Here is a 114,316-nt window from a genome sequence, read left to right on the forward strand (position 1 = left end):
CAGGCGCGGTCGCGACAAGGGCGGCGCCGCCAAGCGCCAACAACAGACGTTTCATTGCGATCCTCAGATGGGGAGGGAAGGGAGGCCGCGCCGCTTACTGCGACGGCGCGACGTACGGCGCGGCCAGCGCGCCGGACGGACCGTTGAACTGGAACGTCGGCGACAGCGGCAGCGTGGTGGTGCTCACGTTCGCGGCGGCGCGCTCGGTGTACGCGCGCGTGGACGGCGTGACCGCGCGTGCGTTGCCCGCCGTTTTCGGCGGCGTGACGATCTTCTGCAGATCGGCAAGGCGCTGCGCGGTTGCGCCGCTCGTGCGGCCGAGTGATTGCGCGCGCTTGTACGATTCGGCGGCGAGACGCAGGTACAGGTCGCCGAGGTTCTCGTACGCGAGCGAGTAGCTCGGGTTCGATTGCGTCGCGGTGACGAGCGCGCTGCGCGCTTCGTCGTAGCGGCCGTGCTTCGCGTACAGCGCCGCGAGGTTGTTGTACGGTTCGGGCAGTTCGGGGTACGCCTGCGTGATCGCGACGAACTGCTGGATCGCGTCGTCGTCGCGGTTCAGGCGTGCGAGCACCGTGCCGCGCTTGAACTGCGCCTGCACGTCGTGCGGATTCGCCGCAATGCGCGCATCGAGCTGCGCGAGCGCCTGTTGCCACTGCTTGCCGGAGATCGACGCGTCGATTTCGGGCGTGCCGTCGGCGATGGCGGGCGCTCTTTGCGCATGGGCTGCCGGGGCTGCGAAAAGCGTCAGCGCGACGCCCATGATGGCGGTTGCAACGAGGGTCGCAGCGCTCGGCGCGCGGCCGCGATGAGGTTTCATAGGCGTAAATCGGAATGTTATACTCCGAGCCATTCTAACAAAACGTCTGCGCGTTCCGGCGAGCGGCAGACAGTCTTTCTTTGCCTCTCGTGGCCGTCACCGCTGTGCTTGCAGCCTGACCGCCCCATGTGATATCGAGGACGTCCGGCGTCATGCCGCGGCAGGTGGTCCGTCCGTTTCGCATGCAGGGCGAGCTTCGCCAGGGCGGTTTCCTTCGGCTCACGGTTCATCTCTATGGAATCACTGCGCATCTACAACACGCTCGCGCGTGACAAGCAAGTTTTCGTGCCGCGCCAGCCCGGCGAAGTGCGAATGTACGTATGCGGGATCACCGTCTACGACTATTGTCACGTGGGCCACGCGCGCATGCTGGTCGTGTTCGACCTCGTCCAGCGCTGGCTGCGTGCGATCGGCTACCGGGTCACGTACGTGCGCAACATCACCGACGTCGACGACAAGATCATCCGCCGCGCGGTCGAGAACGGCGAGTCGATCAAGTCGCTGACCGACCGCTTCATCGGCGCGATGCACGACGATGAAGCGGCGCTCGGCATCCAGCGGCCCGACATCGAGCCGCGCGCGACGCAGTTCATTCCGCAGATGCTCGGGATGATCGAGCAGCTCGAGGCGAACGGCTACGCGTATCAGGCGAGCGACGGCGACGTCAATTATTCGGTCCGCAAGTTCGCGAACTACGGGAAGCTGTCCGGCAAGTCGCTCGACGATCTGCGCGCGGGCGAACGCGTGGCGGCCAACGACGCGAAGGAAGATCCGCTCGATTTCGTGTTGTGGAAGCGCGCGAAAGCTGAGGACCCCGAAGGCGCATCGTGGGCATCGAAATACGGGATGGGCCGGCCGGGCTGGCACATCGAGTGCTCCGCGATGGGCTGCACGTTGCTCGGCGAGCATTTCGACATCCACGGCGGCGGGCAGGATCTGCAATTCCCGCACCACGAGAACGAGATTGCGCAGAGCGAAGGCGCGACCGGTCAGACGTTCGTCAATTACTGGATGCACAACGGCTTCGTGCAGGTCGACAACGAGAAGATGTCGAAATCGCTCGGCAACTTCTTCACGATCCGCGAAGTGCTCGAGCGGTACGACGCCGAGGTCATGCGCTTCTTCATCGTGCGCACGCACTACCGGTCGCCGCTGAACTACAGCGACGTGCACCTCGACGATGCGCGCGCGTCGCTCACGCGTCTGTATACGGCGCTGAAGGACGTCGAGCCCGATGCGCTCGCGCTCGACTGGAACGAGCCTTACGCGCAGCGGTTCGCGGCCGCGATGAACGACGACATCAATACGCCGGTGGCGGTGGCGACGTTGTTCGAGCTCGCGGGCGAGGTCAACCGCACGCGCGATGCATCGCTCGCGCGGCAACTGAAACAACTGGCGGGCCTGCTGGGCCTGCTCGGCCGCGAGCCGCGCGCGTTCCTGCAGCAGGGCGCCGGCTCCGCGCAGGCGGGCGCGCTCGCAGCCGACGAAATCGAAGCGAGGATCGCCGCGCGCGTCGCGGCGAAACAAGCGAAGGACTATGCCGAAGCGGACCGGATTCGGGCGGAATTGCTCGAGGCCGGCATCGCACTTGAAGACAAACCGGGCGGATCGACCGAATGGCGTCGCGTATGAGCGCGGCGCGTTCCACTGATCGATCCGTCGGGTAGGAGGCAAGATGGCAACGGCCAGAAAAGCGCCGGTCAGGCGTGCGACTCCGCTCGCCGCGCGTCCGGCAGCCAAGCGCGGCTCGGCGGCGAAGTCGGACGCGACGCGCGCCGTGCTGAACGGCGCGCTCAACGGTCATGCGAAGCCGGTGCGCGCGAAAGGCGTCGACCCGGCTCAGCCGGAAACCACGTCGGCGGCTACCGACACGGCTCGCAAGGTGCGCGCATCCGACGATGCGGGCAGCGCCGACGTCGTGCGTCCCGCATACTGGGACAAGGCATGCGCCGATCTCGTCAAGCGCGACCGCATTCTGAAGAAGCTGATCCCGAAGTTCGGCCCGGCGCATCTCGTGAAGCGCGGCGAGCCGTTCGTCACGCTCGCGCGCTCGGTCGTCGGCCAGCAGATTTCGGTGCCGTCGGCGCAGGCGCTGTGGGCGCGCATCGAGGATGCGTGTCCGAAGCTCGCGCCGCAACCGGTGATCCGGCTCGGCGCGGACAAGCTGATCGCGTGCGGCCTGTCGAAGCGCAAGACCGAATACATTCTCGATCTCGCGCAGCACTTCGTGTCGGGCGCGCTGCATGTCGACAAATGGACGTCGATGGACGACGAGGACGTGATCGCGGAACTCACGCAGATCCGCGGCATCAGCCGCTGGACGGCCGAGATGTTCCTGATCTTCAACCTGTCGCGTCCGGATGTCCTGCCGCTCGACGATCCTGGCCTGATCCGTGCGATTAGCGTCAACTACTTCAGCGGAGAGCCCGTCACGCGCAGCGAAGCGCGCGAAGTGGCCGCCAACTGGGAGCCGTGGCGTACCGTCGCGACCTGGTACATGTGGCGCAGCCTCGACGTGCCCGATGGCGACGTCGATTGACGCCTATCAGGTTTTAAACATCAATAGTTGAGAACCGGTTTTGCGCATCGCCCGCGCGGGTAGAATACGCGCTGCCGCAAGACCCAAGGATTCGAACACATGAAGACCACGTTTCTGGATTTCGAACAGCCGATCGCCGAACTCGAGGCCAAGATCGAAGAACTGCGGTTCGTGCAGGACGACTCGGCTGTCGATATTTCGGAAGAAATCGAGCGGTTGTCGAAGAAGAGCCAGCAACTGACGAAGGATCTGTACGCGAACCTGTCGCCGTGGCAGGTCTCGCAGATCGCGCGACATCCGCAGCGTCCGTACACGCTCGACTACGTTGCCGAACTGTTCACCGATTTCCACGAATTGCACGGCGACCGCGCATACGCGGACGACGTTTCGATCGTCGGCGGTCTCGCCCGCTTCGGCGGTCATCCGTGCATGGTGATCGGCCACCAGAAGGGGCGCGACACGAAGGAACGTGCGGCGCGCAACTTCGGGATGCCGCGTCCGGAAGGCTATCGCAAGGCCGAACGGCTGATGCGGCTCGCAGAGAAGTTCGGCTTGCCGATCTTCACGTTCGTCGACACGCCGGGCGCGTACCCGGGCATCGGCGCGGAAGAGCGCGGCCAGTCCGAGGCGATCGGCCGCAACCTGTACGTGATGGCCGAGCTGAAGACGCCGATCATCACGACGGTGATCGGCGAGGGCGGTTCGGGCGGCGCGCTCGCGATCGCCGTGGGCGATACCGTGATGATGTTGCAGTTCTCGACCTATTCGGTGATCTCGCCGGAAGGCTGCGCGTCGATCCTGTGGAAGAGCGCGGCGAAGGCGCCCGAGGCGGCGGAAGCGCTGGGCTTGACCGCACATCGACTGAAGGCGCTCGGCCTGATCGACAAGATCATCAACGAGCCGCTCGGCGGCGCGCACCGCGATCCTAAGGGCATGGCCGCGTTGCTGCGCCGTGCGCTCGCCGATTCGCTGCGCCAGTTCCAGGGCATGAGCATCGACGCGCTGCGCGAGCGCCGCTTCGAGCGCCTGATGGCCTACGGCAAGTTCAAGGAAACCACACCCGGCGCATGACCGGCGTGTTCACATCGCGCGCCGTCCGGCGCGCGTCCCTCACGTGATTCCTCCAACCGAATTCCGCGCCGACCGCGTCGTCCTCGATGCGGTCGGCGCGGCGCTTTCCGGGCTGCCGGCCGATGCGCGCATCGCCATCGCATACAGCGGCGGCCTCGACTCGACGGTGCTGCTCGACGCGGCTGTGCGCGTCGCCGGTGCCGCTCGCTGCGTCGCGCTGCACGTGCATCACGGGCTGAGCGCGAACGCCGACGCCTGGGTCGCATACGCGCAGGCGACCGCGGAGCGGCTCGGGGTCACGTTCGAATCGGAGCGGGTCGACGTCCCGCGCGACAGCGGCCTCGGCATCGAGGCGACGGCGCGCGAGCGCCGCTATGCGGCGCTCGACGCGATGTGCGAGCGTCACGGCGTCGCCGCGCTCTGGATTGCGCAGCACGCCGACGATCAGGCCGAGACGGTGTTGCTGCAATTGTTGCGCGGTGCGGGAATCGCCGGCCTGGCCGCGATGGCGCCGCGCTACCGTCCTGACGGCGCGAGCGTCGAGCGCGTGCGGCCGCTGCTGCGACTGTTGCGCGCGCAACTGGAGCGCTATGCGGCGCAGCGCGAGCTCGCGTGGATCGACGACGAATCGAATGCCGACACGCGCTATGCGCGCAATGCGTTGCGGCTCGACGTGCTGCCGGCGCTCGCCGTGCATTTCCCCGGTTTTCGCGACGCGCTCGGCCGCGCGGCCCAGCATGCGGCCGCCGCGCAGCGCCTGCTCGACGACCTCGCCGAGCTCGATTTCGCGGGCGCGGCGCGCGACGACGGCCGCGCCTTGTCGCGCGACGCGCTGATCGCGTTCGACGACACGCGCGGCGCGAACCTGCTGCGTTACTGGATGCGCACGCTCGGGTTGCCGGGCGCGTCGGCGGGCAGGCTGGCAAACATGATGCGGCAGCTTCGCGATGCGCACGACGCGCATGCGCTGCGGGTCGATCACGCGGGCCAGTGCCTGCGGCTCTACCGCGATGCGGTGTATTGGGAGCTGGCCGACAGCGCGGAGCCGCCGGACGACGGCACCGGCACGCCGCATCCCGACGCGTCGCTCGTGTGGAACGGCGACGAGGTGTGGCATCTGCCGGCATGGCGCGGCACGTTCGTGTTCGCCGCGGCGGAGGCGGGCAGCGACGGGGCGGTGCCGGAGGCGCTGCTGCGCAGCGGGGCGCTCGTCGCGCGCGCACGCAGCGGCGGCGAGCGGCTGCGTACGTCGCCGGGCGGCCCCGGACGAACGCTGAAGAACCTGTTCCAGGAGCGCGGCGTGCCGGCGTGGCAGCGCGACGTGCCGCTGCTGTATGCCGGCGAGCGGCTCGTGTACGTGCCGCGGCTCGGCATCAATCATGGCGACGGGTTGGCGGCCGACGGCCGCTGGCGCCGCATCGAATGGCGGCCCGACCTGCTGATCGCTTAGCGGCGGCTCGCTGGCGGCGGTGATCGCGCGCCGGTTTTCACCATTTGGTAAACAGCGCCGGAACGCTTGCCAAACGGGCGGGGCGGCTTGTCAAGCGGGCCTCTATCGGGTACGCTCGGACGTTTGCTCGGCTCGATTTTTGAGCGTTTTGTGCAGGTTTTCCGCGTGACGTACCCGGTTTGCGCGGCCTGATCGGCCTTCCGGGCAAACTCCGTCACGCTTGCGTGTTGCGTCCCAGCCGTCCCCCTCGTCGTCCGTCCACAGCCACAAGCCGCGTGACCGAACGGCAACGCGGCCTGCCCAGCGCGCCCGTGCGGCTTCTCCTTCAGTTCAGAACGACAATGGCACTCATCGTACACAAATACGGCGGCACTTCGATGGGCTCGGTCGAGCGCATCAAGAACGTCGCGAAACGCGTCGCAAAATGGCATCAGGCCGGGCACCAGATGGTGGTCGTGCCGTCCGCGATGTCCGGCGAAACCAACCGCCTGCTCGGTCTCGCGAAAGAGATTTCGAGCCAGCCGAGCCCGCGTGAGCTCGACATGATCGCGTCGACCGGCGAGCAGGTCAGCGTCGGTCTGCTGTCGATCGCGCTGCAGGAAATCGGCGTCGAAGCCGTGAGCTATGCCGGCTGGCAAGTGCCGATCAAGACGGACAGCGCGTTCACGAAGGCGCGTATCCACTCGATCGACGACGAACGCGTGAAGGCGGATCTGAACGCCGGCAAGGTCGTGATCATCACGGGCTTCCAGGGTGTCGATCCGGACGGCCACATCACGACGCTCGGCCGTGGCGGCTCGGACACGTCGGCGGTGGCGGTTGCGGCTGCGCTCGGTGCCGAAGAGTGCCTGATCTATACGGACGTCGACGGCGTCTACACGACCGACCCGCGCGTGGTCGAAGAGGCGCGCCGCCTCGACCGCGTGACGTTCGAGGAAATGCTGGAAATGGCGAGTCTCGGCTCGAAGGTTCTGCAGATCCGCTCGGTCGAATTCGCCGGCAAATACCAGGTGAAGACGCGTGTGCTGTCGAGCCTGACCGACCCGCTGATTGCGCTCGACGAAGAGATGCGCTCGGGCACCCTGATTACTTTTGAAGAAGACGAGACCATGGAAAAGGCAGTCATTTCCGGCATCGCGTTCCAGCGCGACGAAGCACGCATTGCGGTGATGGGCGTGCCCGACAAGCCGGGCATCGCGTATCAGATCCTCGGCCCGGTCGCCGACGCGAACGTCGACGTCGACATGATCATCCAGAACCAGAGCGTCGAGGGCAAGACCGACTTCACGTTCACGGTCGGTCGCGGCGACTACCAGAAGGCGATGGACATCCTGACCAACCAGGTGAAGGGCCATGTGAACGCGGAGCGCGTGCAGGGCGACCCGAAGGTGTCGAAGGTGTCGGTGGTCGGCGTCGGCATGCGTTCGCACGTCGGTGTCGCGAGCAAGATGTTCCGTACGTTGTCGGAAGAGGGCATCAACATCCAGATGATCTCGACGTCCGAAATCAAGATTTCGGTGCTGATCGACGAGAAGTACATGGAGCTGGCGGTCCGCGCGCTGCACAAGGCATTCGAACTCGACCAGGCACCGTGAATTTTTCGTGATGCATTGAAGAAAATGCATCGCGGAAATTGACGGGCGGTTCGAAACCCTATATTATTTCGTTCTCGTCGCACTGCCTCCCTGGTGCGAGCGAAAGTTTGGGAGACGTGGCCGAGAGGTCGAAGGCACTCCCCTGCTAAGGGAGCATCTGGGCCAAAACCTGGATCGAGGGTTCGAATCCCTCCGTCTCCGCCAAAAGCGGGTAAGCCCCTGATTTTTCTCGGAAAATCAGGGGCTTTTTCTTTGTCCGTCTCTTGCGGTGTCACTCGTAGGGGTACCTCTTCCTCAGGAAGAGACCTTGAAACTGTCCACCCGCATCGCTCAATCGCGTCACGGTGTCTACTATTACCGTCACCAGTTCACGGTAGCTGGCAAGCGCTGCGAAAAGCGGTTCTCATTGCGCACAAAGCACCCAGCCATCGCCAAGAACAAGGCGATGTTGGTTTCCGCTATCCTTGTAGCGAATCGAACCGGGGTGTCCATGAGTGAGCCAAACGACGAGTCCGTAGAGAACATCCTCAAGCGCATCGATGCCGATGCGCGCAACTTGGAGATCGTCTATAGCTCGCCAGATGGTCGCAACATCACCATGAAGGCAGATCCCAACGTGCCGGGTGACTTGGATGCCCTCATGCGAGCTTCCGAGGCGTTTTGGAATAGTGAGCTTGGGCAATCGTTCAAGCATGCGCGAGAAACCGGTGCGGCGGCACAACCTGCCACGCCAGCGCAGCCCGTTCCAGCAGTTCCTGCCCAAGTTATCATCCAGACCCCTCAGGTAAGCATCGCGGAGCCTTCCAAGCCTGTTCCTGCTGGTCTGACAGTGCAGGAAGCGATCAGCCGCTTTGCGACCCGTCACGGGGCTAAACTCGCACCCAAGACGCTCTACGAGTATCGACAGCATCAACTGCATTTCCAAAGCTGGCTCGCCACGCGCAAGAGCACGGAGCACTATCCGATCCGCGATGTGACGCGCGAGGACATTGCCGTTTGGATTGATGACCTGCTGGCAAAGGGAATCACGCATTCCACCGTCCAGCAGAAATATCTTCGTCCCGTCTCTGGTTTATTCGAACTGGCGCAGTCCATGGGTTCCTTCCCTGAGGCTGCACAATTTCCATCCCGTGGGCACAAGCTGTTCACCAAGAAGGATGCGAAGAAGGTGAGGGACAAGAATGGCTATAAGCCGTTCACCGACGAGGATTTGAAGGTCATCTTCGATTCCGCTGCCTATCTGGCACAGAAAAACCCAACGGACTACTGGCTTCCATTGCTCGGTCTGTTTGCGGATTTCGGCGATGGTGATCAATCGTTTCGGCGAACGTGATCAGTCTGGAAGGTGGTGTTGCGCGGTCAATGGATTATAGCGACGGTGATCACGATCAGGCGTCAGCGGACTCGGATTTCGTTTTCTTTCTCATCGAATCGCCCTTGACCGGAAGCTTGTGGGCCTGATGCACGAGCCGATCGAGAATCGCATCGGCGAGCGTGGGGTCCTGCAGCCACGCGTGCCAGTGTTCGAGCGGCAACTGGCTGGTGATCACAGTCGAGCGCGTACCGACACGATCATCAAGTACCTCAAGCAGATCATTGCGCGCCGCCTGGTCGAGATCCTGCAAGCCCCAATCGTCGAGGATCAGCACATCAATCTTCGCGAGTTGCGCAAGCCGACGTGTGAAGCTGCCGTCGCCGTGCGCGATTTTCAGCTCTTCGAACAGCCGCGCGACGCGCACATAGAACACGGAGAAGCCCTGCCGGCACGCCTGCTGGCCGAACGCGCAAGCGAGCCACGTCTTGCCCGCGCCGGTGGGGCCGGTCAGGATCAGGTTCTGAGCATTGCGCACCCAGTCGCAGCCGGCGAGCGTGGCGACGATGCGCTGGTCCAGCCCACGGGTTTGCCGGTATTCAATGTCTTCGACGCAGGCCTGTGGGTTCTTGAGCTTCGCGGCGCGCAGCAAACGTTCGAGTCGTCGCGTATCACGCCAGGCCAGCTCGCGATCTACGAGCATGCCCACGCGTTCCTCGAATGACAGGCTGGTGCTTGCCGTGAGCGTTGACTGCTCCTCGAACGCGCGAGCCATGCCGTCCAGTTTGAGCGCCTTTAGCTGGGTAAGGGTGTGCTGCATCAACATCGTGACCTCCTTCGGGTCAGTGGTAGTAGTCGGGGCCGCGCACGTTCTCGTGCTCGGGCGAGCGCCATTCGGCGGGCGTGGTCGGGAGCGAGGGCTGCAGGTCAAGTCCCGCTTCCAGGATTGACAGCACGGAGCGACGCGTGGGCGAGCCGATCTTCAATGCACGCTGGCATGCGGCCTCGAGGCGGTGTTTGCCGTACTTGCGCGCGAGCGAGAGAAGACCGAGACAGGCGCGATAGCCCATCTCGGGGTGAGGTTTGTTGGTCAGCAGATGCCGCACGACAGCCTCGGCGCCGGGGCCGACGGATGCGCCCCAGTTGAGCAGGCGCCCAGGCGTCCATTCCATGTGCGCGCGATGCGCAGCCGGCATGTGTTCGGCGATGGTCGTGTGTTTGCCTTTGAGGCGCGAGCGAGCGTGCGCAGCGACACGCTTGCCGCCATGCAGGATCTCTACGCCGTGGCGTGTGATACGCGCCCAGACCTCCTGCCGTGCGAGGCTATGCGGGACGCTGTAATAGTGGCCGCCGACATCGACGTGGTAATCGATGTTCACACGGCACTTCTGGAAGGTGGCGATCTCGTAGCGACGCACGGGCAACGGGCGCAGGACGGGTTGGTCCAGCCGTTCGAACCATTCACGCCGGTTGCCTTCGAGCCGCTTGAACGGGCGCTGGTTTAGGTCGGCGATCAGTTCTGCAATCGCCTTGTTGAGTTCAGCCAGACTGTAGAAGCGATAGTGGCGCAGTCGGGCCAGCACCCAGCGCTCGACGATCTGCACGCCGACTTCGACCTTGGCCTTGTCCTGCGGTTTGCGCGGACGCGCCGGCAGCATCGCGGTGCCGTAGTGGTTCACGAAGTCCTGCGTGGTCGTGCCGAGTCCGGGTTCGTAACGGTCGGGTCGCGCGATCAGCGCCTTCGGGTTGTCGGGCACGAGCAGCTCGGGCACGCCGCCAATGAACTCTAGCGCATCGCACAGGCTGCCGATCCAGTCCGCCATCGTCTCGGTGCGCGTCGCGCACGCGAACGTGTAGTTGGATGCGCCGAGCACGGCAACGAACACGTGCGCCTCGAACTCGACGCCGCCATCGCTCGCCAGGACCGGCACGGTGGGACCCGCGAAGTCCGCGAACAGCTTCTCGCCGGCGCGGTGCTGCTGACGCATCGAGCGCTTGATCGACTTCGCCCAGTCCTTGTACTTCTGGCAGAACTGCGTGTAGCGGTACGTCCGCTGGCCGGGGTTCGCTTCAGCGTATTCTTCCCACAGCAGTTGCAGCGTCACGCCCTTGCGGCGCAGCTCGCGATGCAATGCCGTGTAGTCGGGCTCGATGCGTCGCGTCGTCGTCGCCGCGGCATTGGTTGCCGCAGGCCTCAGGCGCGCGTCCAGTTCGTCGTCGGACATTGCTTCGGCTGCCGCCCAATCGAGTCCCGCCTGGCTGGCTTGGGCCGCGAACTTCGAGACGGCACCGACGCTGATGCCGATAGCCCGGCTGATCTGCCGATGCGTCAGGCCACACGCCCACTTTAGTCGCAGGACTTCCTTCAATTTGCGCATGCTCATCCGAGGTGTCGGCATCGGCACTTCTCCCGCAAAAAAGGGAGCAGGCTAACGCCGTCGGTGAATACATGCGCAACGCCACCGCCAGACTCAAACCCGGATTACGTTCCGGTTACGTGATCACCCGTTTCGGTCCCGTGATCGCTCATTCCGGCATCGTGATCACGCGTTTCGGAAACCTGTGATCAGCGATCACGATCAACCGAAACGGGTGATCACGATCATTCGGAATCCATGATCACGATCCGCCGAAATGCGTGATCACGTTCGCCGGAATACGCACACTAGCAATTGGTCCAGATAGCGATCGGTCGCTTTGCGCCCCCGAGCGAAAGCACGCTGTGAACCTGGTTGCTCTCGAATGAGAGGGTGGCTGATGACTAATGTTCGCCCGCCATGCTGCGGCAGGCTCAATACGCCATCCAGGCTGCGCACAACCTCTTCGCCGGCATCGATTAAGTCGGTCTGTAGGATATCTAGGAGTCGATCCTCTACAGACTCGGGAATCCAGGGACGCTCACCATAGAGAATATGGCGTAGAAATGTCGCACCTAGATGCCGATCGAGATCAGCATGATCCCAGCGATTCTTGTGTGATCGGAGGCAAGCATAGCAAGACGATGAGCACTGGCATCGTTCCAAGAGGTTTAACGCCCGTGTAAGCAATGCTCCTGGATCGCGTGCCGCAGATCGGACAAAACCTGCACCGCCGGGCGCCGTGTCATAAAGAAACACCTCGACTTGACTTCCTCGAGCACCGCCCTCGTTGAGGGCAGCACGATGCCCCCCTCCGATGTCAGCCGCATCAATGTCTAGCAGACCAGCTGCTGCGATGCTTAGCGCTTCTGCAATCGTTGTTAACACGATGCGACCGACGGTCGAACCCGCGGGCACCTGAAGATCCGGTGACAAGCGAAATGAAAACAGCGCGATGTCAGTTAAGAACTCGTGACCCAGCACAATCGCTCTTCCGCGGCCATCGCACAGCTCGGGTTGTTTGCCATTGTTGGGATATGGACGCCGGTGAGGTTTTGTTAGCTGGCCCTCGGCCCAACCGGTTGGTTCCGTTCTTCCACATGTCGGGCAGTACAGGAAGCCGGTTTCTGAACTACCTGCTTTGCGGACACCGAGGTTAGTTACCATCAATGTTTGTTTTGCGGCCCAGGCGCCAAAGCCGCTACCATCCGCGCGCTTGAGTTCCCCCAGTTCCTGGTGCAACTCGAAATGGGGTGCACTCAGTTTTGCGCGTGTGGGGCGTGTTGCAAGCGGTGTTTCGTCACCCGCAAGTTCGAACTGGTCATCATAAGGATGAGCAAATCCCACTGGGACAACCCAGCGTTCTGCTGGCCCCATACCTGCCTTTTTCTTGCAAGCGGGACAATCTTCGGTATCTCCCCGGCGATGATTGTCGTTGGGGTCTTCGAGTTTCGCGTAGCCGCAGCGACCGCATTCATAGTAGAGCCTCTGGGCCCGATAGGCATTGATGCGATCCTTTTGGAATCCAGAGTAAATTGCCATCGAACGAAACTTCTGACCATCAACCCAGACTTCTCGTCCGGGCGCATATTGGCTGAGCGCCTGTGTTAAACCGGCTTGCGGAGAATATGCGATTTCCGCTCGATAGCGGGTGCTGGATGAATCAAATACCGTGAAGGAGACGACGTCGGTTGGAAAGGCATAGCGGGGCAGTATCGCCTTTGCGAAAAGACGATCGAGGAGGTTCTGCGGCTTCAACGGAGCTTCGGGATTTTCATCCATGCTTTCGCGCACTTTTTCGATCCGCGTGTCATTGCGTGGCGGCTCGAATAAATCCTCGTCGCCGCCGTAATCCTCGAGGCCGAAGTCGAACGCTGGCCCTTCTTTGATCGTGACAGCGGTGTCCGCTGGCATGAGTGAAATTTCGCTTTCTCCAGCACCCGCTGCCTCTAGTGCTTGTAAAAGCTCCAGCGGCAGTGTCGAGAAGAAACGTTCGTGATCTCCTTCAATCGCCTCCCGCGGGATCACATCACGAAGTGCAGCGTCCACGATTTCTGCATTGGCCGCGAGCCAGCCCTTCAAACCGGAAAACGTGAAGCCATCAGGGTTGGGAAGGCGAAATTCGGATAGTTTGCCGAGTGACTCGAATATATTCGAGGCCTGAACGTCGCCATCGGCTACGGTCGTTTCGACTCGTTCTTGCTGGAAGAGCGACAGTATGAGTGCGAAGGCATGGCGTTGCACAATCTCACGATTGTCGAGATTGAGAACTGGGTCTGGAACCGGCCCTCCAACCATTGTCTGAGGATCAGCAAAAAAGCGTTGATCGTGGCTGTCTGAGCCAGCAAACGTCAGTACTGTTGAAAGCGATGAGCCGCGACGCCCAGCACGCCCCGCTCGCTGTTGATAGTTCGCACGTCCCGGAGGCACATTGCGCAAGGCAACGGCGGTGAGGCTGCCGATGTCGATGCCGACCTCCATGGTCGTGGTGCAACTTAGGACATCGACTGCACCCGCACGCTCGCCACGAGGTCCCGGGACATCGAGATCTTGGAAGCGCAACTCATACCATTCAGCTCGTGAGAAGGCCTGATCCTGCCCCGCATCGTTTAGTTGAGCGGTATGTTCTTCTGCGACAAAGGGATAGGGAACGTATCCTTGATGGCTTTCGGCCTCAAATCGTTCAACTAGTTTGCGATAGAGATACTTTCGGGTGCGAAAAACTGTGTCCTTGCGCGGATCGAGTGCGTTCGTCGCCTCTCCGCATTGGACGCAAGTGGCACCCATCAGCCGATTTTCAGGCTGTGCTAGCGTGCAATGTCCACAGCGGCGCCATGTGACTTCTTGCTCGGGCCGCAACCGAACCTTGGCGGCATTTATGAAAAAGCCTTGTGCGTTGTGGTTCTGTGCAAAAGTGTTAGTTAAAAAATCTATCCAACTTGCATCAGGCTGAGCATTCGCGCCGAATTGCGTGCGATGCCACTTTGCACCAAAAAGGCTCTCAAGCACTTTGGGAAAGCGACCATTGATCCTCTTAAGTTGCGGTCCCTCACGTGAATCGATCCATTCACTAGGTGTGCCCTCGACCAAAACGGCCCCGTCTGCGAGTGACAAAGTAACCCATAGATCTAGCAGCGCACGACGCTTCTCTTCGTCAGTCCCTTCGCCAGCGGGAGGGACAGCCAAAGCATTGAGACGTTTGATTTGATTGTCCGTCAGGAGCGCCTGAGGAGCAGCCAGGGCGAGCGGCAACAACCCAGTGTGTCGATTCGCAAGAACCCGTGCGAGCGGCGCGCGGACGGACTTGACGTGAGTCTTGTTGAGAGTCGCCGCTAGGTCTCGAAATTCGGCAAAATCACCGCCTTCCTTCGCGAACGTGCGTACTTTTCGGAGATCGCGGGCGAACTCGTCGTGCTCAGTTCCTGGCAGACGGAAGTTCACGTCATACTGGGAGCATGCGTATAGGATCGCGGGATATGCATTTCCAAGCGCGACAGATTCACCGAAGCGCTGCTCGAGTAACTTCAGGCCGGCGAGGAGAAGAGGTCGAATACTGTCCTGGAGAGAGAAGTCCTTGAGTTTTCCTGACAGGCGAGAAGCTGCTTGCCGGCCATCAGAGAAGATAAGCGATTTGCGTCCCTTAAGTGGCGAAGTGGCTTCCGGACGTGCTGGTTGATCCAGAAGTTGAACGCTGATGAGTTCCTGAAACGGTTCATCACCTTTAGTCTGGTGATTCATGATCTGTGATCCATAACCGTCACAGTGAGGACATCTCTCAAAATGCCCTGGCTCCACATCTTTCGCCGGGCGTGGAAGCCAGATCTCTCGAGCGTTTGAGGATGTGGAGCCAATCCGCCCGGTCACTGGGTCAAGGAAGGCGGTTGTGCAATATTTGTCGGCGTTGGAGCCAGGATCCTCCAACAAAATCTGTACTGGCCGGACTATTCCATCAACATCCTCGAGGCTGCCGACGTCTTCGGCCCATAAGAAATCTGGCTGGCTAGGGTTGAGAGCGTAAGCTTGAAAATAGGCAACCCCGCAATCGCGACAGGTGTGAACTTCGAACACACGAGCGCCGCATCCACACTCTCGCGTTGATTGCGGATAGAGCATGCCGGTAGGGCCCGGCTGTAAATCCGTCGGCAATTTTGCGCAAGCATTGTGGGCGCACCCCCAAAGGCCGGGAAGGCCGCGGAAAAAAGCATGCACACGTGCGGCCAACAAGGGGGGGCCGTCCGGCTCTACCTTTGCATACGACGAGAGTTCGAGCAGGGCATCCGTTGCCTTTGTACGGATATCGGGCGAAATCTCACCTTCGAAAAGCATCGCGCCGATCTCATCGATTGCGATCGGTGCAAGTGGTTGGGTTGTAAGTCCATCTTCCCCGGAAATTGCGCCACCGGTTAGATTTACCAACCGTCCAACAACGGGAAGATCCTTTAGAGACCGTTTCAAAAAGACTGCTCCGTACGTCTGAAGATGTTCCAGCAGACGAGGGAGCAACCGAGTTTGAGGAATGCTTCGTGAATGTCGGCGCGACGCTCAAAGCGAATGCGAAGACGACGAAAGTTGTGGAGCCATGCGTGAGTCCGCTCGACCACCCAGCGAAATTTACCGAGACCACTGCCGTGCTCGGTTCGGCGCTTTGCGATCACCGGCTTGATGCCACGTTCGCGAAGTTTCCGGCGGTGTGGTTCGGAGTCGTAGCCGCGATCGGCGTAAATGACTTTGGGCTTCCGAAGCGGCCGGCCACGTACGCCGCGAATCGGCGCAATCGCATCGACAAGCGGCAGCAACTGGGTGACATCGTTGCGGTTCGCGCCAGTCAGGATCGCGGTGACGGGGACGCCGTTTGCGTCGACGAGGATGTGGTGCTTGGAACCGGGTCGCGAGCGATCCGTGGGGTTCGGGCCAGTTTTTCGCCCGCCCCAACGGCTCGCACCGACGATGAATCGACGGCTGCGCGTGAGAAATCGAGCTGGCCGGCCTCGCGTAACTTCGCGAGCAGCAGCTCGTGCAGCCGGTCCCACACGCCGGCTTTTTGCCAGTCCCGCAGGCGACGCCAGCAGGTCGGGCCGGAACCAAATCCCAACTTGATCGACAGGTCGCACCAGCGTATCCCGGTCTTGAACACGAACAGGATGCCGTTCAGTGCCGCCCGGTCCGAAACAGGGCGGCGGCCTGGATATTTCTTGCGTCGCGGCTTTGGCGGCGGCAGCAAAGGTTCGATCAATGCCCACAGTTCGTCATCAATGATCGGCGTGCCCATCCCCTTACTTCCTGTTGTTCAGATGGCCAAGGTTAACAGCTTGCCGAAAAGGTTAACAGCCCCCTCGGGGTCTTTTTGAAATGGTCTCTTAGTGCCGCATGAACCGCTCGCTGTAGCCCGTCGCGGACGACCAACTGTTGACCGTCGTTAATTATCAGGTCAGGTTTGTCTACCGATTGCCCAACACTGATACCGTCAATCGCTGTAACTTCAGTAATCGCCAGAAAGGAGGCCGAAGTTTCGGCTTTTCCATGTGAAGGAACAGAAACGGCTTCCTTGACAGGGCAAAGCATGGCATCGACGCCCCTGATATATACGATTGCATCTTTCGACGCAGACGATGCTAGAGCAAACCGCCTTTCGACAAGCGCGCCCTGTCGGAACGTGAGTAGAGGACGTAGAGCTTCGATCCGTTGAGCGGCGTCAGTATCTTTGAGCTGTGTTACCTGGCACGCGGCGAGTGCGGACGCAAGCGTCAAGTCACCCGGGCCCGATGGATGTCGGGCATGCTTGCTGCCTTGTAGCACCTCGATCTTGTCGGCTTCACGACCGACGAGGTCACCGATGAAATGGCGTGCCGCATCGCCGTCCGAAAAGGACGCGCTAGTCGCAATAACTTGTAGGCGATCGGGCGAGAGCCCAAGCCTATTGCGCAGGCGCCGAATTAGGAGCGCAACTTCGGTACCACTTGCTCCTCGATAAAGGTGTGCTTCGTCGAGTACAAAAAGCAATTTCTCTTCTGGATGAGCTTCGAAAAATGCCCTGGTGTGTTCGAAGATGGGGCGTTCGATCGGCCTCAAGAGCATGTACTCGAGCATCGAATAGTTTGTGATCAGCAAATCGGGCGGCTGATCCTGCACCTCATGACGCAGTAAGAGTTCTGCGTCTTCTGGGCGCTCGATTGCGCGTTGAAACTTCTGGTCGGGGCCAAGCCACGGTTTGCCGCTGCCGAGCCATGCCGTCATGCCATTTTCGACGTCGTCGTAGCTCGGTTTAGCCGGCCAGCGACCTAGTGATCGCAGTGCCTGGATCTGTGCCTCAACGGCTTCGTCGGTTTGTGCCTCTCGTTCGAGATCACGATAGAAATTGAGACTCTTTAGGCGCTGCTTGTTGCGTTCCTCAGTCCTTTGTCCCGGATAAAGGGAGCGGCCTGTGTATCTGGCGAACTTTGCCGGCCGTCCCGCGTGTTCCGTGAACCATGAGCGCACCGTCGAGGCTCCAAAGAGTTTTCGGAGACGTCCTAACTGGTCATTTACCAGTGCGTTCATGGGATACAGAATGATCGAACGAACAGCGCGCTGAGCAAACTGCTCCGGTCGACTCGCGGCTTCGTCCGCCAATTTCATCAAGATCGGCAAGAGAAAGGTTTCTGTTTTGCCTGATCCCGTACCAGTGGTCGCCAATATGCATCGGCCGGCCGAATCGGCGATGATCTCTAGTGCTTCGGCCTGGTGCGGATAGGGGGGATCAAAAGCGAGCCTTCCACCCTCAAGGGTGCCGAGATAGCTCAGAAAATCTCGGGCGTGTTGCGGAATTGCGAGATCGGCAAACTTTCGACTTCCCTGGTAAAGGGGGGTGCTTTCGAGATAGGCTCGTTGGGAGATTGTGCCTTGCTGATCGAGAATGATGCGGCGCAGATCGACAAGGCTTGGGTGTGAAATGTGGTAGGTCGCTTCGATATAAGCGCTCAACGCATGATGCAGATTTTGTAGTTCTCTAAACATTCAGCCCCCGAATGCGAGCATCTGCCCGCGATCACCGAACATTCGCAACGGGTTGCAGGTGGCGATTTCCCTCGATTTGGCCGTCTGCCATCGTGCTACCGTGGCGCTCTATAGAATTTGTTATCGATCCGCGTCTCCGCCCTGGCAAGGTTTTGCGGAACTTTGTTCCGGGTGGAGTAGTGGCCACCTCGCCTATCCGAGCACTAAGCGCATCAGGACATCTGATGGCTCGCCCGTTACGCTTGGCAGCACACCTTTTCTTGTTGTTCTTGCTCGGATCAAGTCCGAGGTTGAGTGTTACGCGCGTCTGACCTCACAAACGGTCCAACCCGCCTAGATTCGTAGGCATTTTGTCAGCACCAGGGCGATCACTGGTGTGTCTGGCGTACGCGGTCCAACGTAGGCCAGTCGCACCAACTTCGTCTCCCAGTCGCAAAACTGTGGCGCCAGTCGCACTTACTCTGGCGCCCTACGCCTGCAGAAGGAAAAATCAAACATCAATATTCCCCGCCCGCAACGCATTCGACTCGATAAACGCCCTACGCGGCTCGACCTCGTCCCCCATGAGGGTAGTAAAGATCCCATCCGCCGCGATCGCGTCTTCGATCTGCACGCGCAGCAGACGCCGCACGGTCGGATCCATGGTCGTTTCCCACAGCTGCTCGGGGTTCATCTCCCCGAGTCCCTTATAACGCTGCTTCGAAACGTTCCGCTCAGCATCCGCCAGCAGCCACTTCATCGCGCTCTTGAAGTCGGTCACGGCCATGCTGCGCTCACCGCGCTTGATCACCGCACCGGCCTGGATAAGCCCTTCGAACGTCTTGGCAGTAGTCACCAGCTGCTGATAATCCGCCGTATGCTGGAACTCTTCATCGATGACGGAAACGCGCACGTTCCCGTGATGCGCCCGCTCGACGCGCAGCGACCGCAGCTCGCGCACCGGATCATACGAAGGCACCACCCGCACTTCATTCTTTAGCGTCTCGTCATGCAGCGCCGCATGCAGAGCCTTAGCCGAAGCCTCCGTCGATTCCTCGCTGGAAAGATCGATCGAAACCCCGTCCATGATCGCCTCGAGCGCGGCCGGGTCATACAACCGGCTCAACCGCCCGATGACGCTCTGCGACAGCAGATACGACCGCGCCAGCTCGCCGAGCGCATCGCCTGAAATCGCCGCGCCGTTCTCGCTAGGCACCAACTCCGACCCTTGCAGCGCCAACCGCAGCATATGCGCGTTGAGCTCCGCGTCGTCCTTCAGATACCGCTCGTCCTTGCCGGCCTTGATCTTGTAAAGCGGCGGCTGGGCGATATACACGTACCCGCGCTCGACCATCTCCGGCATTTGCCGATAGAAGAACGTGAGCAGCAGCGTCCGGATGTGCGCACCGTCGACGTCCGCGTCGGTCATGATGATGATGCGGTGATAGCGGAGCTTGTCGAGGTTGTAATCGTCCTTGCCGATGCCGCATCCGAGCGCGGTCACGAGCGTGACGATCTGTTCCGACGACAGCAGCTTGTCGTAGCGCGCCTTCTCGACGTTGAGCACCTTACCGCGCAGCGGCAGAATCGCCTGGAACTTGCGATCGCGGCCTTGCTTGGCCGAGCCGCCTGCCGAGTCACCCTCGACGATGTAGATTTCGCACTTCGCCGGATCCTTCTCCTGGCAGTCCGCGAGCTTGCCCGGCAGGCCGACGCCGTCGAGCACGCCCTTGCGTCGCGTCATCTCGCGCGCCTTGCGGGCAGCATCGCGCGCACGCGCAGCTTCGACGATCTTCCCGCAGATGATCTTCGCGTCGGTCGGCGTTTCGAGCAGGAATTCTTCGAGCGCCTTCGCGACGACTTCCTCGACCGGCGCCCGCACTTCGGACGACACCAGCTTGTCCTTGGTCTGCGAGCTGAACTTCGGCTCCGGCACCTTCACGGACAGCACGCATGACAGCCCTTCGCGCATGTCGTCGCCGGTCGTCTCGACCTTCGCCTTCTTCGCGATTTCGTTGTCGGTGATGTACTTGTTGATGACGCGCGTCATCGCCGCGCGCAGGCCGGTCAAGTGCGTGCCGCCGTCGCGCTGCGGAATGTTGTTCGTGAAGCACAGCACGTTTTCGTTGTAGCTGTCGTTCCACTGCATCGCGACTTCGACGCCCACGCCGTCCTTCTCGCCGTTGGCGAAGAACACGGTCGGGTGCAGGTTGGTCTTCGTCTTGTTGATGTACTCGACGAAGCCCTTCACACCGCCGGCGAACGCGAAATCGTCTTCCTTGCCCGAACGCAGGTCGGTAAGACGAATCCGCACGCCGTTGTTCAGGAACGAGAGCTCACGCATCCGCTTCGCGAGGATGTCGTAGTGATACTCGACGGTCCCGAAGATCGTCGGATCGGCCATGAAATGCACTTCGGTGCCGCGGTTCTCGGTGTCGCCGGTGACGAGCATCGGCGACACTTCGACGCCATCGACCTGCTCGAGCACACGATCCTGTGCGATGCCGCGATGGAACTCCATGAAGTGCTTCTTGCCGTTGCGGCGCACGGTGAGCCGCAACCAGCTCGACAGGGCGTTCACGCACGACACGCCCACGCCGTGCAGCCCGCCCGACACCTTGTAGCTGTTCTGGTCGAACTTGCCGCCCGCATGCAGCTCGGTCATCACGATCTCGGCGGCGCTGCGCTTCGGCTCGTGCTTGTCGTTCATCTTCACGTCGGTCGGAATCCCGCGGCCGTTGTCGGTCACGGAAATCGAGTTGTCGGCGTGAATCGTCACGTGGATGTCGTTGCAGTACCCGGCCAGCGCTTCGTCGATCGAGTTGTCGAGCACCTCGAACACGAGGTGGTGCAGACCGGTGCCGTCCGACGTGTCGCCGATGTACATCCCGGGGCGCTTGCGCACCGCTTCCAGACCTTCGAGGATCTGGATCGACGAGGCGCCGTAGCTGCTGTTATCGGGTTGCGTATTGTGCTGTTCACTCATGGATATCTTCCGGTTCTGCGAGGCCACTCTCGTGGCGGCGCGGTGCGTTTCAGCGAGGAGAAATCGCCGGCCGCTCCAGTTTCCTGGCTCGCCCCCGGCGCGCAAAAGACGCCAAAGGGACGGGTTGTCGGTTCGCCATAAAAACGCCAAAGGGGCTTGCCGCCCCCTGGTGTGTATCGCGATGTCGAGCGCGTCAGATGCGCATCGGCATCACGACATACTTGAATTCGTCGTTCTCGGGCACGGTGATCAGCGCGCTCGAGCTGGCGTCGCCGAGGCTCACCTGCACGGTGTCGACCTTCAGGTTCGCGAGCACGTCGAGCAGATACGTGACGTTGAAGCCGATGTCGACGGTGTCGCCCTGGTACGCGATTTCGAGTTCTTCCTGCGCCTCTTCCTGATCGGCGTTGGTCGACATGATCTTCAACTGGCCCGGCGCGATGATGCAGCGCACGCCCTTGAACTTGTCCGAGGTCAGGATCGCCGCGCGTTGCAGCGAACGCTGCAGCTCTTCACGGCCGATCTCGAACGTGTTCTTGTGCGCCTTCGGGATCACGCGCTGGAAGTCGGGGAACTTGCCCTCGACCAGCTTCGACACGAGCTCGACGCCGCCGAAGGTGAACTTCGCCTGCGTCTGCGCGATGTCGATGGTGACGGTGTCGTCGATGTCCTCGAGCAGGCGCTGCAGCTCGAGAATCGTCTTGCGCGGCACGATCACTTCCTGGCGGCCGAACGTGCCGCCTTCGATCTTCATCGACGAGAACGCGAGGCGGTGGCCGTCGGTGGCCACGGCCATCAGCTGGTCGCCGTCGACGACGAGCAGCATGCCGTTCAGGTAGTAGCGGATGTCCTGCTGCGCCATCGCGAAGTGCACCATGCCGAGCAGCTGGCGGAACGACTTCTGCGGGACGCTCAGGCTCGCGGCGAAATCCTTCGCCTGCGCAACGGTCGGGAACTCGTCTGCGGCGAGCGTCTGCAGCGCGAAGCGGCTCTTGCCGGACTGGACGGTCAGCCGCTTGTCGGCGAGCGACAACGTGACCTGGCCGTCAGGCATCGCGCGCAGGATGTCCAGCAGCTTGCGGGCCGCGACCGTCGTCGCCACCTGGTCGCCGCCGACGCCGAAATCGGCGCGCGTGGTGATCTGCAGCTCCAGGTCGGTCGACAGGAAAGAAACGTCCGGGCCGTTCTTGGTGATCAGCAGGTTGGCGAGGATCGGCAACGTATGGCGGCGTTCGACGATGCCGCTGACCGTTTGCAGCGGCCTGAGGAGGGTGTCTCGTTCGGTCTTGACCAGTTGCATAGAGTTCCTTCGTTGAGTAACGGCCTGCAGCGCAGCAGCCTCGCAGCGCCCCGCCAGCCGGGCTCTTGGCCCGCCGCCGCCGGGGCGGTCAAACCTGTATTGTGCCTCAAAACCGAACCGCCCCAATTAAATTGGGGCGGAGGCCGAATTATCAAGCGCGCGCGGCGTTCAGCCCTTCAGCGTCTGCTCCAGCACGTGCAGCTCGTGGTTCAGCTGCGCGTCCTTGCCGCGCTCGTCGGCGATCTTGCGTACCGCGTGCAGCACGGTGGTGTGATCGCGCCCGCCGAACAGCTCGCCGATCTCGGGCAGGCTCTTCTGCGTCAGCTCCTTCGCCAGGTACATCGCGATCTGCCGCGGCCGCGCGATGTTCGCGGGACGCTTCTTCGAATACATGTCGGCGACCTTGATGTTGTAGAAGTCGGCGACGGTCTTCTGGATGTTCTCGACCGAAATCTGCCGGTTCTGCACGGTCAGCAGGTCCTTCAGCGCTTCCTTGGTCAGCTCGATCGAGATCTCGCGGCCGTGGAACTTCGAATACGCGAGGATCTTGCGCAACGCGCCTTCGAGCTCGCGCACGTTCGAGCGCAGATGCTTCGCCACGAAGAACGCGACGTCCTCCGACAGGTTCACGCCCTCGGACTGCGCCTTGCGCATCAGGATCGCGACGCGCATTTCCAGCTCGGGCGGCTCGATCGCGACGGTGAGGCCCGAGTCGAAGCGCGAGATCAGGCGATCGTCGATGCCCGAGATCTCCTTCGGATACGTGTCGCTGGTGATGATCACCTGCGCCTTGTTCGCGACCAGCGCCTCGAACGCGTAGAAGAATTCCTCCTGCGTGCGCGACTTGCCGGAGAAGAACTGGATATCGTCGATCAGCAGCAGGTCGAGCGAGTGGTAGTAGCGCTTGAAGTCGTCGAACGCCTTGCGCTGATACGCCTTCACGACGTCGGACACGTATTGCTCGGCGTGGATGTAGCGGATCCGCGCGCCGGCCTTGTCGAGCAGCAGCTGGTTGCCGATCGCATGGATCAGATGGGTCTTGCCGAGGCCGACGCCGCCGTACAGGAACAGCGGGTTGTACGAGATTCCCGGGTTGTGCGCGACCTGGATCGCGGCGGCGCGCGCGAGCTGGTTCGCCTTACCGGTCACGAAGTTGTCGAACGTGAGCACCGGGTTCAGCTTCGAGCGCTCGTACATCGAATCGGCTTCGGCGCCGTTTGCCGGCGCGGCGCCGGGGCCCGGGCGCCAAGTGCGGCGGCCGGCCGCCGCTTCGTGCGCGGGCAGGCTCGGCAGGTCGATGTCGGCGTCGTCGCCGTGCAGGTGGTGTGCGGCGGCCGCCGACGGCGTCAGCGGCACGTCGGCCGGCGCGCTCGGCGCGGCCGATGCATGTGCGGTCAGGTTTGCGGCAATCGCGGCGACCGCCGCGGCGGGGCCGTTCGGCGTGAGCGGCATGCGCGGCGCGGCCGGAGCGACGCCCGCGGGCGCGCCGCGCATGCCGGCCTTCGGATCGAGGACGAACTGGACTTCGATCGGCGTATTCCAGAATTCACGGGCCAGATCGGCGATGCGGCCCGAAAACTGGCTCTTGACCCAGTCCAGCTTGAAGCGGTTCGGCGCGGCGATGGACAGCGTGTTCGCCGACGCATCGAAGGCCACCGGGGCCAAGGGTTTGATCCACGTCACGTACTGCTGGGGCGTCAGCTCGCGCTCCAGCAGTGCGGAACAGTGTTGCCAGAAATCGTTCATCAAGTAGCTGTCGTTTTTTGCGTGCACAGGGCAGCTCGCCGGCGCCCTTGTCGCGGTCGCGTGACAAGGCCCGAAGCGGTCGTGCGAGCGTGCGTCGGGCGCCTGCGTCACAGTGGCGGACGGGCAGGCGAACACCGAAGCGGCGTGCGGGATTCTTGGAGATAAGGCGAGATTCTAACGCCAAACGCAGCCACAGCGGGACTTATCCACAGGCTGCGGCTGTGGGGTGCGGGGCCGGATCGGAACGGGTCGGCACAGGCGGACGACTCGTAAAGTATTGACCGTCAAGAGAAAAACGGTTTAAATAGCGGGTTCCGCGAAAACCAATCCTGTATTCCCGGCGATTGCGTTCGCCCGAATGCCTACGGTTAAGGGCACGCGGTCCCCTGAATTTCGACATTCTCGAACAAGTGAGAACATCATGAAACGTACTTACCAACCGTCCGTGACGCGCCGCAAGCGCACCCATGGCTTCCGTGTCCGCATGAAGACTGCAGGCGGCCGCAAGGTCATCAACGCTCGCCGCGCGAAGGGCCGCAAGCGCCTCGCCATCTAAGGCAGGTTGCGCGCTGTGTCCGCCGTCCGCAGTGCCGCGGAAGGTGCCGTCGAGCCGGGTGCGAATCCGTCGCAGACGAAAGCCGCCTTCCCGAAAGCTGCGCGACTTCTGAAAACGGATGAATTTTCATCCGTTTTTCGTTTGCGCCCCTGGCGGCGCTCCGCGCACTTCGTGATCTACGGCAAGCCGACCGGCCAGCCCGCCCGTCTGGGGCTCGTCATCGGCAAGAAGTATGCGCCGCGTGCAGTGACCCGCAACCTCGTGAAGCGGCTGGCGCGCGACGCGTTTCGCCTGCGCCGGGCCGAATTCGCCGGCTACGACCTGCTGCTGCGGCAGCACACGCGCTTCGACAAGAAAGCGCTGCCGAGCGCGGCGTCCGCCCCGCTCGCGGCGATGTGCGCGGCCGAAATCCGCGAGCTGCTCGACAGGGCGGCCCGGGAGATCGCGCGCCGGGCGTCGAAGCCCGCGTCCGAGTGACGCATCCGTCCGTGGTGCGGCGTGCGCGCCCGCCCGGCCGGTTTTGACGCGGCGTCTCACGGCGCCGCCCAAGGTATGAAAACGGTATTGATCGCGTTGCTGCGCTTCTACAAGGTTGCCGTGAGCCCGATGCTCGGCGACCGCTGCCGTTTTTATCCTTCCTGTTCGGATTACGCGCGCGAGGCAATCCAGTATCATGGCGCCGCGCGCGGCACGTATCTCGCCGTCAGGCGCGTGTGCCGATGCCATCCGTTTTCCGCGGGCGGCATCGACCTCGTCCCGCCGCCCAACTCCGACATTCGCGCTCGCGGCGAAGCCGACGCGCGGTCCCATCGACTCTGAGACAACGCATGGATATCAAACGCACCGTCCTATGGGTGATCTTCTTCATGTCAGCTGTCATGCTGTACGACAACTGGCAGCGCGACCATGGACGCCCGTCGATGTTCTTCCCGAGCGCCACGCAGACGGCCCCCGCGGCCGCGAGCGGCGCATCGGGCACGGGCGCGACGACGACCGCAGGTGAAGCGCCCGCCGCAGCGGCAGCCGGCGCCGCGCCGGCGACGACGGCACCGGCCGCGCAGGCGCAGCTCGTGAAGTTCTCGACCGACGTGTACGACGGCGAAATCGACACGCGCGGCGGCACGCTCGCGAAGCTCACGCTGAAGAAGCAGGGCGACGGCAAGCAGCCGGACCTGTACATCACGCTGTTCGATCACACGGCCGGCCACACGTATCTGGCGCGCACGGGCCTGCTCGGCGGCGACTTCCCGAACCACAATGACGTGTACACGCAGCTGAATCCGGGCGCGACATCGCTGACGGGCGACCAGAACACCCTGAAGCTGTCGTTCGAGTCGCCGGTGAAGGGCGGCGTGAAGGTCGTGAAGACCTACACGTTCACGCGCGGCAGCTACGTGATCGGCGTCGACACCAAGATCGACAACGTCGGCACCGCGCCGGTCACGCCGACGGTCTACATGGAGCTGGTGCGCGACAACACGGCGGTCGAAACGCCGATGTTCTCGCATACGTTCCTCGGGCCGGCGGTCTACACGGACGCGAAGCACTTCCAGAAGATCAACTTCAGCGACCTCGACAAGAACAAGGCCGACTACGTGAACTCCGCCGACAACGGCTGGGTCGCGATGGTGCAGCACTACTTCGCCTCGGCATGGATTCCGCAGCAGGGCGTGAAGCGCGACATCTACGCGGAAAAGATCGATCCGTCGCTGTATCGCGTCGGCGTGAAGCAGCCGGTGGCCGCGATCGCGCCGGGCCAGTCGGCCGACGTGCAGGCGCGCCTGTTCGCCGGTCCGGAAGAAGAGCGCATGCTCGAAGGCATCGCGCCGGGCCTGGAGCTGGTGAAGGACTACGGCTGGGTGACGATCATCGCGAAGCCGCTGTTCTGGCTGCTCGAGAAGATCCACGGCGTGGTCGGCAACTGGGGCTGGGCGATCGTGCTGCTGACGATCCTGATCAAGGCCGTGTTCTTCCCGCTGTCGGCCGCGAGCTACAAGTCGATGGCGCGCATGAAGGAAATCACGCCGCGCATGCAGGCGCTGCGCGAACGCTTCAAGAGCGATCCGCAGAAGATGAACGCCGCGCTGATGGAGCTGTACAAGACCGAGAAGGTGAATCCGTTCGGCGGCTGCCTGCCGGTCGTGATCCAGATTCCGGTGTTCATCTCGCTGTACTGGGTGCTGCTCGCGTCGGTCGAAATGCGCGGCGCGCCGTGGATTCTGTGGATTCACGACCTGTCGCAGCGCGATCCGTTCTTCATCCTGCCGGTGCTGATGGCCGTGTCGATGTACGTGCAGACGAGCCTGAACCCGACGCCGCCGGACCCGGTCCAGGCGAAGATGATGAAGTTCATGCCGATCGCGTTCTCGGTGATGTTCTTCTTCTTCCCGGCCGGCCTGGTGCTGTACTACGTCGTGAACAACGTGCTGTCGATCGCGCAGCAGTACTACATCACGCGCAAGCTCGGCGGCGTAAAGAAGAAGCCGGCCTGAGGCCCGTTGCACGCGCGGGCGGTCCGGCCGCTCGCGATGCACGTAAAAAAACCGCATGGAGCGATCCATGCGGTTTTTTGTTTTGGGCGCGGCCGCTGCCGGTTCGGCTGCTGACGTTCAGGCCTTTTTCGCGTCGGCTTTCGCATCGCCGCCGTAGAACTGCTCGATCAGTTCCTGAACGAGGTAGCGCTGATGCGGCGCCAGCGCCTCGATCTTCGACGCGAGTTCGATCGTTTCCGCAGTCGGCGGATAGCGCTCGTCGCGCGGCAGCGGTTGCGGCGTCGCGTGCTCGTTCAGGCTCGGCGACGGCCCGTAGTGCAGCCAATGCAGTTCGACGCGCAACCAGCTGGCCAGCGTTTCGAGTTTGTCCGGCGTGGGAATCGTGCGGCCCGTCAGCCACTTGTGCGCGGTTTGCGGCGAAACCGGCTGCTCGCCGCGGTGGCGCAGATTGAAGCGGTTCGCGAGTTCCGTCGCGCCAGTGACCTTCTCCGGGCTGCGCCGCAGGGCGAATTTCAGGCGTTCCGAGAACGCAGCTTTTTCTTCGGGTGTCGGCATGGGGTGATTGTGCAATTCCCCTGTTGCTTATCAGACAACCGCACGGGCTAAACATAGCCTGTTCAGACGAATCCCATCCTGTCGACGTATGCGCAATGGAATTGGGGATCCGAGCGTTCGCCCGTTCTGGTGGGCAGACGTGTCCGAAACAAGCAGGCTAGGTCAGGCTGTGTTGGTACTCGACTTATCCCTGGCGGGATAAATTCGGCCGAGTTCGAGGCCCACGCAACGGGCGGTGGCATGAGGGCCGGCACGCTACAATGCCGGCGTCCTGCTGCCCAAAGTGTTGTACGGGCGCAGCATTCACCGTCCGCTCACCAGATTCATCCGACTCCCATGCTCGCTACCGATTCCGATCCGATCGTCGCCATTGCCACTGCCGCCGGCCGGGGCGGCATCGGCGTCGTCCGCGTGTCGTTCGGGCGCGGCGGCGAGGCGGCCGCGCAGGCGTTGAGCGACGCGTTGTGCGGGCAGCGGCTCGCGCCGCGCCACGCGAGCTACGTGCCGTTCGTCGACGCGCATGGCGCGCCGCTCGACCGCGGGATCGCGCTGTACTTCCCCGCGCCGCATTCGTACACCGGCGAGCATGTGCTCGAGCTGCAAGGTCATGGCGGGCCGATCGTGATGCAGCTGCTGTTGCAGCGCTGCCTCGATGCCGGCCGCGACTTCGGGCTGCGGCTCGCGGAGCCGGGCGAATTCACGCGTCGCGCGTTCCTGAACGACAAGCTGGACCTCGCGCAGGCCGAGGCCGTCGCCGATCTGATCGAAGCGAGTACCGAGGCGGCGGCGCGCTCGGCGGGCCGCTCGCTCGACGGCGCGTTCTCGCGGCAGATCCATGCGCTGGTCGAAGACGTGATCACGCTGCGGATGCTCGTCGAGGCGACGCTCGATTTCCCCGAAGAGGAAATCGACTTCCTCGAGGCGGCCGATGCGCGCGGCAAGCTCGCGAAGATCCGCGAGCAGCTCGCGCATGTGCTCGGCGACGCGCGGCAGGGCGCGCTGCTGCGCGAGGGCCTGTCGGTGGTGCTCGCGGGGCAGCCGAACGTCGGCAAGTCGTCGCTGCTGAACGCGCTCGCCGGCGCGGAGCTGGCGATCGTCACGCCGATCGCGGGCACGACGCGCGACAAGGTCGCGCAGACGATCCAGGTCGAAGGGATTCCGCTGCACATCATCGATACGGCCGGCTTGCGCGAGACCGAAGACGAAGTCGAGCGGATCGGCATCGCACGCACGTGGAGCGAGATCGAGCGCGCCGACGTCGTGCTGCATCTGCTCGATTCGCGTACGGGGATGACGCCGGAGGACGAGACGATCGCCGCGCGCTTTCCGGACGGCGTGCCGGTCGTGCGCGTGTTGAACAAGACCGACCTGACCGGCGTGCCGGCGTGCGTCGAGCATCCGGCGGCGGCAGGCGATCTGACGGAAGTGCATCTGTCGGCGAAGCGCGGCGACGGCATCGACATGCTGCGCGCGGAGCTGCTGCGGATCGCCGGATGGCAGGCGGGCGCCGAAGGCGTCTATCTGGCGCGCGAGCGGCATCTGATCGCGCTGCGCGCGGCGCAGGAACATCTGGCGCAGGCGGCCGATCACGCGGAGCAGCGCGCGCAGTCGCTGGATTTGTTCGCGGAGGAGTTGCGGCTCGCGCAGGAGCAGCTCAATGCGATTACGGGGGAATTTACGTCGGACGATCTGCTGGGGGTGATTTTCAGCAGGTTTTGTATCGGCAAGTGACCGGTTCCGAGGCCGGCTGCTGCGAGCCAATCGCCGGCCTCGGCCCGCCGCGCCGCTCAGGTCCGCCGCGAAGCGGCCGGACCTTCACGCAATCAATCCCAATGACGATGGTGATGGTAATACCCGTCACCGTAATACCCGCCACCATCAGGCACCACGATGCAGCCGCTCAACAGCACGGCTACACCGGCAATCAGCAAAAGGGTTTTCTTCATCGTGCTCACCTGCGCGGATTCGAGATGAATCGAGCATAGCGAGCGCGGTCGGCACCGGCTGTAAGCGATCGTTTCGCCGAACCGCAATCGGTAACGGCGGATTATTCCGGTCACATTGACCGTAACAACTGCGATTCCTCCGACGTTTTCACCCCATCACCACGCAGTTGCGCCCCGCATCCTTCGCGCGGTACAGCGCGCCGTCGGCGGCTTCGATCAACGCATCGGGTGTCGACAGTTCATCGGCCGACACGGTCGCGCAGCCGATGCTGACGCTCACGCGGCCCGTCGGCGACGAGGGCATCGGCAGGTCGAGCCGCAGCACGGCTTCGCGTGCTTCGTCGGCCACGATGCGCGCCCCGCGCGCGCCGGTGTTCGGCAGCACGATCGCGAACTCTTCGCCGCCGTAGCGCGCGACGATGTCGGCCGGCCGCCGTACCGCGCCCGCCAGCGCCTGCGCGACCGCGATCAGGCACGCATCGCCCTTCACGTGACCGAACGCGTCGTTGTATGCCTTGAAGTGATCGACGTCGACCATCAGCAGCGACAACGGCTCGCTCTGCCGCCGCGCCTGCAGAAACAGCGTATGAAAATGATCGTTGAAGTGACTGCGGTTGAACGCGCCCGTCAGCCCGTCGCGTGCCGATGAGCGCACGAGCGTCGTGTGGGCCTCGAACAGCTGCTGATACAGCTTCGTCACTTCCCAGGCGAGCACGCAGACCAGCACGCCGGGCGTGAACATGCTGAACACGCGCGCGAGATACCAGCCGACCGTGAAGCGATGAGTCGTCAGCAGATTCAGCGTCGTGTCGGTGACGCAGGCGAGCATGGCGATCGCGAGCCACAGGTCGAGCGTGGTGCGCAACCGGCCGGCCGCCAGCACCGTCACCAGCGCGAGCGCATTGGCGATCCACACCGCGAGCCCGATGGCGTTCACGGGCAGCAATGCGGCGGCGTCCGGCGGTTGCAGCGCGGGCGGCAACGCCACGTTCAGCGCGAGCACACCGAGCAGCGCCGCCGCGACGGCCGGTCCGCCGACGAGGACGAGCGCCCACAGGCGCGTCTGCGCCGCGCCGGCGGGCACGCGCGTGAACCGCTCGCGCGCGACCAGCGCGGCCATCACGAAGCACGGGAAGCCGGTGTGCCAGAAGACCCACATCCACGCGGCGCTTTGCGGGCGCGCGCCGAGCAGGCCATGCGGCGCGAACACACCGGGGAAGGTGAGCAGCTGCAGCGCGACGGCCAACGCGGTGAACGCGTAAGCGCCGCCGAGCGCACCGAGCACGGGTTGGCGCGTGACGGTGAATTGGGCGCCGAGGAAGAACGCCGCGATGCTCGCGGTGGTGAACACGGTGAGCGCGCACATCGGCATGAACGGCTCGACGGCCGGCAGCGCGACGTTCGCCTGCGGCACGGCGATCGCGAGCGCGAGCACGATGACGAGCGCCGTCAGTGCGCCGAACCACAGCTGACGGCCCGTCGTATGCTGGATCAGGATGCCATCCATCGCGCCCCCTGCGCTCTCGTGCCGGAACGCCCGGCTCGATGCCGGGCGCGGCCATGCATCCGGCCGCGGTGCGACGGGTGCGGCCCCGATCCTATCGCGTTATTGGTGCGCGCTCAAACGCCCAGGCCCGGCCCGTAGTTGCCGGCGACCAGACGGGTGACTTCGTCGACGCTCGCGTAGTCCTGTTCCGGGAGGCCATCCAGCATCGACAGCACTTCGTTGCTCGCGCCGGCGTCGCGCGCGGCGTCGACGAGCGCATCCTTGTTCGCCGGGTAGCGAACGGTCGCGAGCACGTCGGCGATCTGCAGGTCGATCGCTTCGGCGGGGATATCGTGGGAAGGCAGAACAGGTTTGTCGTTCACAGCGGAGTCTCGTGGGTTGAGCGGCAATGGGTGGTCATGAGGGCACGGCAACGGCGCCCGCATCGCTGCGGGCGACCGGCCGCCGGACGCAAACCGCACGGCGAGCGATTCAATGGCCGCGTCGCACGCGACGCCACGGATGTTTCCAGTCGATGTGCGGCGCGTTTTCGTCGCGCGGATGCTGGCGCCGGTGCTCCTGCCACAGTTCATCGGAGAACAGCGCGGCCACGATCACGAGTGGCAGTACGAGGAAGATGCCGAGTATGACTTGCTCGATCACGATAGCCTCCGTGCAGTGGCAGGAACCGTCCTATCCATTCTAGGCTCTGAGCTTCACCCGCGGTCAACTTCTTACAGTGCGGAACGCGGCGTTAGAACGTCGCGTCTCAGCGGCGTTTCGCGCGTACGCAGGCATCGAAAAGGAAACCAACATGCAACTCCAGAACGACAAGCACACGCTCGCGCTACGGCCGCTCGAGCGCCAGGATCTGCGCTTCGTACACGAACTCAACAACGACGCGAAGATCATGCGCTACTGGTTCGAGGAACCGTACGAAACCTTCTCCGAACTGTCGCAGCTGTACGATCGCCACGTGCACGATCAGCGTGAACGGCGTTTCGTCGCGGTCGATGCGCGGGACGACCTGGTCGGCCTCGTCGAGCTGATCGAGCTCGACTACATCCACCGCCGCGGCGAATTCCAGATCATCATCGCACCGCAATGCCAGGGCCGCGGGTACGCGGGGCAGGCCACGCGGCTTGCGATCGAATATGCATTCAAGGTGCTGAACCTGCGCAAGCTGTACCTGATCGTCGATACGTCGAATGCGGCGGCGATTCACGTGTACGAGAAATGCGGATTCCAGCACGAAGCGGAATTGAGGGAAGAATTTTTCGGAAACGGGTCTTATCACAACGCGTTTCGGATGTGCATCTTCCAGCGGGACTATTTCGAACGGCAGCCGGCCGACTGAATAACCGTCGGTAAAAGCGGAAAATGCGCGGTGGCGGATGGACCGCCTGGGCATGCGGGAAAATACGGATAAATACGCGCGCGCTTATAGCTGGCATTTTTCTTGTTAGCGGATTTTGTGCTGCGGCAATGCGATAAATTCATATCGTTGTCCGCGACTTTATGTGCGTTGCACCAATCAGGTCGCGCGACTGAAATGAATTATCCAAACCGTTCATGCGGCACGGCGTAATTCAGCTGAAAGGGTTGCTGGATAACGCTGCAGGCGGGGCGCCGCGGCGTCGCGTGCCGTACCGGATAATCCGGCACCCGGCCGCGGACCGCCAAAAATCAGGTGTGCGCCGGGTGCGACAATCCGCCGCTATTGCGATCGCACAACAAATGTGCTTGCTATCGCTTGCCGGTCTTCTAAAGTGAAAAACGCGGGTGCGCGATCACCTTTAAACACATAGCTAAACCAGGCTGGCGCCCGCAAGCATGGAGACAGAACATGATGAAGCGAACCGGTATTCTTTTTGCGGTCGTCGGCGCATTTTGCGCGGTGTCGGTGGCTCAGGCCGGCGGCGATTCGGCCGTCAAGCCGACGCAGGAAATCCAGCTGACGAAGAATGCATGGGGTTGCCTGTCGAAGGACAATCTGGACTCCGTACTGAGCCACGAGCGTGACGGCCAGTCGCAGGCGAAGCAGCAGTACTTCGACGACTACCGTTGCCTGTCGGTGCCCGAAGGCCAGCGTTTCCGCGTGGTGTCGGTCGACCAGGGCGACGTGCAGTTCGTCAGCGCCGAGAACAGCGATCAGCAAGGCCTCTGGACCGACTCGCGCTTCGTCAAGCAGTAACCGCACGCGTTCCTCTCGCACCCGCACGCCGGCGCCGCAGCGTCGGCGGCGCGGCTCGACCACGGCCCGGTTCCCGCCGGGCCGTCGTGCTGTGACGCTGCCGCCCGGCGACGCACGCCGCGCATTCGGTATCATCACGACCCGACCGAACCGAATGCCCGCCCGGGCCGCATCCGCATGGCGCTGAAATCCACGATCTACAAAGCCGAACTGCAAATCGCCGACATGGATCGGCATTACTACGCCGATCACGCGTTGACGGTGGCCCGTCACCCGTCGGAAACCGACGAGCGGATGATGGTGCGCATCGTCGCGTTCGCGCTGTTCGCGCACGAGCGCCTCGAATTCTGCAAGGGGCTGTCGGACGTCGACGAACCGGACCTGTGGCAGAAGGACCTCACGGGCGCGATCGACGTATGGATCGAGGCCGGCCAGCCGGACGAGCGGCGCATCGCGAAGGCGGCCGGCCGCGCCGGCCAGGTCACGGTGATCGCGTACGGCGGCAAGACCTCGGACATCTGGTGGCAAGGCGTGCGCAGCAAGGTCGAACGGCTGCGCAACGTGCAGGTGCTGTCGCTCGACGACGGTGTCGCGGCAGCGCTCGGGCGCCTCGCGGAGCGCACGATGCGCCTGCAGTGCACGGTGCAGGACGGCGCCGCCTGGATCTCGAGCGCCGACCACGATCCCATCGCAGTCGAATGGACGGTGCTGAAGGCGCGCGGCGACGCGTGACGGCCGACGCCTAGCCGTGGGCGGGAGGCGGCCCCTTGAACTCGAGCATGTTGCCTTCGGGATCGAACAGATAGATCGACGGCCCGTAGCCGCCGGCGCCGTAGCGTTCGGCCGGCGTGCCGGGGCGCGCGCCATGCGCGGCGAAATGCTCGATCAGCGCGTCGGGGTCGAACGGCTCGACGCGCAGGCACAGATGGTCGAGATTGCGGCCGGTGCCGGGCGGGCCGCTGTCGGGCCGGTCGATCGGGCCGCCGACCGACAGCAGGTCGATCAAGGCATCGCCGGCGCGTAGCTGCACGAGGCCGAGATCGGGTTGTTCCTTCTCCACGTGGCAGCCGAGGGCGTCGCAGTAAAAGCGCGTCATGGCGGCAATGTCGGCCACGCGCAGCACGACGTGATCGATCGCGCGGATGGTCGGTTTCATGAGCGGGCACTCCTTCGCGAATGGCGTGCACCGAGTGTAGACCGCGCCCACGACGGCTGCCGGCGCGCGGCCCGATCGCCGGACGAAAAAAAGCCCGCTCACGCAGTGCGGAGCGGGCTTAATCCATATCAGGAGGAGACATGGAGGAGACAGTTCCAACTATACACACGGTCATGGTGCGTTGCAATATTCCGAGTGCAAAAAACCGTCAGGACGGCGATTTGTCGCAGCCGCATTGCAACAAAACGGTGACGCGGTGATGACTAAAGTGCTGCCATAGAAGCGCCTGCCCGATTTTTTCGTCGCACTGATCGTCGGCGATGCGCCCCGATTTTCGGCGCGAATCACAGAGCAAGATCCGGGGCGCGACGGCCGGCGCCGATGTCTAGAGTAGGCACCGTCTACACTGGAAGGTGCGAGGTTCAGATGAATACCCCCTATTCGACCGACGATTCCCGCTGGGCCGCCGTCACCACGCGCGACGCGCATGCGGACGGCACGTTCTTCTATGCAGTGCGCACGACCGGCGTGTTCTGCCGCCCGAGCTGTGCGTCGCGGCTGCCGCGGCGCGAGCACGTTTCCTTTTTCGCCGATCCGGCCGCCGCGCGCGCGGCGGGCTTCCGCCCGTGCAAGCGCTGCCGGCCGGAGGGCTTGCCGCGCGAGCTCGAAATCGTCGACCGCGCGTGCGCGGTGCTCGACGCGCATCCGGAGCGGCTCACGCTGCAGCAGTTGAGCGACGCCGTCCACCTGAGTCCGTTTCATCTGCAGCGGCTGTTCAAGCGGGTGGTCGGCGTGTCGCCGCGGCAGTACCAGGCCGCGCAGCGCGGCGCGGCGTTGCGCGACGCGCTGCAAAGCGGGCAGCCGGTCACGCAGGCGGCCGTCGACGCGGGCTTCAATTCGCCGTCGCGGCTCTATGCGTCGGTGCCGCGCGAGCTGGGGATGGCGCCGTCCGCGTTTCGTCGCCAGGGCGCCGGCCTGCGCATCGACTATGCGAGCGCGGCCACGCCGCTCGGCATGGTGCTCGTCGCCGCAACCGCACAGGGCATTTGCCGCATCGCGTTCGGCGACGAGGCGGCGCCGCTCGTCGCCGAGCTGAAGCTCGCGTTCGCGCGCGCCGAGCTCGTCGAAGCACCGTCGCGCGTCGCACCGTTCGTTGCGCAGATCCGCGCGTACCTCGACGGCACGCGCCACACGTTCGACCTGCCGCTCGACATCGCGCCGACCGCGTTCCAGCAGCGCGTGTGGGAGGCGCTCACGCATATCCCGTACGGCGAAACGCGCAGCTATTCGGACATCGCCGAAGCGCTCGGCGCGCCGCGCGCGGTACGCGCCGTGGCGGCGGCGTGCGCGTCGAACCCGGTCGCGCTCGCGATTCCATGTCATCGTGTCGTGCAGAAGGGCGGCGCGCTCGCCGGATATCGTTGGGGTGTGCGTCGCAAGGCGACGCTGCTGGCGGCCGAGGCGCGCCATGCGGGTGCCGATGAAACCGAGGTCATCGAGGAGGGCAACGCAGTTTGAGCATCGAACAGACCACGCTCGCGGCGAGCGAGTGCGATAGCGGTGATAGCGGCGACCGCGGCGGCGCGGTGCCGTCGCCCGCGCGGCTGGAGCTGCGCTTCAACGCGCCGTACGACTGGGCGCGCGTGCTGCGGTTCTTCAGCGGCCGCGCGATTCCGGGCGTCGAGCAGGTCGCCGACGGCGTGTATCGCCGCGTCGTCGAGCTGAACGGCGACGCGGGCCGGCTCACCGTGTCTAAGCATCCGCGCCGGCATTGTCTGATTGCGACGGTCGACGGCGCGGCAGCGCACCATGTCGATGGCGCGTTCGCGCGCCGTGTCGCATCGATGTTCGATCTCGCTGCCGATCCGGCCGCGATCGGCAGCGGGCTCGCGCGCGATCCGTGGTTCGCGCCGCTCGTCGACGCCGCGCCGGGGCTGCGCGTGCCGGGCGCATGGTCGGGATTCGAGCTGGCGGTGCGTGCGATCGTCGGTCAGCAGGTGAGCGTGAAGGCCGCGACGACGATCGTCGGGCGGCTCGTCCAGCGCGCCGGCGAGCGTGTCGCGCCGTGGGACGACGGGATGCCCGCCGACGACGGCGCGCCGGCATGGCGTTTTCCGACGCCCGACGCGCTCGCCGCGTGCGATCTCGAGAAGATCGGGATGCCCGGCAAACGAGCGGCCGCGCTGACGGGCATGGCACGCGCAGTGGCGGACGGACACGTGCCGCTCGACCCGGCGCACGCGGACCTCGCGACGTTGCGGCGCGCATGGCTCGAGCTGCCCGGCATCGGGCCGTGGACCGTCGAGTACATCGCGATGCGCGCGTGGCGCGATCCGGATGCATGGCCGGCGTCCGATCTCGTGCTGATGCAGTCGATCGCCGCGCGCGATCCGTCGCTCGACCGGCTCGCGAGCCAGAAACGCCGCACCGAAGCGTGGCGGCCGTGGCGCGCGTATGCGGCGCTTCATCTGTGGAACGACGTGGCTGACCGGGCGGGTGGTGCGCGCGGCGGCTGACGGGCGGATGCGACCGGCGAGTTGCGTCGCGCAGTCGGTATCGGCGCGGTGTGATTCGCTTCGGGGTGCGCGTGGGGGCGGCGTGCCGAGGCTCTAACGACGTGGGTAGGATGCGGGCGGCGAGTAGGTGCCGTGCGGTGGCATCTGCACCAACACATAGCAGCCCCAGCCCACCGCAGTAACCGTCTGCATTGCGGGCGTGGCCGTGGTTTCGGGGCGGCAGCAGCGAGGTGGGCGGGGCAGCGCGAGCAGCGCCGGCACCAAGGCACCGGTTCCACCTCTTCGCGCCGCATCCTGCACCGCCCGATCCTCCCGACGAAAGCCGCGCGACGGCCGCGTCCGGCGTTATCGCGGACGCTCGTCCGCGCCAGCGGCAATCGCCGCGATCGCCCGCGCCGCGGCCCGCTGCGGGCGGCCGGGCCGGCCGTGAGCCACCTCAAGCGCGTGTGTCGGCGAGATGTTAAAGTGCCCGCTACCAATGAAGCGACCCATAATCCAGCCGGCCCGCGCGGCGCTCTGCGCGCGGCCGTCACGCACTTGCGTCTCCATGCCGAACACCATGACTCACCGCCAGTCCGAACTGCTGCTGAATCGTCTCGACGCGCTGAGCTCGGGCCCGACGCGGCAGCATCTGCCCGACGGCCTGCGCGGCATCGAAAAGGAAAGCCTGCGCGTGACGCGCGACGGGATGATCGCGTTCACGCCGCATCCGCGCGCGCTCGGTTCGGCACTCACGCACCCGTCGTTGACCACCGATTACTCGGAAGCGCTGATCGAGCTGATCACGCCGGCCGAAAGCGACGCGTCGCTGACGCTCGCGCGCCTCGACGATCTGCATCGCTACGTGTATGCGTCGCTCGGCGACGAGATGCTGTGGAACGAGTCGATGCCGGGGCTGCTGCCGGCCGACGACGAAATCCCGATCGCCGACTACGGCACGTCCAACATCGGCCGCCTGAAGACGGTGTACCGCCGCGGCCTCGCCTATCGCTACGGCCGCACGATGCAGTGCATCGCCGGCATTCACTACAACTACTCGCTGCACGAGGAAGTGTGGCGGCGCCTGCATGCCGAAGAAGGCTCGACGGCCACGCTGGTCGACTATCAGTCCGAGCGTTATCTCGCGCTGATCCGCAATTTCCGCCGCCGCAGCTGGCTGCTGATGTACCTGTTCGGCGCGTCGCCGGTGCTCGACACGCGCTTCCTGCGCGGCAAACCGCACCGGCTCGACACGTTCGACGCCGACACGCTGTACCGGCCGTATGCGACCAGCCTGCGGATGAGCGATCTCGGCTACTCGAACACGACCGCGCAGGCCGCGCTGCACGTCGACTACAACACGCTGCCCGGTTATCTCGACGCGCTGTCGAAGGCGGTCAGCGAGCCGTATGCGGCGTACGAGGCGATCGGCACGCATCGCGACGGCGAGTGGATTCAGATCAACACGAACGTGCTGCAGATCGAGAACGAGTTCTACTCGACGATCCGGCCGAAGCGCATCACCTATTCGGGCGAGCGTCCGCTGCATGCGCTCGCGTCGCGCGGCGTGCAGTACATCGAAGTGCGGTGCCTCGACATCGACCCGTTCGAGCCGACCGGCATCGCGCTCGACACCGCGCGCTTCATCGACGCATTCTTGCTGGCGTGCGCGCTCGACGACAGCCCCGCGCTCGACTGCGATGCGTACAAGGAAGCGAACGCGAACTTCGGCAGCGTGACGATGGACGGGCGCAAGCCCGGGCTCACGCTGACGCGCGACGGCCAGCCGGTCACGCTGCAGGCATGGGCCGACGACCTGATGGCCGATATCGAAACCGTCGGGCGCCGTCTCGACGAGATCCGCGGCGGCGACGAGCATGCGCGCGCGATCGCCGCGCAGCGCGAGAAGCTGGCCGATCCGGAACGCACGCCGTCGGCGCGTGTGTTGCGCACGATGCGCGAGAACGGCCAATCGTTCCTCGCGTTCGCGCTCGCGCAAAGCGAAGCGCATGCGGCCCATTTCCGGGCGAACCCGCCTTCGGCGGAGGCGATGCGCGCGGAGCAGGCGCTCGCGGCGAAGTCGCTGGCCGAACAGGCCGAACTCGAAGCGAAGGAGGCCGGGTCGTTCGATGCGTTCGTCGCCGCCTATCGCGCTTATACGCTGAACCGCTTCAGCGTTTGATGGCCGCAGCCGAAGCTGCCGTCCGTCGCGGTTCACGTGCCGGCGGCACCTGCTTCAGTGATGCGCGTACGTGCTGCGATCGACCACGGCCGGCGTAGCCGGCTTGCCCGCTTCGACGCTCGCATGACCGTCGTTGCCGTGGCCCGCGGCGTCGGCGCGGGCCTGGGCGGCGCGCTGCATGACGGCCTGCATGTTCTCCGGAAAGTCAGGGCTGCTGACGAGGCTCGGCCGGTAGCCGGCCGCCTGTAGCTCGGCGAGTTCCTGGCGTACCTGGGCGCGCGTCAGCGTCGACTCGGCGTGGGCAGCGAGCGCCGGGCCGATCAGCAGCAACGCGCAGGCCGCAAGTTTCAGGTTTTTCATCGTGTCTGCTCCGTGAAGTTTCCGGAGCCGCGTCGTCGCCGGCGCGGGCGGAATCGATGCAGCGAGTCTAGGCTTCGGAGCCCAAACGAAACATCCCGCTCGCCGTCACGCACCTTTTCCCGCTGTGCAACATTGCTCGGACCCTTCGCCGACGCCCGCGCAACGATTCGGACGCGCATCGGGCTTGCCCTCCTTGTACAAGCGCGACCGGCCTCCTAACCTCATTTGAGCGACCGGTCGGTCGGCCTTGCCGCATGGTTGCATGCGCAAGCGTCGGCCGGGCGTAGCGGCTGCCGAATGTACGTCTGGTACTGGATCGGAGACACGACACACGATGAATCCCACCGCAGCCCTGCCGCCCGGCATCCTGTTCGTCCAGCCGTTGACGCCCGTCGCCGACTCGCTGCTCCTGTCGTTCGTCGTCGCGGTGATCCCGATCGCCGTCGCGCTGATCGCGCTCGGCGTGCTGCGCCGGCCCGCGTGGCAGGCGTCGCTGGCCGGCCTCGTCGCCGGCCTCGCCGTCGCGATCGGCGCGTGGGGCATGCCGGCCGGCCTTGCGTTCAACGCGGTGGGCGCAGGCATGGCGCTCGCGGTCGTGCCGGTGATGTGGATCGTGTTCAATGCCTTGCTGCTGTACAACATCGCGGTGAAGTCGGGCCGTTTCGACCAGTTTCGGCAGTGGATGCTCGACAACCTGCCCGACGATCGTCGCCTCGTGCTGCTCGTCGTCGCGTTCTCGTTCGGCTGTCTGCTCGAAGGGATTTCCGGGTTCGGCACGCCGGTCGCGATCACCAGCGCGCTGCTGATCGCGCTCGGCTTTCCCGCGCTCGAAGCGCTGACCTACACGCTGGTGTTCAACACGGCGCCGGTCGCATTCGGCGCGCTCGGCGTGCCGATCACCGTGCTCGGCGCGGTCACGTCGCTGCCGCCCGCGACGCTCGGCGCGATGGTCGGCCGGCAACTGCCGTTCTTTGCGCTGCTGCTGCCGTTCTACGTGGTCGGCGCATACGGCGGGCTGCGCTCGATCGCGAAGCTGTGGCCGGCGCTGCTCGTGTCGGGCGGCAGCTTCGCGATCGCGCAGTTCGTCACGTCGAATTTCCTCGGCTACCAGCTCACCGACGTGCTGTCGTCGCTCACGTCGCTGATCGTCACGATCGGCTTCCTGCAGCTGTGGAAGCCGCAGCCCGATCCGCAATACGCGCTCGCGCGCAGCGTGCCGGCCACGGCCGGCGCCGCGCGCGCGGGCTTCGGCGGCTGGCTGCCGTGGCTCGTCGTGTCGGTGGTCGTGATCTTCTGGGTGCACGCGAACATCGCGGCGATCGGCGACGTCAAGATCAAGTGGCCGGGGTTGCACAACGCCGTGTTCGTATCGCTGTACCACAAGCCGTATGCGGCGATCTGGGACTTCCAGCCGCTCGGTACGGGCACCGCGATCCTGGTGTCGGCGATCATCACGGCACTGCTCACGCGCACGGGCATCGGCGCGTTCTTCGAATGCGTGGTCAAGACCTGGCGACAGACATGGATCGCGATCGTCACCGTGATGATGATCGTCGGGCTCGCGTACCTGCTGAACTACTCGGGCATCAGCTACACGCTCGGTACCGGCGTCGCGTCGACCGGCGCGCTGTTTCCGCTCGTGTCGGCGTCGCTCGGCTGGATCGCGGTGTTCCTGTCGGGCAGCGACACGTCCGGCAACGCGCTGTTCGGCAATCTGCAGGTCGTTGCGGCCCGGCAACTCGGCCTCGATCCGGTGCTGATGGCCGCGACCAACTCGTCGGGCGGCGTGATGGGGAAGATGATCTCGCCGCAGAACATCGCGACGGGCGTGTCGACGACCGACCTGAAAGGGCAGGAGGGCGTAGTGTTTGCGCGCACCTTCTGGCACAGCGTGATCCTCACGCTGCTGCTCGGCGTGCTCGTGTTCCTGCAGCAGCACGTGCTGACGTGGATGATTCCGGCGTTGCCGAAGTAGGGGGGGCGGTGCGACGCCGGTGTGAGCGGACGTTCGGAAGGCGCAGGCGAGTGCGAGGATGGCAGCGGACGTTTGCTGTCGCGATATCGATGAACGCGATCGGGATTTCGAACAGTAGCGACTATGCGTTGCCGTCGTCGGTCTGCACGAATCATTTCCATCACATCGCGGGCTTCATCGCGGAGCTGGAGGCCGGCAGCGTGAACGTGCGCGAAGTGCCGGGCTACCGGCTCGAATTGACGCACTTCGGCTGCGACGAGGGTTCGGGCCGCTCGGCTACAAGGAGGGCGCGTAGGAGGCGACGAAGAGCTTCACGAAGCCGAGGACTTATTCGTTGCCGCTGTAGGCGGGAGTCGGTGATGTGGTCAGGCGCGTGCGCCAATGTGCCCGCTGCACGTGGTTCTTCATCGATCGCGGCCGCGGCGCCGGCCGCCGCTGGTGCGACATGCGCACGTGCGGCAACCGCGCGAAGGTAGAGGCATTCAGGCAGCGGTGAAGCGTGCGGCGCGCCCCATCCGTCATTCGACGATTTCGTGCAGTTGCGGTTCGGGCCACAGCGCGCTGGCCGCGACCAGCCCGGCGACGAACAACGGTGCGCCGATCGCGAACAGAATTGCGGTCACGCTCCACCGGTCCCAGAACTGGTCGATGATCGCGCGTTCGGGCGCGACGGGGTCGTACAGCACGTTGACGCGTTCGCCTTCGTACAGCCGCGGATGCGGGGAGGCCGAGCTTTGCTCGAAGGTCACCGCGCGGCCGCTGTCGGTCGTGAACGCGACGCTGACGGAATCGAGCGACGCGCGGTTGCGGGACGCGCCCGCGGGTTCGGCGATCTCGACGACGTGGCCGGTCGAATGCGCGTAATGGCGGGCGGCCTGCCACTGGCGCAAGCCGGCAGCGCCGGCGCCGGCCATGAACGCGGTGCCGAGCGCGAGCGGAATCAGCACGATCGCGATGTTCCATCGCCGCCGCGCGGCGTCCCGGCCGGATGCGGCGAACGGTGCGCCGGGGCGGCGATTGCGGCGCTCGTCCACGTACAGCACGCAGCCGATCGCGAGCGACACGACCGCGAGCAGCGCCGGTACCGCGACCGGCGACCAGCGTTGCGCAAAATCGTCGATCAGCACGGGGCGGTTCGGATGGGCGGGATCGACCAGCACGTCGACGTTCTCGCCGATGTCGTAGGCCGGGACGGCCGACGCGGTGTCGCCGGCGACTTCGCGTCGCCGGCCGTCGCTCGCGAGATACGCGACGATCGGCCGGTAAGCACGCATCGCGTCGCTGTCCTGCACGATGCGCACGATGGTGCCCGATGCGCGGAGCAGCCCGCCGGTCGCGCGGCTCGCGGTAACGGCGAGCGCCGCTGCGATCACGAGCAGCGCGATCCCGAGCGCGAATGCAACGAGCGCGTCCTTACGCAGCATGACCGGATCCGCGACGCGCGTCATGTAACGGGGGCGGATGCGATCGGGTGGATAGCGCGCTTCGACCCGCGCGCCGATTTCTGTCTGACCATGCCCTCTCAATGGTCGCGTCTGGTTCACATGCTTCCATGTCTGACGTCCCATGCTCTCTCAGTGCCGGCCGCGATGCGGCGATCGTCGTGCCGGTTATGTGATTTTTGTCGGACGATTCTAACGGAAAGTACTGCGGCGGAGCGCGCGGAGAAGCCGATGGACGCCGGAATGGAAAAAGGCCGGTCAGCTTGCGCTGACCGGCCTTTTGAATTCCTGGTGGGGCGTGAGTGACTCGAACACTCGACCTACGGATTAAGAGTCCGCTGCTCTACCAACTGAGCTAACGCCCCCAACAGAAGGAAGATTATGCACGGGTATTTCACCCTTGGCAAGCCCTTTCTGCAAATTTCCCCAAAATATTTCGTCACCGTGCGTGCGGCAACGGGAGCGCTGCCAAGTGATCGCAGTTGGCCCGCTCCCGGTATGATGACGTCCACCTGTTGCGCGGCGGTCGCGCAACATTCTCTGGACATTCGAAGATGGACGAAAACGCAGTCCGCGAATTGCTGGACCGCCTGCTGGCCCCGTGGGTCCGCTCGCTCGGCCTGGTTCCCGTGTCGATCGGCGACGACAGCGTCACGATGCGCCTGCCGTTTTCCGGCGAATTCCGCCATTCGGGCGGCATCATCTGCGGCCAGGTCTTCACCGCCGCCGCCGACACCGCGATGGTGGTCGCGATCTCGGCCGCGCTCGGCGAGTTCCGGCCGATGACCACCGTCTCGCTGAACACGAACTTCATGCGTCCGGTGCGCAAGGGCGACGTGCTGGTCACCGCGCGCGTGCTGCGGATGGGCCGCAACCTCGTGTTCGGCGAAGTCGAGCTGTTCGACGAGGACGGCAAGATGGCCGTGCACGCAACGTCGACCTACGCGCTGGTCAGCTGAGCGGCGCGATGTTCGACCAGATCGTGTTCGCGGGCGGCGGCAACCGCTGTTGGTGGCAAGCCGGCTTCTGGGACGTCGTGCAGCCGGCGCTGGCGCTGCGCCCGCGCGTCATCGCCGGCATCTCGGCCGGCGCGGCCACGGCCTGCATGCTGTATACACGCGACGCCGCGTGGGTGATGCGCTATTACGAGCAAGCGCTGCGCCACAACCGCAAGAACGCGTACTGGGGCAACCTGTTCCGCCGCGAGCCGGTGTTTCCGCACTATCGGATCTATCGGCAGGCGCTGCTCGACATCTACGGCGAGCCGTTCGCGCGGCTCGCGGACGCACCGGAGATCCGCATCGGCGTGTCGCACGTGCCGCGCTGGCTCGGCGCGCGCAGCGCGGTGGCCGCGGGCCTCGTCGCGTACAACATCGAGAAATACGTGCGCAAGACGCTGCACCCGACGCTCGGGCGCGCGCTCGGCTTTCGCCCCGAATTCGTGCGCGCACAGGCGTGCGCGACGGTCGACGATCTCGCTGACCTGATCCTGCAGTCGTCGTGCACGCCGCCGTTCACGCCCGTGCTGCGGCGCGACGGCCGGCCGGTGCTCGACGGCGGGATGGTCGACAACGTGCCGGTGGGCGCGCTCGACACGTCGCCGGGCGACGTGCTGGTGCTCGTCACGAGGCTGTATCCGCGCCCGCAGATGTTCACGGTCGCGCACGGCGACCAGCGGCGGCTCTATATACAACCGTCGAGCAAGGTGCCGATTTCGAGCTGGGATTACACGAGCCCGTCGCAGATGCGGCACGCGTACGACCTCGGGCGCCGCGACGGCGAGCATTTCCTCACGCGCGTCAGCGCGATGACCGGCGGCCGCGTGGCCGCCTGACGCCATGATCGGACAGAGAAGCCGCGCCGCGGGCGCGGCGGCGCGGGTCAGCGCGCGCGGCGCGGCGTCAGCGCTTCCGGATTGACGACGCTCGACAGGTCGCCCTGGTCGAACGCGAGAATGTTCCTGAACGCCGCGCTGAAATACAGCTCGTAGCTCTCGCGCTCGACGTAGCCGATGTGCGGCGTGCAGATCACGTTCTCCATCCGCAGCAGGCTGTAGCCCTGCAGGATCGGCTCGCTCTCGAACACGTCGATCGCGACCATCCCCGGCCGGTTGTGCGACAGCGCGTTGACGAGCGCATTTTCCTCGAGCAGCTCGGCGCGGCTCGTGTTGACGAGCAGCGACGTCGGCTTCATCCGCAACAGGTCTTCCTGCTTGACGATCCCGCGCGTGTCGTCGTGCAGCCGCAGGTGCAGCGACAGCACGTCGCTCTGCTCGAACAGCGCCTCGCGACTGTCGGCGGCCGTGTAGCCGTCGGCGCGCGCGGCCTCGAGCGAGTGCTCGCGGCCCCAGATCAGCACGTTCATCCCGAACGCCTTGCCGTAGCCGGCGACCAGCCGGCCGATCTTTCCGTAGCCCCAGATGCCGAGCGTCTGGCCGCGCAGCACCTGGCCGAGCCCGAAGTTCGGCGGCAGCGCCGACGTCTTCAGGCCCGACTGCTGCCACGCACCTTGCTTCAGGTTGGCGACGTATTGCGGAATGCGGCGCTGGGCGGCCATCACGAGCGCCCACGTCAGTTCGGCCGGCGCCACCGGCGAGCCCGTGCCTTCGAGCACCGCGATGCCGCGATCGGTACACGCTTCGAGGTCGATGTGGCTGGAGATGCGGCCGGTCTGGCTGATCATCCGCAGATTCGGCAGTTTTGCGAGCAGTTGCGACGAAATCGGCGTGCGTTCGCGAATCAGCACGAGCGCCTCGACTTCCGCCAGCCGGCTCGCGAGTTGCCCCAGGCCGCGCACCGTATTGTTGAAGACCTTCACGTCGTGCTCGGCGAGCATCTCGAAGCAGTTCAGCTTGCGGACGGCGTCCTGGTAGTCGTCGAGGATGGCAATTTTCATGTTCAGCAGGGAAGTCGCGCGTTGAAAGCAGCGGCTGCGGCGCGCGAGGCGCGCCCGTGCCGCCCGGCCGGGGCCGACATGATGCTACGCCGGCACACGGCATGGGGTCTTTTTAACAGGTTGTTACGCTCCGCCGCAATCGGCGTCGGTCGCAGCAGGGTGCGCTGCTGTGTCGCATCAGACATGTCCTTTCTGATTCGGCCCGTTTCGCGGACGACGTTCACCTAATTGTTGTCGAGATCAGAATAATTGGATCATCCATTCGCAATCGGTGAGGATTTTTGCCCATTTTTATCGTCAACGCGGCAGTTGTTGAGCAACTCTGCATCATTTCCGCTGTCGTAGGAGAATTACGCATTTGCTTCAACTTTTTGAAGTTGTAACAGCGGCAGGAGTCGTTATGGATCATTTGCAGTCGATGCGCGTGTTCGTCAAGGTTGCGGATCTCGGCAGTTTCGCCCGGGCGGCGAGCGCAATGGACATCTCCAATGCGGTCGCGACGCGTCATGTCGCCGATCTGGAAGGCCGGCTCGGCACGCGCCTGCTGAACCGTACGACACGCAGCCTTTCGCTGACGGAGTCGGGGCAGGTCTATCTCGAGCGCGCGCGACAGATTCTCGACGAGCTCGAAGATGTCGAGCAGATGGTGGTCGCGCGCAATCACGAGCCGGTCGGCACGTTGCGGATCGTCGCGCCCGTCGTGTTCGGGCTGCACAACCTCGCGCCCGTGCTGCAGTCGTACACCGAGAATTTTCCGAAAGTCGTGCCGGACCTCACGCTGGTGGACCGCCAGGTCGATCTCGTCGAGGAGGGGTTCGACGTCGGCATCGTCGTCACGCGGCAGATGCGCAGCGCGAGCATCGTCACGCGCCGGCTGACCACCGGCTGCATGACCGTCTGCGCGACGCCGAGCTACCTCGAGAAGCACGGCGTGCCGACCCACCCGGAACAGCTCGCCGAGCACCCGGCGCTGAGCCTGCCGACCGAATACTGGGGCGACGAGCGCGTATTCACCGGCCCGGACGGCGAAGTGCGCGTGCGCCCGACCAACGTGATCGTCGCGAACAACACCGCGATGCTGCGCCAGTTCGCGCTGCTCGGGATGGGTGTTGCGATCCTGCCGAGCTACCTGATCGGCAGCGACATCGCGCGCGGCGCGCTGGTGCGGCTGCTGCCGGATTTCCGGCTGCCGCAGGTCGAGATCAACATCGCGTACCCGAGCCGGCGCCATCTGCCGGCAAAGGTGCGCACGTTCATCGACCATCTCGTCGAATATTTCAGCCGCGCCACCGATGCGGTGATCGGCGAGCAGTGGGCGGCCCAAGGTACGTCGTCCGCGCCGATCGGTGTCGAGATGCGCGCCGACCCGGCCGAGTCGACCGACCCGAACCTGCAGCCGCGGCTTGCGCGCGCGCCGCGCGGGCGAGCCGCGGTGCCGTCGCCGCTGTAACGGCGGCGCGGCCGGCAGCCCACAGCGCCGACGCAAATAAAAAACGCGGATCGAGCAATCGATCCGCGTTTTTTTGTCGATGCGTGCCGCAGCGGGCGGCTGCGACGGTCGCGCCGTTACGAGCCCGTCTTGCGCGCCGTCGTCTTGCGGGCGGCGGTCTTGCGAGCCGGTGCCGGTTTCTCGTCGGCGCCTTCGGTGACGGTTTCTGCATCCTTCGTCGCCGATTTTGCCGTCTTCTTCGCGGCGGCGGCCTTCGGCTCCTTCTTCTCGAACTCGAAGCCGATTTTGCCGTCCGGCTGTTTCACGAGGAATGCCTTGAAATTGCGGCCCGTGCGCGACGACTTGAAGTTCGGCAGCAGATCGGTGCGGCCGTCGGCCAGCAGCTTCGCCATCTGCTCGCGCGTGATTTCCTGCTGGAGGATCACCTTGCCCGAGCGGAAGTCGCAGGTCTTCGGGTTCGCGACCGAGTGCTCGCACACATAGCTCATCCCGTGCTCGAACACGCGGCCGTTGCACTTCGGGCACGCGCCGACCGGCTCCTGCGCGGAGAAGTCGGGCGCTTCGCCCTCGTCGCCGCCCTGGTCCTGGCCGAAATCGAACTCGAGCTTGTAGTTCTTCGTTTCATCGTCGAACGACAGCTTGAGGATCGCCGAGAACGGCCGCCCCATCTTGCTGCGGAAGCCGGACAGCGGCCCGATGGTCTTCTCGCGCAGCAGCTCCTCGACTTCCGCGATCTCGAACTGCCGGCTGCCCGGAATCTTCGAGATCGAGAACTCGCACTTCGTGCAGGCGAAGCGGCGGTAGTTCTCCTTCACCTGACCGCCGCAGTTCGGGCACGGCGTCTCGAGCGTCGCGTAGTCGCCCGGGATCGTGTCGGAGTCGTATTCCTTCGCGCGCTTGACGATCTGTTGCGTCATGCGGGCGATTTCCTGCATGAACGCGTCGCGCCCGAGGTTGCCGCGCTCCATCTGCGACAGCTTGTATTCCCATTCGCCGGTGAGCTCGGGCGCGGTCAGCTCTTTCACGCCGAGCCCGCGCAGCAGCGTCATCAGCTGGAATGCCTTCGCGGTCGGGATCAGCTCGCGGCCTTCGCGCACCAGGTATTTCTCGCCGAGCAGGCCTTCGATGATCGCCGCGCGCGTGGCCGGCGTGCCGAGGCCCTTCGCGGCCATCGCCTCGCGCAGCTCGTCGTCCTCGACGAGCTTGCCCGCGCCTTCCATCGCGGACAGCAGCGTCGCTTCCGAGTAGCGTGCGGGCGGCTTCGTGACGAGCGCGACCGCCGCGATCTCGTCGGTCTTCACCTTCTCGTCCTTCTGCACCTGCACGAGGTTCGCGTCCGCGCCTTCGGCGTCGCGACCGTATACCTGCAGCCAGCCCGGCTCGACCAGCACCTTGCCTTCGGTCTTGAAGTGATGGCCGGCTACTTCGGTGATCCGCGTCGTGACGCGGAACTCGGCCGCGGGGAAGAACACCGCGAGGAAGCGCTTCACGACGAGGTCGTACAGCTTCTGTTCCGGCTCGGACAGCGACTTCGGCGCCTGCAGCGTCGGGATGATTGCGAAGTGATCGCTGATCTTCGAATTGTCGAAGATCCGCTTGTTCGGCTTCACCCAGCCCTTGTCGAGCACCTGCTTCGCGTGCGGCAGGTAGTTGTGGCTCTCCTTGAGCATCTCGAGCGTGGACTGCACCGTCGCCAGATAGTCTTCCGGCAGCGCGCGCGCGTCGGTACGCGGGTAGGTCAGCACCTTGTGCTTTTCATACAGCGCCTGCGCGAGGCCCAGCGTGTTCTTCGCGGAGAAGCCGAAACGGCCGTTCGCCTCGCGCTGCAGGCTCGTCAGGTCGAACAGCAGCGGCGACAGTTGCGTCGACGGCTTCGATTCCTCGCTGACCGTGCCGATCTGGTCGCGACATGCGGCGACGATCGTTTCGGCGGCCGGCAGGCTCCAGAGGCGCGAGTCGCGCTTTTCCGGATCGAACTCGTCGCGCTTGAACTTCGGATCGAACCACTTGCCTTCGTAGAAACCGGCCGCGCACGCGAATTCGGCGCGCACTTCCCAATAATCGCGCGGGACGAATCGGCGGATTTTCTCTTCACGTTCGACGACGATCGACAGCGTTGGCGTCTGAACGCGACCGACGGTCGTCAGGAAGAAGCCGCCGCCCTTGCTGTTGAACGCGGTCATCGCGCGCGTGCCGTTGATGCCCACGAGCCAGTCGGCTTCCGAGCGGCAACGTGCGGCATCGGCGAGCGGCTGCATGTCGTTGTCGCTGCGCAGGTGCGCGAAACCGTCGCGGATCGCCTGCGGCGTCATCGATTGGAGCCACAGGCGCTGGACCGGCTGCTTCGCCTTCGCGTGCTGCACGATCAGGCGGAAAATCAGCTCGCCCTCGCGCCCCGCGTCGCATGCGTTGATCAGGCGATCGACGTCCTTGCGCTTCATCAGCTTGGTCAGGACTTTCAGTCGCGATTCGCTTTTTGCGATCGGGTTCAGGTCGAAATGCGGGGGGATGACGGGGAGATGGGCGAAACTCCATTTCCCGCGCTTGACCTCGTACTCTTCCGGGGCGGCGATTTCCAGCAGATGGCCGACTGCGGACGAGAGCACGAATTCGTCGCTCTCGTAGTATTCGTCATGCTTGGTAAAGCCGCCCAAAGCGCGCGCGATGTCGTTCGCGACAGAAGGCTTTTCCGCAATGATCAGTGCTTTGGACATGACAGGTGTGTGTTGGTAGACCGGGTTCGCCGGTGTGGGGACCCTTTTACGACGGCTTTATAGCACACGCCGCAGCGACGGCGGGTTGGCGTGTAAAAAAGCGGCCCATCATAGAGGGGGGCTGCAGCGGCGGCAAGCGCCTGGCCCGGCAGCACGCGTCGCGGCGTGCCGCGGGGCCGGGCGGACGCCCGCTCAGGCCTCGACGTTCAGGATATTGCGCAATTTCGGTGCGTGCGGCGCGCCGGGCACCGCGCTCAGGTCGGACAGCATCCGCTCGACGATCGCCGCGTGCGGCAGCACCGTGCCGAAGAAGCGTGCGGTGTGCGCATCCTCGATCAGGATCGTCGGGAAGTTTTCGACGTCGAGGTCGTCGAGCTGGTCGGCATGGGTTTCGATGTCGATCCACGCGAAGCAGGCGTCCGGATGAGCGTCGGCGAGCTGGTCGAAGGCCGTGCGGTAGTCGCGGCAGGTGCCGCACCACTCGGCGCACAGGCAGGCGACCAGCAGCGTGTCGGGATCGGCGAGGCGCTCGGCGATCCGATCTGCATCGGTGTCGAGATTCAGCGCGGGCATGGAATTCCTTCGATATCGTCGGCGGCGCGGCCGCCCCTATGCCGGGGACTGTAGCACGCCGGACGGCGGTGGGGTGGGCGCCAAATCAAGCCGCGCGAAGCGTCCGCCGGCCACGCTGGCGACGCGGCCGGCCAGCTCCAGCGCGAGCAGCGCGCGGTGCAGCACGTCGTCCGGCAGGTCGCTGTGCTCGGCGAGCCATTCGTATGTGACGGGGCCGTATCCCAATGCGGCGAGCACGGCTCGTTCGGCTGGATCGTTCGCGGGCGCGCATGCGGTTCGTGGTGGGACGGCGGGGGCATCGGCCACGGTGTCAGTGTCGGTGTCGGGAGATGCCGCTGCGCCAGTGCGGCGCTCGCCCGCGCGGGGCGTGGCGGCGCCCGATGCATCTTCGCGATCGGAGCGGGAACCCGCACCGACTGCCGTGCCGCCGGCCTGGGCCGCAGGTTCCCCGAGCCCGTACTCCTCGAGCACGTCGAGCGGTGTGGCGGTGAGCTTCGCGCCGTCGCGGATCAGCGCGTGGCAACCCTGGGCGAGCGGTGCGTGAATCGAGCCGGGCATCGCGAACACGTCGCGGCCGAGTTCGTTCGCGAGCCTTGCGGTGATCAGCGAGCCCGAGCGCGGGGCGGCTTCGACCACCAGCGTGCCGACCGCGAGCGCGGCGATCAGCCGGTTGCGCTGCGGGAAATGCGACGCGCGCGCGGGCGTGCCGAGCGGCCATTCCGAGACGATCACGCCGTGCGCGGCGATCTCATGCGCGAGCATGCGGTGACGCGCCGGATAGACGAGATCGGCGCCGGTCGCGATGACCGCGATCGTGCCCGAGCGGCCGTCGAGGCCGCCGCGATGCGCGGCGCCGTCGATGCCGAGCGCGAGGCCCGACGCGATCGCCAGGCCGGCGTCGGACAGCACCTGCGCGAAACGCGTCGCATCGGCGAGGCCCTGCGGCGTCGCGTGGCGGCTGCCCACCACGGCGATGCTGCGCGCGTGCAGCAGGTCGACCCGGCCCTTTACATATAGCAGCGGCGGCGGATCGTGCAGGTCGCGCAGCCGCGGCGGGTAGGCCGGATCGGTGAGCGTGACGATCGCGTTGCCCGGCGCGTCGAGCCACGCGAGCGCGGCGTCGGTGCGCGCGTCGAGGTCGTCCCGGTCGCTCGCGTGCACGGCCCGCGCGGCGGCCGGGCTCGTGTGCTCGGCAATGGCCGCGTCCGACGCGTGCAGCAGCGCCGCGGGCGTGCCGAATGCGTCGAGCAACACGCGCAGCACCGCCGGCGCGATGCCGGGCGCATGCGCGAGTTGCAGCCATGCGCGCAGCATGGTCGCGGTCAGCGCTTGCGGCGACATGAGATTGCGCCCGAATGCGACGGCCAGCGCGGCGCGTGGCGCCATGATAAAATTTTCATCATCCGAAATACTCGACGGGGCCGCGCGCACGGGCGTCCGGCCAGTTGCAGGAGGCATGACGCGCGGCATTGATATGCCGTGCGTTCGCCTCATCTTCATTGCATCCCGGCAATGGCGCCACTCGGCCAGAAGGCCGATACGGCACGCCGCCCACCCGAATACCGAACACCATGGCTTTGCTGAACATTCTTCATTACCCCGACAAGCGACTGCACAAGGTCGCCAAGCCCGTCGACAAGGTCGACGACCGCATCCGCAAGCTCGTCGCCGACATGGCCGAAACCATGTATGCGGCGCCCGGCATCGGCCTCGCGGCGACGCAGGTCGACGTGCACGAGCGCGTGATCGTGATCGACGTCTCCGAAGAAAAGAACGAGCTGCGCGCGTTCATCAATCCGGAGATCGTCTGGTCGAGCGACGCGAAGCAGGTGTACGAGGAAGGCTGCCTGTCGGTGCCCGGCATCTACGACGAAGTCGAGCGCCCGGACCATGTGCGCGTGCGCGCACTCAACGAGCGCGGCGAGCCGTTCGAGCTCGACTGCGAAGGCCTGCTGGCGGTGTGCGTGCAGCACGAGATGGACCATCTGATGGGCCGCGTGTTCGTCGAATACCTGTCGCCGCTGAAGCAGACGCGTATCAAGACGAAGATGAAGAAACTCGAACGCGCGATGTAACGCGTGCGCGCCAAGCCCTCTCGAACGCTGTCATGACCCATACGTTGCGCGTGATTTTTGCCGGCACGCCGGAATTCGCCGCGGCCGCACTCGCCGCGATCCACGAGGCCGGTTTTCCGGTGCCGCTCGTGCTCACCCAGCCCGATCGTCCTGCCGGGCGCGGAATGAAACTGCAGGCGAGCGCGGTGAAGCGCTACGCCGTCGAGCACGGCATGCCCGTCGCGCAGCCGCCGTCGCTGCGCCGCGCCGGCAAGTTCCCCGCCGAGGCCGCCGAGGCGATCGAGCTGCTGCGCGCGACGCCGCACGACGTGATGGTGGTGGCCGCATACGGCCTGCTGCTGCCGCAGGAGGTGCTCGACATTCCGCGCGCCGGCTGCATCAACATTCACGCGTCGCTGCTGCCGCGCTGGCGCGGCGCGGCGCCGATTCATCGCGCGATCGAAGCCGGGGACGCCGAAACGGGCGTCACGCTGATGCAGATGGACGTCGGCCTCGATACCGGTGCGATGATCGACGAGGCGCGCATCGCGATCGCGCCCGACGACACGACCGCGACGCTGCACGACCGGCTCGCCGCCGACGGCGCACGGCTGATCGTCGCCGCACTCGAGCGGCTCGAGCGCGACGGCGCGCTGCCCGCGACGCCGCAGCCGGCCGACGGCGTGACGTACGCGGAAAAGATCGGCAAGCACGAAGCGGCGCTCGACTGGCGCAAGGCGGCCGACGTGCTCGCGCGCCAGGTGCGTGCGTTCGACCCGTTCCCGGGCGGCGTCGCGACGCTCGACGGCGCCGCGATCAAGCTGTGGGCCGCCGAGCCCGTGGCCGCGCGTGGCGATGCGGCGCCCGGCACGATCGTCGAAGCCGCCCCGGAAGGGGTGATCGTCGCCTGCGGCGCGGGCGCGCTGCGCGTGACGCAACTGCAGAAGCCGGGCGGCAAGCGCTTGCCGGCGCGCGAATTCCTGGCCGGCTCGCCGCTCGCCGCGGGCCAGCGTTTCGCATTGCCCGACGCCGCCTGAGCATCATTCGACCCGGGATGCCGGCCGGGCGCAATCGGCCGGATGGCCGAGTCGCGCCGCGCGGCGGGCGCGCGTAGAATTCCCGTGCGTTTCCCGGTTACGAGGCTCCCATGTTCGGCATCACCCACTTCGGCTTTTTCGTACTCGCGGTTTTCCTGCTCAACATCACGCCTGGCCCCGACACCGCGTACATCGTCGGCCGCAGCATCGCGCAGGGCCGCGACGCGGGGCTGATGTCGGCGCTCGGCATCTCGGCCGGCGCCTGTGTGCACACGCTCGCATGCGCATTCGGGCTGACCGCGCTGCTCGCCGCGTCGGCCGCCGCGTTCACGGCGATCAAGCTCGTCGGCGCCGCGTACCTGATCTACCTCGGCGTGCGCATGATCGTCGCGAAGCAGGGCGGTGCGCCGGCTCCTGCCGCCGCCGCGCAGCCCATCGCCGCGAAGCCGCTGCGTCAGCTGTTCATGCAGGGTTTCTGGACCAACGTGCTGAACCCGAAGGTCGTGCTGTTCTTCGTGTCGTTCTTCCCGCAGTTCGTGTCGGCGGGCAGCCCGCACAAGGCGCTCGCGTTCCTCGCGCTGGGCTCGGTGTTCGTCGTGATGAGCACCGTCTGGTCGTGCATCGTCGTGTGGATCGCCGGCGGTGTCACGCAACGCTTTTCCGGCAAGCCGGGCGTCAAGAAGTGGCTCGACCGCACGGTCGGCAGCGCGTTCGTCGGCCTCGGGCTGCGGCTCGCGGCCGCGCAACGCTGAAATTGAATTTTTCCGGCGCGACCTTATCTAACAAATCGCTTACAATTTTCCGCCGCCCGTGACGGTGCGGCGGGTCCCCTGACGGATAAGGAGTGGGTATGTTCAATTGGGTCAAAACGGCGATGCTGATGGCCGCGATCACGGCCCTGTTCATCGTGATCGGCGGGATGATCGGCGGCTCGCGTGGCATGACGATCGCGCTGCTGTTCGCGCTCGGCATGAATTTCTTCTCGTACTGGTTCTCCGACAAGATGGTGCTGCGCATGTACAACGCGCAGGAAGTCGACGAGGCCACGGCGCCGCAGTTCTACCGGATGGTCCGCGAGCTCGCCACGCGCGCCAACCTGCCGATGCCGCGCGTCTACCTGATCAACGAGGATGCGCCGAACGCGTTCGCCACGGGCCGCAACCCCGAGCACGCGGCGGTCGCCGCGACGACGGGCATCCTGCGCGTGCTGTCCGAGCGCGAAATGCGCGGCGTGATGGCGCACGAGCTCGCGCACGTGAAGCACCGCGACATCCTGATCTCGACGATCACCGCGACGATGGCCGGCGCGATCTCGGCGCTGGCCAACTTCGCGATGTTCTTCGGCGGCCGCGACGAAAACGGCCGGCCGGCCAATCCGATCGCGGGGATTGCGGTTGCGCTGCTCGCGCCGATCGCCGGTGCGCTGATCCAGATGGCGATCTCGCGGGCGCGCGAGTTCGAGGCCGATCGCGGCGGCGCGCAGATTTCCGGCGATCCGCAGGCGCTCGCCACCGCGCTCGACAAGATTCATCGCTATGCGGCGGGCATTCCGTTCCAGGCGGCCGAAGCGCATCCGGCCACCGCGCAGATGATGATCATGAATCCGCTGCACGGCGGCGGCCTGCAGAACCTGTTTTCCACGCACCCGGCGACCGAGGAGCGCATCGCGCGCTTGATGGAGATGGCGCGTACCGGCCGCTTCGATTAGGGCCAGCGCAAGCCCGTTATCAGCGTGAACAGGCTCTAAGCCGCCCCTCATTCATCGCCCACACCCCGCATGCCTCGCGCTGCGGGGTGTTTCATTTGCCGCGCCCGCAAAGGGGCCGCATGGCCTCACGCTACAATGCGCGGTTTGGAATCGCGATGCCCACGCGGCGGCCCGGTTCCCGCCGCTCGCGGCGCCCGTTTGCCGATTTCGCTCCGATGACACGAACCCGTTCCTCCGCCCCGTCTTCCTCCGGCCGCGCTGCGCGCCCGTCCGCGCTGCGCCTCGCGCCCGATTCGCTGGGCTTTGCGCTCGACGCGGCCGCGCAGGCCGTCGATGCCGTGCGGCGCGGCACCGCGTTGCCGGCGGCGCTCGCCACGGTGTTCGCGCAGATGCCGGCCGATGTCCGCGCGTTCGCACGCGGCGCGACGCAGGACGTGGCCTATCGAACGATGCGCCGCCTCGGCAGCGCCGACTGGCTGATCGGCCGGCTCGTCAGCAAGGCGCCGCCCGCGCACGTGCACGCGGTGCTGGCCGGCGCGCTCGCGCTGCTGCTCGATCCCGCCGATGCGGCGGCGTATCCGGCCTTCACGGTCGTCGATCAGGCCGTGACGGTGATCGGCGCACGGCGCGAATACGCGTTCGCGAAAGGGCTGGTCAACGCGGTGCTGCGGCGCTTCGAGCGCGAGCGCGATACGCTCGTCGCGGCGCTGCAGGACGATCCGGTCGCACGCTGGAATTACCGCCCGTGGTGGATCGACGCGGTGAAGCGCGCGTGGCCGGATGCATGGCAGGCCGTGCTCGCCGCCGGCGATCGGCAGGGGCCGCTCACGCTGCGCGTGAATGCGCGGCGCGCGAGCGTCGACGCGTATCTCGACACGCTGCGCGCGAACGGAATCGACGCGACTGCGATCGGCCGTCATGCGGTGCGGCTCGCGTCCGCGCTGCCGGTCGATCGCATTCCGGGCTTTGGCGACGGCGTCGTGTCGGTGCAGGATGCCGGCGCGCAGCTCGCGGCCGAATGGCTCGGCGCGCGCGACGGCATGCGCGTGCTCGACGCCTGCGCGGCGCCGGGCGGCAAGACCGGGCACATCCTCGAGCTGGCCGATGTCGACGTCGTCGCGCTCGAAAGCGATGCGGCCCGCGCCGAGCGCATCGGCGAGAATCTCGCGCGCCTGTCGCTGTCCGCGGACGTGCGCGTCGGCGATGCGGGCGCGCCGCAAGCGTGGTACGACGGCCGCCCGTTCGATCGCATTCTGGCCGACGTGCCGTGCTCGGCGTCGGGCATCGTGCGCCGTCATCCCGATATCCGCTGGTTGCGCCGCGAAGCCGACATCGCCGCGCTCGTCGCGGAGCAGCGCCGCATCCTGAGCGCGTTGTGGCCGCTCGTGAAGCCGGGCGGCGAACTGCTCTACGTAACCTGCTCGATCTTCCCCGATGAAGGCGAGCTGCAGGCGCGCTGGTTTGAAGCCGCCTGTGAAGATGCGGTACGATTGGACGCGCCCGGCCAACTGCTGCCGGGCGGCGTGCGCGGCGCGACGGCCGGCGCACTCGACCCGACCACCGATCACGACGGATTCTTCTACGCGCGGTTTCAGAAACGGTGACGATCAAACACCCTTTTCCACTTCGGCTCGCGGCCGTCCTGTTGGTGGCGCTGGCGCTGTGCCTGACCGTCGTGCGGCCGGCGCGCGCCGAGTCGATCGCCGTGCAGCGTGCGTCGCTGCAGGCTGACGGAAGCGGCTGGAGCCTCGATGCCCGCTTCGACTTCGAGCTGAATCCGAACCTCGAGGATGCGGTGAACAAAGGCATCCCGCTTTACTTCACGACCGACTTCGAACTGAGCCGCGCCCGCTGGTACTGGTTCGACGAGCAACCGGTGTCGGTGGCGCAGACGATCCGCCTGTCGTTCCAGCCGCTCACGCGCGAGTACCGCGTGTCGACCGGCGGCCTGCAGCTCGGCTTCCCGTCGTTGAAGGACGCGCTCGCGGTCGTGCGCCACATCACGTCGTGGCACGTGATCGAGCGCAACCAGGTGCGCGCCGGCGAAACCTACACGGCCTCGGTGCGCATGCAGCTCGACACGGCGCTGATGCCGAAGCCGTTCCAGGTCGACGCGGTGAACAACCGCGACTGGACGCTCGTGTCCGACTGGAAGCGCTTCAACTTCACGGTGACCGAACGTGCTAAATAAAGTGCGCCGCGCGGCCAGCGGGAAGAGCCTGCTCATTCGCGTGATCGTGTCGACCGTCGCGCTCACCGCGCTGCTGCTGCTCGTGCTGCTCGCCGCGGCGAGCGCGAACACCGAGTTCTTCGACCGCTACTACTCGTGGCTGTACGCGATGAACATCATCGTCGCGATCGTGTTCCTGCTGGTCGTGCTCGGGCTGATCGGGATGATCGTCGTGCGGCTGAGGAAGGGCAAGTTCGGCACGCGGCTGCTCGCGAAGCTCGCGGTGTTCTTCGCGCTCGTCGGCGTGGTGCCGGGCGGCATCATCTACATCGTGTCGTACCAGTTCGTGTCGCGCAGCATCGAGTCGTGGTTCGACGTGAACGTCGAAACCGCGCTCACCGCCGGCCTGAATCTCGGCCGCGGGATGCTCGACGCGTCGCTGTCCGATCTGCAGACGAAGGCGCGCCTGATGTCCGATCAGCTCGCGAGCGTCGATGCGAACACGAACGGCACGACGCTCACGCTGCTGCGCCTGCGCGACCAGTTCGGCGTGCAGGACGCGACGATCGTCGAGCCGAGCCGCGCCGGCTCGGGCGCGGCGCCCGACCTGCACATCGTCGCGCAGGCGTCGGGCAATTTCGCCGCGCTGATTCCCGACGACCTGCCGACGCCGCTGATGCTGAGTCAGGCGCGCGAGCACGGCGCGTACGCGGCGATCGAAGGCGAAGTCGACGGCGACCCGCGCGCGCACGGCGCGAAGGGCGCGCTGCGGCTGCGCGTCGTGCGGCCTATCCCCGACGCGTCGACGTCGCTGCTGCAACCGGCGGAGCGCTTCCTGCAGCTGACGCAGCCGGTGCCGCCGACGCTCGCGCACAACGCCGACGCGGTGCAGCGCGCCTATCGCGAATATCAGGAAAAGTCGCTGGGCCGCACCGGCCTGCGCAAGATGTACATCGGCACGCTGACGCTCGCGCTGTTCCTCGCGACCTTCATCGCGATGATGCTCGCGCTCGCGCTCGGCCAGCAGCTCGCGCGGCCGCTGTTCCTGCTCGCGCAGGGCACGAAGGAGATCACGGAAGGCGACTACACGCCGAAGCGCGAGATCAAGTCGCGCGACGAGCTCGGCTTCCTCACGCAGTCGTTCAACGCGATGACGCGCCAGCTGTCCGAGGCGCGGCTGGCGGTCGAGAAGAACCGCATCGCGCTCGAGCATTCGAAGACGTATCTCGAAAGCATTCTCGCGAACCTGACGGCCGGCGTGTTCGTGCTCGATCGCCAGTTCCGGCTGACGACCGCGAACCGCGGCGCGGAGCGGATCTTCCGGCAGCCGTTCGGCTCGATGATCGGCACCGCGCTCGACCGGATCGGCGTCGTCGCGGAATTCGGCGCGATGGTGCGCAAGGCGTTCGCCGATCGCGAGGCGGCGTCCGACGGCGCGAGCGGCGATCGCGGCCATTGGCAGCAACAGTTCGCGGTCGTCGTGCCGGGCGAAGCCGATCCGCTCACGCTGCTCGTGCGCGGCACTCGTCTCGTCTCGACGGTCGCGGGCGAGGCCGACGATCCTCAGACCTCCGGCTACGTGGTCGTGTTCGACGACATCTCCGACGTGATTTCCGCGCAGCGCTCGGTTGCATGGGGCGAAGTCGCGCGACGGCTCGCGCACGAGATCAAGAACCCGCTCACGCCGATCCAGCTGTCGGCCGAACGGCTGCAGATGAAGCTGTCCGACAAGCTCGAGCCGCACGACGCCGACGTGCTCAAGCGTGGCGCGACGATGATCGTCAATCAGGTGGCGGCGATGAAGCGGATGGTCGACGACTTCCGCGAATACGCGCGCACGCCGCCCGCGGTGCTCGCGAGCCTGCAGCTGAATGAGCTGGCGAGCGAGGTGCTCGGGCTGTATGGCGTCGGCGAAGGCAAGAGTGCGATCGTCGCGGAGCTGGCGCCGTCGCTGCCGGTGATCCGCGGCGACGCGACGCAATTGCGTCAGGTGATTCACAACCTGCTGCAGAACGCGCAGGATTCGGTCGCGGAGGTCGCGCATCCGCGTGTGTTGATCGAAACCAAGACAGTAGAATATGGCGATCCCGACGCCGAGGGCAAAACGCGCGTCGCGGTACGTCTGACCGTGTCCGACAACGGGCCCGGTTTTCCGGCACGCATCCTGACCCGTGCGTTCGAGCCTTACGTTACGACGAAGGCGAAGGGCACGGGGCTCGGACTGGCCATGGTCAAGAAAATCGTGGACGAGCACGGCGCACGGATCGATCTGCGCAATCGCATGCACGGTGAGATCGTCGAGGGTGCGCAGGTGTCGATCCTGTTCCTGCAGATGGCGAGCGATGCGCCAGGCGCCGAACCCGGCGCGCAGGGCGGGACGGCACCCGCCAACACAAAAGCAAGTGTGCAGACAAAGGCAGCGTAAATGGCAACCATCCTGGTGGTAGATGATGAAATGGGCATCCGGGAATTGCTCTCGGAGATCCTCAGCGACGAAGGACATGTCGTCGAGGCGGCGGAGAACGCGCAGGCTGCGCGGGAATACCGGCTGAATCAGGCGCCCGATCTCGTGCTGCTCGATATCTGGATGCCCGATACCGACGGCGTCACGCTGCTGAAGGAATGGGCGGCGCAAGGGTTGTTGACGATGCCGGTGATCATGATGTCCGGGCACGCGACGATCGACACCGCCGTGGAGGCGACGAAGATCGGCGCACTCGATTTCCTCGAGAAGCCGATCGCGTTGCAGAAGCTGCTGAAGTCGGTCGAGCACGGGCTCGCGCGCGGCGCGGCGCCGGTGTCCGTGAATGCGGCGGTGAAGGCGGGCGCTGGCCAGGCCGCGGGCCCTGCGGCGATCGCATCGGCGGCCGCGCTGCCGACGCTCGGCGACGAGATGGCGTCGGCGCTCGGTCTCGCGGGCCAGATGGCCGCGATCCCGTTCGACATCCCGTTGCGCGAAGCGCGCGACGCGTTCGAGCGCGCGTACTTCGAATATCATCTGGCGCGCGAGAACGGCAGCATGACGCGCGTCGCCGAGAAGACGGGCCTCGAGCGCACGCACCTGTATCGCAAGCTCAAGCAGCTCGGCGTCGAGCTCGGCAAGAAGCAGTCGGAAGGCGCGGCATAAAAATATTTCACGAAAACCCTTGTGCAAGTATCGATGGCTCGATATACTTTCATTCTTCGTTGGCCCGGTAGCTCAGTTGGTAGAGCAGCGGATTGAAAATCCGCGTGTCGATGGTTCGATTCCGTCCCAGGCCACCAGCAGTTCCAACCCCAAGAATCGGAAGATTCTTGGGGTTTTTCGTTTGTGGTGGGGTTTCGCAGGCACCGCGGCCGGCCCGGCAGTATTCGTCGGCACGTGATAAAATCCGTGCCCGCTCAATGACTTAGCGCATCGCTAACCGATGCGCGTCCGGGCTGTCGCAACGTGCGGCCGTGGCGCGCGGCAACGCTGCCGCGCGATGGGCGGTATAAGCGCACGGCCGCGTTTGCGGCTGACCGCGCTGCCTATACTGGTCGAGCCGGCGAGGGCCGGCACGCGTCGGGCCGCCCGGCGGCAGCCGGCCCCGCGGCGCGGCGCGACGCGAGCCTACACATTCACGGAGTATCACGGTGATTCGGACAGACGCTAAAGACGGCGCGCTCGTGTTGTTTTCCGGCGGCCAGGATTCGGCCACGTGCGTGGCCTGGGCCCTCGAACGCTACCAGACGGTCGAGACGCTCGGCTTCGATTACGGCCAGCGCCACCGCGTCGAGCTCGAATGCCGGGAAGGCGTGCGCGACGCACTGAAGCACCGCTTCCCCGCGTGGGCGGGCCGCCTCGGCGACGATCACATGATCGACCTGTCGGTGCTCGGCGCGATCAGCGACACCGCGATGACGCGCACGATCGAGATCGAGACCGCGGCGAACGGCCTGCCGAACACGTTCGTGCCCGGCCGCAACCTGTTGTTCATGACGATCGCGGCCGCGATTGCGTATCGCCGCGGCTTGCGCGTGCTGGTCGGCGGGATGTGCGAGACCGATTTCTCGGGCTACCCCGACTGCCGCGACGACACGATGAAGGCGCTGCAGGTCGCGCTGAACCTCGGCATGGACACGCGCGTCGTGCTGGAGACGCCGCTGATGTGGCTCGACAAGGCGCAGACGTGGCAACTCGCCGAACAGCTCGGCGGCGCCGCGCTGGTCGAGCTGATTCGCGTCGAGACGCACACGTGCTACGTGGGCGAGCGCGCCGAACTGCACGACTGGGGCTTCGGCTGCGGCGAATGCCCGGCCTGCAAGCTGCGCAAGCGCGGCTACGAGGCCTACCTGAAGGGCGAGCGGGTGACCGAAGCGCCGCTGTGAGGCGGCAGCGCCGGCAGCGCTTGATGGACAACCGATTCTGATCGACAACGAGCGGCGCGAGCCGGACGAAGCACGATGACTTACGCGGTCAAGGAAATTTTCTACACGTTGCAGGGCGAGGGCGCGAACGCGGGCCGTCCGGCCGTGTTCTGCCGGTTCGCCGGCTGCAATCTGTGGTCCGGCCGCGAAGAGGATCGTGCGGACGCCGTGTGCCGCTTCTGCGATACGGATTTCGTCGGCACCGACGGCGAGAACGGCGGCAAGTTCAAGGACGCCGCCGCGCTCGTCGCGACGATCGCCGGCCTGTGGCCGCACGGCGAAGCGCACCGCTTCGTCGTCTGCACCGGCGGCGAGCCGATGCTGCAGATCGATCAGCCGCTCGTCGACGCGCTGCACGCGGCCGGCTTCGAGATCGCGATCGAGACCAACGGCTCGCTGCCGGTGCTCGACACGATCGACTGGATCTGCGTGAGCCCGAAGGCCGACGCGCCGCTCGTCGTCACGAAGGGCAACGAGCTGAAGGTCGTGATTCCGCAGGACAACCAGCGGCTCGCCGACTACGCGAAGCTCGATTTCGAGTACTTTCTCGTGCAGCCGATGGACGGTCCGTCGCGCGACATCAACACGAAGCTCGCGATCGACTGGTGCAAGCGGCATCCGCAGTGGCGGCTGTCGATGCAGACCCACAAATATCTGAACATTCCCTGAGCGACGGCTTTTGACATCGTGCTGATTACCCGAAAACTCGAATTCGACGCGGGCCACCGCATTCCCGATCACCGCAGCCAGTGCAGGAACCTGCACGGTCATCGCTACGTGCTCGAAGTCACGCTGCGCGGCGATCTCGTCGATACCGAGGGCGCGCCCGACCGCGGCATGGTGATGGATTTCGCCGACGTGAAGGCGCTCGCGGTCGAGCATCTCGTCGACAAGTGGGATCACGCGTTCCTGGTCTACGCGCGCGACGAGGTCGTGCGCTCGTTCCTCGAGCAGATGGCCGACCACAAGACCGTCGTGCTCGACCGGATTCCGACCGTCGAGAACCTTGCCGCGATCGCGTTCGACATCCTCGCGCACGTGTACGACGCGCACTACGGCGTGAACCTGCGCCTCGAGCGCGTGCGCCTGTACGAAACGCCGAACTGCTGGGCCGACGTCGAGCGGGAGCCGTCGCGTTGACGGTGGGCGGCGGCGCGGTGGGTCGCTGGCTCGTTGATTTCGTTGATTGGTCGATTCGCAGGCGCGCCGAACTGCTAGCCTGGTGATTCGCTGATTCTCTAGCTCGATGACTCGCTGACCCGCCAACGTGGTCGACCCGCTGACCCACCGCCCCCTCGCACCTCCCTCCGCACCCGCATCACCACGCTTCGCCGCACATCCCACATTTCGCCCGACGGCGCGCTATGATCGACGCGTGGCGCCGCCTGCGCGTCCGCTCGGGCGCTGCCGTCCGGCCGTTCCCCAGTGCTGTTCCGTTCGACTGCCTGTCCGCCGGGAGGCCGTATCGATGAGCACGCTCACCAACACCATCAAGCAACGTCTACACGACGGCGACGAGCCGTTGTACGGCCTGTGGCTGTCGCTCGGCTGCGACTCGGTCGCGGAAGCGCTCGCACACGCCGGCTACGACTGGCTCTGCATCGACATGGAGCATGCGCCGAACGACAGCCGCGACGTCGCATCGCAGTTGCGGGCGCTCGCTGCCGCGCATCTGCCGACCGAGCCGGTCGTGCGCGTGCCGGGGCGCGAGCCGTGGCTCGTGAAGCGCGCGCTCGACGCCGGCGCGCGCACGCTGATGTTTCCCTGTATCGAAACGCCCGAAGAAGCCGCGCACGCCGTGCGGCTCACGCGCTTTCCGTCGCCGGAATCTCCCGACGGCCTGCGCGGCGTAGCCGGCATGGTGCGCGCGGCGGCGTTCGGCATGCGCCGCGATTATCTGCAGACGGCGAACGCGCAAGTCGCGGTGATCGTGCAGATCGAATCGGCGCGCGGCATCGACGAGGTCGAGCGGATCGCCGCGACGCCCGGCGTCGACTGCCTGTTCGTCGGCCCGGCCGATCTGGCGGCGAGCATCGGACATCTGGGCGACAGCCGCCACCCGGACGTCGCCGCCGCGATGGCGCGCGTGCTGGCGGCGGGCAAGCAGGCCGGCGTCGCGGTCGGCATCTTCGCGAACGATGTGGCGGGCGCGCGCCAGTACCGCGACGCCGGCTACCGGATGATCGCGCTGTCGGCCGACGTGAGCTGGCTGCTGCGCGCAACACGCCAGGCGCTGCAGGAGGTGCGGTCATGAACGACGTCGATCGAAACGGAGCAGGAGCCGGCGCCCCGACTGACGCAGGACCAGGCACGACCCCAGAACCAAGCACCGATGCCCGCGCCCGATCCGCACGCCACGCGGTCGGTCCGCGCGAGCGGCTCGGCGCGATGCTCGGCCTGTGCGTACTCTGCGCGGCAACCGCCGCCGCAGCCACCGCCCAAACCACCCCGCACCCGAAACCCGATCCCGCGCACGAGACGCAATCCGCGGTAGCCGACTACAACGCCGGCGACTATCGCGCCGCGCTCGTGCAGTTCCACGACGCGGCCGAGCGCGGCGACCGGCTCGCGCAGTTCAATTACGCGATGATGCTACTCACCGGCGTCGGCGTGAGCGCGAACGTCGACGAGGGGCTGCGCTGGCTCAAGCGGGCGGCCGACGCCAACATGTCGCACGCGCAGTACGTGTACGGGCGCATGTTCGACGACGGCGAGTTCGTCGCGCGCAACCCGGCCGAAGCGCACCGCTGGTTCCTGCGCGCGGCGAAGCAGGGGCACGTGCAGGCCGAGCTGTCGCTCGCGAACCAGTTTCTCGACGGGCGCGGCACGCCGCGCGACAACCGGCAGGCGTTCGTCTGGTACAAGCAGGCGGCCGATTCGGGCGAGCCGACGGCGCAGTACGTGACCGCATCGTTCTACGAGCGCGGCGGCGATGGCGTCGTGCAGAACCTGAACATCGCGCGTGCCTACTACGCGGCGGCCGCCGCGCAGGGCGACGAGACGGCCGGGCTGAAATTCAAGGAGCTGAGTGCGCGGCTGAAGGCGCAGGAACCCGCGGCGGGCGGCGGTGCGGACCATGCGAGCCCGCGCGCGGCGCCGCAGTGAGCGCGCGACCGGCCGCGACCGCTCGTCGATACGAAAAACGGCGCCGAGGCGCCGTTTTCGCTTGCCGCGGCCGCATGCGGCCACCCGTCGTGCGGGCGCTCAGCTCTTCATCAGCCGCCGCTGCCGCGCGACGCTCATGATCATCCCGATCGCGATGCCGAGCGTCGTGAGCGCGGTGCCGCCGTAGCTCATGAACGGCAGCGGCACGCCGACGACCGGCAGCACGCCGCTCACCATGCCGATGTTCACGAACGCATAGACGAAGAACGCGAGCGTGAGCGAGCCGGCGAGCAGCCGGCCGAACAGCGTCGCGCCCTGCGCGGCGATGTAGAGCCCGCGCGCGATCAGCGCCATGTACAGCGTCAGCAGCACGAGCCCGCCCGCGAGCCCCCATTCTTCGGAGAACACCGCGAAGATGAAGTCGGTGTGCTTCTCCGGAATGAATTCGAGGTGCGCCTGCGTACCCTTCAGATAACCCTTGCCGAGCACCCCGCCCGAACCGATCGCGATCACCGCCTGAATGGTGTGGAAGCCCTTGCCGAGCGGGTCGGAGGTCGGGTCGAGCAGCGTGCACACGCGGTGCTTCTGATAATCGTGCATCAGCGGCCATTGCACTTCCGGCTGGCAGATGCGCTCCTCGAACACCGCGATCGAGCCGATTGCGATCACGCCCGCGACCAGCACCGGCACGATCAGCTTGAACGACAGGCCGGCCAGATAGATCACGAAGAAGCCGGCCGCGAACACCAGCAGGCCGGTGCCGAGGTCGGGCTGCTTCGCGATCAGCCCGACGGGCACCAGCAGAATGCCGAACGCGGCGAGGAAGTCGTACCAGCGCAGCCCGCCTTCGCGGCGCTGGTAGTACCACGCGAGCATCAGCGGCGTCGCGATCTTGAGGATCTCGGACGGCTGGATCACGACGCCGACGTTCAGCCAGCGCTTCGCGCCCTTCTTGGTCATGCCGAACAGCGCGACCGCGACCAGCAGCGCGACCCCGACCGTATAGAGCGGGACCGCGAAGCGCATCAGCGTCGTCGGCGGGATATTGGCGATCACCCACATCAGCACGAACGTCAGCAGGATGTTGCGCAGTTGATCCTCGACGCGGCCCGGCATGTCGATGCTCGCGCTGTACAGCGTGACGATGCCGACGCACATCAGCAGGAACACGATGAGGGCGAGCGGGCGGTCGAAGCCCGCGAACATCTGCTTGATCTTGTCGAGCCAGGCGCGCTTGTCGAATTGCATGCCTTTCTCCGTTAATGAGCGGTGCCGGCGTTCGCCGCCTTCGCGGCGGCTGCGGCTCGGGAATTGTCGTCGCGCGGCGCGGCCGCGAGCGGCTGCGCATCGCTGGCCGGCCGGCGCGGCCGGTGCGGGCGCCGGATCGGCGGCAGACTCGCGGGCCGCGGCGCCGCAGCGCTCGCCTCGGTTGCCTCGGTCGCCGGCGCCGCGCTGGCGGCCGCCGCAGCACCCGGTGCCGATGCAGCCGACGCGGCCTGCGCCGCGCTCGGCACCACCGGTTGCGGCAGCGCCGTGAAGCCGGCGGCGACGGTGACGGGCTTCGTCGCGTCGCCGATCACGGGCGCGCTCACCGGCTCGGTCGCCGATGCGGCGGCGGCCACGGCCGCGGCCTCGTTCTTCGGGTTCTGGCGCTCGACCAGGTAGTAGTCGAGCACGCGGCGTGCGATCGGGCCGGCGGACTGCGCGCCCCAGCCGCCGTTCTCGACGACCAGCGCGAGCGCGATCTGCGGATGGTCGACCGGCGCGTACGCGATGAACAGCGCGTGGTCGCGCAGATGCTCGGCGAGCAGGTGGCCCTTGTAGTTCGAGCCCTGCAGCGAGAACACCTGCGCGGTGCCGGTCTTGCCCGCCGCGACGTACTGCGCGCCGCGGAACACCTTGTACGCGGTGCCCGACGGGTTGTCGATGACGTTCTCCATCCCGCGCTTCACGACGTCGAGGTCGGCGGCCTTGAGCGGGATGACCTCGCTTTCCTTCGGCACCGTCAGGTGGCGCGCGCGCGTGATCGGATCCTCGACTTCCTTCACCAGGTGCGGCTTCATCACGACGCCGTTGTTCGCGAGCGTCGCGGTCGCATGCGCGAGCTGCAGGATCGTGAACGAGTTGTAGCCCTGGCCGATCCCGAGGCTGATCGTCTCGCCGTCGTACCACTTCTGCTGCGCAGGCTTCTTGAACGCCTTCTTCTTCCATTCGGTCGACGGCAGGATCCCGCGCGCCTCGCCCTGGATGTCGATGCCGGTGATCTGGCCGAACCCGAACGGCTTCATGAAGTTCGCGATCGCATTGACGCCGAGGTCGCGCGCGAGCATGTAGAAGTAGGTGTCGTTCGACACCATGATCGCCTTGTTCATGTCGACCCAGCCCTGGCCCGAGCGCACGTCGTTGCGGAACGTGTGGCCGCCGAACGTGAAGTAGCCGGGATCCTGGAAGCCCCAGCCCGGCGTGCGCTTGCCGAGCGTCAGGCCGGCCAGCGCCATGAACGGCTTGTACGTCGAGCCGGGCGGGTAGGTGCCGTGCAGCGGGCGGTTCAGGAGCGGCTTGTCGGGCGAGTTGTTCAGCTCGTCCCAGGTCTGCTGGTCGATGCCGTCGACGAACGAGTTCGGGTCGAAGCTCGGCGACGACACGAACGCGAGCACGTCGCCCGTCTTCGGCTCGATCGCGACGAGCGCGCCGCGCTTGCCGGCGAACGCCTGCTCTGCCACCTGCTGCAGCGCGATGTCGAGCGACAGCACGAGGTTGTCGCCGGGCGTCGCCTGCGTGCGCGACAGCGTGCGCACGGGCCGGCCGCCGGCCGTCACCTCGACTTCCTCGAAGCCCGTCAGGCCGTGCAGCTCGGTCTCGTAGCTCTGCTCGACGCCGATCTTGCCGATGTAGTCGGTGCCCTTGTAGTTGTTCGCGTCGCGGCGCGGATCGTAGTGTTCCGGATCGCTGTCGTTGTCGTCGCTCATCGCGTCGATGCGATCCTGGTCGCGCTTCGAGATCCGGCCGATATAGCCGATCACGTGCGCGGCCGTCATGCCGAGCGGATACTGGCGGAACAGCCGCGCGCGCACGTCGACGCCGGGGAAGCGGAAGCGCTGCGCGGTGAAGCGGGCGACTTCGGCGTCGGTCAGGCGCGTGCGGATCGGCAGGCTCTCGAAATTCTTCGAGTCTTCCTGCAGCTTCTTGAAGCGGCGGCGGTCGCGCGCGTCGATCGGAACGATCTCGGACAGCTTGTCGATCGTGTTGTCGAGCGTGTCGTCGAGCTTCGACGGCGTGATCTCGAGCGTGTACGCCGAGTAGTTCTTCGCGAGCACCACGCCGTTGCGGTCGGTGATGATGCCGCGGTTCGGCACGATCGGCGCGACCGAGATGCGGTTTTCCTCGGCCTGCAGCGCGTATTTGCCGTGCTGCAGCAGCTGCAGGTAGAAGAAGCGGCTCGCGAGCAGCCCGAAGCAGACGAACACGAACACGCCCGCCGCCGCGACGCGCAGGCGGAACTTCGAGAGCTGCTGTTGGGTGTCGTTGAATTCGGTCATGCGCTTACAGTCGATCCGGCCCGCGCACGTCGAGCGCGCGGGCGAGGGGCCGCCTCGGGGCGCGTCGGGCGTGGGGGCGGCAGGTCATCAAGGTTCCGGTGCGGCTCAGATCGGACGCGTGTCGTCCGGGTCGACCGGGCGGCGTTGCGGCATCAGCAGCAGATGGCTCGCGATCGGCCACAGCGCGGCCTCGACGAAGCCGTCCACCAGATAGCGCCAGCCGGGGAACGCGGCGCCCATCATCAGCCGGATCACGAACGGCACCAGTTGCGCGCCGACCAGCAGCGGCGTCACGTACAGCACCTGCACGCCGATCGGCATCCACAGCACGCGCCGGTGGATCGTGATCGCACCGTACGACAGCAGCGTATAGGCGAGCGCATGCTCGCCGAGCAGCCCCGCGTCGTGCACGTCCATCAGGATGCCGAGCGCGAACGCGACGCCCATCCCGACCTTGCGCGGCTGATGGATGTTCCAGAACAGCAGCACGAGCGCGACGAAGTCGGGCACGCCGGGCAGGCGGCCCCACGGCATCAGGTTCAGCAGGAACGCGGCGGCGAGGCTGAAGACGATGAAGTACGGGTTGACCGGCTGCAGGATGTATTGCGGGCGATTCATCGCTGGGCTCCTGGTTGCCCGGCCGCGGGCTGCGCGGGCGCCGCCGGAGCCGCTGCCGCGGGCGTCGCGCCCGGTGCGGCGGCCGGCTTCGCGTTCGCGTCGGCCTTCTCCTTGTCGACCTTCGCCGCGCCCTTCGCGCCTTTCTTGCCCTTCGCGTTCTTGTCGGTCGGCTCGGGCTCGGCCGGGCGCGGCGGGACGTCGCTGCGGTAATGCAGCACCAGCATCTCGCGCGCGCCGCGCACCGCGGCGATCGGCGCGCAGGTCACGCGCGCGAACGCGGTATCGGCGAGCTTGTCGACGCGTACGACCTTCGCGACCGGCAGGCCGGGCGGATAGACGCCGTCGAGGCCGCTCGTGACGAGCTCGTCGCCCGCGACGAGGTCCGAGCTGGTCGGCACGAAGCGCAGATCCAGCGCATCGCCCTTCGGCGTGCCGTAGATCACGCTGCGCAGGCCGGTGCGCAGCACCTGCACCGGAATCGCGAGATCGCGGTCGGTGATCAGCGTGACTTCCGCCTGCAGCGGGAACACGCGCGTGACCTGGCCGACCACGCCGTCCTCGCTGACGACCGGCGCGCCGTGCTGGATGCCCTGTTGCGAGCCTTGTCCGATGACGATCTTCTGCGTGAACGGGTCGCTCGTGTCGTACTGGATCTCGACCGGCGTCGATTGCGTCGCGATGTGCTGGCGCAGCTCGAGCACCGCGCGCAGATGGATGTTTTCCTGCGCCAGCACCGCGGCCTGGTTGGCCTGGGTGGACAGCTGCAGGTTGCGCTTGCGCAGCGCGTCGTTCTCGTGGCGCAGAGACGCGCCGGTGACCGCGATGTCGGCCGCGCCCATGAACAGGTCGCGCGGCACGAGCGCCGCGCGCTGCAACGGGTACAGCACGGTGCCGAGCACGCCGCGGACGATTTCGAGCGTGCTGAAGCGCGCGTCCGACACGAGGAGCGCGATGGCGAGGGCGACGAAGAAGATGAGCCGCGCGAGCGCAGGCGGACCTTGCTTGAAGAGAGGCGGCGGACTGTATTCCATGGTCGGCGCCGGGCGCGTGGTGATCGGTTAAATAATGCTCAGACGCGCAAACGGCGTGGCGGTTCGTTCTGAGCGAGCGATCCGGCCACGCCGCGCGTGCGTCATGTCAAACGGGACTGCCTAGGCGATCACTCGTACGAGAAGATGCTGCCCAGCTTGTCCATGCGCTCGAGCGCCATGCCCGAGCCGCGCACGACGCAGGTGAGCGGATCTTCGGCGACGAGCACCGGCAGGCCGGTTTCTTCCGCGAGCAGGCGGTCGAGGTCGCGCAGCAGCGCGCCGCCGCCCGTCAGCATCATCCCGCGCTCGGCGATGTCGGCGCCGAGTTCCGGCGGCGTCTGCTCGAGCGCGATCTTCACCGACGACACGATCTGGTTCAGCGGGTCGGTCAGCGCTTCGAGGATTTCGTTGCTGGAGATCGTGAAGCTGCGCGGAATGCCTTCCGACAGGTTGCGGCCCTTCACTTCCATTTCCTTGACTTCGGAGCCCGGGAACGCGGAGCCGATTTCCTTCTTGATCGCCTCGGCCGTCTGCTCGCCGATCAACATCCCGTAGTTGCGGCGGATGTAGTTGACGATCGCTTCGTCGAATTTGTCGCCGCCGACGCGCACCGAGCCCTTGTAGACGATGCCGCCGAGCGAGATCACGCCGACTTCGGTCGTGCCGCCGCCGATGTCGACGACCATCGAGCCGGTGGCTTCCGACACCGGCAGGCCCGCGCCGATCGCGGCCGCCATCGGCTCCTCGATCAGGTAGACCTGCGACGCGCCCGCGCCGTGCGCGGCTTCCTTGATCGCGCGGCGCTCGACCTGGGTCGAGCCGCACGGCACGCAGATGATGATGCGCGGCGACGGCGAGAACATGCGAGACTCGTGCGCCGTCTTGATGAACTGCTTGATCATCTGCTCGGTGACGGTGAAGTCGGCGATCACGCCGTCCTTCATCGGGCGGATCGCCTCGATGTTGCCCGGCACCTTGCCGAGCATCTGCTTGGCTTCCTTGCCGACTGCCTGGATCGTCTTCTTGCCGTTGGGGCCGCCTTCCTGGCGGATCGACACCACCGACGGCTCATCGAGCACGATGCCCTTGCCGCGCATGTAGATCAGGGTGTTTGCGGTGCCGAGGTCGATCGCGAGATCGTTGGAGAAATAGCTGCGCAAAAAACCGAACATTCAGAATCCTGTTTCGCTCTGAGCCGGCCCTGGATAGCGAGCGCTGAGGGCGGCAGCGGAAAAAATAACAGCCTCGGGAAGCGTGGCGGAAGCGGCCGCCGCGGCGCACGAAGCTGCGAGTGATGTCTACCGGGAACCGCACGAAGCACGCACGGCTTGCCGAAGCGGCGAAACGGTGCGGGAAAAGGCTGGCCGGGTTTGGGTCGAACGCGTAATGATACCTTATAATTTCGCGGTATTTGAACCGAAACGGACGGTATTTTTGCCGCTTCGGTCCCGATTTTTGAGGGTGGGATCGCACCCTCCAACCCCCCGCCGCAGCGCGGTTTCAGATTGCGCTGCGCAGTCTTGTTTTTCCGGTGATCGCATGGCCCTGACCCTGACCGATGTGAAACGCATCGCGCACCTGGCGCGACTCGAAATGGCCGACGCCGACGCCGAGCACACGCTCGGCCAGCTCAATGAGTTCTTCGGCCTCGTCGAGCAGATGCAGGCGGTCGACACCGCCGGCATCGCGCCGCTCGCCCACCCGATCGAACAGATCCAGGAAGTCGCGCAGCGCCTGCGCGACGACGCCGTGACGGAAGTCGTCAATCGCGACGACAACCAGCGTCCGGCGCCGGCCGTCCAGGACGGCCTCTATCTCGTGCCGAAGGTGATCGAGTAAGCCTTCGACGACACGCGCGCCGGCGCCACGCCGCGCGCGCGACCCAGAATTCCCAGGAAAACCACTCAATGCACGCAAAAAGCCTGACCGAACTGCGCGCCGCGCTCGCCGCCAAGGAATGCTCGGCCGTCGAGCTCGCGCAGCTGTACCTGAAACGGATCGACGCGGCACGCGACCTGAACGCGTTCGTCCACGTCGACGCCGACCTCACCCTCGCGCAGGCGAAGGCCGCCGACGCCGAGCTCGCGCGCGGCGCGGGCGGCCCGCTGACCGGCGTGCCGATCGCGCACAAGGACGTGTTCGTCACGCGCGGCTGGCGCTCGACCGCCGGCTCGAAGATGCTCGAAAACTACCAGAGCCCGTTCGATGCGACCGTCGTCGCCCGCCTGCAGGCGGCCGGCATGGTCACGCTCGGCAAGACCAACATGGACGAGTTCGCGATGGGCTCGTCGAACGAAAACTCCGCGTTCGGCGCGGTGAAGAACCCGTGGGACACCCACGCGGTGCCGGGCGGCAGCTCGGGCGGCAGCTCGGCCGCCGTCGCCGCGCGCCTCGCGCCGGCCGCCACCGGCACCGACACCGGCGGCTCGATTCGCCAGCCCGCGTCGTTCGCGGGCGTGACGGGCATCAAGCCGACCTACGGCCGCGTGTCGCGTTACGGGATGATCGCGTTCGCGTCGTCGCTCGACCAGGGCGGCCCGATGGCGCAGAGCGCGTCCGACTGCGCGCTGCTGCTGAACGCGATGGCCGGCTTCGACGAGCGCGACTCGACGAGCCTCGAGCGCGACGACGAAGACTTCACGCGCCACCTCGGCCAGCCGTGGACGGCCGGCAGCGACGCGGCCAGGCCGCTCGCCGGGCTGCGCATCGGCCTGCCGAACGAGTATTTCGGCGCGGGCCTCGCCGACGACGTGCGCGCGACGATCGACGCGGCGCTCAAGCAATATGAAGCGCTCGGCGCGACGCTCGTGCCGGTGTCGCTGCCGAAGACGGAGCTGTCGATTCCCGTCTACTACGTGATCGCGCCGGCGGAAGCGTCGTCGAACCTGTCGCGGTTCGACGGCGTGCGCTTCGGCCACCGCGCCGCGCAGTACGGCGATCTGCTCGACATGTACAAGAAGTCGCGCGCCGAAGGCTTCGGCCCCGAGGTGAAGCGCCGGATCCTGGTCGGCACCTACGTGCTGTCGCACGGCTACTACGACGCCTACTACCTGCAGGCGCAGAAGATCCGCCGCATCATCGCGCAGGATTTCCAGGAAGCGTTCAAGTCCTGCGACGTGATCATGGGCCCGGCGTCGCCGACGGTCGCATGGGATCTCGGCGCGAAGGGCGACGATCCGGTGCAGATGTATCTCGCCGACATCTACACGCTGTCCGTGAGCCTCGCCGGCCTGCCCGGCATGAGCGTGCCGTGCGGCTTCGGCGCCGGCGCGAACGCGAAGCGCCCGGTCGGTCTGCAGATCATCGGCAACTATTTCAACGAAGCCCGGATGCTGCAGGTCGCCGATGCGTTCCAGCGCGCGACCGACTGGCACAAGCAAGTACCGGCAGGGGTGTAAGCATATGACTCAATGGGAAGTCGTCATCGGTCTCGAGACGCACGCGCAACTGTCGACCGTCTCGAAGATTTTCTCCGGCGCGCCGACGCAGTTCGGCGCCGAGCCGAACACGCAGGCCTGCCCGGTCGATCTGGCGCTGCCGGGCGTGCTGCCGGTGCTGAACCGCGGCGCGGTCGAGCGGGCGATCCGCTTCGGCCTCGCGATCGGCTCGACCATCGCGCCGCGCAGCATCTTCGCGCGCAAGAATTATTTCTACCCCGATCTGCCGAAGGGCTATCAGATCAGCCAGTACGAGATCCCGGTCGTCCAGGGCGGCCAGATCACGATCCAGGTGCCGGCCAATGAAAAGGCCGGCAAGCCGGCATACGAGAAGACGGTCAACCTGACCCGCGCGCATCTCGAGGAAGATGCGGGCAAGTCGCTGCATGAAGACTTCGCCGGGATGACCGGGATCGACCTGAACCGCGCGGGCACGCCGCTGCTCGAGATCGTCACCGAGCCGGAAATGCGCAGCGCGGCCGAGGCCGTCGCCTATGCGAAGGCGCTGCACGCGCTCGTCGTGTGGCTCGGCATCTGCGACGGCAACATGCAGGAAGGCTCGTTCCGCTGCGACGCGAACGTGTCGGTGCGCCCGGTCGGCCAGGAGAAGTTCGGCACGCGCGCCGAGATCAAGAACCTGAACTCGTTCCGCTTCCTCGAGGAGGCGATCAACTACGAAGTGCGACGCCAGATCGAGCTGATCGAGGACGGCGGCGAAGTCGTGCAGGAAACGCGCCTGTACGATCCGGACAAGCGCGAGACGCGCTCGATGCGCAGCAAGGAAGACGCGCACGACTACCGCTACTTCCCCGATCCCGACCTGCTGCCGCTCGTGATCGGCCAGGACTGGATCGAGCGCGTGCAGGCCGGGATGCCCGAGCTGCCGGCCGCGATCCAGCAGCGCTTCGTCGACCAGTACGGCGTGTCCGCGTACGACGCCGGCGTGCTGACGTCGAGCAAGGCGATGGCCGCGTACTTCGAGGCGGTGGTCGCGAAGGCCGGCGCGGCGAACGCGAAGATCGCCGCGAACTGGCTGATGGGCGACGTATCGTCGCAGCTGAACCGCGACGGCATCGAGATCGACGCGATTCCGGTGTCGGCCGCGCAGCTCGCGCTGGTGCTGCAGCGCATCGCCGACGGCACGATCTCGAACAAGATCGCGAAGGAAATCTTCGCGACGATCTGGGACGAGAAGGCAACCGATGAAGGTGCGGCCGACCGCATCATCGACGCGAAGGGCCTCAAGCAGATCTCCGACACCGGCGCGCTGGAGGCGATCATCGACGAGGTGCTCGCGGCGAACGCGAAATCGGTCGAGGAATTCCGCGCGGGCAAGGAGAAGGCGTTCAACGCGCTGATCGGCCAGGCGATGAAGGCGACCAAGGGCAAGGCCAATCCGCAGCAGGTCAACGAGCTGTTGAAGAAGAAGCTCGGCTGAACGTGGCCGCGCACCCGAGCCGCGTGTGACGACGGGCCGCCGCCGAACCTGTTCGGGGCGGCCCGTCGCTTTGGCGGATGCGCTATCGTGTGCGACTGACCGCGCACCGTCCAACGGAGGAACGAATGGCGAAACAACCGTCGCTCGACGATTTCCGCGTGCCGTACGGCACGCGCGACAAGGCAGCTGCCGCATTCACGCTCGACGCGTTCGATCCGGCGGCGAAGCCGTTCTCGTCGGGCTCGAAGGACACCGACCGCGAACGGCTGTCGGCCGTGTCGATCGAACTCGACACGCATCAGGAACGCCTGCACGCGCAGCACAAGAAGCGCGTGCTGCTGGTGCTGCAGGGCATGGACACCAGCGGCAAGGACGGCACCGTGCGCGCGGTGTTCCGCGAAGTCGATCCGCTCGGCCTGCGCGTCGTGCCGTTCAAGGCGCCGACGCCGATCGAGGCCGCGCACGACTTCCTGTGGCGCGTGCATGCGCAGGTGCCGGCCGCGGGCGAGCTCGCGATCTTCAACCGCAGCCACTATGAAGACGTGCTGGTGCCGCGCGTGCTCGGCATGATCGACGCGAAGGAATGCGAGCGCCGCTACCGGCAGATCCGCGATTTCGAGACGATGCTGGTCGAGAGCGGCACGACGATCGTCAAGTGCTTCCTGCACATCTCGAAGGACGAGCAGCGCGCGCGGCTGCAGGCGCGCATCGACGATCCGACCAAGCACTGGAAGTTCGACATCGCCGATCTCGACGCGCGCAAGCACTGGGATGCGTATCAGTCGGCATACCGCGATGCGCTCGCCGCGACGTCGGTCGAGCATGCGCCGTGGTACGTGATTCCGGCGAACTCGAAGACGCACCGCAACGTGATGATCGCCGAGCTGCTGCTGCGCACGCTGACCGACATGAAGCTCGAATTCCCGCCGCCGAAGCCGGAGCTCGAAGGCGTGAAGATCAGCTAGCGATCCCGTCAAACCCATCGAAACGAACAGAACCACGGAACCCGACATGATGCGAGTGATTACCGCCAACCTGAACGGCATCCGCTCCGCCGCGAAGAAGGGCTTCTTCGACTGGCTCGGCGAACAGAACGCCGACTGCGTGTGCGTGCAGGAAATCAAGGTGTCGGCCGACGACCTGCCGGCCGAATTCGTCGAGCCGCACGGCTTCAAGAGCTATTTCCATCACGCGGCGAAGAAGGGCTACAGCGGTGCGGGCGTGTACAGCCGCCGTGAGCCCGACGACGTGATCATCGGCTTCGGCAGCAGCGAATTCGATCCCGAGGGGCGCTACGTCGAGGCGCGTTACGGCAAGCTGTCGGTCGTGTCGGTGTACGTGCCGTCCGGCTCGAGCGGCGAAGAGCGCCAGCAGGCGAAGTACCGCTTCATGGACGAATTCATGCCGCATCTCGCCGAGCTGAAGCAGCAGCGTGAGGTGATCCTGTGCGGCGACGTGAACATCGTCCACAAGGAAATCGACATCAAGAACTGGAAGAGCAACCAGAAGAACTCGGGCTGCCTGCCCGAGGAGCGCGCGTGGCTCACGCAGCTGTTCGACGAGGTCGGCTACGTCGACGTGTTCCGCACGCTGGACCCGCGCCCCGAGCAGTACACGTGGTGGAGCAACCGCGGCCAGGCGTACGCGAAGAACGTCGGGTGGCGCATCGACTACCAGATCGCGACGCCGGGCGTCGCGGGCACCGCGAAAAGCACGTCGATCTTCAAGGACATCAAGTTCAGCGATCACGCGCCGCTGACGGTCGATTACGACTACAAGAAGTGAGCGGCGGCATCGCCGCGATGCGTGTAGCGCGATGCGCATGGCGCATGGCGCGGCCGTCGGGCCGTTCCGACGGTCGATGAAAAACGGGCCGCATGTCGAACGACATGCGGCCCGTTTTCGTTGCGACGCCGGTTACTGCGCGAGCGACGCCATGTCGACCACGAACCGGTACTTCACGTCGCTCTTGAGCATCCGTTCGTACGCGGCATTGATCTGCTGCATCGGGATGACCTCGATGTCCGACGTGATCCCGTGCTGCGCGCAGAAATCGAGCATCTCCTGCGTTTCGGCGATCCCGCCGATCAGCGAGCCCGCGAGACGGCGGCGCTTGAAGATCAGGTTGAACACCTGCGGCGACGGATGGTCGTGCTCGGGTGCGCCGACGAGCGTCATCGTGCCGTCGCGCTTCAGCAGGTTCAGGAACGGGTTCAGGTCGTGCTGCGCGGCGACCGTGTTGAGGATGAAGTCGAAGCTGTTCAGGTGCGCGTTCATCTGCGCTTCGTCCTTCGAGACCACCACTTCGTGCGCGCCGAGCCGCTTGCCGTCTTCGATCTTCGACGGCGACGTCGTGAACAGCACGACGTGCGCGCCCATCGCGCGCGCGAGCTTCACGCCCATGTGGCCGAGGCCGCCCAGGCCGACGATCCCGACCTTCTTGCCGGGGCCGGCGTTCCACTGGCGCAGCGGCGAATAGGTCGTGATCCCCGCGCACAGCAGCGGCGCGGCGCCGGCCGGATCGAGCGACTCGGGCACGCGCAGCACGAACGCTTCGTCGACGACGATCCGCGTCGAATAGCCGCCGTACGTGACCTCGCCCGTCACGCGGTCCTGGCCGTTGTAGGTGCCGACGAAGCCGTTCTCGCAATACTGCTCGAGGCCTTCCGCGCAACTCGGGCAGGTGCGGCACGAATCGACGAGACAGCCGACGCCGACCAGCTCGCCGACCTTGAAGCGCGAGACCTGCGGGCCGGTCGCGCTGACGCGGCCGACGATTTCATGGCCCGGCACGACCGGGTAGATCGTGTTGCGCCACTCGTTGCGGGCCTGATGAAGGTCCGAGTGGCAGACGCCGCAGTACAGCACCTCGATCTGCACGTCGAGGTCGCGCAGCGCGCGGCGCTGGAGTTCGAAAGGGGCGAGCGGCGAGCGCGCGTCGGTCGCCGCGTAAGCGTAGGTTGTGCTCATGCAATGGGCTCCTGATCCGGAAATCCGGCAAAACGGGCTGCCGCCGCGTCATGTGGCGGCGCGGCGAGACAGGCTCCCATCCTAAGGAGCGCGCCGCGCCGGCGAAATACACGAAGGTCTGGAAGATTTGCCTATTCCTCTCGAATTTGGCGCGGACAGCCGCCGGGACGCTTTCCCGGTGCTACATTGCGAGCCTGATTCTCTTGCCGGACAGGACGACGCCGATGAGCTTCCAGCCCCTTTTCGACGACTCGGGCGAGCGCGTTCGGCGCCGCATGATCGAGCTGCATGCGCGCCTCGCGCCGCACGAAGGCGACACGCTCGCGGCGCTCGACGGCGTGCGCTTCATTCGCGTGAGCCGGCCCGTGCCGCGCATGCCGGTGTTGTACGAGCCGAGCATCGTGGTCGTGTGCCAGGGCCGCAAGCTCGGCTATCTCGGCGACCGCTCGTTCGTCTACGACGCGCAGCAGTATCTGGTGCTGTCGGTGCCACTGCCGTTCGAATGCGAGACTTTCGCGAGCCCGGACGAGCCGTTTCTCGCGATCTCGATCCGCATCGATCTGGCCGTGATCGCCGAACTGGCGATCCTGCTCGACGAGACGCTCGGCGCGGCGGCGAGCGAGCCGCATGGCGTGTATTCGACCTCGCTCGACGCGCCGCTCGCCGACGCGGTGCTGCGGCTGCTCGAAGCGCTCGCGTCGCCGCACGACACGCGCGTGCTCGGGCCGGCCATCATGCGCGAGATCGCGTATCGCGTGCTGACCGGCGCGCAGGGCGACGCGATTCGCGCGGCGCTGGTCCAGCAGCATCATTTCGGACGCGTCGCGAAGGCGCTGCGGCGCATTCACGCAGACCTGAGGGCCGATCTCGACGTCGACACGCTCGCGCGCGAGGCCGGCATGAGCGTCGCGGTGTTCCACGCGCAGTTCAAGCACGTGACGGCGACTTCCCCGATGCAGTACGTGAAGGCCGCGCGCCTGCACCAGGCGCGGCTGATGATGATCCAGGACGGTTTGGGGGCGGGCGCCGCCGCCGCGCGGGTCGGCTATGCGAGTGCGTCGCAGTTCAGCCGCGAGTTCAAGCGGCTGTTCGGCCGCAGCCCCGGGGACGAGGTGCGCTCGATGCGCGACAGCGGCAGCCGGCCGGTCGAGTCGGAACTCGACGCGTAGCGCGCGGCCGGCCCGACGGATCAGCCGCCGCCGCTGGCGCTCAGCGCCGCGCGACCTTGCGCCGCTGCGCGCTGATGCCCGCGTAGTCGGGCAGCGCGTCGACGCGTGTGCCGATCGCCTTCGCATACAGCGGCATCAAGTCGGGCAGGCGGTTCAGCAGGTCCTGCCGGCGCGCGGCGCTGTACGGGTGCAGGTAGATGAAGCCCGACGTGCGGTTCGCGCGGGTCGCCGCGGCGAGCTTGTCCCACAGCGTGATCGCCGCGCGCGGATCGAAGCCCGCGCGGGCGGCGATGTCGCCGCCGATCACGTCGGCTTCGGTTTCGTCGGTCGGGTCGTAGCGCAGCGTCTGCAGACGCGCGCCCAGGTTCAGCGCCTGCGGCAGCGGATCGCCGACGCCAAACAGCGGCGGCAGCGTGGCCGCGCGCAGCGACGTCTGCGTCGTCGCGCCGAAATTGCTGCGCGCATGTTCGCGCAGCGCATGCGCGATGCCGTGCGCGAGCAGCACGCCGAGCTCGTCGTCGTTCAGGCGGATGCGGTCGAGCAGCCCGCCGTACACCAGCACCTTGCCGCCCGGCAGACACATGACGCGAATCTCGCGCGAGCGGATCGCGTTGACGTCCCATTGCCAGCTCTTCACGCGATCGTTCCACTTCACCGAATACGGCGCGAGCTTGTCGACGATCGCGCGCAGGCGCTTCACGCCCGGCTGCGTCGCGGGCAGCAGGCGGTTGCCGTCGGCGGCGGTCTGCACGATCTGCGCGTATTCGCTCGCGGTGAGTTGTTCGAGCAGCGGCGACGGGATCAGCGTGCGGAACGCGATCGCGTTGCCGTAGCGCACCTGCTGCGCCGCCGGTGTGTAGGCTTTCGCGTGTGCGGCCGCGCCGCTCGGCTGAGCGGCTTCCGCGCCGGACGGTGCGACCGGCGGCGCGGCGGCGGACACGGCCGCGGGCGTCGTGGCGGGTGGGGGGCTGGCCGATGGCGCGCTGGCGTCGGCAGCATGGGCGCTGCCAGCGCCGCCCAACAGCACGAGGCCGGCGCTCAGTGCGGCGGCGACCCGATGCCGACGCTCACTGCGCACGGCTCGCCTCGCCGTTGCGCGCGACGCCGTTCCACGGCGCGATCTTGAACAGCAGCAGCATGCCGGGAATCGCGAGCGCGGTGCAGACGAGGAAGTAGTCGAACCAGCCGATCTTCGCGACGATGAAGCCGCTCGCGGCCGACGCGAGCGTGCGCGGCACCGATGCGAGGCTCGTGAACAGCGCGAACTGCGTGGCCGTGTAGCGCGGATCGGTCGTGCTGGCGATGTAGGCGACGAACGCGGCCATCGTCAGGCCGGTCGCGAAGGTCTCGACGCCGTAGACGATCGCGAGCGCGACCGTCATCGGGCTGAATTGCGGCGTGACCGCGATGCCGAACGTCGACAGCGCCGCGGCGATCGCATGGCTCGTCGACAGCGTGACGTCGTACAGCGCCGCGAGCACCGGCGAGCCGGGGCCGAGCTGCGCGAGCCATGCGAAGCCGAGCGTCGACACCATCTGCAGCGCGCCGAAGATCCACAGCCCGCGGCCGATGCCGATCTTCACGAGCCAGACGCCGCCGACGATGCCGCCGGCGACGCTCGCGACCAGCGCGGTGGTTTTCGCGACGATGCCGATCTCGGTGCGCGTGAAGCCGATGTCGAGGAAGAACGACGTCGACAGCGTGGTGGCCATCGTGTCGCCGATCTTGAACAGGAAGATGAACGCGATGACGAGCAGCGCGCCGGACCAGCCGTCGCGCTGGATGAATTCGCGAAACGGCAGCACGATCGCGTCGCGCAGATTGCGCGGCGGCGTGCCGGCCACTTCGGGCTCGCGCACGACCAGCGTCATCAGGATGCCCGGCAGCATGAACGCGCCGGTGATCGCGAACACCGCATCCCACGGCAGGTGGTCGGACAGGATCAGCGCGAGCGAGCCGGGGATCAGCGCGGCGAGCTTGTATGCGTTCACGTGCACCGCGTTGCCGAGGCCCTGTTCGGTGTCGCGCAGCAGCTCGCGGCGATACGCGTCGATCACGATGTCGGCGCTCGCGCCGAAGAATGCGACGAGTGTCGTGAGCGCCGCGACCGTCCAGATCGAGTCGCGCGGCGACACGAAGCCGAGCGTGGCGATCGCGCCGGCGACCAGCAGCTGCGTGAGCAGCAGCCAGCCGCGCCGGCGGCCCGGCCGCCAGCCGGGCAGGCGCGGCACGTAGCGATCCATCAGCGGCGCCCACAGGAACTTCCACGTATAGGGGAACTGGATCAGCGCGAACAGGCCGATCTCCTTCAGGTTCACGCCCTCGGAGCGCAGCCATGCCTGCACGAGGTAGACGAGCGTGAAGAGCGGCAGCCCGGACGTGAAGCCGAGGAACACGCAGATCAGCATGTGCGTGTTCAGATAGGCGCGCCAGCCGGGATGATCCTCGTGAGCGGTAAGGGCGGGCGCCTCGTGTGGCGTTTTCGACATGGACTGGGACTGGGTAGCGTTGACTGATTGCGGCCGCGGCGCAGGCGGCGCGGGCGGCGCAGAACGGACGGCCGCTCGCGCGGGCGGGCCGGAGCGTCCGTCGACGGCCCGCCGCTCAGCTGCGCTTCACGCGGTAGACAGCAAGACTACCACGCCAGTTCGCTCCCCACCGAATCAGCTGGCCTTCGTGCAGCACGATGCGATCGAGGATCGTCACGCCGACTTCCGGCGCGAGCGCCTCGAAGTCCTTGATCGTCAGCACCCGCACGTTCGGCGTGTTGTGCCATTGGTAAGGCAGCGATTTCGACACCGGCATCCGGCCGCGCAGCACCGACAGCCGATGCGCCCAGTAGCCGAAGTTCGGGAACGACACGATGCATTCGCGCCCGACGCGCGCGGTCTCGCGCAGGATTGCGGCCGTCTGGTGAATCGTCTGCAGCGTCTGCGACAGGATCGCGATGTCGAAGCTGTGATCCTCGAACAGGCGCAGGCCGTCTTCCAGATTCTGCTGGATCACGTTGATGCCGTTCTTCGTGCTCGCGAGCACGCCGGCGTCGTTCAGCTCGATCCCGTAGCCGGTGACGTCCAGTTCTTCCATCAGCAGCGACAGCAGCGAACCGTCGCCGCAGCCGAGATCGAGCACCGTCGCGCGCGGCTCGACCCAGCGCGCGATCGCACGGAAGTCCGCGCGTGCGGACAGGGAATTCAGCGCTTGCTGGTTCATGCTCCCACCTCGTTGGCGATGCGTTCGTAATACGCGCGGATCAGGTTGTGATAGCGCGCGTCGTCGAGCAGGAACGCGTCGTGGCCGTGCGGCGCGTCGATTTCCGCGTAGCTGACGGTGCGCTTGTTGTCGAGCAGCGCCTTCACGATCTCGCGCGAACGCGCGGGCGCGAAGCGCCAGTCGGTCGAGAAGCTCGCGATCAGGTATTTCGCCTGCGTGTGCGCGAGCGCGGCGGTCAGGTTGCCGTCGAACGCCTTGGCCGGATCGAAGTAGTCGAGCGCGCGCGTGATCAGCAGGTAGGTGTTCGCGTCGAAATAATCGGCGAACTTGTCGCCCTGGTAGCGCAGATACGACTCGACCTCGAACTCGACGTCGAAGCTGAAGTTGTAGGCATCGAGCGCGCCGTCCGCGCGGCGCAGCGCACGGCCGAATTTCTCGGCCATGTCGTCGTCGGACAGATAGGTAATGTGGCCGATCATCCGCGCGACGCGCAGCCCGCGCTTCGGTTTCACGCCGTGCGCGTAGTAGTTGCCGCCGTGGAAGTCGGGATCGGACAGGATCGCCGAGCGCGCCACTTCGTTGAACGCGATGTTCTGCGCGGACAGCTTCGGCGTCGATGCGATGTCGATGCAATGCGCGACGCGATCGGGATACATCAGGCTCCACGCGAGCGCCTGCATCCCGCCGAGGCTGCCGCCCATCACGGCGGCGAAGCGGTCGATGCCGAACGCGTCGGCGACGCGCGCCTGCGCATGCACCCAGTCCTCGACGGTCACCACCGGGAAGCGCGCGCCGTAGGGCTGGCCGGTCGACGGATCGTCGCTCATCGGGCCGGTCGAGCCGAAGCACGAGCCGAGGTTGTTCACGCCGATCACGAAGAAGCGGTTGGTGTCGAGCGGCTTGCCCGGGCCGACCATGTTGTCCCACCAGCCGGTGCTGCGCGGATCGTCCGCGTAGATGCCGGCGACGTGGTGCGACGCGTTGAGCGCGTGACAGACGAGCACCGCGTTCGAACGTGCGGCGTTGAGCTCGCCGTAGGTCTCGACGACGAGCTGATAGTTGCCGATCACGCTGCCGCTTTGCAAGCGCAGCGGTTCGGCGAAGTGCATGGTCTGTGGAGCGACGATGCCGATCGATTCCATTCGTTCCGCCTTATGACTGGGGCGGCTAAACGGTGTCGGCGATGCGCGGAGGCGAAATTGCGCGGCTGACGACCTCTTTAGCCGCATTTGTAGTGAACCGCCGGGTCGCTCGTACATCGCGCCCCGGCCGGTTCGCGCGCCCGCAATCGAGTCAGCAAATCGGCGCGCTTCCGACCTGCCGCCAGTGGCGGCAGTCGGCAGAGTATAGCGGAATTCGCCGGCCCACGGATTGCGTGGGCCGGCGACGGCCTGCTCGGCTCACCAGCGATATTTTGCCGACAGTTGCCCGCGAACCAGCGCGTAGTCGGACAGATTGCCTTCGACGCCGACACTCGCCGAGACCGAGAAGCGCCGGCTCAACTGGCCGGTCGCGCCGATCCGGATCGCCGCCCGATCGCGCGGGACGTTGAACGAGAACGCATTGCCGTCGAGCGTCAACGCACGCGAGCCGGGGCCGTGCCACCAGTTCGCCTCGAAGAACGGCCGCAGCTCGCGTCCCGCGGCGATCGCGGTGACGCCGTGCACGCGCACGCCGACGCGGGTCAGCAGGTCGGTCGAGCGTTGGCCGTCGATGCGGCCGCCGGGCGTCGCATGTGCGTCCGCGCCGTAGTCCGAGACGACCAGCTGCACTTCGGGCTCGACGAAGAAGCGCGAGTCGCCGCGCTCGTAGAACGGCAGCGAATAGCCGGCTTCGAGCGAGCCCGTGACGGTGCGCGACCGGTACGAATCGGCGGCGAGGCTGCCGCCGACGCTGTTCGCATAGGCGCCGTACATGAACCACGCATCGGCGTACGGGCCGGACAGGATGTCGCGGCTGCCGTACCACGTGCCGTACACGCCGACGTTGTAGCCGGACACGCTGCCGCGCGCGGTCGCGTCCATCGTCCGGCGCTCGAGGGCGTTCCACAGCGGGCGCGTCGACCAGTTCGTCTGGCTGCCGTACATGCCCATCGCGCCGACCCGGACGCTGCCGCCGCGACCGTCGTCGAAGCGCAGCAGGTCGGCGCCCGCGTGCAGCAGGCGGCCGTTGCCCGACACGCTGCGGCCGCCGCCCGACATCGAGGTCATCTGGCCTTCGGCGCGCAGCCACACCGCGCCGTCGAGCGGGCCGGCGGCTGCGGTGCGCAGCGAGCGATCGTCGCGCTGATGCAGCGTGTGGACCGCCATCCACGACGCCGCATCCGCATTCGCGAGATAGGCGTCGGGCTCCGGGGCGGTCGAGTGCGCAGGTGGTACGGCTTCGGGTTCGATCGGCGCGGCGGGGGGCACCGGGGCCGGCGGTTGCGATGGTGGCGGCGGTTGCTGCGGCTCGGGTTCCGGCTGCGCTTGGGGCTGCGCCGCGGATACGAGATACCAGTCGTCGTTCCGGCCGCCGCGGCCGCCGCGCTCGAGCATGTAGTCGTAGCCGCCAGCGGACAACGTGCCGAAGCCTGCGCGGTAGCCGTCCGATCCTGCATCGAGCGTGAATGCCGACACGTCGGTGGTGCCGCCGTTGCGCGTTTCGACGATCGGGATGCCGACGGTCGTTTGCGCACCGGTGCCGCCCGCGCGCTTGACGACGATGCCGGTGTCGCCCGCTGCATGGCCGCCGTCGATCACGAGGCGGTCGGTCGGAGATGCGTCGTCCTGCAGCGTCGTATGGATCACCAGCTTGCCGTTGTGCGCCGCGTAGTCGCCCGTCACGACGAGCGTACGCGGTGTCGCCAATGCGCGGGCGACCGGCTCTGCGAACGCGATCGTCGAGTCGTTCAGCGCGACGGAGCCGACCGACGAATCCGCGGTGACGGTCCAGCGGCTGTCCGAGTCGAGCGACAGCGTGCGCACCGCATCGGTCGCGCCGGTCCACGTGGACGCGTTCGACAGCGCGACGTCCGTCAATGCCGGCGTCGGGCTGCCGTCGTCGGCCGGATGGTTCACGATGTCGCCGTACGCATGCGAGCCGGTGTCGAGCGTCAGCCGCACGGGCGCATCGTATTGCGCATGGACGGCCAGCAGCGTGCCGTCGCCGCCGGTCGCGCGCGCGCCGTTGCGCAGCGCGATGCTGCCGCCGGCCGCGTCGAGCGCGCCGTATCGGTCGCTGACGAGCGAGCCGCCATCGACGTTCAGCGCGCCGCCGTAGACGCTGGCCGCATAAGCGCCGTCGCCGCGCGTGCGTGCGTCGCTGCGCAACAGGTCGATTCGGCCGCCGGTGCTGGCGTGGAGCGCGACGGCGCCGTCGCCGTACGTGTCGACGCTCATGTCGGTGGCGGTGACGACGGAGCCGCTGTCGGACGACATCGCACCGGGCGAGCCTGCGCCGCGCGTGTCGATGCTGCCGCGCGTCATCGCGATCTTGCCGCCGCGCCGCGCAATCGCGCCGGCCGCGCGCTCGCCGGTGGTCGTCACGCGCGTATCGGTCGCGTCGATGACGGGCGTGTCGGCGTATTCCTTCGATGCGTACAGCCCGTGCGCGCTGGTGCCTTCCGTGATCACGCGCGTGCGTGCGAGTGCGACGTCGCCCGCGCGCATATCGACGCCGAGCGAGCCTACGCCGCTGGCGTGCAGATACGAGTCGCTGAACGCGACCGTGGACGTGCTCGGCAGGAACAGCACCGGCGCGTAGTTGCCGTCCGTCCGGATCTCGGTGCGATCGAGCGTCGCGTGTGCGCCGTCGTAGCTGATCGACAGGCCGGAGGCGTACAGGCCGCTGGTCCGGATCGACGTAGTGGCGACATCGATCGTGCCGCCCGGCGTCCCGATCACGTTGATGCCGGCGCTTTCCTTGCCGCGCGTGACGATTGCGCTGTCCGCGATGCGGAACTCGCCGTTCGCGCCGTAGAGGTATGCACCGTGCGCGTAGTCGCCGTCGGTATCGATCGACACGCGTTCCGCCGACGCGCTCGCGCCGCCGCGCACGTCGATGCCGACGCTGTTGCCGCCGCGCGTGCGGATTTCCGTATCGCGCAGTTCCACGCGCGAGCCCGCTCCCGATGCGGCGGCGCCGGCGGCGACGGGGCCCGTCGAAAACGCGCGGGTTTTGGCCGTCGTCGTCAGATGTCCGCCGTTGATCGCGGACAGCACCGCGCGGCCGACCTGGGTCGTCGAATAGTCGCCCGGCGCGACCTCGAGCGCGACGCCGTTGGCCTGCTGCGGGCCGCCGGCGATTTGTGCACTGGACGCCCACGGCATCACGGCACCGGCGATCAGCGCCGAATGGGCGAGACGGCGGCCGGTGCGGGTTCGAGAAAGTGGAAAGCTGCGATGGTTCACCCGTTCACCTCTGTTTGGTAACGGGCTAAAAGTAGTTAGTATGGGAGAGATTGGAAATTGGACGAGTTCGAATTTTGCCGCGCTGACGGGCAAAAGGGGCGAGGTTGGCCATTCGGTGGATGGAGCGACCGGGGCGTTCGACGCGTGCTGCGTGCGTCGAACCGTCGATAGCCGTCGATGGCCGGCGACGATGCCGGTGAACGGCTCCGCATCGCGCAGGTTCGAGCGGATGCGCCGCACGAGATGCGGCGCATCGATCCGTCTATCGCCGGCGCGCGCCGGCATTGCCTACTGCAGAATCAGCCGCAGTTGCGCATCCGCATATTCGGTCGGCGATTTGCCGAAGCCGCTTTTCGCGTAGCGATGCCAGCGGCCGAGCACGTAGCTGACGATCAGGCTCGCGCGCATCGTCGGGTCGTAATCGCCCGGCAGCGGCGTCGTCGTGGTCGATCCACCGTCCGCGCCCGCGCCCGCGTCGGCGCGTGCCAGCCGCAGCGATTGCCTGAGCGACGCTTCGACTCGTTCGAGCATCTGCTCGACGCGCTCGGCCAGCCGCCCGTCTTCGCCGACCAGCGCTTCGCCGGTCAGCACGCGCGTCATTCCGGGGTTCTTCACCGCGAAATTGAGCAGCATCATCGCGATCGCGCGCGCCTGCAGCACGCCGTCGGGCTCTTTAGCGGAGATCTGATTGACGAGGCCGAAGAAGGTCGTCTCGATGAACTCGATCAGTCCTTCGTACATCTTCGCCTTGCTGGAGAAATGCCGGTACAGCGCGGCTTCCGACACGTCGAGGCGGGCGGCCAGCGCGGCCGTCGTGATTTTCTCCGGCTTCGGCGCCTCGAGCATCGCGGCGAGCGTCTGCAGGATCATCACGCGCCGCTCGCCCGGCTTCGGGCGCGGGCGGGACGGCGTGGCCTGGTGTTCCGTTACGGCAGGGTCCTGCGGATAAGTCGGCTGCATTTCTGTCGCCCCGATCGTGTGCCCAGTCGCAGCGATTTTAACGAACGAATGCGCTGGTCGACATAATGCGGACGGCCGGTGCTCGGCAGATGGCCGGGCAGGTGGCCGGTGATCCATACGGTACCGACGCCGAGGCGCTTGTAGCGCTTCAGATGGCTGCGCGTGTCTTCGACGAGGATCGCGTCGGCCAGCCGCGCATGCGCGGCCCGCATGGTCCGGCGCAGCATCGTGTGGTCGGGCTTCGCGCGCCACGCGCGGCGGTCGCGCATGTGCTCGATCGCGATCACGCGCTCGAACAGCCGCTCGATGCGCAGCGCGCGCAGCACCGCGCGCGCGTAGTTTTCCGGCGCGTTGGTCAGCACGAACTTGCGGCCCGGCAGCGCGGCGACGAGGCGTGCGAGGCCGCGCTCGGCGCGCAGCATCGCCGGCAGATCGGCAAACGTGTGGACGACCTTCAGGAAGTCGTGCGGGTCGATCGGATGATGGCGCGTGAGGCCGAGCAGCGCGGCGCCGTAGCGCTGCGTGTAGCCGGTGCGCAGGCGGTCGGCCTCGGCGCGCTCGACGTTCAGCGTGTCGATGATGTACTGCGTCATCGCGCGGTTGATCTCCGGGAAGATCGCATGCGATGCGTGGTGCAGCGTGTTGTCGAGGTCGAACAGCCAGACGGGCGCGCCGGCTTGCGGCCGGCTACGGGAGACGCGCCGGCGTCGCAGCGACGCCGGCAGTTCGACAGCGGGGGGCGGGCGGCGCGCGCTCAATGCGAGCGGATCATCGTGCCGAACGGCTGGTCGGTCAGGATTTCGAGCAGCACCGAATGCTCGATGCGGCCGTCGACGATGTGCACCGACTTCACGCCGCTCTTCGCCGCGTCGAGCGCCGACGAAATCTTCGGCAGCATGCCGCCCGAGATCGTGCCGTCTTCGAACAGCGCGTCGATCTCGCGCGCCGACAGGTCGGTCAGCAGGTTGCCGTCCTTGTCCATCACGCCGGGAATGTTGGTCATCATCAGCAGCTTCTCGGCGTTCAGCACCGTGGCCAGCTTGCCGGCGACGAGGTCGGCGTTGATGTTGTACGACAGGCCGTCTTCGCCGAAGCCGATCGGCGAGATCACCGGAATGAACGCGTCGTCCTGCAGCGCCTTCACGACCGCCGGGTTGATCGCCTCGACTTCGCCGACCTGGCCGATGTCGATGTACTGGCCCGGATTGTCGCGGTCCGGCATCAGCAGCTTGCGCGCGTGGATCAGGCCGCCGTCCTTGCCCGTCAGGCCCACCGCATGGCCGCCGAAGTGGTTGATCAGCATCACGATGTCCTGCTGCACTTCGCCGCCCAGCACCCATTCGACGACTTCCATCGTCTCTTCGTCGGTCACGCGCATGCCCTGGATGAAGGTGCCGGCCTTGCCGATCTTCTTCAGCGCATGATCGATCTGCGGGCCGCCGCCGTGGACGATCACCGGATTGATGCCGACCAGTTTCAGCAGGATCACGTCGCGCGCGAAGCCTTGCTTGAGCCGCTCTTCCGTCATCGCGTTGCCGCCGTATTTGATCACCACGGTCTTGCCGTGGTAGCGGCGGATGTACGGCAGCGCTTCGGCAAGGATTTCTGCCTTCAGCGTGGGGGCGATCTGCGAGAGGTCGATGGGCTCGGACATGGCGGCAGCTCTGGCTGGGAACGGTTGAAACAGGCCGAATTGTACAGGAGTGGCGCAGCGCAGCATCGGGTTTTTGGGCCGGCCGGACGGCCGATGAAACGCGCCGGGCGGCCCGCCGGCCATGGCGCCGCGCATGGCCGGGGCGATCCGCGCGCGGTGTCGCGCGACGCATCCGGCACGATGCGCCGCGCACGTTGGCCGGATGGCCGACGTGCAAAATCCGGGCGCCGCGCTATGCTTGTCCGGTAGGGCGACGTTCGTGCCCGCTTCTGCGCTCCGCCGATGACCGATACTGCCGCCGACGCCCGTTCGACCCCGCACCGCGCGCGCTGCCCGCAGTGCGGGCGCAGCTTCGACTGCGGCGCCGGCACGCAGCCGTTCGAGTGCTGGTGCACGGCGATGCCGGCCGTGCCGGGCGCCGCGCCACCGGCGGCCGGTGCGCAGTGCCGCTGCCCCGAGTGCCTCGCCGACGAGATCGCGAAGCGCGTCGCCGGTGCGGCCGGATGAGCGGGGGAGCGCGGTCGCGGCCCGTCGGGCAGCGCGGGCGCCGGCGCCGATCCGGCCCCTGGTGGAGCCGCCGCCCGCTAAACGGGTAAACTGCTCGGATGCAAAGAATCACCACCACCGGGCGCGTCAACCTCAGTCACCTGTTCTGGCTGCGCAATCTGGCGATCATCGGCCAGCTCGTGACGATCGGCGTCGTTCAGACCTATTTCGGCGTGCATCTGCCGTTGCCGGCGATGCTGATGGTCATCGCGCTCGAGATCGTCTTCAATGCGCTGACGTGGCTGCGCGTGCTGCGCGCGCGGCCCGAGACCAATTTCGAGCTGCTCGGCCAGCTATGGGTCGATCTCGGCGCGCTGTCGGCGCTGCTGTTCCTGTCTGGCGGCACGACCAATCCGTTCGTGTCGCTGTATCTGCCATCGCTGGCGATCGCGGCGGCCGTGCTGCCGTGGACGCTGATGGTCTGGCTCGCGGCGTTCGCGGTCGCGTGCTACGCGGCGCTCGGCTTCGACTCGGTGCCGCTGAACATGGACAACCCGGCGAACCTGTTCGACTACTACCGCACCGGGATGTGGGTGAACTTCATGGTGAGCGTCGGGCTGATCGCGTGGTTCGTCGCCCGGATGTCGAACGCGCTGCGCCAGCGCGACGCGGCGCTCGGCGAAGCGCAGACGCACCTGCTGCGCGACGAGCGCGCGGTCGCGCTCGGCGTGCAGGCCGCCACCGTCGCGCACGAGATGGGCACGCCGCTGTCGACCATCGCGATGCTGACCGAGGAGCTGCGCGACGCGGCGCGTGCCGACCCGGGGCTCGCGCGCTACGAGGCCGACCTGAAGGTGCTGGAAGAACAGATGACGCTCTGCACGTCGGCGCTCGCGCGGCTGCGCAGTCGGGCGAGCGCGCCGGCGAGCCGTCAGCCGGTCGACGACTGGCTCGACACGTTCGTCGAGCACTGGCGCCTGCGGCATCCGCACGTGCAGTTCGAGCTGCTCGGCGCGCGCCCGTCGGGCGTCGCGCTCGACGACACGGTCGCGGCCGGCCAGATCCTGACGATCCTGCTCGACAACGCGGCGCGGGCGAGCCCGCAGCGCGTGACGCTGGCCGCGAAGCTCACGCATCACGACCGCGTGGCCGACCAGATCGAATTCGAAGTATGCGACGATGGCCCCGGCATTCCTGCAGCGTTGCGGGAATCGCTCGGCTCGATGCCGGTCGACAGCACGCAAGGCGGCCACGGCGTCGGCCTGTATCTCGCGTTCAGCGCGGCGGCGCGTCTGGGCGGCGACATCGAGCTGTCCGACGTCACGCCGCGCGCCGCGGGCAACGGTCGCGCGGGCGGCGCCCATCCGCAGGCCGCTGCCGCGGCGGGCCAGCGCCTCGACGAGCGTGCGCTCGAACGCATGGCGGCGGCCGGCCGCGGCACGCGTGCCGTGCTGCGGCTGCCGGTCGCGCGCATCACGGCGCCGGCCGCCTCAAACCAACACGTAGACGGAGAAACGACATGAGCGAGAACAATTTCCTGGTGATCGACGACAACGAGGTGTTCGCGGGCACGCTCGCGCGCGGTCTCGAACGACGCGGCTATGCGGTCCAGCAGGCGCACGACAAGGACACGGCGCTGCGGCTCGCGGCCGGCGGCAAGTTCCAGTTCATCACCGTCGATCTGCATCTGGGCGAAGATTCGGGCCTGAGCCTGATCGCGCCGCTGTGCGACCTGCAACCCGACGCGCGAATCCTCGTGCTGACCGGCTACGCGAGCATCGCGACCGCCGTGCAGGCCGTGAAGGAGGGCGCCGACAACTATCTGGCGAAACCCGCGAACGTCGAGTCGATCCTCGCCGCGCTGCAGACCAACGCGAGCGAAGTGCAGGCCGACGAGGCGCTGGAGAATCCGGTCGTGCTGTCGGTCGACCGGCTCGAATGGGAGCACATCCAGCGCGTGCTCGCGGAGAACAACAACAACATCTCGGCCACCGCGCGCGCGCTGAACATGCATCGCCGCACGCTGCAGCGCAAGCTCGCGAAGAAGCCGGTGCGGCAGTAAGCCGCGGGGCACAGGTCGCGAGGCATCGGCCGCCAAGCACCTGCCGCTAGGCACCGGCCCCCCGGCCCCAAACGAAAACGGGCGGCCCATCGGGCCGCCCGTTTTCAAGTCGCTGCCGCCCCGCGCGTTACAGCACGTAGCGCGACAGGTCCTCGTCCTGCGACACTTCGCCGAGCGCGCGGTCGACATACTGCGCGTCGATCGTCACGCGCTCGCCGGCGTGGTTGCCGGCCGAGAACGACACTTCCTCGAGCAGCTTCTCGATCACCGTGTACAGCCGGCGCGCGCCGATGTTCTCGGTCTTCTCGTTGACCGCGTACGCGATCTCGGCGAGGCGGCGAATGCCGTCCGCGGCGAAGTCGAGCTGCACGTCCTCGGTGGCGAGCAGCGCCTGGTATTGCTTGACGAGGCTCGCGTCGGTCGCGACGAGGATCGATTCGAAATCCTCGACCGACAGCGAATCGAGCTCGACGCGGATCGGGAAGCGGCCCTGCAGCTCCGGAATCAGGTCGCTCGGCTTCGCGAGGTGGAACGCGCCGCTCGCGATGAACAGGATGTGATCGGTCTTCACCATCCCGTACTTCGTGTTGACGGTCGTGCCTTCGACGAGCGGCAGCAGGTCGCGCTGCACGCCCTGGCGCGACACTTCGCCGCCGCTGCCTTCGTTGTTGCGCGACGTGATCTTGTCGATCTCGTCGAGGAACACGATGCCGTTCTGCTCGACGTTCTGCACGGCCTTCGTCTTCACTTCCTCGTCGTTGAGCATCTTCGCCGCTTCCTCGTCGGTCAGCAGCTTCAGCGCTTCCTGGATCTTCACCTTGCGGCGCTGCTTCTTGCCGCTGCCGAGGTTCGAGAACATCGAGCGGATCTGCTCGGTCATCTCTTCCATGCCCGGAGGCGCCATGATGTCCATGCCGGCCGACGGCTGCTCCAGGTCGAGCTCGATTTCCTTGTCGTCGAGCTGGCCTTCGCGCAGACGCTTGCGGAACGTCTGGCGCGTCGCGTTGTTGTCGTCGTTCGCGTGGTCGGCGTTGCCGCCGAAGCCCACCGCGCGCGGTTGCGGCAGCAGGATGTCGAGGATGCGGTCTTCCGCCTGGTCGGTCGCCTTGCTGCGCACCTTGCGCATCTCGGACTCACGCGTCTGCTTGACCGAGATCTCGATCAGGTCGCGCACGATGCTGTCGACGTCGCGGCCGACGTAGCCGACTTCGGTGAACTTGGTCGCTTCGATCTTGATGAACGGCGCATCGGCGAGCTTCGCGAGGCGGCGCGCGATTTCGGTCTTGCCGACGCCCGTCGGCCCGATCATCAGGATGTTCTTCGGCGTGATTTCCTGGCGCAGCGGCTCGGTGACCTGCTGACGGCGCCAGCGGTTGCGCAGCGCGACCGCGACGGCCTTCTTCGCCTTCGACTGGCCGATGATGTGCTTGTCGAGTTCCGAGACGATCTCGGCAGGGGTCATGGTGCTCATGGGGCGGTCCTTACTCGATCGTTTCGATGATGCGGTTGTGGTTCGTGTAGATGCACATGTCGCCGGCGATCTCGAGCGACTTCTCGACGATCTCGCGCGGCGACATGTCGGTATTCTCGGCCAGCGCGCGGGCCGCGGCCTGCGCGTAGGCGCCGCCCGAGCCGATCGCGCAGATGCCGCCTTCCGGGTCGAGCACGTCGCCGTTGCCGGTGATGACGAGCGTGGTGGTCGCATCGGCGGTGATCAGCATCGCCTCGAGACGGCGCAGCATCCGGTCGGTGCGCCAGTCCTTCGCGAGCTCGACGGCCGCGCGGGTCAGGTTGCCCTGGTGCTTCTCGAGCTTCGCCTCGAAGCGATCGAGCAGCGAGAACGCATCGGCGGTGCCGCCTGCGAATCCGACCAGAACCTGGTTGTTGTAGATCCGCCGCACTTTCCGCGCGCCACCCTTCATGACGATGTTGCCGAGGGTTACCTGGCCGTCGCCGCCGAGCGCGACCTTGTCGCCGCGCCGGACCGAAACGATGGTCGTGCCGTGAAATTGCTCCATCTGCGTTCCTTGAGAAAAACGGGGAAGAGTCGGGCGGCGCGGGACGCGCCGCCGCATGAATCGCAGTGCGCCGGGAGCGGCCCGGCGCGCGTCCGATTCATTTTAGGGCGCGCGCCGGGATATCAAGAGGGGACGCAAATCGCCGGCAGCCGGGAACCGGTGCCGGAAAACAAAAAGCGCGCGGCAGGCCGCGCGCTTTCGGGAAGCAGCGTGTGGGGGCGGAACGCCGCCGATCAGTCGCCGAACAGCTTCTGGCGCAGCTCGCGGCGCTCTTGCGCCTCGAGCGACAGCGTCGCGGTCGGGCGCGCGAGCAGGCGCGGGATGCCGATCGGTTCGCCGGTTTCCTCGCACCAGCCGTAATCGCCGGAATCGATGCGGGCGAGCGACTGCTGAACCTTCTTGAGGAGCTTGCGTTCGCGATCGCGCGTGCGCAGCTCGAGCGCGTGCTCTTCCTCGATCGTCGCGCGATCGGCGGGATCGGGCACGATCACCGTCTCGCGCAGGTTCTCGGTCGTCTGGCCAGCGTTCTTGAGGATGTCCGCCTGCAACTGTTCGAGCCGATTTTTGAAGAAGGCGAGCTGATCCTCATTCATGTAATCCTTGTCGCTCATCTTCAGGATTTCGGCTTCGGTCAAGAGTTTCTTCGTCATCTGCTTGCTTCTTCAATGTGCGGCAAATCCGGAGATATTGCCTGCACTTTGGGATTACCCGCAACTGCGCTAGCAATCATTTGCGATTAGCCGCCGCGGGGCCGAAAGCCTCTGGAAAACCGGTTCTCAAATACCAGGACGGGCCTGGCGCGGATCTGCGCGCGGCGAACCGGTGTGCTGCGCGGCAGATCGCATCGGCCGCAGCCGGTGGCGGATGGGCGATCCGGCGCGGTTGCGATGCCCGGGTAATGGTTCTGCAAGAACCGGGCCTGTTATTGCCGTACTCCAGCGGGCACGTATTGTAACTGAATCGCAAGCGGCCGCCGTATCGGGTCGATCCCCGTCGGCCGCGCCAATATCTAGAAAATATAACGCGCAAATCGGGAAAAAGCGATGACGGCGAAACCCTGCCCGGCAAAGGCGCGCCGCCAGCGTCACGGCCGCCCGCCGGGCGGCCTGCGAGTTCACGCGAGACAGGCGTCGAGGCCGTCGGTGATCAGGTCCTGCGGCAAGTCGACGCCGATGAACACCATCTTGTTGGTCTTCTTCTCGGCCGGCAGCCACTTCGCCGCCAGGTCGCTGCCCATCATCTGGTGCACGCCCTGGAACACGACCTTGCGATCGACGCCCTTCATGTACAGCACGCCTTTGTAGCGCAGCATCCGCTCGCCGTAGATCTGCAGGATGCCGCCGAGGAAATCCTCGAGCTTGTTCGGATCGAACGGGCGGTCGTTGCGGTACACGAACGACTTGATCTTGTCGTCGTGGTGCGCGTGGTGGTGGTGACCGTGGCCGTGATCGTGCGCGCATTCGCCGTGATCGTGGTCGCAATGCGCATGGTCGTGATCTTGGTCGTGATCGTGGTGATGGTGCGCGTGGTCGTCTTCGGCGAGGAAGTCCGGATCGATCTCGAGCTTCGCGTTCAGGTTGAAGCCGCGCAGGTCGAAGATTTCCTTGATGTCGGCTTCGCCGAAGTTCACGACCTTGACGGTCGCCTTCGGGTTCATGTGCAGCAGGCGGTGCTTGAGCGCCGCGACGGTTTCGTCGTCGACCAGATCCGACTTCGTGATGAACAGGCGATCGGCGAAGCCGACCTGGCGCTGCACCACCTCGTGTTCGTCCAGCTGCGCGTTCGCATGCTTCGCGTCGACCAGCGTGATGATCGCGTCGAGCAGGAAGTCGTCGGCGATCTCGCTGTCGATGAAGAACGTCTGCGCGACCGGGCCCGGGTTCGCGAGGCCGGTCGTCTCGATCACGATGCGATCGAAGTCGAGCTTGCCGTCGCGCTTCTTCGCGGCCAGATCGCCGAGCGCGCGCGCGAGGTCGCCGCGGATCGTGCAGCAGATGCAGCCGTTGCTCATCTGGATGATCTGCTCGTTGGTGTCCTGAACGAGGATCTCGTTGTCGATGTTCTCTTCGCCGAATTCGTTCTCGATCACGGCGATCTTCATGCCGTGTTGTTCGTTCAGGATGCGCTTGAGCAGCGTCGTCTTGCCGCTGCCGAGGAAGCCGGTGAGGATGGTGACGGGAGTGGCCATGTCGATCGCCTGTGGTTCGTGAATCGGGGTCAAAACCAGGATGGGTACGTCGCGCCGCGAGCCGGCTGGGCCGGGCGCACAACCATCCATTGAAACATACCTGTCAAGCCTTCGCCCGTCGTCCGGACGACGGGTTGCAGCGCGCGTCGGCCGGCGCCCGACGAGCGGGCCGGCGACGAGTGGGCCGATAGATCGGGGCGATCAGACGATTTGCAACAGCAGCCCCTTGAGATATTCGCCTTCCGGGAACGCGGCGAGCAGCGGATGATCGACGCCCGCGCCGAGGCGCTTCAGGATCCGCGCGTCGACCTTCGCGTCGGCCGCGGCGCCCGCGACGATCTTCTGGAACAGCTCCGCGTCGATCGCGCCCGAGCACGAATACGTGAACAGCAGGCCGCCCGGACGCAGCAGCTTGAAGCCGCTCAGGTTGATGTCCTTGTACGCGCGTGCGGCGCGCTCGACGCTGTCGCGGTTCGGCGCGAACTTCGGCGGATCGAGCACGATCAGGTCGAACCGCTCGCCTTCGTCGACGAGCCGGCGCAGCGTCTTGAATGCGTCCGCGTCGAGCCAGCTCGCGCGCGCGGCGTCGAAGCCGTTCGCCGCGACGTTCTGCTGCGCGAGCGCGAGCGCATCGCCCGACGAATCGATCGACACGACGCGTTGCGCGCCACCCTTGAGCGCCGCCAGCGAGAAGCCGCCGGTGTAGCAGAAGCAGTTGAGCACGTCGCGGCCGGCCGCGTATTGCGCGACGAGCGCGCGGTTGTCGCGCTGGTCGACGTAGAAGCCCGTCTTGTGGCCGTGCGGCACGTCGACGTGATAGCGCACGCCGTTCTCGTCGACGATCAGCGTCGCGGGCGGCGCGTCGCCCGCGAGCACGCCGGTGGTCTGCGCGAGCCCTTCCTTGTCGCGGATCGACACGTCGGAGCGCTCGTACACGTTCGGGCAGCCGGTCGCGCCGATCAGCGCCTTCACGATCGCGTCCTTCCACGCTTCGACGCCCGCGGCCATGAACTGGCACACGAGCTGGCCGCGCGGCGCGGCGTCAGGTTCGGCGTCAGGTTCGGCGGTATCGGCGACGTAGTAGTCGACGATCAGCCCCGGCAAGCCGTCGGCTTCGCCGAACACGAGGCGCACCGCGCCCGTGCCCGACACCATCGCGTTGCGGTGCGCGACCGCGCGCTGCACGCGGCGCTTGAAGAACGCGTGGTCGATCGGCTCGGTCTCGTCGAAGCTCCACACGCGCACGCGGATCTGCGACTGCGGGCTGTACGCGCCGCGCGCGAGGAAGCGGCCGTCGTGTGCGCGCACGACCACGGTGGCGCCCGGCGCGGGCTGGCCGTCGACGCGGTCGATCGCATTCGCGTAGATCCACGGATGCCGGCGTTGCAGCGATTTGTCCTTGGACGGTTTGAGGGTGACGGTGTGCATGATGGAGTCTGAATGAGTCGTGCGGCGGCGGCCGTTGGCGGCCGCGCGCGGGGCGCATCGAACGGTACGCGCGTCAGTCGCGCTTCTTCGCGCGCGGATGCGCGCTGTCGTAAATCTTCGCGAGATGCTGGAAGTCGAGCGACGTGTAGATCTGCGTGGCCGCGACGCTCGCGTGGCCCAGCAGCTCCTGCACCGCGCGCAGGTCGCCGCTCGATTGCAGCACGTGCGTCGCGAACGAGTGGCGCAGCACGTGCGGATGCACGTTGGCCGGGATGCCGGCGGAGAGCGCCGCGCGCTTCACGCGCTCGCGCACGACGCCCGGCGCCATCCGGTTGCCGCGCACCGACAGGAACAGCGGATGCGGATCGTGCTTCACGAATTCGCCGCGCACCGCGAGCCATGCGTTGAGCGCGGCGATCGCCTTGCGGCCGACCGGCACCTTGCGCTCCTTGTTGCCCTTGCCGCGCACCGTGACTTCCGCTTCGGCGAGATCGAGCCAGCCGGCCGAGCGGTAGCCGTCCGCCTGCGTGTACATGGCGTCGAGCCCGACCAGTTCGGCGAGGCGCAGCCCCGACGAATAGAACAGCTCGAGGATCGCGTGATCGCGGATGCCTTCGGTCGTGTCGGGCAGCGGCGCGTCCATCAGCGCCGATGCGTCGTCGACCGACAGCGCCTTCGGCAGCGTCTTCGGGCGCTTCGGCGCGCGCACCGCGGCCACCGGGTTGGCGGGCATCTCGATGCGCAGCGCGAGCCATCGGTAGAACGCGCGCCACGCGGAAAGCCGGTGCGAGATCGAGCGCGCCGACAGCCCGCCCGCGTGTGCGCGCGCGACCGCGCCGCGCACGTCGGTGGCCGTCAGCGTTTCCAGCGGGCGGCCGGCCGCGAGCTTCTTCAGTTCGTCGAGCTCGTGCGTGTATCCGCGCAGCGTGTGCTCCGACAGCTGCCTGACGTGTTTCAGGTTCGACAGGTAGGCGGCGATCGGATCGTCGAGCATGGGCGCGGTGTCAGTGCGGCAGCAGGCGCGTGAGCGCGGCGCTCGCGAGCGTCGCGATCTGCGCGAGGAAGTCGGTGGCCATGCCGTCGTGGAAGCGGCGCGGATCGGGCGAGCCGAGCACGAGCAGCCCGAACGCGGGCGCATCGACGCCGGCGAGCGGCGCACGCAGCGCGAGCAGCGCGACCGACTTGGGCGAACCGTCGCCGGCCGGCGCGGCTTCGGCGGTGTCGGCCGAGGCCGAGGCCGCGGCGTTGGCGGCCGGCGCCGCGACGGCGGGCGCGAGCCACTGGGCCGCTTCGAAACCGGTGTTCGCGCCGCAGTACGGCGTCGCCAGCCCGTTCGTGAACAGGCGCACTTCCTCGCCGACCTGGCGCGCGAAATCGGCTTGCGCGTAGGTGTCGGCGACGTCCCAGACGCGCAGCGCCGTTTGCGGCACGTCGAACACGTCGGCGATGCCGTCGGCGATCGTGCGCGGCAGCGCGTACGGGTCGCGTTCGGCGATCACGCGGGCGGTCCAGCGGCTGAACTTCGCGGACAGGCTGTCGTTCTCGTGGCCGTAGCGCACCAGCTCGGCGAGCCGGCGCTCGAGATGCTTGTTCTTGTCGCGCAGCATTTCCATCTGCCGCTCCTGCAGCGAGATCGCGGCCTTGCCGTGCGGGTTGGCGAGACGGATCGTCGCGAGCAGTTCCGCGTGTTGCGCGAAGAATTCGGGATTGGCGAGCAGGTAGTCGGCGACTTCGCGTTCGTTCATGTGGCTGGAGCGTTCAGTGGTTCAGGACGTTGAAGGGTCAGACGTTCAGCTCGATCTCGCCTTCGAACACGGTCGTGGCCGGGCCGGCCATCGTCAGCGCGGCGCGTTCGTCGTGCGCGCCGTCCCAGCTGATCGTCAGCGTGCCGCCGTGCGTGTGGACGGTGACCGGCGAGTCGAGCAGGCCGCGCCGGATGCCGGCCGCGACCGCCGCGCACGCGCCGGTGCCGCAGGCGAGCGTCTCGCCCGCTCCGCGCTCGTAGACGCGCAGCTTCACCTCGTGGCGCGACACGATCTGCATGAAGCCGGCGTTCACGCGCTTCGGGAAGCGCGCGTGGCGCTCGATCAGCGGGCCTTCGGCGAGCACCGGATACGCCTCGGCGTCGTCGACGACCTGCACCGCATGCGGATTGCCCATCGAGACCGTCGACACCCAGCGCGTCGCGCCGCCGACGTCGAGCGGCCACAGCGTGTCGTTGCCGTCCGTGCGGCCGTCGAGGCCGCTGGCGTCGAACGGCACCTGGGCCGGCTCGAACACGGGCGCGCCCATGTCGACGACGACTTCGCCGTTGTCCTGCATCGTCAGCGTAATCAGGCCCTTCATCACCTGCACGCGCACGCTGCGCTTGTCGGTCAGGCCGCGATCGGTGACGAACTTCACGAAGCAGCGCGCGCCGTTGCCGCAGTGCTCGACCTCGCCGCCGTCGCAATTGAAGATCCGGTATTTGAAATCGGCGCCGTCGACGGTCGGCTTCTCGACGACCAGCAGCTGGTCGGCGCCGATGCCGAAGTGGCGGTCGGCGAGCGCGCGCACCTGCACGTCGGTGAGCGGGGGCAGCGTGTGCGAATAGCCGTCGAGCACGACGAAGTCGTTGCCCGCGCCGTGCATCTTGGTGAACGAGAGTTTCACTGGGTCCGGAATTCCATGGCGAACGAGGCGGCCGGCACGATCGACGTGGCGACGGTCGCCCGCGCGGGCAGCGTCGTTCGTCGTGCCGATCTCAGCCGTAAATGATACATGCAGCGGGCAGGGGCGTCCCGCGCTGGCCGGCGGCGCAGCGCCCGCGGCGCATGCGCAGCGGATGTTGGACGGCGCGCGTTCGGCGGCGCGCCGGCGGATGGCGTTCAGTAGAGGCTCGGCTCGCCGGGCGGGCGCGTCTTGAAGCGCTTGTGAACCCAGTAGTACTGCTCGGGCATCAGCGGGATCTGCTCTTCGAGGAATTCGTTCATGCGCCGCGCGTCGAGGTCGTCGTCGCCGGTCGGGTAGTGATCCCACGGCTTGAACACCTTCAGCCGGTAACCCTTGTAGTTCGGCAGCACTTCGCCGATGAACGGCACGACCTGCGCGCGGCCCGTCTTCGCGAGCCGGCCGACGGCCGTCAGCGTGCAGGCGGGCACGCCGAAGAACGGCACGAACGTCGAATTGCGCAGCCCGTAGTCCATGTCGGCGCCGAGCATCACCGGCTTGCGGTCGCGCAGCCAGCGCAGCACGACGCGCGCGCTGTCCGCGCGGCCGACCATCTCGGCGTCGAAACGCCCGCGCGCCTTCTTCGCTTCCGCTTCGAGCACTTCGTTCGAGAACGGCTGGTACAGCGACCCGCAGCGGCGGTGCAGCGACCGGTTCAGCCAGATCGAGCCGGCCTCGATGCCGACGAAATGCAGGCCGAGGAACAGCGTCGGGGGCAGATCGGGATCGGTGAGGTCGACCGCGCTGTCGACCTGGATCAGCTTCGCGAGCTTGCGCTCGGAGCCGAACCACTGGACGCTGCGCTCGACGTAGCTGCGGATCGCATGGCGGAAATGCAGGCCGGCCACTTCCTCGCGCCGCGCGTCGCTCCAGTCGGGAAAGCAGAGTTTCAGATTGATATGTACGATGCGCTTGCGCCGGCTGGGGATCTGGTACAGCAGCCAGCCGAGGCCGTCGCCGAACCGCGCGGTCAGGCCGTACGGCAGCAGGGCGAGCAGCTTCAGGAAGCCGATGGCGAGGTGCGTGCCGAGGCGGCCTAGCATGCGGAATCTCCGTTGGGCCGGCTGGCCGGCGCGTGGCAGACAGGGGAGGAGGACAGCGGACGATACGGCACGGGCGGCGCTCTGTGACAATTCACGAAAGCCGCTATAATACGGGCTTCGCCGAGTTAACTGACAACTTGCGGGGCGAAGCCGGCTGGCGCGAAGCGCGCTGCCCGGTCCTGGTAATCCGCTAAAGCGTCGCCGCTTCAGGCCCAACGAAGCTGGCTACGTGAAACCGACCGTAACCACACAGGAGCCTGAAAAAGTGGCAAACGATTATTTCTTCACGTCCGAATCCGTCTCCGAAGGCCATCCGGACAAAGTCGCGGACCAAATCTCGGACGCGATTCTCGACGCCATCCTCGAGCAGGACAAATATTCCCGCGTTGCCGCAGAAACGCTGTGCAACACGGGTCTCGTCGTCCTGGCCGGTGAAATCACCACGACGGCCAACATCGATTACATCCAGATCGCGCGCGACACGATCAAGCGCATCGGCTACGACAACACCGACTACGGCATCGACTACAAGGGTTGCGCGGTGCTGGTCGCGTACGACAAGCAGTCGCCGGACATCGCGCAGGGCGTCGACCGCGCGCATGACGACAACCTCGATCAGGGCGCGGGCGACCAGGGCCTGATGTTCGGCTACGCATGCGACGAAACGCCGGAACTGATGCCGCTGCCGATCTACCTGTCGCACCGTCTGGTCGAGCGCCAGGCGAGCCTGCGCCGCGACGGCCGTCTGCCGTGGCTGCGTCCGGACGCGAAGTCGCAGGTCACGATCCGCTACGTCGACGGCAAGCCCGATTCGATCGACACCGTCGTGCTGTCGACGCAGCACGCACCGGACATCGAACTGCCGGCGCTGCGCGAAGCCGTGATCGAGGAAATCATCAAGCCGACGCTGCCGGCCGACCTGATCAAGGGCGACATCAAGTTCCTCGTGAACCCGACCGGCCGGTTCGTGATCGGCGGCCCGCAGGGCGACTGCGGCCTGACCGGCCGCAAGATCATCGTCGACACCTACGGCGGTGCCGCACCGCACGGCGGCGGCGCGTTCTCGGGCAAGGATCCGTCGAAGGTCGACCGCTCGGCCGCCTATGCGGGCCGCTATGTCGCGAAGAACATCGTCGCCGCGGGCCTCGCTTCGCGCGCGCTGATCCAGGTGTCGTATGCGATCGGCGTGGCCGAGCCGACCTCGGTGATGGTCAACACGTTCGGCACGGGCCGCGTGTCGGATGCGGTGATCACGAAGCTCGTGCGCGAGCACTTCGACCTGCGCCCGAAGGGCATCATCAAGATGCTCGACCTGCTGCGCCCGATCTACGAGAAGACGGCCGCTTACGGCCACTTCGGCCGCGAAGAGCCGGAATTCTCGTGGGAAGCGACCGACAAGGCGCTGGCGCTGGCCGAAGCGGCCGGCGTCGAGCCGACCGCACGCGTCGCATAAGCGCTTCGCTCCAAACGAAAAACCCCGGCATGCCGGGGTTTTTTTATGCGCGTCGCTCGCAGTCGAACCGACACCGCATCGTGGCGATGCCGCCCGGCGCGGCGGCGTCAGCGTGCGCCGAAGCCGAACCAGCCGTGGCTCGCCGCCAGCCGCCGCGGACGATTGACGCGGCGCTGCGGGCCGAGCGTGCGGCGCAGCGCGAGCGCGCGCAGCGACGACGGCTTCTGCAGCAGCGAGCGCAGCCCGGCGCGGCGTGCGAACGCTTGCGCGTTCATCATCGAGAAGAACGCGTGGAACCACGCGCGGATGCCGTCCAGCCGGCTGTGCGCGTGCGTGTGCCCGGCGAGCGCGCGAGCCCGCGCGCGGTGATGGCGCAGCGAGCGGGCGGGAGCGGACGGCACGACGCGCTTGGCAGCGCGGTTGAAACGGGAAGTCAGACGGAATGGCATGTGAACGATGCTTCGCTTGTATGGGTGGTGCCTTGCAGAGCGCACTGGTATCAACGGCCTCGGATGGCGCAACGGATCTTACCGAAACCCGCTGCGCGCCGCGCCCGCCAGAATTGACAGGCCGCGACAGGCTACCGGGCTTTCGTGACGCGCAAAAGTCGCGATAAACCCTCGTGCCGCAAGCGAATTGCCGCGTGCAGCCTGTCGCTGAGGCTCGCGCCGCGCCACACAGTTCCCTTGATCCGAATCAAATCAGCGATTGGCATGCCCATGCGCACGGCAATGGCGCTGTTCGCGGTCTTCGGCGCCGATTTACAATCGTCACATTCACACAATAAGCGTCTGGCATCCCATGTCGTCACCATTGCAGTCGGAATCGATCCGCGCGCAGGTCGCGGAATTGCGCGAACACGGCTTCGTCGTTGCGCGCGGCCTCGTCGGCGAAGCGCAGTGCGCGACGCTCAAGCGGATCGCGCAGCGGCAGTTGCAGGAAGCGGCCGAGCCGATCGAATTCGAGGCCGATCTGCGCTATCCGGGCGCGCCGGACTCCCGGCACGCGCCGGGCGGCCATACGGTGCGGCGGTTGCTGGATGCGTACTCGCGCGACCCGGCGTTCGCCCAGCGCGCGATCGCGCCCGAGATCGGCGCATGGATGCGCGAGTACTTCGGCGAGCAGCCCGTGCTGTCGCGCGCGCATCACAACTGCATGATGACGAAGCATCCGGCGTACGGCAGCCTCACCGGCTGGCATCGCGACTTCCGCTACTGGTCGTTCGAACGCGCGGACATGGTGTCGGTGTGGCTCGCGCTCGGCACGGAAACGAACGAGAACGGCGCGCTGTGGCTGGTGCCGGGTTCGCACACGGCCGAATTCGGGCCGGAAGCCTTCGACGACGCGAAGTTCTTCCGCAGCGACCTGCCCGCCAACCGCGTGATGATCGACGCGGCGATTTGTCCGCCGCTGCAGACCGGCGACGTCGTGTTCTTTCACTGCAACACGCTGCATTCGGCCGGCCAGAACCGCTCCGACGACGTGAAGTTCTCGCTGGTCTACACCTATCACGGGATCAGCAACCGGCCGCTGCCGGGCACGCGCTCGGCGGCGAAGCCGGAAGTGCAGTTCTAGCGGCGCGTCGGCCCGGCGCGCCCGTCGTGGTGCCGGGCTGTCGGGCTACCGGCCCCGGCGCGGCGCTTCGGCCGCGCGGGCACAGTGACGAACGGGCGGCCTGGCCGCCCGTTTCGTTTGGTCGACCCGCTCGAGCGAATCGCGCCGGCGTGCTCAGCGCTTGTTGCCCGGCATCGCGAGGCCGATCAGACCGATCAGCATCGCGACGGCGCCGCCGGCGATCAGCAGGATCGTCTTCGTCGCGGGCGAGCCGGTGAAGAAGCGCGACACGTTGTCGTTGATCGAATGGAACGACTGGCCGCCGAAATAAAGCAGCACGACGCCGCCGACCAGCAGCGCAACCGAGATGACCCGGGACATACCAACCTCGCTGTAACGGTGATTCGAGACGCCGCAGTGTAGGCGACGCGCGCGGGCGCGTCCATGGCCGTGCGCGCTTCGGCCACGTTCGCTACCATGAACGCCGTACGTGTCCTTCGCCGCCGTCGCGCGATGTCTGCGCGCGGCGCGCGTCCCTTCCCCGACGTCCAGACGGAACCGACTCATGGCCTACGAAGCAGCTACCGAACGTTATGCCGACATGCAATACCGCACCTGCGGCAAATCCGGGCTCAAATTGCCCGCCCTGTCGCTCGGCCTGTGGCACAACTTCGGCGACACGACGCCGATCGCGACGCAGCGCGAGATTCTGCGCACCGCGTTCGACCTCGGCATCAATCACTTCGACCTCGCAAACAACTACGGGCCGCCGTACGGCAGCGCCGAAATCAACTTCGGCCGGCTGCTGAAGGAGGATTTCCGGCCCTACCGCGACGAGCTGCTGATCTCGACGAAGGCCGGCTGGGACATGTGGCCGGGGCCGTACGGCAGCGGCGGCGGCTCGCGCAAGTATGTGCTCGCGAGCCTCGACCAGAGCCTGCAGCGCATGGGCCTCGACTACGTCGACATCTTCTATTCGCACCGCTTCGACGCGCATACGCCGCTCGAGGAAACCGCCGGCGCGCTCGCGTCCGCGGTTCAGCAGGGCAAGGCGCTGTATATCGGCATCTCGTCGTACTCGGCCGCGAAGACGCGCGAGATGGCCGAACTGCTCGCCCAGTACAAGGTGCCGCTGCTGATCCATCAGCCGTCGTACAACCTGCTCAACCGCTGGGTCGAGCACGAGCTGCTCGGCACGCTCGATGCGCTCGGCACGGGCAGCATCGCGTTCACGCCGCTCGCGCAGGGGCTGCTGACGTCGAAATACCTGAACGGCGTGCCGGCCGATGCGCGCGTGAACAAGCCGGGCGGCGGTTCGTTGAAGCAGGATCACTTGAGCGCGGCAAACCTCGAGCACGTGCGCAAGCTCGATGCGATCGCGCAGCGGCGCGGCCAGAGCCTCGCGCAGATGGCGCTTGCATGGGTGCTGCGCGGCGAGCGCGTGACGTCGGCGTTGATCGGTGCGAGCCGGGCGGAGCAGGTGCGTGAAAACGTCGGCGCGCTGAAGAACCTCGAATTTTCGGCCGACGAACTCGCTGAAATCGATCGCTACGCGACCGAAGGCGGGATCAATCTGTGGGAAAAGCCGTCCACCGATCAGGCGATCTGACCGGTTGCATCGGCACGCGATACCGGCTCCGAAACATCGGGCGCCGTATCGCGATAACTGCGCGGCAACTGCGCACGAGCCGCTGCGTCGCTGCGATGCAGCGACGTGAACCGCACGCAATGGGCGCGTTGCTACAGCAGCGCAGGCAGCCCTTCGACGAGCAATACCGCGACGCCGACGCCGAGGATCACGCCCAGCACGCGCAGCAGGTTGTGGCGGAACTGCGTGGCGCACGGCACCGCGCCGAGAAACAGCGCGCCGGCCAGCGCCATCGGAATCAACAGGATGAAGTCGCCGATCGTGAAATAGGTGGTCATGCGTGTCTCCGTAGTCGGCCGGCGCAGGCACGCGCCTGCACCGTCCCCATGCCCGGTATTTCTAATGTGGGGCCGACCCGCTCGCAAGCGGGCCGGACAATTCGAGTATAGGCAACCGCGCCGCGTTTTTCGCTATCCGAACCATTAAAAGCAGCGGGAAAACGCCCGAATGTCGCCCGTTTCGCTGCGAATCGGACGAATGCCTTGCGCCAGTCTTTCCCGTTGCTTTCGGTTTGCGCGAAAGCGCAGTCCGGACCGGCGATGCCGACCCGGTAAGCGGCCCGTGTCGGCTATGCGCGGCCGCAGCGCGGCCGACGTGCCGACGGGCGAAACACGAGCACGAGCCCCGCGACGATGGCGCCCATGCCGGCGAGGGCGAGCGGCGCGGGGCGGTGGCCGAGCCACAACGCGTCCATCAGCGTGGTGACGACCGGCACGAGATAGAACAGGCTCGTCACGTCGACGAGATCGCCGCGCTGCATCAACCGATAGAACAGCAGCTGCGCGATCACCGAGATCACGATGCCCAGCCACAGCAACGGTACGACGAATGCCCAACCCGGCTCGAGCGACACGCGCTGGAACGGCAGGATCGCGACGCACAGCGCGAGGCCGATCGCGTTCTGCAACGGCAGCACGTCGGCGGGCGCCGCGCGCGTGCGTTTTTGCAGCAATGCGCCGACGGTCAGCGCGACGAGCGCGGCGAGTGCGCACGCGACGCCCGTCAGCGGCATGCCCGCGTCGCCGACGCCGCGGCATACGACCAGCGCGAGCCCGGCCAGCGACAGCCCGAGCCCCGCGACGCGCATCGGCTGCCAGCGCCGCTCGACGATCGCGAGCGTGACGATCGGCTGCACGCCGAGGATCGTCGCGAGCACGCCGGGCGCGATCCCGCGCTCGAGCGCGAGCAGATAGAAGATCGAATAGCCGCCCATCATCAGCAAGCCGGTGAGCGCGGCCATGCGGCGCTCGCCGCGCGGCGGCAGCCAGCGTCCGCGCACGCAGGCCAGCACGACGAGCACGAGCGATGCAAGCGCGAAGCGCGCGGCGAGGAAAACGAACGCGGACGCGTGACGCAGCCCCAGTTCGGCGAAGATCGCGCCGCTGCTCCACAGCAGGACGAACAGCGACGTTGCGCCATGCGCGGCGAGCGCGCGTTTGAACGAAATCATGTGAATTCACCTGTCGAACGGATCGAGACGTTCCATGCCGCGCGCAGACGTGCGATACGCGATACGCGAGCGCGTACCGCGTGTGTCACGCGGGCGGATGGAAAGCGGAATACCGGCTGGTCAGCCGGCGCGCGTCGCCGGTGGCGGCGGCGCGGCGCCGACGAGCGGCGTTGCGACAGGCGGAGGGGGAGCCGACGAATGCGCGCACGCTTGCGGCCGCGAGTCGAGCTGCGGCCAGGATTCTGCAGGTGTGGACGTGAGCGAATGCATCGTGTCGAAATGCGTTCGAATGCGAATGAACGTGAAAGGTACCGCGAGGCGGCCGTCCAGCGCAACGGGGTATGAGAACACCCCGCACACCCGCGAGCCAGCCGTACGCGATCCGACGACGGTCGCGATCGTCGTGCACGCGGCCGCGCAACCATCGCAGGCACGTCGCGCATCGCACGGTTCCCCGGCGCGACACGCGTGACGCACGCGCCGGGCGCTTTCCGCGGACGGTCACGTGCGACAGGGTATGATGGGGTTGATCGGGCGTGCAAGCGCGCGCACGACGCAGTGGTTGATTGGAGACATTCGACGAATTCGCGGCACTTCACCCGCTTCTTCTTCTTTTCGCGCTTCGATAAACCGTGAACAATGGGATCACGCGCAACATCCCCGGCGAGGGCGGCGCGGATCGTGCATTTGCCGGCTCGTCCGCGAGCCGGGTTTCAAGTTTCAAGAGTGGGGAACCATCATGCATGTCGGGTCGATTGTCTGCACTACCCATATCGCAGTGCCGAAGGGCGCGCGCGGCATCGTTCAGCGCGTTCTTGGCGACATGGCCATGGTGACCTGGTACGCGGGCGTACCGGGCGAGTCGAAGGAACTCAACACCGAACCGTTCTTTCTCGAGGACCTGATCGACACCGGCGAATCCGTGCTGCCGGCCGGCGCCGCGATCCACTGAGTCCACGCATCGCAGCCAACGCTCGTGTTTCGGCGCGGCTGACGGCACAATGCGGGGCATGACAGACGTTACTTCCGCCTCCGCTGCTCCCGCCGGCCCGCCGTTCGCCGGCCTCACGCCCGAGTGCGTGCTCGACGCGCTCGACAGCGTGCTGATGCCGGCCGGGCTGCGCACCGACGGGCGCCTGCTCGCGCTCAACAGCTACGAGAACCGCGTCTACCAGGTCGGCATCGAGGACGGCCCGCCCGTCGTCGCGAAGTTCTACCGGCCCGCGCGCTGGTCGGACGACGCAATCCTCGAAGAACACGCGTTCGTCGCCGAACTCGCCGCGCGCGAGATTCCGGCGGTGCCTGCCCGCGTCTTCGACGGTCGCACGCTGCACGCGTTCGGCGGCTTTCGCTTCTCGATCTTCGAACGTCGCGGCGGCCGCGCGCCGGACCTCGACCGCAGCGACACGCTCGAATGGCTCGGCCGCTTCATCGGCCGCATTCATGCGGTCGGGGCGACGCAGCCGTACGTCGCGCGTCCGGCGCTCGACATCGGCACGTTCGGCTACGAGCCGCGCGACTACCTGCTCGCGCACGATTTCATTCCCCACGATGTGCGGCCGGCGTACGAGACGGCAGTGGCGCTCGCGCTCGAAGGCGTCGAGGCCGCGTTCGACCGCGCGGGCGACGTGCGCATGCTGCGCACGCACGGCGACTGCCATCCGAGCAACGTGCTGTGGACCGATGCCGGCCCGCATTTCGTCGACTTCGACGACAGCCGGATGGCGCCGGCCGTACAGGATCTCTGGCTGCTGCTGCCGGGCGATCGCGAAGGCGCGTCGCGCGCGCTCGCGGACCTGCTCGCCGGCTATGAGGATTTCTGCGAATTCGAGCCGCGCGAGCTGCATCTGATCGAGGCGCTGCGCACGCTGCGCCTGATCCATTACGCGGCGTGGCTCGCGCGTCGCTGGGACGATCCGGCGTTTCCCGCGGCGTTTCCGTGGTTCAACACGCATCGCTACTGGGAAGCGCGCGTACTCGAGCTGCGCGAGCAGATCGGCGCGATGCAGGAAGGGCCGCTCTGGCCCGTGTGACCGCGCGGGTGGCCAACCGCGCCGAGCTCCGGCGCGAGCGCCGCGCCGCCCCCGCCGCTCAGAACTTCAGCATCATCCGGATCACCGCGGCGAAGCGCTTGCCGTACGGCGGCGCGATCAGCCCGCGCGTGTTCAGCCGCGACTGCGTGAGCACGGGCTTCATCTTCGAGAACGTCACGAAGCCGTCGTAGCCGTGATACGCGCCCATCCCGCTCGCACCGACACCGCCGAACGGCAGGCTGCCGCACGCGATGTGCATCAGCGTTTCATTGACGGTCACGCCGCCTGAAATCGTTTCGCGCAGCACGCGGTCGATCGTGCCGCGATCCTCGTCGAACAGGTACAGCGCGAGCGGCCGCGGCCGCGCGTTCACGTAGCCGATCGCCTCGTCGAGCCGTTCGTACGGCACGAGCGCCAGCAGCGGCCCGAAGATTTCCTCCTGCATCACTTGCGACGCGTCCGGCACGTGCGTGAGTGCGCACGGCACGAAGCGGCGCGACGCGGGATCGGATTGCGCATCCGACAGCGGGTGCAGTTGCGCGCCGGCCGCCTGCGCGTCGCTCGCGAGCTGCTGCAGCCGCGCGTAGTGGCGCCGCGACACGATCGTCGTGTAGTCGCCGTTGTTCGACAGGTCCGGATACAGCTTCGCGAAGCGCGCCCGCGCGCGCTCGATGAACGCGCCTTCCATCCCGCGCGGCAGCAGCACGTAGTCGGGGGCGATGCAGGTCTGCCCCGCGTTCAGCGTCTTGCCGCCGATGATCGCGTCGACCGCCGCATCGAAGCGCGCATTCGGGCCGATGATCGCCGGCGACTTGCCGCCGAGTTCCAGCGTCACGGGCGTCAGGTTGTCGGCGGCGGCGCGCATCACGTGGCGGCCGACGTGCGTCGAGCCGGTGAACAGCAGATGGTCGAACGGCAGCGCGCTGAAGGCGGCGCCGAGCTCCGCATCGCCGTTCACGACCGCAACGTGGTCGCGCGAGAAGGTCTTCGCGATCAGCTGCTCGAACAGCGCCGACGTGCGCGGCGTCAGCTCCGACATCTTGACGATCGCGCGGTTGCCGGCCGCGAGCGCGCAGATCAGCGGGCCGGCGGCGAGCAGCACCGGATAGTTCCACGGCACGACGATGCCGACCACGCCGAGCGGCTGCGGCACGACCTTGGCGCGCGCCGGCCGCAGCCACTTGTTCATCCGCTTCGCCATCGGCTTCATCCAGCGCTTGCCGTGCTTCAGCGCATCGTCGATCTCTTCCTTCGCCATCCAGATTTCCGACAGCAGCACCTCCTGTTTCGCGCGATGCCCGAAGTCGGCGCTGATCGCATCGGCGAGCGCATCGGCGTGCTCGATCAGCATCGTGCGCAGCGCGCGCAGGTGCTGCGCGCGCGTGTCCCATTCCGGGTACGGGGCGCGCAGGTAAGCCGCGCGCTGATCGCGCAGCAGCGACGTGAGCGCATCGAGCGACGGCAGCGCTTGCGGGGCCAGTTCGGGCAGGTCGTTCTTCATCGCATGTTCTCCAGGTGAGCGTGGCGGGTCGGCCAGCAGTCAGGCCGCACGTGTGCGCTCGGCGAGCGTGGCGGGTCGGGTCGGGGCCGCATGCGCGACGCGGCGTGGGGCCGGATGCGTCGGGTGAGCGAAAACGGCATGAAGCGGCAGGCAAGCGTCGCGTCCGCGCGACGGTATCCGGATGCGGAACCGGGGCGACGCGGTGCGCGCAGGCGGCGCGAGCCGATCGTCGTGGCAAGCGCGGACGGCCGCGTCGGGCGCTCGCCGGTGCGGCGAAGCGCAGTCGCGCAGCATGGGCAGATGCGTATGTGCAGGCGCAACACGCCGCGCGTTCGACGGGCCGTCCAAACGGTCGGCCATCTGCGACGTCGTTCGATTTCGGCTGCTGCTGCATCGGCTGCAGCACGTCGTCGTGGTGGCGTCCGTTTGAATTGAAATGCGGGCGGCGCGCGGCGCGATCGGATCATCCGGTCGGCACGCGGCTCGCAGAGCTTCGCGCTGCATCGTCGTCTCCCCAGTTTTGCGACGGCGCGGCGTCTGGCGGCCGTTGCATCGCGTCGCATCGATCGACATATCTTAAATTTAGTTCACGCGTGCGTTTAGAGGAATCGCTCTTTAACGGACCTGCCGCGCGCGCGATGGCCGTTCCTACAATGCCCGAACATTACAAGCGGGAGCCGGCGCGAACCGGGCGCCGTTCATGACACGAAGGAGACGTGACGTGCAATACGACTACATCATCGTCGGCGCGGGCTCGGGCGGCTCGAGCCTCGCCGGCCGCCTCGCCGACGCCTGCCCCGATGCGACGATCGCGCTGATCGAAGCCGGCTCGCACACGGAGCGCAATCTGCTCGTCAACATGCCGGTCGGCATCGCGGCGCTCGTGCCGTTCAAGCTCGGCACCAACTACGGTTACGAGACGGTGCCGCAGCCGGGCCTCGGCGGCCGCCGCGGCTATCAGCCGCGCGGCCGCGGGATGGGCGGCTCGAGCGCGATCAACGCGATGATCTACACGCGCGGCCATCCGGGCGACTACGACGAGTGGGCGGCGCTCGGCGCGACGGGCTGGGGCTGGCAGGAGGTGCTGCCGTATTTCCGCCGCGCGGAAGGCAACCAGCGCGGCGCCGACGCATGGCACGGCGCGGACGGTCCGCTCACGGTTTCCGATCTGCGCTTCCGCAATCCGTTCTCCGAACGATTCGTGCAGGCCGCGCATGCGGCCGGCTATCCGCTGAACGACGACTTCAACGGCGCGACGCAGGAAGGCGTCGGCTTCTACCAGGTCACGCATCGCGACGGCTCGCGCTGCAGCGTCGCGCGGGCGTACATCTACGGCCGCAACCGGCCGAACCTGCACGTGATCACCGATGCGACGGTGCTGCGCGTCGGCTTCGACGGCAAGCGCGCGGTCGGCGTCGTGGTGTCGCGCGACGGGCGCGTCGAGACGCTCGGCGCGCGGGCTGAGGTGATCCTGTCGGCCGGCGCGTTCAACTCGCCGCAACTGTTGATGTGCTCGGGGATCGGTCCGGTCGAACAGCTGCGCCGGCACGGCATCGCGGTCGTGCACGATGCGCCGGAGGTCGGCACGAACCTGAGCGACCACATCGACTTCATCGTCAATACGCGCGTGAATTCGTCCGAACTGGTCGGCATTTGTCTGCGCGGCATCGCGAAGATGACGCCCGCGCTCGCGCGCTACCTGTCGAGCCGCACGGGGATCATGACGAGCAACGTCGCGGAGGCCGGCGGCTTCATCAAGAGCGATCCGTCGCTCGATCGTCCCGACCTGCAGCTGCATTTCTGCGCGGCGCTGGTCGACGATCACAACCGCAAGATGCACTGGGGGTTCGGTTATTCGCTGCACGTGTGCGCGCTGCGTCCGTTCAGCCGCGGCACGGTCGCGCTCGCGAGCGGCGATGCGCGCGACGCGCCGCTGATCGATCCGCGCTTCTTCAGCGATACGCGCGATCTCGACCTGCTGGTGCGCGGCGCGCACGCGATGCGGCGGATCCTGTCGCAGGCGCCGCTCGCGTCGCAAGGCGGCCGCGAGCTGTACACGCGGCCAGACCAGAGCGACGCCGAGCTGCGCGCGACGATCGTCGCGCACGCCGACACGATCTACCATCCGGTCGGCACCTGCCGGATGGGCTCCGATGCGCGGGCGGTCGTCGATCCGCAACTGCGCGTGCGCGGCGTCGACGGGTTGCGGGTCGTGGATGCGTCGGTGATGCCGACGCTGATCGGCGGCAACACGAATGCGCCGTCGGTGATGATCGGCGAGCGCGCGGCGGACTTCATCGTCGCGGCGCGCAACGGCAGCGCGTCGCGCAGCGCGGCGGCCGCGGCCGTGCACGGCCGCTGAGCGCCGGTCAGCGCACGCGATGCTCAGGCAAACGTATCGACGAGGCCGGCGCGGCTCACGGTTGCGGCGGCCGCTGCGGATGGCGCGGCGTCGAGCGGTGCGTCGGCGCCTGACGATCCGGCGCGTGCGCGCGACGACGGTCGTCCGCCGGCGAAGGCCTGTTGCTGCGCGTTCTGCTGCGAGCCGAAGCCGCCGTCGCTGACCGTCGCGCTGCCTAGCCCGAGACCGCCCGCTTCCATCGCTTCGCGCAGCTTCGGCAGCGCCGCCTCGACGGCATCGCGCACCTGCGGGTGCTGCGACACGAACAGCGCGTGCGCATGATTGTCTGCCACGCGCAGCACGACCTGCAGCGGCCCGAGATCCGGCGGGTTCAGCGTGAGCTCGGCGCTCTGCTGATGCGCATTCGACAGGAACACGACCTTCTGGCTCAGCGCATCGGTCCAGTCCGCGGTGCCGACGTGCGGCGCGAGCACGTGCGCATTGGCCGCGGCGATCGAGCCGGCGACCGGAGACGCCTGCACGTTCGCCTGTGCCGCAGCCGCAGCCGCGGCCGTGGCCGCTGCGGTGGCGGCCGCCGCCGTCGCATCGGCTGCCGGGCTGGCGGCCTGTTCGCCGGACGCGAATCCATGCTGCGCGGCCGACTGGCCGCCCGCGCCGGCCTGCAGCGCCGAGGCGGCCGCTTGCGCGGGCGTCTGTTGGGTTGCGAGCGCACCCTTCGCGTCCGCGAGCGTGCGGTCGAAGGTCGGGACGGTCGGCGTGGACTGCGCGCCTGCGGCCGTCGGCGCAGCCGCCGACGACGTGCCCGCGGCGCCGGCGGGCAGCGCGATCGCGCCCGCGTCGCCGCTCAGCTTCGCGAGCGCGGCCTGCAGCGCATCGCGGGCC

At 66.6% G+C, this 114,316-nt stretch carries 100 protein-coding genes, 3 tRNA genes and 3 pseudogenes (2 of these 106 only partly in view); 53 read left to right on the plus strand and 53 right to left on the minus strand.

What is annotated here, in order from left to right:
* Both EX20_RS00275 and EX20_RS00280 read right to left on the minus strand, forming a co-directional pair.
* Positions 1–55, minus strand: the 5' portion of a protein-coding gene (locus EX20_RS00275; protein ID WP_014723258.1) for a peptidylprolyl isomerase. It extends 521 nt beyond the left edge of the window; the window shows 55 of its 576 coding nt (coding positions 1–55); the start codon lies at positions 53–55; the stop codon falls past the left edge of the window.
* A gap of 39 nt (positions 56–94) precedes the next feature.
* Positions 95–817 carry a tetratricopeptide repeat protein gene (locus EX20_RS00280; protein ID WP_060044880.1) on the minus strand — a complete coding sequence of 241 codons (723 nt, stop codon included), beginning with the start codon at positions 815–817 and terminating at the stop codon, positions 95–97.
* Positions 818–1,051: 234 nt separating this feature from the next.
* On the opposite strand from EX20_RS00280, the gene cysS reads away from it, so the two are divergent.
* The 4 genes from cysS to tilS all read left to right on the plus strand — a co-directional run bounded on the left by cysS (position 1,052) and on the right by tilS (position 5,877).
* Entirely contained in the window at positions 1,052–2,449 is a 1,398-nt protein-coding gene (gene cysS, locus EX20_RS00285) for a cysteine--tRNA ligase (protein ID WP_014723256.1), read from the plus strand.
* 43 nt (positions 2,450–2,492) lie between these two features.
* Positions 2,493–3,356 carry a DNA-3-methyladenine glycosylase family protein gene (locus tag EX20_RS00290; RefSeq protein WP_011885197.1) on the plus strand — a complete coding sequence of 288 codons (864 nt, stop codon included), beginning with the start codon at positions 2,493–2,495 and terminating at the stop codon, positions 3,354–3,356.
* Between the two features lie 99 nt (positions 3,357–3,455).
* Positions 3,456–4,427, plus strand: a complete 972-nt coding sequence (locus EX20_RS00295) for an acetyl-CoA carboxylase carboxyltransferase subunit alpha (protein ID WP_011885196.1) — start codon at positions 3,456–3,458, stop codon at positions 4,425–4,427.
* Positions 4,428–4,470: 43 nt separating this feature from the next.
* Positions 4,471–5,877, plus strand: a complete 1,407-nt coding sequence (gene tilS, locus EX20_RS00300) for a tRNA lysidine(34) synthetase TilS (RefSeq protein WP_034192441.1) — start codon at positions 4,471–4,473, stop codon at positions 5,875–5,877.
* 121 nt (positions 5,878–5,998) lie between these two features.
* Here the strand turns inward: tilS and EX20_RS33295 are convergent.
* Positions 5,999–6,236: pseudogene (locus tag EX20_RS33295) on the minus strand (hypothetical protein); the annotation flags it as partial.
* Here EX20_RS33295 and EX20_RS00305 point away from each other — a divergent pair.
* From EX20_RS00305 to EX20_RS00315, 3 genes are all read left to right on the plus strand, one after another.
* Complete coding sequence (locus tag EX20_RS00305) at positions 6,219–7,472, plus strand: aspartate kinase (protein ID WP_011885194.1); 1,254 nt, start codon at positions 6,219–6,221, stop codon at positions 7,470–7,472. The pseudogene EX20_RS33295 and the gene EX20_RS00305 overlap by 18 nt on opposite strands.
* Before the next feature lie 110 nt (positions 7,473–7,582).
* Positions 7,583–7,676: transfer RNA gene (locus EX20_RS00310), tRNA-Ser, on the plus strand.
* Positions 7,677–7,779: 103 nt separating this feature from the next.
* Positions 7,780–8,805 (plus strand): site-specific integrase, encoded by a 1,026-nt coding sequence (locus tag EX20_RS00315; protein ID WP_131929113.1) that lies wholly within the window; start codon positions 7,780–7,782, stop codon positions 8,803–8,805.
* Between the two features lie 55 nt (positions 8,806–8,860).
* Here the strand turns inward: EX20_RS00315 and istB are convergent, their stop codons facing one another.
* From istB to dnaA, 8 genes are all read right to left on the minus strand, one after another.
* A complete protein-coding gene (gene istB, locus EX20_RS00320) occupies positions 8,861–9,610 on the minus strand; it encodes an IS21-like element IS408 family helper ATPase IstB (protein WP_006397350.1) in 750 nt (249 codons plus the stop codon).
* A 16-nt stretch (positions 9,611–9,626) separates the two neighbouring features.
* Positions 9,627–11,183, minus strand: coding sequence for an IS21-like element IS408 family transposase (gene istA, locus EX20_RS00325; RefSeq protein WP_011875599.1), 1,557 nt, complete (start codon positions 11,181–11,183; stop codon positions 9,627–9,629).
* 243 nt (positions 11,184–11,426) lie between these two features.
* Positions 11,427–15,596 carry a DUF1998 domain-containing protein gene (locus EX20_RS31660; RefSeq protein WP_131929136.1) on the minus strand — a complete coding sequence of 1,390 codons (4,170 nt, stop codon included), beginning with the start codon at positions 15,594–15,596 and terminating at the stop codon, positions 11,427–11,429.
* Positions 15,593–16,410, minus strand: a protein-coding gene (locus EX20_RS29805) for an IS5 family transposase (protein ID WP_231572231.1) whose coding sequence is annotated in 2 segments (ribosomal slippage) — positions 15,593–16,062 and positions 16,062–16,410 — 819 coding nt in all. Because the reading frame shifts where the segments join, the coding sequence is not laid out codon by codon here. Before EX20_RS29805 ends, EX20_RS31660 begins: the two co-directional genes overlap by 4 nt.
* 32 nt (positions 16,411–16,442) lie before the next feature.
* Positions 16,443–18,134, minus strand: a complete 1,692-nt coding sequence (locus tag EX20_RS30015) for a DEAD/DEAH box helicase (RefSeq protein WP_072465349.1) — start codon at positions 18,132–18,134, stop codon at positions 16,443–16,445.
* A 490-nt stretch (positions 18,135–18,624) separates the two neighbouring features.
* The gene (gyrB, locus tag EX20_RS00340; RefSeq protein ID WP_011882717.1) at positions 18,625–21,099 is read right to left on the minus strand and encodes a DNA topoisomerase (ATP-hydrolyzing) subunit B; all 2,475 of its coding nucleotides are present in this window, start codon (positions 21,097–21,099) and stop codon (positions 18,625–18,627) included.
* Positions 21,100–21,292: 193 nt separating this feature from the next.
* Positions 21,293–22,399, minus strand: a complete 1,107-nt coding sequence (gene dnaN, locus EX20_RS00345; RefSeq protein ID WP_011882716.1) for a DNA polymerase III subunit beta — start codon at positions 22,397–22,399, stop codon at positions 21,293–21,295.
* Positions 22,400–22,567: 168 nt separating this feature from the next.
* Entirely contained in the window at positions 22,568–24,145 is a 1,578-nt protein-coding gene (gene dnaA / locus EX20_RS00350; RefSeq protein WP_011882715.1) for a chromosomal replication initiator protein DnaA, read from the minus strand.
* Positions 24,146–24,566: 421 nt separating this feature from the next.
* On the opposite strand from dnaA, the gene rpmH reads away from it, so the two are divergent.
* From rpmH to yidC, 4 genes are all read left to right on the plus strand, one after another.
* The gene (gene rpmH / locus EX20_RS00355; protein WP_004198824.1) at positions 24,567–24,701 is read left to right on the plus strand and encodes a 50S ribosomal protein L34; all 135 of its coding nucleotides are present in this window, start codon (positions 24,567–24,569) and stop codon (positions 24,699–24,701) included.
* Between the two features lie 15 nt (positions 24,702–24,716).
* Positions 24,717–25,178: a ribonuclease P protein component gene (rnpA, locus tag EX20_RS00360; RefSeq protein WP_011886458.1), complete on the plus strand. Its 462-nt coding sequence runs from the start codon at positions 24,717–24,719 to the stop codon at positions 25,176–25,178.
* A gap of 75 nt (positions 25,179–25,253) precedes the next feature.
* Positions 25,254–25,520, plus strand: a complete 267-nt coding sequence (gene yidD, locus EX20_RS00365) for a membrane protein insertion efficiency factor YidD (protein WP_011886457.1) — start codon at positions 25,254–25,256, stop codon at positions 25,518–25,520.
* A gap of 8 nt (positions 25,521–25,528) precedes the next feature.
* A complete protein-coding gene (gene yidC, locus EX20_RS00370) occupies positions 25,529–27,193 on the plus strand; it encodes a membrane protein insertase YidC (RefSeq protein WP_011886456.1) in 1,665 nt (554 codons plus the stop codon).
* Between the two features lie 117 nt (positions 27,194–27,310).
* On the opposite strand, the gene EX20_RS00375 is transcribed toward yidC, so the two are convergent.
* Complete coding sequence (locus EX20_RS00375; protein ID WP_034192444.1) at positions 27,311–27,748, minus strand: transcriptional regulator; 438 nt, start codon at positions 27,746–27,748, stop codon at positions 27,311–27,313.
* A gap of 336 nt (positions 27,749–28,084) precedes the next feature.
* Here EX20_RS00375 and mnmE point away from each other — a divergent pair, with 336 nt between their 5' ends.
* The gene (gene mnmE / locus EX20_RS00380) at positions 28,085–29,479 is read left to right on the plus strand and encodes a tRNA uridine-5-carboxymethylaminomethyl(34) synthesis GTPase MnmE (protein WP_034192445.1); all 1,395 of its coding nucleotides are present in this window, start codon (positions 28,085–28,087) and stop codon (positions 29,477–29,479) included.
* A gap of 92 nt (positions 29,480–29,571) precedes the next feature.
* Here the strand turns inward: mnmE and EX20_RS33125 are convergent, their stop codons facing one another.
* The 4 genes from EX20_RS33125 to EX20_RS32395 form a co-directional block, all read right to left on the minus strand.
* A complete protein-coding gene (locus tag EX20_RS33125; RefSeq protein WP_256976788.1) occupies positions 29,572–29,694 on the minus strand; it encodes a hypothetical protein in 123 nt (40 codons plus the stop codon).
* A 148-nt stretch (positions 29,695–29,842) separates the two neighbouring features.
* Positions 29,843–31,201 carry a sensor domain-containing diguanylate cyclase gene (locus EX20_RS00385; protein WP_034192446.1) on the minus strand — a complete coding sequence of 453 codons (1,359 nt, stop codon included), beginning with the start codon at positions 31,199–31,201 and terminating at the stop codon, positions 29,843–29,845.
* 113 nt (positions 31,202–31,314) lie between these two features.
* The gene (locus EX20_RS00390) at positions 31,315–31,563 is read right to left on the minus strand and encodes a DUF2795 domain-containing protein (RefSeq protein ID WP_034192447.1); all 249 of its coding nucleotides are present in this window, start codon (positions 31,561–31,563) and stop codon (positions 31,315–31,317) included.
* 109 nt (positions 31,564–31,672) lie between these two features.
* Positions 31,673–31,843, minus strand: a complete 171-nt coding sequence (locus tag EX20_RS32395; RefSeq protein WP_006489933.1) for a hypothetical protein — start codon at positions 31,841–31,843, stop codon at positions 31,673–31,675.
* Between the two features lie 151 nt (positions 31,844–31,994).
* Between EX20_RS32395 and speG the strand changes: the two genes are divergently transcribed.
* The 3 genes from speG to EX20_RS00410 all read left to right on the plus strand — a co-directional run bounded on the left by speG (position 31,995) and on the right by EX20_RS00410 (position 34,106).
* Entirely contained in the window at positions 31,995–32,537 is a 543-nt protein-coding gene (gene speG, locus EX20_RS00400) for a spermidine N1-acetyltransferase (RefSeq protein WP_011886450.1), read from the plus strand.
* Positions 32,538–33,026: 489 nt separating this feature from the next.
* Positions 33,027–33,374: a surface attachment protein Sap1 gene (sap1, locus tag EX20_RS32400; RefSeq protein ID WP_011886449.1), complete on the plus strand. Its 348-nt coding sequence runs from the start codon at positions 33,027–33,029 to the stop codon at positions 33,372–33,374.
* Positions 33,375–33,551: 177 nt separating this feature from the next.
* A complete protein-coding gene (locus EX20_RS00410; RefSeq protein WP_014723888.1) occupies positions 33,552–34,106 on the plus strand; it encodes a YaeQ family protein in 555 nt (184 codons plus the stop codon).
* Between the two features lie 10 nt (positions 34,107–34,116).
* On the opposite strand, the gene EX20_RS00415 is transcribed toward EX20_RS00410, so the two are convergent.
* The gene (locus tag EX20_RS00415) at positions 34,117–34,530 is read right to left on the minus strand and encodes a VOC family protein (protein WP_034192448.1); all 414 of its coding nucleotides are present in this window, start codon (positions 34,528–34,530) and stop codon (positions 34,117–34,119) included.
* 426 nt (positions 34,531–34,956) lie between these two features.
* Between EX20_RS00415 and ada the strand changes: the two genes are divergently transcribed.
* The 3 genes from ada (at position 34,957) to gshA (ending at position 39,207) form a co-directional block, all read left to right on the plus strand.
* Complete coding sequence (gene ada / locus EX20_RS00420) at positions 34,957–36,048, plus strand: bifunctional DNA-binding transcriptional regulator/O6-methylguanine-DNA methyltransferase Ada (protein WP_014723886.1); 1,092 nt, start codon at positions 34,957–34,959, stop codon at positions 36,046–36,048.
* Positions 36,045–37,046: a DNA-3-methyladenine glycosylase family protein gene (locus EX20_RS00425; RefSeq protein WP_034192449.1), complete on the plus strand. Its 1,002-nt coding sequence runs from the start codon at positions 36,045–36,047 to the stop codon at positions 37,044–37,046. The genes ada and EX20_RS00425 overlap by 4 nt, the downstream gene beginning before the upstream one ends.
* A gap of 547 nt (positions 37,047–37,593) precedes the next feature.
* The gene (gene gshA, locus EX20_RS00435; RefSeq protein ID WP_034192451.1) at positions 37,594–39,207 is read left to right on the plus strand and encodes a glutamate--cysteine ligase; all 1,614 of its coding nucleotides are present in this window, start codon (positions 37,594–37,596) and stop codon (positions 39,205–39,207) included.
* A gap of 54 nt (positions 39,208–39,261) precedes the next feature.
* On the opposite strand, the gene EX20_RS00440 is transcribed toward gshA, so the two are convergent.
* On the minus strand, positions 39,262–39,567 hold the full coding sequence (locus tag EX20_RS00440; protein ID WP_011886443.1) for a DUF4148 domain-containing protein: 306 nt from the start codon (positions 39,565–39,567) through the stop codon (positions 39,262–39,264).
* Between the two features lie 334 nt (positions 39,568–39,901).
* Here EX20_RS00440 and EX20_RS00445 point away from each other — a divergent pair, with 334 nt between their 5' ends.
* From EX20_RS00445 to EX20_RS30025, 3 genes and pseudogenes are all read left to right on the plus strand, one after another.
* Positions 39,902–41,542, plus strand: coding sequence for an L-lactate permease (locus EX20_RS00445; protein WP_011886442.1), 1,641 nt, complete (start codon positions 39,902–39,904; stop codon positions 41,540–41,542).
* Positions 41,543–41,621: 79 nt separating this feature from the next.
* A pseudogene (locus EX20_RS32405) lies at positions 41,622–41,837 on the plus strand (aldehyde dehydrogenase family protein); the annotation flags it as partial.
* A gap of 63 nt (positions 41,838–41,900) precedes the next feature.
* A pseudogene (locus EX20_RS30025) lies at positions 41,901–42,038 on the plus strand (CGNR zinc finger domain-containing protein); the annotation flags it as partial.
* Between the two features lie 22 nt (positions 42,039–42,060).
* Here EX20_RS30025 and EX20_RS00450 read toward each other — a convergent pair.
* A complete protein-coding gene (locus tag EX20_RS00450) occupies positions 42,061–43,110 on the minus strand; it encodes a DUF3592 domain-containing protein (protein ID WP_034192452.1) in 1,050 nt (349 codons plus the stop codon).
* A 163-nt stretch (positions 43,111–43,273) separates the two neighbouring features.
* Positions 43,274–43,349: transfer RNA gene (locus EX20_RS00455), tRNA-Lys, on the minus strand.
* Between the two features lie 189 nt (positions 43,350–43,538).
* Between EX20_RS00455 and EX20_RS00460 the strand changes: the two genes are divergently transcribed.
* Both EX20_RS00460 and EX20_RS00465 read left to right on the plus strand, forming a co-directional pair.
* A complete protein-coding gene (locus EX20_RS00460) occupies positions 43,539–43,943 on the plus strand; it encodes a PaaI family thioesterase (protein ID WP_011886440.1) in 405 nt (134 codons plus the stop codon).
* A gap of 8 nt (positions 43,944–43,951) precedes the next feature.
* Positions 43,952–44,818, plus strand: coding sequence for a patatin-like phospholipase family protein (locus tag EX20_RS00465; RefSeq protein WP_014723873.1), 867 nt, complete (start codon positions 43,952–43,954; stop codon positions 44,816–44,818).
* Between the two features lie 47 nt (positions 44,819–44,865).
* Here the strand turns inward: EX20_RS00465 and EX20_RS00470 are convergent, their stop codons facing one another.
* Entirely contained in the window at positions 44,866–45,879 is a 1,014-nt protein-coding gene (locus tag EX20_RS00470; RefSeq protein WP_034192453.1) for a D-2-hydroxyacid dehydrogenase family protein, read from the minus strand.
* 400 nt (positions 45,880–46,279) lie between these two features.
* Here EX20_RS00470 and EX20_RS00475 point away from each other — a divergent pair, with 400 nt between their 5' ends.
* Entirely contained in the window at positions 46,280–47,329 is a 1,050-nt protein-coding gene (locus EX20_RS00475; protein WP_011886437.1) for a LysR family transcriptional regulator, read from the plus strand.
* A gap of 116 nt (positions 47,330–47,445) precedes the next feature.
* Here the strand turns inward: EX20_RS00475 and EX20_RS00480 are convergent, their stop codons facing one another.
* The 3 genes from EX20_RS00480 to dprA all read right to left on the minus strand — a co-directional run bounded on the left by EX20_RS00480 (position 47,446) and on the right by dprA (position 52,002).
* A complete protein-coding gene (locus tag EX20_RS00480) occupies positions 47,446–50,043 on the minus strand; it encodes a DNA topoisomerase III (protein WP_011886436.1) in 2,598 nt (865 codons plus the stop codon).
* 192 nt (positions 50,044–50,235) lie between these two features.
* A complete protein-coding gene (locus EX20_RS00485; protein ID WP_011886435.1) occupies positions 50,236–50,616 on the minus strand; it encodes a thioredoxin family protein in 381 nt (126 codons plus the stop codon).
* Between the two features lie 36 nt (positions 50,617–50,652).
* A complete protein-coding gene (gene dprA / locus EX20_RS00490; RefSeq protein ID WP_011886434.1) occupies positions 50,653–52,002 on the minus strand; it encodes a DNA-processing protein DprA in 1,350 nt (449 codons plus the stop codon).
* Between the two features lie 185 nt (positions 52,003–52,187).
* On the opposite strand from dprA, the gene def reads away from it, so the two are divergent.
* The 14 genes from def to EX20_RS00560 all read left to right on the plus strand — a co-directional run bounded on the left by def (position 52,188) and on the right by EX20_RS00560 (position 65,079).
* Positions 52,188–52,691, plus strand: coding sequence for a peptide deformylase (def, locus tag EX20_RS00495; RefSeq protein WP_011886433.1), 504 nt, complete (start codon positions 52,188–52,190; stop codon positions 52,689–52,691).
* Positions 52,692–52,723: 32 nt separating this feature from the next.
* A complete protein-coding gene (gene fmt / locus EX20_RS00500) occupies positions 52,724–53,707 on the plus strand; it encodes a methionyl-tRNA formyltransferase (protein WP_011886432.1) in 984 nt (327 codons plus the stop codon).
* Positions 53,708–53,817: 110 nt separating this feature from the next.
* A complete protein-coding gene (locus tag EX20_RS00505) occupies positions 53,818–54,459 on the plus strand; it encodes a LysE family translocator (RefSeq protein WP_011886431.1) in 642 nt (213 codons plus the stop codon).
* A gap of 98 nt (positions 54,460–54,557) precedes the next feature.
* A complete protein-coding gene (gene htpX, locus EX20_RS00510; protein WP_011886430.1) occupies positions 54,558–55,415 on the plus strand; it encodes a zinc metalloprotease HtpX in 858 nt (285 codons plus the stop codon).
* Positions 55,416–55,630: 215 nt separating this feature from the next.
* Positions 55,631–57,019 carry a 16S rRNA (cytosine(967)-C(5))-methyltransferase RsmB gene (gene rsmB, locus EX20_RS00515; RefSeq protein WP_034192454.1) on the plus strand — a complete coding sequence of 463 codons (1,389 nt, stop codon included), beginning with the start codon at positions 55,631–55,633 and terminating at the stop codon, positions 57,017–57,019.
* On the plus strand, positions 57,016–57,606 hold the full coding sequence (locus EX20_RS00520; protein ID WP_011886428.1) for a DUF4390 domain-containing protein: 591 nt from the start codon (positions 57,016–57,018) through the stop codon (positions 57,604–57,606). The genes rsmB and EX20_RS00520 overlap by 4 nt, the downstream gene beginning before the upstream one ends.
* Complete coding sequence (gene esaS / locus EX20_RS00525) at positions 57,596–60,010, plus strand: sensor histidine kinase EsaS (protein WP_011886427.1); 2,415 nt, start codon at positions 57,596–57,598, stop codon at positions 60,008–60,010. The genes EX20_RS00520 and esaS overlap by 11 nt, the downstream gene beginning before the upstream one ends.
* Positions 60,011–60,712, plus strand: coding sequence for a response regulator transcription factor EsaR (esaR, locus tag EX20_RS00530; protein ID WP_011886426.1), 702 nt, complete (start codon positions 60,011–60,013; stop codon positions 60,710–60,712).
* 61 nt (positions 60,713–60,773) lie between these two features.
* Positions 60,774–60,849: transfer RNA gene (locus tag EX20_RS00535), tRNA-Phe, on the plus strand.
* A 351-nt stretch (positions 60,850–61,200) separates the two neighbouring features.
* The gene (gene queC, locus EX20_RS00540; protein ID WP_011886353.1) at positions 61,201–61,935 is read left to right on the plus strand and encodes a 7-cyano-7-deazaguanine synthase QueC; all 735 of its coding nucleotides are present in this window, start codon (positions 61,201–61,203) and stop codon (positions 61,933–61,935) included.
* Positions 61,936–62,010: 75 nt separating this feature from the next.
* Positions 62,011–62,643, plus strand: coding sequence for a 7-carboxy-7-deazaguanine synthase (queE, locus tag EX20_RS00545; protein WP_011886352.1), 633 nt, complete (start codon positions 62,011–62,013; stop codon positions 62,641–62,643).
* An 18-nt stretch (positions 62,644–62,661) separates the two neighbouring features.
* A complete protein-coding gene (queD, locus tag EX20_RS00550) occupies positions 62,662–63,114 on the plus strand; it encodes a 6-carboxytetrahydropterin synthase QueD (protein WP_011886351.1) in 453 nt (150 codons plus the stop codon).
* Between the two features lie 328 nt (positions 63,115–63,442).
* The gene (locus EX20_RS00555) at positions 63,443–64,228 is read left to right on the plus strand and encodes an HpcH/HpaI aldolase family protein (protein ID WP_011886350.1); all 786 of its coding nucleotides are present in this window, start codon (positions 63,443–63,445) and stop codon (positions 64,226–64,228) included.
* 134 nt (positions 64,229–64,362) lie between these two features.
* Positions 64,363–65,079, plus strand: coding sequence for a tetratricopeptide repeat protein (locus EX20_RS00560; protein ID WP_045578683.1), 717 nt, complete (start codon positions 64,363–64,365; stop codon positions 65,077–65,079).
* 99 nt (positions 65,080–65,178) lie between these two features.
* On the opposite strand, the gene rodA is transcribed toward EX20_RS00560, so the two are convergent.
* From rodA to EX20_RS00585, 5 genes are all read right to left on the minus strand, one after another.
* The gene (rodA, locus tag EX20_RS00565) at positions 65,179–66,327 is read right to left on the minus strand and encodes a rod shape-determining protein RodA (RefSeq protein ID WP_034192456.1); all 1,149 of its coding nucleotides are present in this window, start codon (positions 66,325–66,327) and stop codon (positions 65,179–65,181) included.
* Between the two features lie 11 nt (positions 66,328–66,338).
* Positions 66,339–68,618, minus strand: coding sequence for a penicillin-binding protein 2 (gene mrdA / locus EX20_RS00570; protein ID WP_034192457.1), 2,280 nt, complete (start codon positions 68,616–68,618; stop codon positions 66,339–66,341).
* A 105-nt stretch (positions 68,619–68,723) separates the two neighbouring features.
* Positions 68,724–69,236, minus strand: a complete 513-nt coding sequence (gene mreD / locus EX20_RS00575) for a rod shape-determining protein MreD (protein ID WP_011886346.1) — start codon at positions 69,234–69,236, stop codon at positions 68,724–68,726.
* Positions 69,233–70,267: a rod shape-determining protein MreC gene (gene mreC, locus EX20_RS00580; RefSeq protein ID WP_034192458.1), complete on the minus strand. Its 1,035-nt coding sequence runs from the start codon at positions 70,265–70,267 to the stop codon at positions 69,233–69,235. Before mreC ends, mreD begins: the two co-directional genes overlap by 4 nt.
* 128 nt (positions 70,268–70,395) lie before the next feature.
* A complete protein-coding gene (locus tag EX20_RS00585; RefSeq protein ID WP_004189550.1) occupies positions 70,396–71,439 on the minus strand; it encodes a rod shape-determining protein in 1,044 nt (347 codons plus the stop codon).
* A gap of 367 nt (positions 71,440–71,806) precedes the next feature.
* Here EX20_RS00585 and gatC point away from each other — a divergent pair, with 367 nt between their 5' ends.
* The 5 genes from gatC to EX20_RS00610 all read left to right on the plus strand — a co-directional run bounded on the left by gatC (position 71,807) and on the right by EX20_RS00610 (position 76,927).
* Positions 71,807–72,106, plus strand: coding sequence for an Asp-tRNA(Asn)/Glu-tRNA(Gln) amidotransferase subunit GatC (gene gatC / locus EX20_RS00590; protein ID WP_006407213.1), 300 nt, complete (start codon positions 71,807–71,809; stop codon positions 72,104–72,106).
* A gap of 68 nt (positions 72,107–72,174) precedes the next feature.
* Positions 72,175–73,665: an Asp-tRNA(Asn)/Glu-tRNA(Gln) amidotransferase subunit GatA gene (gene gatA / locus EX20_RS00595; RefSeq protein WP_011886344.1), complete on the plus strand. Its 1,491-nt coding sequence runs from the start codon at positions 72,175–72,177 to the stop codon at positions 73,663–73,665.
* 4 nt (positions 73,666–73,669) lie between these two features.
* The gene (gene gatB / locus EX20_RS00600; RefSeq protein WP_014723858.1) at positions 73,670–75,142 is read left to right on the plus strand and encodes an Asp-tRNA(Asn)/Glu-tRNA(Gln) amidotransferase subunit GatB; all 1,473 of its coding nucleotides are present in this window, start codon (positions 73,670–73,672) and stop codon (positions 75,140–75,142) included.
* A gap of 125 nt (positions 75,143–75,267) precedes the next feature.
* Positions 75,268–76,107, plus strand: coding sequence for a polyphosphate kinase 2 family protein (locus EX20_RS00605; protein WP_011886342.1), 840 nt, complete (start codon positions 75,268–75,270; stop codon positions 76,105–76,107).
* A 46-nt stretch (positions 76,108–76,153) separates the two neighbouring features.
* A complete protein-coding gene (locus EX20_RS00610; RefSeq protein WP_011886341.1) occupies positions 76,154–76,927 on the plus strand; it encodes an exodeoxyribonuclease III in 774 nt (257 codons plus the stop codon).
* A 132-nt stretch (positions 76,928–77,059) separates the two neighbouring features.
* Here EX20_RS00610 and EX20_RS00615 read toward each other — a convergent pair whose 3' ends face one another.
* Positions 77,060–78,112, minus strand: a complete 1,053-nt coding sequence (locus EX20_RS00615; RefSeq protein ID WP_011886340.1) for an NAD(P)-dependent alcohol dehydrogenase — start codon at positions 78,110–78,112, stop codon at positions 77,060–77,062.
* Between the two features lie 224 nt (positions 78,113–78,336).
* Here EX20_RS00615 and EX20_RS00620 point away from each other — a divergent pair, with 224 nt between their 5' ends.
* The gene (locus EX20_RS00620) at positions 78,337–79,281 is read left to right on the plus strand and encodes an AraC family transcriptional regulator (protein WP_034192459.1); all 945 of its coding nucleotides are present in this window, start codon (positions 78,337–78,339) and stop codon (positions 79,279–79,281) included.
* A 40-nt stretch (positions 79,282–79,321) separates the two neighbouring features.
* Here EX20_RS00620 and EX20_RS00625 read toward each other — a convergent pair whose 3' ends face one another.
* The 8 genes from EX20_RS00625 to argB all read right to left on the minus strand — a co-directional run bounded on the left by EX20_RS00625 (position 79,322) and on the right by argB (position 89,499).
* Complete coding sequence (locus EX20_RS00625; RefSeq protein WP_011886338.1) at positions 79,322–80,359, minus strand: M48 family metallopeptidase; 1,038 nt, start codon at positions 80,357–80,359, stop codon at positions 79,322–79,324.
* Entirely contained in the window at positions 80,349–81,770 is a 1,422-nt protein-coding gene (locus EX20_RS00630; protein ID WP_034192460.1) for an AmpG family muropeptide MFS transporter, read from the minus strand. The genes EX20_RS00625 and EX20_RS00630 overlap by 11 nt, the downstream gene beginning before the upstream one ends.
* Before the next feature lie 115 nt (positions 81,771–81,885).
* Complete coding sequence (gene metW / locus EX20_RS00635) at positions 81,886–82,494, minus strand: methionine biosynthesis protein MetW (protein WP_011886336.1); 609 nt, start codon at positions 82,492–82,494, stop codon at positions 81,886–81,888.
* Complete coding sequence (metX, locus tag EX20_RS00640; protein ID WP_011886335.1) at positions 82,491–83,636, minus strand: homoserine O-succinyltransferase MetX; 1,146 nt, start codon at positions 83,634–83,636, stop codon at positions 82,491–82,493. Before metX ends, metW begins: the two co-directional genes overlap by 4 nt.
* Positions 83,637–83,894: 258 nt before the next feature.
* Positions 83,895–86,885, minus strand: coding sequence for an autotransporter family protein (locus EX20_RS00645; protein ID WP_034192461.1), 2,991 nt, complete (start codon positions 86,883–86,885; stop codon positions 83,895–83,897).
* Between the two features lie 288 nt (positions 86,886–87,173).
* Positions 87,174–87,845 (minus strand): nucleoid occlusion factor SlmA, encoded by a 672-nt coding sequence (gene slmA, locus EX20_RS00650; RefSeq protein ID WP_034192462.1) that lies wholly within the window; start codon positions 87,843–87,845, stop codon positions 87,174–87,176.
* Positions 87,812–88,603: a pyrimidine 5'-nucleotidase gene (locus EX20_RS00655; protein WP_011886332.1), complete on the minus strand. Its 792-nt coding sequence runs from the start codon at positions 88,601–88,603 to the stop codon at positions 87,812–87,814. The genes slmA and EX20_RS00655 overlap by 34 nt, the downstream gene beginning before the upstream one ends.
* Positions 88,600–89,499, minus strand: coding sequence for an acetylglutamate kinase (argB, locus tag EX20_RS00660; protein WP_011886331.1), 900 nt, complete (start codon positions 89,497–89,499; stop codon positions 88,600–88,602). The genes EX20_RS00655 and argB overlap by 4 nt, the downstream gene beginning before the upstream one ends.
* Before the next feature lie 282 nt (positions 89,500–89,781).
* Between argB and EX20_RS00665 the strand changes: the two genes are divergently transcribed.
* The 3 genes from EX20_RS00665 (at position 89,782) to EX20_RS00675 (ending at position 92,047) form a co-directional block, all read left to right on the plus strand.
* Positions 89,782–90,006, plus strand: coding sequence for a cysteine-rich CWC family protein (locus tag EX20_RS00665; protein WP_011886330.1), 225 nt, complete (start codon positions 89,782–89,784; stop codon positions 90,004–90,006).
* Between the two features lie 98 nt (positions 90,007–90,104).
* On the plus strand, positions 90,105–91,508 hold the full coding sequence (locus EX20_RS00670) for an ATP-binding protein (protein ID WP_034192463.1): 1,404 nt from the start codon (positions 90,105–90,107) through the stop codon (positions 91,506–91,508).
* Positions 91,505–92,047, plus strand: coding sequence for a response regulator transcription factor (locus EX20_RS00675; RefSeq protein WP_011886328.1), 543 nt, complete (start codon positions 91,505–91,507; stop codon positions 92,045–92,047). Before EX20_RS00670 ends, EX20_RS00675 begins: the two co-directional genes overlap by 4 nt.
* 127 nt (positions 92,048–92,174) lie before the next feature.
* On the opposite strand, the gene hslU is transcribed toward EX20_RS00675, so the two are convergent.
* The 9 genes from hslU to lpxL form a co-directional block, all read right to left on the minus strand.
* On the minus strand, positions 92,175–93,518 hold the full coding sequence (gene hslU, locus EX20_RS00680) for an ATP-dependent protease ATPase subunit HslU (protein ID WP_011886327.1): 1,344 nt from the start codon (positions 93,516–93,518) through the stop codon (positions 92,175–92,177).
* A gap of 10 nt (positions 93,519–93,528) precedes the next feature.
* Positions 93,529–94,065 carry an ATP-dependent protease subunit HslV gene (gene hslV, locus EX20_RS00685; RefSeq protein WP_011886326.1) on the minus strand — a complete coding sequence of 179 codons (537 nt, stop codon included), beginning with the start codon at positions 94,063–94,065 and terminating at the stop codon, positions 93,529–93,531.
* 233 nt (positions 94,066–94,298) lie between these two features.
* Positions 94,299–94,715 carry an RNA polymerase-binding protein DksA gene (gene dksA / locus EX20_RS00690; protein ID WP_006477498.1) on the minus strand — a complete coding sequence of 139 codons (417 nt, stop codon included), beginning with the start codon at positions 94,713–94,715 and terminating at the stop codon, positions 94,299–94,301.
* Between the two features lie 464 nt (positions 94,716–95,179).
* On the minus strand, positions 95,180–96,253 hold the full coding sequence (locus EX20_RS00695; RefSeq protein ID WP_034192464.1) for a CobW family GTP-binding protein: 1,074 nt from the start codon (positions 96,251–96,253) through the stop codon (positions 95,180–95,182).
* 201 nt (positions 96,254–96,454) lie between these two features.
* Positions 96,455–97,681 carry a class I SAM-dependent rRNA methyltransferase gene (locus EX20_RS00700; RefSeq protein WP_034192465.1) on the minus strand — a complete coding sequence of 409 codons (1,227 nt, stop codon included), beginning with the start codon at positions 97,679–97,681 and terminating at the stop codon, positions 96,455–96,457.
* Positions 97,682–97,754: 73 nt separating this feature from the next.
* Positions 97,755–98,675 carry a tyrosine recombinase XerC gene (gene xerC / locus EX20_RS00705; protein ID WP_011886323.1) on the minus strand — a complete coding sequence of 307 codons (921 nt, stop codon included), beginning with the start codon at positions 98,673–98,675 and terminating at the stop codon, positions 97,755–97,757.
* 10 nt (positions 98,676–98,685) lie between these two features.
* Entirely contained in the window at positions 98,686–99,426 is a 741-nt protein-coding gene (locus tag EX20_RS00710) for a DUF484 family protein (RefSeq protein ID WP_034192466.1), read from the minus strand.
* 37 nt (positions 99,427–99,463) lie between these two features.
* Entirely contained in the window at positions 99,464–100,333 is an 870-nt protein-coding gene (dapF, locus tag EX20_RS00715; protein ID WP_034192467.1) for a diaminopimelate epimerase, read from the minus strand.
* A gap of 215 nt (positions 100,334–100,548) precedes the next feature.
* Positions 100,549–101,472 (minus strand): lauroyl acyltransferase LpxL, encoded by a 924-nt coding sequence (gene lpxL / locus EX20_RS00720; RefSeq protein ID WP_258366898.1) that lies wholly within the window; start codon positions 101,470–101,472, stop codon positions 100,549–100,551.
* Positions 101,473–101,698: 226 nt separating this feature from the next.
* Between lpxL and metK the strand changes: the two genes are divergently transcribed.
* Entirely contained in the window at positions 101,699–102,886 is a 1,188-nt protein-coding gene (gene metK, locus EX20_RS00725) for a methionine adenosyltransferase (RefSeq protein WP_011886319.1), read from the plus strand.
* A 107-nt stretch (positions 102,887–102,993) separates the two neighbouring features.
* Here the strand turns inward: metK and EX20_RS00730 are convergent, their stop codons facing one another.
* Complete coding sequence (locus EX20_RS00730; protein ID WP_011886318.1) at positions 102,994–103,335, minus strand: hypothetical protein; 342 nt, start codon at positions 103,333–103,335, stop codon at positions 102,994–102,996.
* Between the two features lie 352 nt (positions 103,336–103,687).
* Between EX20_RS00730 and EX20_RS00735 the strand changes: the two genes are divergently transcribed.
* Positions 103,688–104,461: a phytanoyl-CoA dioxygenase family protein gene (locus EX20_RS00735; protein WP_011886317.1), complete on the plus strand. Its 774-nt coding sequence runs from the start codon at positions 103,688–103,690 to the stop codon at positions 104,459–104,461.
* 153 nt (positions 104,462–104,614) lie between these two features.
* Here EX20_RS00735 and EX20_RS00740 read toward each other — a convergent pair whose 3' ends face one another.
* Positions 104,615–104,821 carry a DUF3185 family protein gene (locus EX20_RS00740; protein WP_011886316.1) on the minus strand — a complete coding sequence of 69 codons (207 nt, stop codon included), beginning with the start codon at positions 104,819–104,821 and terminating at the stop codon, positions 104,615–104,617.
* A 184-nt stretch (positions 104,822–105,005) separates the two neighbouring features.
* Here EX20_RS00740 and mgrA point away from each other — a divergent pair, with 184 nt between their 5' ends.
* Positions 105,006–106,049, plus strand: coding sequence for an L-glyceraldehyde 3-phosphate reductase (mgrA, locus tag EX20_RS00745; RefSeq protein ID WP_034192468.1), 1,044 nt, complete (start codon positions 105,006–105,008; stop codon positions 106,047–106,049).
* Positions 106,050–106,180: 131 nt separating this feature from the next.
* Here the strand turns inward: mgrA and EX20_RS00750 are convergent, their stop codons facing one another.
* Positions 106,181–106,366, minus strand: coding sequence for a hypothetical protein (locus tag EX20_RS00750; RefSeq protein WP_011886314.1), 186 nt, complete (start codon positions 106,364–106,366; stop codon positions 106,181–106,183).
* A gap of 290 nt (positions 106,367–106,656) precedes the next feature.
* Positions 106,657–107,538: a DMT family transporter gene (locus EX20_RS00755; RefSeq protein ID WP_034192469.1), complete on the minus strand. Its 882-nt coding sequence runs from the start codon at positions 107,536–107,538 to the stop codon at positions 106,657–106,659.
* 739 nt (positions 107,539–108,277) lie between these two features.
* Here EX20_RS00755 and EX20_RS00760 point away from each other — a divergent pair.
* Together EX20_RS00760 and EX20_RS00765 are read left to right on the plus strand one after the other, a co-directional pair.
* Positions 108,278–108,490: a hypothetical protein gene (locus tag EX20_RS00760; protein ID WP_011886311.1), complete on the plus strand. Its 213-nt coding sequence runs from the start codon at positions 108,278–108,280 to the stop codon at positions 108,488–108,490.
* 49 nt (positions 108,491–108,539) lie between these two features.
* Positions 108,540–109,571: a serine/threonine protein kinase gene (locus tag EX20_RS00765; protein WP_011886310.1), complete on the plus strand. Its 1,032-nt coding sequence runs from the start codon at positions 108,540–108,542 to the stop codon at positions 109,569–109,571.
* A 58-nt stretch (positions 109,572–109,629) separates the two neighbouring features.
* On the opposite strand, the gene EX20_RS00770 is transcribed toward EX20_RS00765, so the two are convergent.
* Positions 109,630–111,072 (minus strand): coniferyl aldehyde dehydrogenase, encoded by a 1,443-nt coding sequence (locus tag EX20_RS00770; protein ID WP_034192470.1) that lies wholly within the window; start codon positions 111,070–111,072, stop codon positions 109,630–109,632.
* A gap of 721 nt (positions 111,073–111,793) precedes the next feature.
* On the opposite strand from EX20_RS00770, the gene EX20_RS00780 reads away from it, so the two are divergent.
* Positions 111,794–113,434 (plus strand): GMC family oxidoreductase, encoded by a 1,641-nt coding sequence (locus EX20_RS00780; RefSeq protein ID WP_034192472.1) that lies wholly within the window; start codon positions 111,794–111,796, stop codon positions 113,432–113,434.
* Positions 113,435–113,457: 23 nt separating this feature from the next.
* On the opposite strand, the gene EX20_RS00785 is transcribed toward EX20_RS00780, so the two are convergent.
* A protein-coding gene (locus EX20_RS00785) for a flagellar hook-length control protein FliK (RefSeq protein ID WP_034192473.1) crosses the window boundary here: on the minus strand, positions 113,458–114,316 show its 3' portion. It continues 560 nt past the right edge of the window; the window shows 859 of its 1,419 coding nt (coding positions 561–1,419); its start codon lies beyond the right edge, outside the window; the stop codon is at positions 113,458–113,460.

It is taken from the genome of Burkholderia sp. WP42, from assembly GCF_000745665.1.
GTDB classification, from domain to species: Bacteria; Pseudomonadota; Gammaproteobacteria; order Burkholderiales; family Burkholderiaceae; genus Burkholderia; species Burkholderia vietnamiensis.

Coding starts and splice junctions, on each gene's coding strand:
- EX20_RS00280 (WP_060044880.1), bottom strand. CDS start 817: ATGAAACCTCATCGCGGCCGCGCGCCGAGCGCTGCGACCCTCGTTGCA.
- cysS (WP_014723256.1), top strand. CDS start 1,052: ATGGAATCACTGCGCATCTACAACACGCTCGCGCGTGACAAGCAAGTT.
- EX20_RS00290 (WP_011885197.1), top strand. CDS start 2,493: ATGGCAACGGCCAGAAAAGCGCCGGTCAGGCGTGCGACTCCGCTCGCC.
- EX20_RS00295 (WP_011885196.1), top strand. CDS start 3,456: ATGAAGACCACGTTTCTGGATTTCGAACAGCCGATCGCCGAACTCGAG.
- EX20_RS00305 (WP_011885194.1), top strand. CDS start 6,219: ATGGCACTCATCGTACACAAATACGGCGGCACTTCGATGGGCTCGGTC.
- istB (WP_006397350.1), bottom strand. CDS start 9,610: ATGTTGATGCAGCACACCCTTACCCAGCTAAAGGCGCTCAAACTGGAC.
- istA (WP_011875599.1), bottom strand. CDS start 11,183: ATGCCGACACCTCGGATGAGCATGCGCAAATTGAAGGAAGTCCTGCGA.
- EX20_RS30015 (WP_072465349.1), bottom strand. CDS start 18,134: ATGTTTAGAGAACTACAAAATCTGCATCATGCGTTGAGCGCTTATATC.
- gyrB (WP_011882717.1), bottom strand. CDS start 21,099: ATGAGTGAACAGCACAATACGCAACCCGATAACAGCAGCTACGGCGCC.
- dnaN (WP_011882716.1), bottom strand. CDS start 22,399: ATGCAACTGGTCAAGACCGAACGAGACACCCTCCTCAGGCCGCTGCAA.
- dnaA (WP_011882715.1), bottom strand. CDS start 24,145: ATGAACGATTTCTGGCAACACTGTTCCGCACTGCTGGAGCGCGAGCTG.
- rpmH (WP_004198824.1), top strand. CDS start 24,567: ATGAAACGTACTTACCAACCGTCCGTGACGCGCCGCAAGCGCACCCAT.
- yidD (WP_011886457.1), top strand. CDS start 25,254: ATGAAAACGGTATTGATCGCGTTGCTGCGCTTCTACAAGGTTGCCGTG.
- yidC (WP_011886456.1), top strand. CDS start 25,529: ATGGATATCAAACGCACCGTCCTATGGGTGATCTTCTTCATGTCAGCT.
- EX20_RS00375 (WP_034192444.1), bottom strand. CDS start 27,748: ATGCCGACACCCGAAGAAAAAGCTGCGTTCTCGGAACGCCTGAAATTC.
- mnmE (WP_034192445.1), top strand. CDS start 28,085: ATGCTCGCTACCGATTCCGATCCGATCGTCGCCATTGCCACTGCCGCC.
- EX20_RS33125 (WP_256976788.1), bottom strand. CDS start 29,694: ATGAAGAAAACCCTTTTGCTGATTGCCGGTGTAGCCGTGCTGTTGAGC.
- EX20_RS00385 (WP_034192446.1), bottom strand. CDS start 31,201: ATGGATGGCATCCTGATCCAGCATACGACGGGCCGTCAGCTGTGGTTC.
- speG (WP_011886450.1), top strand. CDS start 31,995: ATGCAACTCCAGAACGACAAGCACACGCTCGCGCTACGGCCGCTCGAG.
- sap1 (WP_011886449.1), top strand. CDS start 33,027: ATGATGAAGCGAACCGGTATTCTTTTTGCGGTCGTCGGCGCATTTTGC.
- EX20_RS00410 (WP_014723888.1), top strand. CDS start 33,552: ATGGCGCTGAAATCCACGATCTACAAAGCCGAACTGCAAATCGCCGAC.
- EX20_RS00415 (WP_034192448.1), bottom strand. CDS start 34,530: ATGAAACCGACCATCCGCGCGATCGATCACGTCGTGCTGCGCGTGGCC.
- ada (WP_014723886.1), top strand. CDS start 34,957: ATGAATACCCCCTATTCGACCGACGATTCCCGCTGGGCCGCCGTCACC.
- gshA (WP_034192451.1), top strand. CDS start 37,594: ATGCCGAACACCATGACTCACCGCCAGTCCGAACTGCTGCTGAATCGT.
- EX20_RS00440 (WP_011886443.1), bottom strand. CDS start 39,567: ATGAAAAACCTGAAACTTGCGGCCTGCGCGTTGCTGCTGATCGGCCCG.
- EX20_RS00445 (WP_011886442.1), top strand. CDS start 39,902: ATGAATCCCACCGCAGCCCTGCCGCCCGGCATCCTGTTCGTCCAGCCG.
- EX20_RS00450 (WP_034192452.1), bottom strand. CDS start 43,110: ATGGGACGTCAGACATGGAAGCATGTGAACCAGACGCGACCATTGAGA.
- EX20_RS00460 (WP_011886440.1), top strand. CDS start 43,539: ATGGACGAAAACGCAGTCCGCGAATTGCTGGACCGCCTGCTGGCCCCG.
- EX20_RS00465 (WP_014723873.1), top strand. CDS start 43,952: ATGTTCGACCAGATCGTGTTCGCGGGCGGCGGCAACCGCTGTTGGTGG.
- EX20_RS00470 (WP_034192453.1), bottom strand. CDS start 45,879: ATGAAAATTGCCATCCTCGACGACTACCAGGACGCCGTCCGCAAGCTG.
- EX20_RS00475 (WP_011886437.1), top strand. CDS start 46,280: ATGGATCATTTGCAGTCGATGCGCGTGTTCGTCAAGGTTGCGGATCTC.
- EX20_RS00480 (WP_011886436.1), bottom strand. CDS start 50,043: ATGTCCAAAGCACTGATCATTGCGGAAAAGCCTTCTGTCGCGAACGAC.
- EX20_RS00485 (WP_011886435.1), bottom strand. CDS start 50,616: ATGCCCGCGCTGAATCTCGACACCGATGCAGATCGGATCGCCGAGCGC.
- dprA (WP_011886434.1), bottom strand. CDS start 52,002: ATGGCGCCACGCGCCGCGCTGGCCGTCGCATTCGGGCGCAATCTCATG.
- def (WP_011886433.1), top strand. CDS start 52,188: ATGGCTTTGCTGAACATTCTTCATTACCCCGACAAGCGACTGCACAAG.
- fmt (WP_011886432.1), top strand. CDS start 52,724: ATGACCCATACGTTGCGCGTGATTTTTGCCGGCACGCCGGAATTCGCC.
- EX20_RS00505 (WP_011886431.1), top strand. CDS start 53,818: ATGTTCGGCATCACCCACTTCGGCTTTTTCGTACTCGCGGTTTTCCTG.
- htpX (WP_011886430.1), top strand. CDS start 54,558: ATGTTCAATTGGGTCAAAACGGCGATGCTGATGGCCGCGATCACGGCC.
- rsmB (WP_034192454.1), top strand. CDS start 55,631: ATGACACGAACCCGTTCCTCCGCCCCGTCTTCCTCCGGCCGCGCTGCG.
- esaR (WP_011886426.1), top strand. CDS start 60,011: ATGGCAACCATCCTGGTGGTAGATGATGAAATGGGCATCCGGGAATTG.
- queE (WP_011886352.1), top strand. CDS start 62,011: ATGACTTACGCGGTCAAGGAAATTTTCTACACGTTGCAGGGCGAGGGC.
- EX20_RS00555 (WP_011886350.1), top strand. CDS start 63,443: ATGAGCACGCTCACCAACACCATCAAGCAACGTCTACACGACGGCGAC.
- EX20_RS00560 (WP_045578683.1), top strand. CDS start 64,363: ATGCTCGGCCTGTGCGTACTCTGCGCGGCAACCGCCGCCGCAGCCACC.
- rodA (WP_034192456.1), bottom strand. CDS start 66,327: ATGCAATTCGACAAGCGCGCCTGGCTCGACAAGATCAAGCAGATGTTC.
- mrdA (WP_034192457.1), bottom strand. CDS start 68,618: ATGACCGAATTCAACGACACCCAACAGCAGCTCTCGAAGTTCCGCCTG.
- mreD (WP_011886346.1), bottom strand. CDS start 69,236: ATGAATCGCCCGCAATACATCCTGCAGCCGGTCAACCCGTACTTCATC.
- mreC (WP_034192458.1), bottom strand. CDS start 70,267: ATGGAATACAGTCCGCCGCCTCTCTTCAAGCAAGGTCCGCCTGCGCTC.
- EX20_RS00585 (WP_004189550.1), bottom strand. CDS start 71,439: ATGTTCGGTTTTTTGCGCAGCTATTTCTCCAACGATCTCGCGATCGAC.
- gatC (WP_006407213.1), top strand. CDS start 71,807: ATGGCCCTGACCCTGACCGATGTGAAACGCATCGCGCACCTGGCGCGA.
- gatA (WP_011886344.1), top strand. CDS start 72,175: ATGCACGCAAAAAGCCTGACCGAACTGCGCGCCGCGCTCGCCGCCAAG.
- gatB (WP_014723858.1), top strand. CDS start 73,670: ATGACTCAATGGGAAGTCGTCATCGGTCTCGAGACGCACGCGCAACTG.
- EX20_RS00605 (WP_011886342.1), top strand. CDS start 75,268: ATGGCGAAACAACCGTCGCTCGACGATTTCCGCGTGCCGTACGGCACG.
- EX20_RS00610 (WP_011886341.1), top strand. CDS start 76,154: ATGATGCGAGTGATTACCGCCAACCTGAACGGCATCCGCTCCGCCGCG.
- EX20_RS00615 (WP_011886340.1), bottom strand. CDS start 78,112: ATGAGCACAACCTACGCTTACGCGGCGACCGACGCGCGCTCGCCGCTC.
- EX20_RS00620 (WP_034192459.1), top strand. CDS start 78,337: ATGAGCTTCCAGCCCCTTTTCGACGACTCGGGCGAGCGCGTTCGGCGC.
- EX20_RS00630 (WP_034192460.1), bottom strand. CDS start 81,770: ATGTCGAAAACGCCACACGAGGCGCCCGCCCTTACCGCTCACGAGGAT.
- metW (WP_011886336.1), bottom strand. CDS start 82,494: ATGAACCAGCAAGCGCTGAATTCCCTGTCCGCACGCGCGGACTTCCGT.
- metX (WP_011886335.1), bottom strand. CDS start 83,636: ATGGAATCGATCGGCATCGTCGCTCCACAGACCATGCACTTCGCCGAA.
- slmA (WP_034192462.1), bottom strand. CDS start 87,845: ATGCAGCCGACTTATCCGCAGGACCCTGCCGTAACGGAACACCAGGCC.
- argB (WP_011886331.1), bottom strand. CDS start 89,499: ATGTCCGAGCCCATCGACCTCTCGCAGATCGCCCCCACGCTGAAGGCA.
- EX20_RS00665 (WP_011886330.1), top strand. CDS start 89,782: ATGACCGATACTGCCGCCGACGCCCGTTCGACCCCGCACCGCGCGCGC.
- EX20_RS00670 (WP_034192463.1), top strand. CDS start 90,105: ATGCAAAGAATCACCACCACCGGGCGCGTCAACCTCAGTCACCTGTTC.
- EX20_RS00675 (WP_011886328.1), top strand. CDS start 91,505: ATGAGCGAGAACAATTTCCTGGTGATCGACGACAACGAGGTGTTCGCG.
- hslU (WP_011886327.1), bottom strand. CDS start 93,518: ATGAGCACCATGACCCCTGCCGAGATCGTCTCGGAACTCGACAAGCAC.
- hslV (WP_011886326.1), bottom strand. CDS start 94,065: ATGGAGCAATTTCACGGCACGACCATCGTTTCGGTCCGGCGCGGCGAC.
- dksA (WP_006477498.1), bottom strand. CDS start 94,715: ATGACGAAGAAACTCTTGACCGAAGCCGAAATCCTGAAGATGAGCGAC.
- EX20_RS00695 (WP_034192464.1), bottom strand. CDS start 96,253: ATGGCCACTCCCGTCACCATCCTCACCGGCTTCCTCGGCAGCGGCAAG.
- EX20_RS00700 (WP_034192465.1), bottom strand. CDS start 97,681: ATGCACACCGTCACCCTCAAACCGTCCAAGGACAAATCGCTGCAACGC.
- xerC (WP_011886323.1), bottom strand. CDS start 98,675: ATGCTCGACGATCCGATCGCCGCCTACCTGTCGAACCTGAAACACGTC.
- EX20_RS00710 (WP_034192466.1), bottom strand. CDS start 99,426: ATGAACGAACGCGAAGTCGCCGACTACCTGCTCGCCAATCCCGAATTC.
- EX20_RS00730 (WP_011886318.1), bottom strand. CDS start 103,335: ATGCCATTCCGTCTGACTTCCCGTTTCAACCGCGCTGCCAAGCGCGTC.
- EX20_RS00735 (WP_011886317.1), top strand. CDS start 103,688: ATGTCGTCACCATTGCAGTCGGAATCGATCCGCGCGCAGGTCGCGGAA.
- EX20_RS00740 (WP_011886316.1), bottom strand. CDS start 104,821: ATGTCCCGGGTCATCTCGGTTGCGCTGCTGGTCGGCGGCGTCGTGCTG.
- mgrA (WP_034192468.1), top strand. CDS start 105,006: ATGGCCTACGAAGCAGCTACCGAACGTTATGCCGACATGCAATACCGC.
- EX20_RS00750 (WP_011886314.1), bottom strand. CDS start 106,366: ATGACCACCTATTTCACGATCGGCGACTTCATCCTGTTGATTCCGATG.
- EX20_RS00755 (WP_034192469.1), bottom strand. CDS start 107,538: ATGATTTCGTTCAAACGCGCGCTCGCCGCGCATGGCGCAACGTCGCTG.
- EX20_RS00760 (WP_011886311.1), top strand. CDS start 108,278: ATGCATGTCGGGTCGATTGTCTGCACTACCCATATCGCAGTGCCGAAG.
- EX20_RS00765 (WP_011886310.1), top strand. CDS start 108,540: ATGCGGGGCATGACAGACGTTACTTCCGCCTCCGCTGCTCCCGCCGGC.
- EX20_RS00770 (WP_034192470.1), bottom strand. CDS start 111,072: ATGAAGAACGACCTGCCCGAACTGGCCCCGCAAGCGCTGCCGTCGCTC.